Raw genomic sequence first — 115,343 nt, 5'->3', positions numbered from 1 at the left:
TGGCCTTGCGGACCCACTTCAACGTCGTAAACCTGGCCATCTACTTTAACACTGTAAGTTTCAATGCCACCTGCAGCAGGAGCTGCTTGAGGTGCTGGAGCAGGCTGGGCATCCGCCTCTGTCGGCGCAGGCTCAAACGCATCAGGGTTGCGACGGTTCTTGAGGAATTTCAGTCCAACTTGTGGGAAAAGTGCGTATGTCAGAACGTCATCAGCCGTGTCTTCAGCAAGAGAAATACCATCTTGTTTCGCCTTTTCTAACAAGTCCGTCGTCAGGTTATCCAACTCGTCTTCGATAAGATCCGCTGGGCGACATGTGATCGGCTCACCACCATCAAGCACCTTGGCTTGAAGTTCTGCATTAAGCTCTGCTGGCGCAGCACCATATTCGCCTTTTAAGACACCCGCAGTTTCTTTAGTGATGCTCTTATAGCGCTCCCCCGTCAACACGTTAATCACCGCTTGCGTACCGACAATTTGTGATGTCGGTGTCACCAATGGAATGTAACCCAGATCTTTACGAACGCGAGGGATCTCTTCAAGTACCTCATCGATACGATCAGCTGCGCCTTGCTCTTTTAGCTGGCTTTCCATATTCGTCAGCATGCCGCCAGGCACTTGTGCAATAAGAATACGTGAATCCACGCCTTTCAGCTGACCTTCAAACTTCGCGTACTTCTTACGAACTTTGCGGAAATAGCTGGCGATAGGCTCAAGTTGATCCAATTTCAAATTGGTGTCGCGCTCTGTGCCTTGCAGCATCGCAACAACCGTTTCTGTTGGGGTATGCCCATAAGTGCAACTCATAGAAGAGATAGCGGTATCAAGAATATCGATCCCCGCCTCGACAGCTTTGACTGCGGTAGCCGTCGATAAACCTGTGGTTGCATGGCTATGTAGTGCAAGTGGCACATCACAAGAAGCTTTAATGCGCGTGATAAGCTCTTCTGCCTCATAAGGCTTAAGCAGACCAGACATGTCTTTGATACACAGAGAATGACAACCCAAGTCTTCAAGACGCTTGGCAAGGTCAACCCATGTGTCGGCGTTGTGTACAGGGCTCGTTGTATAAGAGAGTGTCCCTTGAGCATGCGCACCAACATCGACAGCAGCTTTAACCGCAGTTTGGAAGTTACGCACATCGTTCATCGCATCAAAAATACGGAAAACATCCATACCATTCGCATGCGCACGTTCAACAAACTTCTCTACAACGTCGTCACCATAGTGGCGATAGCCTAAGAGGTTTTGACCGCGCAGTAGCATCTGCCGGCATCGCTTGTTTTAGTGCTCTCAAACGCTCCCATGGGTCTTCACCCAAGAAACGGATGCACGAGTCAAACGTTGCACCACCCCAAGTTTCTAGTGACCAGTAACCGATCTTATCGAGTTCTGCTGCGATAGGCAGCATATCTTCTAAGCGCATACGTGTCGCAAAAAGCGATTGGTGGGCATCACGCAGCACCACATCGGTAATCGAAAGTGGCTTCGACATGCTCATTAACTCCTTTTAAATATAATCTTGAAATCTATTTCGCTGTTGCTGTGCGATATTGATGAACCGCAGCAGAAATCGCAGCAACCACACTTGGGCTTACTGCTGGCGTTGAATTAGTTTGGGCACTCGTCGTGGGAATGATCGCCTGTGGCGGTACCTCTTCAGGCACCAGCTTCGACATCAACTTCACTAGATATACGAGAATGGTGAGAAATATAAAGACAACGGCCATCCCAGTTAGCATGAGAGTTGCCGCATCCATTAATTGGCTTCCAATAGTAGTCATGTTGCTTCCTTTCTTGTCATCCTGACAACTGCACTCTTATGGGGCATCCCGCCCTAAATGAGTGACCTAGCATTATCTCGACTGGTGAAATTTTGTCAATTTTGTTTAGTCGCTGTTTCTAAAATAACATCTAAAAACCAAATAATTCACATACTTGATGCAAATTGGCGATAAACAGCGACCTTCACCGATTGTTTAACTACTAGACAGGCTAATTGAAAGCACAAAATAAAACTGCGATTCGGCTTCTAAAATTCAACACAAAGGGCGTGAGGAAAATCACAGTGTTGATGACGTAACTGGCACAATACACGCTTTGAGTATAGCAGCGCTTTAGGTATATCTGTGCTTTGGGTATAAGAGCACTTCGACGCAAAGCAGGCAAACTAGGACGTGACAAGAGTTCCGTTGATCCGAGCAACTTTAATCGCATCGTGTCGAGAATGAACATCCAGTTTTTTGTACAGTTTGTAAATGTGACTTTTGATCGTGCTTTCTGAAAGATATAACTGAGTTGCAATCTGTTGATTAGAAATGCCACAAGAGAGCAGCTCTAAAATCTGCCTTTCGCGACTGGTCAGATCTTCGTGCCGACACTCTAACGCGGCATCCGAATGTCGATAGTGATGCAATAAGGCTTCAAGGTAAGAGCGCGGTAGCCACAGCCCTCCTGAAAATATGTACTTTACCCCTTCTGCCATATGGCTCACCGATGCGTTTTTAAGTAAGACGCCCTTTAGCAGCTTCCAGCGTAATAGATCTTGTTTAACTGCACCAGTGGGCACATTGTGGACCATCAAAGGCCAGCCAAAAAGATCAAAATCAGGCAGCCGGCTTTGTAGCTCAGGCTCATTTAGGCAATCGTAGTCGACAAAAACCAAGTCAACGCGCATCTGATGGCTACGAAATATGGCATCTTGTGGGGTACATAAACCCACATCTATATTCGGGAGTTGCTGTAGCTGTTTCGCAATCAGGCTCGACTGCAAGTTGCTTTCAGCAAGTAAAAGTAGGTGTCTTGTTATCATCATCTTCACCACTTCACTGACGTTGTTACACTGAGCACTCTTTGCCGACAGCGGTGTGGCCAAACAAGAGCTGATAATTTTATCGATACACAAAATATAGCACTCAAGACTGATTTCATGCGCCTCTATATCCTGCTGATTGGGTAAGAAAGTACGCCCATGGCTCATGCACAAATACAAAAATTAATACCTATTCGCTGTAAGGTCTTGTTATTAAGAGTGCTACTTCAAAGCCTCTCATTGCTCCCAATCAATCTCTCAACATTTGTTGTATATCGCTACAAAGTCAAAACCTACTTATTCAACCTTTTTTCGTTTCAACCTTCATACCCCAAACAAACTTCAGACAATGATCGAGCTTAAGGCATTGTTATATTGAACATTAATCATATTGTGGCGATTCGTTTTCCCCCTAACCTATTACACTGAAATGGCATTTCTCAGGTATGAGAATTCACTCGGTGACGATCTATCTACACTACAAACTGCTTCCACCAAGTTGGAAGCAACAAGAAGGTATGTGCAGTAACTATTAGGAAATCACAGAATGGAGTAACAACATGACTCTTCACAAAACAGGACTTGCCATCGCTGTGTCAGCGATCCTTATGAGCGGAAGTGCGTTTGCATTTGGGCCAGATGCAACGAATGAGGTTGATGACGGTAGTGGCAACAGTCAGTGGGCAGAAAGTGCAAATACGGTAGACAGTTATGACACGACAACACGCACGGTAACCGATAGTCAAAACTCGAGCACGAGTTCTACCTATGACAATGATACATCGACAACCACCGATCAAAGTGTGGCTGATAGTCATAACTCAATGTCAGAAACTAACTCAAGTTACGACAATGACACCGCAACTAACACTGATAACAGCCTAGCCAACAGTCAGAACTCAGCCACTGACACAAGCTATGACAACGACACGTCGACCAACACCGACAACAGCCTTGCCAATAGCCAAAACTCAGCCACTGACACAAGCTATGACAATGACACGTCGACCAACACCGACAACAGCCTTGCTAATAGTCAAAACTCAACAACTGATACCAGCTACGACAACGATACGTCGACCAACACCGACAACAGCCTTGCTAATAGTCAAAACTCAGCCACTGACACAAGCTATGACAACGATACGTCGACTAGCACCGACAACAGTCATGCCAATAGCCACAACTCAGCAACTGAAACCAGCTATGATAATGACACATCAACGGATAACAGCTTGGCTAATAGCCAAAACTCCGCAACGGAGACAAACTCAAGTTATGACAATGACACCACGACAGAGACTGCAACCAACACGGACAACAGTTTGACTGATAGTCAAAACACCGATAACAGTCTAGCCAATAGTCAAAACTCTGATATCGATACTGACAACAGTCTGAATGACAGTCAGAACACCGATAATAGCCTAACCAATAGTCAAAATACTGAAAACACCAGCGACAGTTACAACACGATTGAGATGGATGTTGAAATGGTTGTGGCAAGCTCCAATCTCATGGGACAAGTCTACTCAACAAGCGTGAATTATGATTCAAGCGATGAAGACTACGTACTCAGAGTGGAAAATGTCAATAACCTTGGCGGCTTCAACAATGCGGCGGGTATTACAACTGTGGCGCAAAATGCGGGGGCAAACTCTTTAGTTCAACAATCTGTTGCCACCAACGCATCGCTGTTCACAGAATAGCGAGTTAGGAGCTCCCTATGCGTATAGCACTTTGTGCACTAAGTACGATGGTTGCTATTTCTGCGCATGCAGAAGAGATTACGTTGTCTGACGAAATTAGCCTAGACGATCTGAACAACACTCGAGGCGGTCAACACATTGAGCTTGACCTATTCCACACCACTTCAGATATCGATGGTTTATTAGCAGACAACGTTGCCTCCAACACGGTAAGCGGCAATAACATACTATCACCTGGGGTTTTCGCTGACAGTTCTGGAATCTCAAACGTTATTCAAAATACAGGGAATAACGTTCTCATTCAGAACTCGACCGTTGTTAACCTTACACTCAAGTAACTCACACTCAAGTAAATGATATGAAGATATCTCTTACTCTTACCGGGCTGGTGCTGATGTTCTCGACATCAGCCTGGGCTTTAGAGTTTTTATCTCACCGAGCGCACTACTCTGTTCCGATTAAAAGCTATAAGGAGATGGTGTTTGGTGATGTGTTTCGTCAAATCTACGACTTCAGTTGCGGGTCGGCTGCGCTTGCCACAATGCTGACCTATCACTATGACAAACCCACTAGTGAAGAAGAAGCCTTTAATGCGATGTATCAAGCCGGAGACAAACAGATAATCAAAGAAAAAGGGTTTTCTCTGCTGGATATGAAAAGCTATCTGCATCACCAAGGACTCAACGCCGATGGTTTTCAAATCGAACTAACAAAATTGAAAAGCGTTGGTGTACCAGCCATCACTTTGGTGAACTTTGATGGCTATATGCACTTTGTCGTAATAAAGGGTATCAACGATCACTCGGTAATACTCGGAGATCCTTCTCGAGGCACGCTGGTGATGCCTATCGAGCAGTTTCAACCCTATTACCAAGGCATTGTCTTACTGATAAAAAACCAAGCTCAAGTCGGTAAGCAGAACTTTGTCAGTGATAACCACTTTTCAATCTATACTGCTTCACCATTAAAGAGCGGAATCAACCGAGATTCGTTAGGTATTTTTACTCTCACGCTACCTAGTTATGGTGAAAACTAGGATAGCCAAGACTCGTCAAGGAAGGCCAGCATGAGAATACATACACTGCTGTTTGTTAGCTTGCTTTATTGCTCCCTAACTCACGCTTCAGAATTAGAGTTAGATAGCCCAACACTCAGCGAGCAACAGTTGGCGAGCTACCGAGGCGGTTTTCAACTTTCACCAGAATACACCATCAATATTGGGTTAAGCATCACTAGCGCGATCAACGGTGCGCATATTTTCACAACCCACATTGCTGATCTTACGATACGAAACGGGGTGTTGATTGCGATTGAAGGCAATAGTCCAACGAGCCTCGTCAATATCATTCAATCAGGCAGTGGTAATCACGTATCGTTGACACAAGAGCACCCAAGCGCCTCTGGTATTACAGATAGCACCACGTTGGGCACTGGTGTCATCAATATCATTCAAAATACAACGGATAACAGCATCCTTGGGCTTAGCACCGTCATCGATATTGAGGCACAAGCAAGCCAAGCGATTGAACAGATCAAAGCAACACAGCAACTCAATGATGCTCTGATGAGTCATTTTCATTAATCAATCTAAGCATACAAACCACTACGAAGCAGTTTGAAGGTTAAAAGTTGAATGGCACTCGCAGTGTCAGTTGAAAATCAGGAGCATCTTCGGTCAACCCTGCTTGCGCACTGATATTGATCGACGAACGCGGACTATAGGCATAGTTAAAACCAAAATTGAAATAATCAAGTTGGAGCGCCTTGGCATTTTCTGTTGTACTGCCGTTTAACTCACTTTTCAAAATGGTTTTGTGGCTCCAGCCCAGATTAAAAGAAAGCTCTGGGTTAATCGCAAACCCTATCCCCGCCCCAACAGAAATGGTATCTCCTAGCCCAACTTTTACCTTTTCACCTGAGACAGTGACATCATCTTCAAAGTTGTAGATATAGCCGACGTTAGCGAACAAAACTGCAGGCGCAGTCGGGTAGATCATCGATAAACTTGGCTCTACACTCCAAAACCCTGAACCCGTTGGGGCCTCAGTAAACGCGCCATTATCACCAATAGAGACATCATAAGGAGACTTACCAGTATTCGACTTAACTCGCAACCCACCTATCCAGTAGGGTGTTGAGTTAAAATTAAACTGATGGCGCACTGCTAGCTCTATATCCCCTAGCCCACCACCATCCACACTGGTGTCAACAAACTCCCCTAGCGCACCATTTTGACCGTCATCCCCATCACCAAGTAAACGGGCAGATGCAGAGTCATCACGATAGACATAGGGTAAGCGAAGCTCAATTTCCGTGGCATCGGTTAAACCATAGCGCGTAGTCAGCCCCAGAGTTAATGTAGTTCTATCCGCATCACTCACTTCGATGAGCCCAATCAGTAAAGTGGGTAACACCGTATAACCCACTACTGACACTTTTTTGGCTGAGTTTTGTGTGTAACTCATTGAGGCATCAAAAGACCACTTTCCCTTAGGAGTCAGTATGCCTGAACGTTGAATCACATCGGTCACGTCTTGCGCACGCCCTGGCAACCGAGCCTCATCACTCCCCCAACTCATACTACCGGCAGAGCTGATGAGAAACAGAGTGGCAATCTTAAACGATCGGTTCACAAATATATTAGGCAGCATCGGATATGCCTCAAGAAAAAGTAAGGTGTTAAACAATTAGATGAGACGAATGGATCATTCCCTAAACGAAAGTTTAGTTTTGCGATTGTCTTGAAACAGACACAGCTCAAGGGTAAAGAGATTAGGAATAAACAAAGGTTCTGAATGACAGGCATAAAAAAACCTCGCATTAAGCGAGGTTTTAAATAGTGGCGCGTCCTGGAGGATTCGAACCTCCGACCGCCTGGTTCGTAGCCAGGTACTCTATCCAGCTGAGCTAAGGACGCACAAAGTTTTTAGTACTGAACTATTAAGTTCAATCCAAGGTCTGTGACCTAAATAGTGGCGCGTCCTGGAGGATTCGAACCTCCGACCGCCTGGTTCGTAGCCAGGTACTCTATCCAGCTGAGCTAAGGACGCGCAAAGTTTTTAGTACTGAACCATAAAGTTCAATTCAAGGTCTATGACCTAAAGAGTGGCGCGTCCTGGAGGATTCGAACCTCCGACCGCCTGGTTCGTAGCCAGGTACTCTATCCAGCTGAGCTAAGGACGCGCAATAATTTTAGTAACGAACAATACTGTTCCATACAAGGTCTGTGACCTAAAGAGTGGCGCGTCCTGGAGGATTCGAACCTCCGACCGCCTGGTTCGTAGCCAGGTACTCTATCCAGCTGAGCTAAGGACGCGCAAAGTTTTTAGCATTGAACAGTGTAGTTCAATTCAAGGTCAATGACCTAAAGAGTGGCGCGTCCTGGAGGATTCGAACCTCCGACCGCCTGGTTCGTAGCCAGGTACTCTATCCAGCTGAGCTAAGGACGCGCAATAATTTTAGTAACGAACAATACTGTTCCATACAAGGTCTGTGACCTAAAGAGTGGCGCGTCCTGGAGGATTCGAACCTCCGACCGCCTGGTTCGTAGCCAGGTACTCTATCCAGCTGAGCTAAGGACGCGCAGTGTGAACCATGTCACATAAACTTTCTTTTGAAACAAAAAAATTGACTCTAGGTCAATATCCATTTGCGTAAAAATGGCGGTGAGGGAGGGATTCGAACCCTCGATACGGCTACAAACCGTATACTCCCTTAGCAGGGGAGCGCCTTCAGCCTCTCGGCCACCTCACCGTCAATTCTCCACAAGTCCATAGACTCATAAAGAGAATATGGCGCGTCCTGGAGGATTCGAACCTCCGACCGCCTGGTTCGTAGCCAGGTACTCTATCCAGCTGAGCTAAGGACGCGCTGTTTGTTTCAATTTGCTAAAAAGAAAGCAGTGCAAGAATGGCGGTGAAGGAGGGATTCGAACCCTCGATACGGCTACAAACCGTATACTCCCTTAGCAGGGGAGCGCCTTCAGCCTCTCGGCCACCTCACCGTCTTGCGGAGGCACATATTACGATTTACCAAAAATAAGTCAAACATTTTCTTGGCAAAATTTGGAAAAAATCGAACAACCGTTGGCAAATTAACCAAAGCATTCAAAATTTGTACTTTTATGTGCCACAAGTAACAAAAAAGCCAGCATATCGCTGACTTTTCCTGTGCTAATTAGTAGCTGCTTGGAGCAACGTTGCCATTGCCTTTTTCAGCTTGAATTCGCATGTAGATTTCTTCACGGTGTACAGAAACTTCTTTCGGAGCGTTAACACCAATACGTACTTGGTTACCTTTAACACCCAAAACAGTCACAGTCACTTCATCACCGATCATTAGAGTTTCGCCAACACGGCGAGTCAAAATTAGCATTCTATGCTCCTTGAGTCATCTCTTTAGCTATAAGGCTTAATTATCTAACAAAAATTGACGACGGGTAAACCGCCTATTACCCCAGAAACGCCTTTTTCGGATGAAAATCCATGGCTTCCGCCGTTGTAATGTAAGCATCATGCAGTATGTTTGCAGCTTTGTCGATACAATCTGGTAACATAACCAAACTCATTGACTGTTTAGCCATAGAAACATGAACTACATCAATATCCTGAGGAGCCAATAACTGCGAGGTATGCTCGGCTAATTGTTCGGCAGCAGTACCAACAACGGTCAATAAACTCACGCATTGATAGCCTAACAACTTGTCTTCACACACCTGTTGCAACTTAGCTAAACAGTCCTCTTTTAGTAACAAAGAGGATTCATTGACGACATCCCATACTGAGACACCTAACATCATGCAGTGTTTGCGAATCGCTTCTACTGATTCCGGAATAACTGAAACCAATGTCAATCCCCGCTGAATAGCTACACCACACACGGCTTGCTTGCACTCTTCACCTTTAATCAAACTTCCCTGATTAACGTTGAAGGTCGACAACACACGCAAAGGCACTTGCTTTTGCCATGCTGTCTGCACTGAAGGTAAATGTAGCACCTTTGCGCCTTTTCGTGCCATTTCTTCCATCGAAGGAAAATCGACAACATCAAGACGTTGTGCTGACTTTACGACTCTAGGGTCACAGCTATACACGCCATCAACATCAGTAAAGATCTGGCACTCATCAGCCTTTAGTGCACCAGCCAATGCGACAGCACTGGTATCTGAACCACCTCGACCAAGAGTTGTTATATCCCCATTTTCATTGATCCCTTGAAAGCCTGCGACAATGATAATTTGTTCATCATCGAGTAGCTGTTCAATTTTACTCGTATCAATGTGTTTTATCGTGGCATCGTTATGTTGGCCATCAGTAATGATGTTAGCTTGACCGCCAGTAAGAGAACGTGCGGAGTGCCCAAGTTTACTTAACGTCATTGCTAATAGTGCCATTGACACCTGCTCTCCTGCGGAAAGCAACACATCGAGTTCTCTTGCGTTAGGCACACAATCTACCTGCTGAGCTAGGCCCATAAGGCGGTTTGTCTCACCCGACATTGCGGAAACCACAACGACAACTCGATTCCCATCATTTTTTGCTCTAATGATGTGTTCAGCGACAATATGAATGTTCTCAATTGAGCCCATCGAAGTGCCACCGAACTTTTGCACGATTAGGGATTTTTTCACCAGTCTTCACCTTCCCGAGACAATTTGTCTCTTTAGTACCAACCCAAGAATAGCCTAAAAATCAGCCATTAATGACCTGATAAAATTAAATAAAAAAACCAAGTGGTTTGTCGGCGCGGATTATACGCCAAGAAAACCACTTGGTTACAGTTATTACATCAATTTTTATTGAAGTAGTACGTTATAGACGTTCTTCTAACCAACCGCGCACTGATTGTAGCGCTTCAGGAAGTGTCGATACATCGGTACCACCAGCTTGTGCCATGTCTGGACGACCGCCGCCTTTACCGCCGACTTGCTGTGCAACCATGTTAACGAGCTCGCCCGCTTTCACTTTGCCCGTCAGATCTTTCGTAACGCCTGCAATCAAGCCAACTTTATCGTTCGCCACATTTGCAATTAGGATAACGCCACTACCCACTCGGTTTTTCGCATCATCAACCATGGTGCGTAGGTTCTTGTTATCTGCACCCTCAAGTGCTGCAACCAGAACTTTAACGCCAGCGATCTCTTCAACTTTTCCCATGATGTTGGCACTTTCCGCTGCCGCCATCTTGTCTTTCAGTTGTTGAATTTCTTTCTCAAGAGACTTCGCTTTCTTCGCTGATTCAGCCAGTTTCTGCTCCATCTTATCTTGAGCCGCTTCTACTGCATCAAGTGCTGCGTCCGCTGTAACGGCTTCAATACGACGAATACCTGCTGCGATACCACCTTCAGATGTGATCTTAAACAGACCAATATCACCAGTATTATGAGCGTGGATACCACCACACAGTTCAGTGGAGAAGTCACCCATAGAGAGAACACGAACTTCGTCGTCGTATTTCTCACCGAACAGTGCCATGGCACCTTTCTGCTTCGCAGACTCGATATCCATAACGTTCGTTTCGATTTCGTGGTTACGACGCACTTGCGCGTTGACTAGACGCTCAACTTCTTTCAGCTCTGCTGGCGTGACAGCTTCTAAGTGAGAGAAGTCAAAACGTAGGTTTTCAGGCTTAACCAGAGAACCTTTCTGAGTCACGTGCTCGCCCAGTACCTTGCGCAGTGCAGCGTGCAGTAGGTGAGTTGCTGAGTGGTTAAGAGAAATTGTCGCGCGACGCTCTGCATCCACAACAGCTTCTACTTCGTCACCCTTAGCCAGAACACCTTCCGCTAGAACACCGTGGTGCGCAATTGCGTTACCTAGCTTCTGGGTATCTTCAACCTTGAACACACCAGAGTCAGTTTTTAGCACACCCGCATCACCACACTGGCCGCCTGATTCAGCGTAGAACGGCGTTTCGCCAAGGATGATAATCGCTTTGTCACCAGCAGATAGAGAATCAGCGGCTTCACCTTCAACGAAGATTTCGGCAACGCTGCTCTTCCCTTCTGTTCCTGTGTAACCACAGAATTCAGAATCAACACCAGACTTGATGGTTGCGTTGTAATCAGTACCAAATTGGCCTGCTTCACGAGCGCGTTGACGCTGCTCTTCCATCGCTTTCTCAAAGCCTTCTTCATCGATAGTGAAGTCACGCTCACGTGCAACATCGTTGGTTAAGTCAGCTGGGAAGCCATAGGTATCGTAAAGTTTAAATACGGTTTCACCGTCAAGCTCTTTACCTTCAAGTGCGTCTAGTGCTTCGTTAAGAATAACCATGCCACGCTCTAGTGTGCGACCAAAGTTTTCTTCTTCGATACGCAGTACTTTTTCAACCACGGCTTGCTGTTTCTTAAGCTCGTCTGCTGCAGAGTCCATTACTTCAGCAAGAACACCAACTAGCTTGTGGAAGAATACACCCTTCGCACCAAGCTTGTTACCGTGACGAACCGCGCGACGAATAATACGACGTAGAACGTAACCACGGCCTTCGTTTGACGGCATCACACCATCAGCGATCAGGAATGAACAAGAACGGATATGGTCAGCAATAACACGCAAAGACTGGTTCGATAGATCATCGTGACCGACAACTTCAGCCGTCGCTTTGATTAGCTTTTGGAATACATCGATTTCGTAGTTTGAGTGCACACCCTGCATGATTGCAGAGATACGCTCGATACCCATACCTGTATCAACCGCAGGCTTAGGTAATGGCTCCATCGTGCCATCAGCATGACGGTTGAACTGCATAAATACGTTGTTCCAGATCTCGATGAAACGGTCACCGTCTTCTTCAGGAGTGCCAGGACGACCGCCCCAGATGTGCTCACCGTGATCATAGAAGATTTCAGTACATGGACCGCAAGGACCAGTATCACCCATTGTCCAGAAGTTATCAGATTCAAACTTCTTGCCGCCTTCTTTATCACCAATGCGAACAATCTTGTCAGCAGGTACACCGACTTTCTTGTTCCAGATCTCGAAGGCTTCATCATCTGTTTCGTAGACCGTTACCAGAAGTTTCTCTTCTGGTAGGCCAAGAGTCTTAGTCAGGAACTCCCATGCAAACGCAATTGCGTCTTCTTTGAAGTAATCGCCGAAGCTGAAGTTACCTAGCATTTCAAAGAATGTGTGGTGACGCGCTGTAAAACCTACGTTTTCAAGGTCATTGTGTTTACCACCCGCACGTACACAACGCTGAGCCGTAGTTGCTCGAGTGTAGGCGCGCTTTTCTGCGCCTAAGAAGCAATCTTTAAATTGGTTCATACCTGCGTTAGTAAATAGCAGGGTTGGATCGTTGTGTGGAACCAACGATGAACTGTCTACGATTTGGTGTCCTTTGCTTTCAAAGAACTTAAGGAACGCGTTACGAACCTCGTCTGTGCTCATGTACATGCAGCTCTTCCTGAAAATAGTCGAGATAAAATTTTGGGTATTGTATATCCAAGGGGGCTTTGATGCTAGGGGGATCACTGTTCTTCGAGGGCGTATTGAATCTGCTCAAAGCTAAACCCACGATATTGCAAAAAACGAACTTGCTTGGCGTACTCTTTTTGATCTTGCGCTTTTTTGCCTTTGAACTTTTTTTCTGCCGTCTCCTTGGCTAACTCAAACCAGTCTGTGCCCTCTTCTTCTAACGCGATTTCAATGATTTGCTCACTGACACGTTTTTGTTTGAGTTCTTGCGATATTCGCCTCGCGCCATGTCCTTTATACACATGCTGTCTTACTTGGCTTTTCGCGTAACGTAAGTCGTCGAGGTATCGATGCTCCAAGCAAAATGCAATCGCATGAGTGATTTCATCGTCTGAGTAACCTTTGATTTTGAGTTTTTGAGCGAGCTCGAACTCACCATGATCTCGTCGACTGAGTAAGTGTATTGCAGAGTCTTTAGCAGAAAAGGAAGGAGGGGCGGAGCGGTTATACATAGTCGGTCATTACTCGTAGCTTAGATAAACGAAAGCCCCGCAAATGCGAGGCTTTGTCAACAATAAGGAGTGCTTATAGCTCTTCTTCTTGAGGCATTTCACCTGTCTCTGGTGCCTCTGGCTGTGCTGGCGTAAGAAGCATTTCGCGCAGTTTTGCATCAATTGCTTTTGCTGCTTCAGGATTCTCACGCAAGAACTTACCTGCGTTCGCTTTACCTTGACCGATCTTGTCGCCGTTGTAGCTGTACCAAGCGCCTGCTTTTTCAATCAGTTTGTTCTTCACGCCCAGATCAATCAGCTCACCTTCGCGGTTAAAGCCTTGGCCGTAAAGAATTTGCGTTTCAGCTTGTTTGAACGGCGCAGCAATCTTGTTCTTAACCACTTTGATGCGAGTTTCGTTACCCACAACTTCGTCACCGTCTTTGATAGAGCCCGTACGACGGATATCAAGGCGAACAGAAGCGTAGAATTTCAGTGCATTACCACCAGTAGTTGTTTCTGGGTTACCAAACATCACACCGATCTTCATACGGATTTGGTTGATGAAGATACACATACAGTTAGACTGTTTTAGGTTACCTGTTAGCTTACGCATCGCTTGAGAAAGCATACGAGCTTGCAGACCCATGTGACTATCGCCCATCTCACCTTCGATTTCAGCTTTTGGTGTTAGTGCTGCCACCGAGTCGACAACCAATACATCGATTGCACCAGAGCGAGCCAATGCATCACAGATTTCTAGTGCTTGCTCACCGGTATCTGGCTGAGAGACCAATAGTGCATCGATATCAACGCCTAGCTTTTGTGCATAGATAGGGTCAAGAGCGTGTTCAGCATCAACGAAGGCACAAGTTTTGCCCACTTTTTGCGCAGCTGCGATAAGCTCCAGAGTCAGAGTTGTTTTACCTGAAGATTCTGGACCGTAGATTTCAACGATACGACCCATTGGAAGACCACCAGCACCCAGTGCGATATCCAAAGACAGTGAGCCAGTAGAAATCGTTTCAACGTCCATTGCGCGGTTGTCACCAAGGCGCATGATTGAGCCTTTACCGAATTGCTTTTCAATCTGACCTAGCGCAGCGGCGAGCGCTTTCTGTTTGTTCTCGTCCATCTCTTTCTCCAAAAACTCATCCACTGTGATGAGTACGATATTAGTTCGACAAAGTTGCGTTTTAACTTCGTTTTATTTGCTGGTTATTATACTGTTGATTCATACAGTGTCCATACCTGTATGAGAATTTTTTATCCACGTTATGCGTCACTGTGATCTAGGTAGCGATAAACCTTTGTTAACACATACTCTATTGCTTGATGGCGCACTTCACTGCGATCGCCTTCAAAATGGCAAGTCTCCACCAATTGCCATCCTTTATTACTAACAAAGGCAAAACAAACCGTGCCGACAGGCTTGTCTTCACTTCCTCCACCCGGTCCTGCAATACCACTAATAGAAACAGCAATGGTCGCTAATGAACGCTCTAGTGCCCCTTGCGCCATTTCAATGACCGTGGCTTCACTAACAGCGCCAAAGCTTTCGAGTGTTTGCGGTTTGACACCAAGCATCTCAATTTTCGCTTCATTGCTGTAGGTAATGAATGCACGGTCAAACCAAGCAGAACTGCCGGCAATATCGGTAATGGCACTCGCTACACCACCGCCAGTGCATGACTCTGCAGTTGTCATGATTTGACTCTTAACACTTAACTTGAAGCCAAGCGACTGGCTTAATGCATACAAGGATGACATCTTCTTTCCTCTAGCAAAAATAATGCACTTACCATAGTGGCGTCGAATGTATTTTCCAAGCGACAAAAACAAAAATGGGCACATCAAGTGCCCAAGATCAGTCTTAAGACCGAATAAAGAAATTATAAAAAGTAACTGTAGGTAAATTTAAGCTCAGTTCCCCTGCGGTTATGCCCAAAACTTTGGTCTACATCATCAAAATACTCAGTGTACGTTAGCTTTCCCCAATGCTTGCTATTACTAGTAAGGGGCATCTGAAACGCTGTGTCCAATTGCAACTGATTAATAGTACCAGTCATACCGCCCATATCTAATGAGCTAAATTGTGGGTTGATTTGAATGTGAGTCCCATTTTTATGCAGGTAGATTGAGTTTAAGAAATTAAATTGAACCCCATAAGCGTAATCATCTACGATATCGAGTTTAGAAAAATCATTGTTATTTTGTCCTATTGCTAGAGCTAAGATCGGAAATGACAACCAATTGCTAAAAGGCGTATCGACACGGACAAGCCCCCCAAGTGCAAACAATCGATCAGAAACTCCGTCGGTAAAACTGGTTTCGATGTAGTCCAACGAGACACCAAACATTGGAGCATGTTGCCAGTCCGTATGAGTTACTTCGAAGTAACGCGCTCTTACTTGAGATAAGTTGAAGTCCTCACTACCCACTTTACCATTGTCTTGCCCTTGAATCGTTAACTGTCCCAAGAACAAATTGCCATTGCTCTTGCCTCCTGACATCTGGCCAACGAGTTGAACAAAATCATTATCATCCTCATTAAAGCTTTGTTTGCCGTATGTCACACTGACAACCGATGATACTTTCGTGTGGTCACCAGGGTCGGGGGCATCAGTAGGTTCGATATGGTCATCGGCAAGAATGGTCAAAGGGGCTAAGCTGAGGGTTGTTGCTAAGGTTATTTTTTTTAGTAGAGTCATTGCGAGGCCTATTATTTTTTGTTTCAACGTTACTCGGCACTCTATGCCTCAACGATTTGATTAGATAACCAAATAAAAAAACAATAAGTAAAAAAAAGTAGTTTAAGCGTTAATCCCCCTCAATTTACCTTACGCGGAGCTCTCCAAAAGAGCTCCGTTGACCATAGATGTACGTCAAACAACTTTGTGCACCACCCCTCACTTTATTAAATCAGTTGCGTTACTGCATTCCTGTCTTGCTACAGATCAATGACATTAGATAGTGCGAATCACTACCCTGAATCCGTGTATACAACAAATAATATTACAATGACCGACCTCACCCTTGAGCCCCCTATTTATCAATTTGGTGATATCCAATTTTCACCTACATCAGGAGTAGTCTTGCAAAATAAGGAGTTCACTCTCCTGCGTGCGCGTGAAGCAAATCTTCTAAAAGCTCTGGTTGAAGCTTTCCCTGAGGTGCTTTCTCGGACAGATATAGAAACACAACTTTGGAAGGACTCTTACGCAACTAATGCAACCATTAATCAAACAATTAAAGCGCTACGTTTCTCTCTTAAAGATGAAGCGCGCACAATCATCAGAACCATCCCCAAAAAGGGATATGTGCTATCACGTATTCCAAAGATCATCGTTGAAGAAAGTAATCTAAATATTGGTGCGTTTAGTCAGCCCGATAAGCAAGTAGATATACAAGAGCGAAAAAGCAAACTGCATATTTCAATGCAATGGCTAGTAACACTAGTTTGCCTTCCTCTTGTCTCCTTTTATCTCGGTCACTTGCAAGCGACACCTGAAGTACATGAGCGTATCAGTCACCAATACAGAGGAGATTGGTATTTATCCAATGACATACCACAGGAAGTCAAACAACGCTTATCTGACAATTCGACAGCAGTTACCCAGTATGTTCTAAAAGATAAGTCAGGCCTGAAGTCATGCCACTTAGTTGAGGAGGTGATGACATGCAACCTCATCGATTAATACTTGCTTTGTTGACCCTTGCTCTTTCAATAGGTGGATATTGGACGGGTAAACAGTTGGCTTCTGCCAATCACGTACCGATCAGTCATGAGCTGCGTGGTGTATGGAAAGGTTTAGGAACGTTTCAATATCAAGGTCAAGTAGTTGAAAGTCAGATTGTACTGATTGTTGATGGCTCTAATAGTCGCATCTCTATAACAAACTCACTTGATGAGGCAAGCTACACAATAGATGCAAACTTGGCTCCGCATTCAAACTTGCATGAAAATATTTACATCGACTTCAAAGACAGAAGCACCAATGGGCTCGAGGAGTTTACCCGATTGACTGGACTTTCTGTTCCCCCCTCTCCTGGGTTGTTGAGCCTTCAAGCTTGGCACCTTGAGAAGGACTCTATTTTCATTAATGTTTCTAATTACCGAGATGTCATATCATCTTATAAAATAACGAAAGAGCACGACCTCAACTAGCGGCTAAAGGCGGAATTTAGGTTTGTTTAGATAAATCATTTTTTATATTTGAAAGATACTTTTTTTGGTTGGTGTAGTAGGGCATGACCCTCTTACATTGGAGTAAAACAACTCTAGTTTGAGCTCCAAGCTCACCAACCTAAAAAGGTATATAACATGACGGTATCTGCTCCTTCTGTCCCTACACCAGAAGAAAAAGTTGGGCTCGCCAAATGGTTCCCTCTCTTTGTTCTTCTCGCCGCCCAGTTTTCAACCATGGCCGATAACTCGGGCTTAGCTATATCAACGGAATCACTGATTGCACTTCACGGGGCAAGCATGCCTCAAATTCAAATGGCAAATGCTATGTATCCGCTAATTGCCGGTGCAGGTATGATTGCTGGCGGTCTAATTGGCCTCATTATCGGTTGGAAACGTCAAATGGTGATTGGTGCCGGTATGTTAGCTTTCGCCTCTTTTGGTGCCGCTTTGGCTCCAAACATGGAAGTGCTTAACTATGGTGCTCGTGTTGGTGCAGGTCTGGGGGCTTGTTTGCTCATCCCGGCGGTGCTGGCAAATGTTGCCGGTATCTACAAGGGAAAAGACCAAGCCATCGCTTTCTCTGCTATTGCGGCACTGGTAGGGCTAGCAAGCGCCGTAACACCACTACTATTTGGTTTTATTCTTGATGTGGCTAGCTTCCAAGTCGCCTTTACTGGACTGGGCTTTTACTGTTTACTTGTGATGTTTGGCAGCATGAAACTGCCCACGCTAGATACCGAAGCGTTTAAAGGTAAACTCGACACCGTTGGTATCGCACTTGCTGGCGTCGGTCTACTTTGCTTCGTGACTGGCCTACTTAAGATATCTGAGTGGGGCTTAGTTGCGCCGCTCACTGATTTCACTATCCTTGGTGTTTCTCCAGCGATCCCAACCGTGCTGCTAGGTAGCTTTATTCTTAAAGCGCTTATGGTATGGGAACGTCGATTCGAGGAAAAAGGTGGTACTCCTTTGCTACCATCATCTTACGTTAAAAACCCTCAAGTTGTAGTCGGCCTCGTTCTTTGTGCCACCATCTTCCTGCTGTTTGGTGCAACCGGCTTCATCAACGTATCCTACATGCAGTTGGTCGCAGGCATGAGTGCATTTGCGTCTGGTATGGCACTGTGTGCTTTTGCTTTGGGTATGATGATAGGTTCGCTTGGTGCGCCAGCCAAACTGTCAAACTGGTCTTGTCAGCGCATCTGTCAGCTTGGTTTTATTGTTGCTGCAGCTGGTACTGCATTAATGTTCCTTGGCTTTACAGCCGAAGGAATTACTGTCTGGCAATACGTATCCCTAACCATCTTTGGTATTGGTGCTGGTCTTCTTGCCTCTCAGGCTTCTATCGTCGTGACTTCTGCTCTAAATGAAAGAGAAGCGCAGCAATCAGGCGGCATTCAAGCAACATCACGTAATGTAGGTCAAGCATTTGGTGTCGCTATTTTAGGCTCAGTGATGCTTTTCTCACTCACTGGTGCGATTAAATCTAACGTTGCAGAGCATGAGCTACTAAGCCCTGAAACCAAACAAATTATCGTTGAGCAACCGTCTCTGCCGTTTGTCTCCAATGATATGGCTATCACATTGATGAGTGATTTAATCGCAGATAAAGAAGAACAACGTATTGTGCTTGAAGTTATGGCTGACTCTCGCCTTCAATCTGTTCGGTACGCTCTGTTTGCTTTGATTGGGTTGATGCTGGGTGGTCTAGGGCTATGTTCTAGGTTGCCACAAAAATCCCTGATGAAGAGCTAAAACTTAACTGTATTGCCTCGGTTTAGACCGAGGCTTTTTTTTGTTCTAGTTCTATCCTTTTCCTTTATTCAAGGGCTTGCCATGGTCAACACTGCAGAACCAAACAAACGCTGGGTTTTATACATTCTTTGCCTAGCTCAATTTACCCTTTCAGCCGATGTGGCTAACCTCTCTATTTCTACCGCAACGCTCGTCAAGGCCTTTAATAGCGATATTGCTTCCATACAACTACTTGGAAGTATTCAGCCTCTAATTGGCGCAGCTCTAATGCTCTCATCTAGTATGATAGGCCTGATCATTGGTTGGAGAAGACTATTGATTGGTGGGATGAGCTTAGGTCTTATCTCAAGTCTGGGCTTTCTTGTATTTCATGATATTCGATCTGTTAGCCTGATCGCTCGCCCACTGGCTGGTGTTTCATCTGCAATGATTTTACCCGCTGCCCTGGCACTGGTTGTAGCTCACTTTCCTGGTAAGAAGCGAGCGATAGGTTTTGGTGCGATGGCAGCTGCAACAGGTTTAGCCGCCGCTGTAATTCCACTGTTATCAGGCTGGATTCAAGACCACTTGCATTGGCAATGGACGTTCACGTTTATTTCGTGTTGTTATCTATTTACGCTTGTTGGTGCAGTCCTATTCATTAAACCTATCCATTCGAATCGACCCGCACGATTCGATGTACTCGGTGCTTTGCTTGGTTCATTAAGCATCATCACTCTTTTCTTCGGTTTACTTAAAGTACCCTATTGGGGGCTAATATTTTCACAAGATGGAGCAAATTTACCCAACGGGCTGCAATTTTTAATGCCGATAAGTCCTGCTCTTATCCTTCTGAGTATAGGAGCTATATTGTTAGTAACGTTTATATTTCAACAACAGCAATTTGAACGTAAACACGGCTATGCACTCCTTCCAACTAAGTGGCTAACAACTCAAGCTTCTCGCACCGGTTTCATTGTCCTTTCTCTCATGTACGTCACTCTTGGCGGGAGCAGTTTCATCATAGTGACTTACTTACAAGTGGCGATAGGGCTTTCATCAATACATTCTGGCTCGATTATCTTGCTCTTTTCTGCTGCGATGATCCTTACTTCCATCATCACACCTCTGGCATTCAAACACATTTCTGTCAAAGTGTTGTGTGGTAGCGCATTTATCGGTATCGCCCTAGCTGCAGCTAATTTACTGCTTTCAAGCTCAGCGCAAGGTATCTTGACCAGCTTTTATTTCGGCATGGTTTTGCTTGGGACCTCTATCGGGATCTTAGCTTGTCAATGCCCTGTATTAATTACCAACGCTTTATCAGAAAGAGAAGCTGAGCAGTCTGGTGGGTTGCAGGCAACGGTCAGAAACATCGGCTTAGTTCTTGGAATAAGCCTGTTTGGAGGGGTGAATCAAACCGCTCTCGACCACATAATTCGCTCAGACAATGAAATACTAATGCACTACCCAGTTCACTTTCAGTCTGTTGTAAAGTCTGCGTCACATATCCCTTACGTAAATAATCAGGCCACTCAGGATATCGCTACTCAATATCAACTTGATGATATTCAGAGTACTTACCTCATTACTGTCAATGCAAAGGCAAGAGTAAAAGGTTTCGATTTGGTTATGCTGACATTAATGTCTGTCGCCCTAATTGGTCTAATCTTGAGTACCAACATCACAACATCAAGACAACCAACGGCGCTCCCTCTGAAAAAAAATGACATTCGCTAGTTTTCAATGAAAAAAAGCCCACTGAAAAGTGGGCAAAGGCAAAACTTAAAAAGGAAAATATACAGGCTGTAACTTAGGCCAATTCTGGTTGCTGCGGCTCTGAAACCACATTGTGAATAGTCACCTCTCCCCCTAGCATCGTTGCATGAACCTTAATGTCTTTGACGTGCTCTTTGTTCACGTCTATTGGACTCTCATCAAGAATCGCTAGGTCCGCTAATTTACCGACTTCAATTGAGCCCTTCATATGCTCGTGCCCCATCAAATACGCGGCGCCCAAAGTCACGGCATGTAGCGCTTGCTCTGCCGTCAAGCACTCATCTTCACCATAGACATTACCCGAGAAGATACATTTTCGGTTCATTGCTCCCCACATCATAAACAGTGGGTTAACCTGCGTTACGCCATCATCGCAATGGATTGAAAAAGGAATCTCTTTTTTCACCGAGCTCTGGAATGGGTTAAGTCGCTTAACAAGTTCTGGGCCTACCGTTTGAGTTGCGTGTACGTCACCCCACACAGGAATATGTGTACCAAATAGGTTATGGCAAATACCCAAGGCTTTCATACGATCCATTTGATCATCTGTGACCATTTGATTGTGCTCAAGACAATGGCGAGCTTTGGGCATCGGAGTATCTTTTTGCATACGCTCAATCAAAGCAATAAGCTTCTCAGTGGTGCCGTTGCCATTACAGTGGAAAGAGATGTTGTAACCAGCTCTGTGGAAAGGCAAAACTTCTTGGTAAATAGATTCTATATCTCGAGTTAATGGTGTATTCGGTTTTCCATTGTAGTAGCTAAAGTCTTCACGTAAGTTTGCAGTAAAGCCTTGGATAGAACCATCCGTATTCACAAACTTGACACTTGATACAGCTAAACGGTCATTGTCGTCTTCTTTAAGCAAATTAGTTTTTTCCAAGTCATATACACCGACCAATGGGTATGCCGTTAGACGCAACTTAAAGTCTTCATTTTTTGATAGCATTTTGTATAGAGCAATCGGGTCTTGTGGTAAACCCATACCACAATCTGATACCGACGTTACACCTAAAGCGTGGGCAATTTTTGAATACTCAATCATACAGTAAGGAACGAGCTCAGGCTGGGAGGCAAAGTCAAAAGCGCCTTTACCTAGCGCACGGTAGAGATCTTTCATCTCTGCGATTTCGCCAGTGAGCTCTCCATTTTCTTGTAAAATGAAGTTAGGATCATCTTCCGTGCTATATCCTACTAAATCGATAGCTTTTGTATTCATTGTCGCCAAATGCACACTGGCATGCATAAAGAAAACTGGTGAGTCACTAATAATGTCATCAATGAAGTAACGGTCAACTTTAGTACCGTCAGTCATGAGTAGTGGGTCAAGCCCCCAAAGGTTTAACCACTGCCCTGTTTTTCCTGCTGCATCATGCTCCGCTTTCAGCTGTTGTAAGCGTGCTCTTAGAGTTTCTGCTGTGCTACAACCTTTAAGGAGTTTACTACCCACCCCTAGTCGATCATACTGACCTGCGTATTCAAACATTCCTGTAAACAATGCGGCCATAAACGGGTGCATATGAGCTTCTATAAAGCCAGGAACGATGGTCTTGTCCTGAAACTGTGTATCCAGTCGATATTCTTGTTTGTGGTTGTTTAGATAAGTTTCAGCTTGGTCTCTCGTGCCAGTAAACTGAATTTTGCCTTCTTTTACCACCACCGCTGTTGCAGCAGGCTGCTGCTTATTGACCGTGATAAAACGTCCAGTATAGAGCACCGCTTCTTCGCTATAAGTCAGGCCAGGTTTCAAAAATTCTTTATTTGTCGTCATGGAATAATCTCCAACGTGTAGGGCTAAGTTAATTGTTTTTCGTTACCCATTCACCATGATGGAAATCGTTCACTGCTACCAACAAATAAAAGTAGTTAAAAATAGAGAAATGTATTCTAGGTCACTCTCAACAAAAAAAATCTAAATTCAAACTACATAGCATCTCAACGCCCAACCTAACCACCTGATTTTATGTCAAAAAAAACCTGAACCTCAAAGCCGCCTAACGGTATTCTTTCCTGCTCATTTTGCCTTTGGTCTATTTCTTTATAAAGATAAGCCGCAAGTATGACTGCACCCGATAGCCCAATAAACACTAGTTTGCTCAGCACTCGCTTGCTTTGAATTCGCTTCATAAGTTTCTCTTTGCTTTCAGAACGGATGAGAACCTTATAGCGCTCTGAAGCAAGGAGATCGTTGTGCAATATCTCCCTCCAACCGAAATTTACTTTTTATCATTTTTTCAATAACGCAACCCACACTCTAAACTACATACCTTTGCTTTTTCACTCTGTTTTCCACAAGCAAGAAATACTGGTTACCCCTTTTCGCTATAGTTTGATTGGCGTATCCTAAGCGGCTAGAAATTGGAACCAAAGGCGAGCGTAGTGAAAGCACAACAAAAACATACTCCGATGATGCAACAGTATCTAAAACTGAAGGCTGAGAATCCTGACATTCTACTGTTTTATCGTATGGGGGATTTTTATGAGCTTTTCTATGATGATGCAAAACGAGCATCGCAACTGCTCGATATTTCACTGACTAAACGTGGTTCATCCGCCGGCGAGCCGATCCCGATGGCTGGGGTGCCTTTTCATGCGGTTGAAGGCTACTTGGCGAAATTGGTTCAATTGGGTGAATCTGTCGCCATTTGTGAACAGATTGGCGATCCTGCCACCAGCAAAGGTCCGGTTGAACGTAAAGTCGTACGCATCGTCACGCCAGGTACGGTGACAGACGAAGCGCTGCTTTCTGAGCGTATTGATAACCTGATTGCGGCTATCTATCACCATAATGGTGGTTTTGGATATGCCACACTCGATGTGACTTCAGGGCGCTTTCAGTTAATTGAACCTGAGAACGAAGAAGCGATGATTGCAGAGCTGCAACGTACTTCTCCGCGCGAGCTACTATTTCCAGAAGACTTTGAACCCGTACATATTATGACAGGGCGCAATGGCAATCGCCGCCGTCCAGTTTGGGAGTTTGAATTAGAGACTGCTCGACAGCAGCTCAATCAACAGTTTGGCACTCGCGATTTGGTCGGCTTTGGTGTCGAACAGGCGGAGCTTGGCCTGCGCGCTGCGGGTTGCTTGATCCAATATGTCAAAGATACGCAGCGTACTGCACTACCTCATATTCGCTCACTGACATTAGATCGCCAAGATCATAGCGTGATCATGGATGCCGCAACTCGTCGTAACCTTGAGATCACGCAAAACCTCTCGGGTGGCACAGACAACACCTTGGCTGAAGTGCTTGATCATACGGCAACGCCTATGGGAAGCCGAATGCTCAAGCGTTGGTTGCATCAACCTATGCGTACCATCGATACACTAAACCATCGTCTTGATGCGATTGCAGAAATTAAAGACTCCTCTCTATTTGCAGACTTACAGCCCGTACTCAAACAGATTGGTGATATTGAACGTATTCTTGCGCGTTTAGCACTGCGCAGCGCTCGTCCACGTGATTTAGCGCGCCTGCGCCAAGCGCTACAACAATTACCAGAGCTGCAAGCAAACCTTGAATCGGTGGAGCACCCATACCTCAAGCAATTGGCTCAATTCAGCGCACCAATGGACGAAATGTGTGAACTGTTAGAGCATGCGATCAAAGAGAACCCACCTGTGGTTATCCGTGATGGTGGTGTGATTGCTTCAGGCTACAACGCCGAGCTTGATGAATGGCGTAAGCTTGCTGATGGAGCTACTGAGTATCTCGATAAAATGGAGCAAGACGAGCGTGAACGTCACGGCATTGATACCCTCAAGGTCGGATACAACAATGTGCACGGCTTCTTTATTCAGGTAAGCCGAGGTCAAAGCCATCTCGTACCGCCACACTATGTGCGCCGTCAAACACTGAAAAATGCTGAGCGCTATATCATTCCTGAACTCAAAGAGCATGAAGACAAGGTTCTCAACTCCAAATCTAAAGCACTCGCACTAGAGAAAAAGCTATGGGAAGAGCTGTTTGACCTGCTATTGCCGCAACTCGAGCCAATGCAAAACCTTGCTTCTGCACTGTCTCAACTGGATATTCTGCAAAACCTGGCAGAGCGCGCTGATACCTTAGATTACTGTCGCCCTATCCTAAGTGAACAAGCGGGAATTGAAATTCAAGGCGGTCGCCACCCTGTCGTAGAGCAAGTCATGGAAGACCCGTTCATTGCCAATCCAATTAGCTTGAACGACAAACGCCGCATGCTGATCATTACCGGTCCGAATATGGGCGGTAAATCGACCTATATGCGCCAAACAGCTCTAATTGCATTGCTGGCACATATTGGTTCATTTGTCCCTGCAGAGTCGGCGCATATTGGCTCGGTTGATCGTATATTTACCCGTATCGGTGCGTCCGATGATCTCGCATCTGGGCGCTCGACCTTTATGGTGGAGATGACAGAAACGGCGAATATCCTCCACAACTCTACGAGCAGCAGCTTGGTGCTGATGGACGAAATTGGTCGCGGCACGAGCACCTATGATGGATTATCTTTGGCTTGGGCAACGGCAGAGTGGTTAGCAAAGAAAATTGGAGCGCTGACACTGTTTGCAACCCACTACTTTGAGCTAACAGAATTACCACAACAAATTGATACGCTGGCAAACGTCCACCTTGATGCCGTTGAGCATGGCGACAGCATTGCCTTTATGCACGCGGTACAAGAGGGAGCGGCAAGTAAGTCTTATGGCCTTGCCGTCGCAGGGTTAGCCGGCGTGCCGAAAACCGTGATTAAAAATGCACGTGCCAAACTCAATCAACTTGAGCAACTCTCGACTCAAGAGACAGTGAGTACACCAACGACTGGCGAGCCAAAAGCTGAGATTCAATTGAGCTTAATTCCTGAGCCAAGTGAACTCGAAGAAGCATTAGCGACCATTGACCCTGATGAGCTAACACCTCGCCAGGCACTTGAAGCGCTGTATCGATTAAAGCAGATGTTATAATCACTCCTCTCTAAAACAATAAGGGCGCTCAACTGAGCGCCCTTATTCTATCTATCGTATTTCGTTGTGTTTACATCGGTGATTACTGCTCATCATCAAAGCTAAACAGATTCTCCATGCTCAAACCCTGTTTAATCAAGATTTCACGTAGGCGGCGCAGTCCTTCAACCTGAATTTGGCGTACGCGTTCGCGTGTTAGGCTAATTTCACGACCTACCTCTTCTAGCGTTGATGGTTCATAACCAAGAAGGCCAAATCTACGTGCAAGGACTTCTTTCTGCTTTGGATTCAGTTCATCAAGCCAATGCAGTAGCGAGTGTTTGATATCGTCATCTTGGGTTGATACTTCTGGGTCAGCATGAACCGCGTCTGGAATAATATCTAAAAGCGCTTTATCGCCATCACCACCAATAGGTGTATCTACTGAGCTGACGCGCTCATTGAGGCGAAGCATTTTGCTTACGTCACCAACAGGCTTATCAAGTTGCTGTGCAATCTCTTCTGCTGTCGGTTCATGGTCCAGTTACTGTGATAACTCTCGAGCAGTACGCAGGTAAACGTTAAGCTCTTTTACCACATGAATTGGCAAACGGATTGTACGAGTTTGATTCATCAATGCTCGTTCGATCGTTTGACGGATCCACCAAGTTGCGTAGGTTGAGAAACGGAAGCCTCTTTCTGGATCAAACTTCTCTACCGCGCGGATCAAGCCTAAGTTGCCCTCTTCAATCAGATCAAGCAGTGCAAGACCACGATTGCTGTAACGTCGAGAGATCTTAACCACTAGGCGCAGGTTACTTTCGATCATACGCTTGCGTGCTGCTTCATCACCTCGAAGTGCGCGGCGAGCGTATAATACTTCTTCTTCTGCAGTTAATAATGGAGAAAAGCCGATTTCACTCAAATAGAGCTGAGTGGCATCCAAACTTTTAGTGGACGCTTCAAATTCCTCTTTGGGGGAATCTTTGCCAACGACCGATTCAGATGAAGATGCTTCGTTGTCCTGATTTAGTGTGGTGTCCACTTCAGAATCTAGCTCAAAATCTTCTACTTTTGCTGCTGTGTTGCTGATACTCATAAGCGCCTCCCCTGGCGAGCATGCAAGACATTACTACTTAAAATGTCACCGAATCACTCATTTCAAAGTAAAACAAAACTACGGCAAATATTTTTTGGGGTTGACTGATTTTCCTTGGTAACGAATTTCAAAATGTAAACGTACGCTAGCGGCACCGGAACTTCCCATGGTGGCGATCTGTTGTCCTGCTTTTACACTTTGTCCTTCATTAACAAGCAATTTATCGTTGTGGGCGTAAGCACTTAAATAATCGTCGTTATGTTTCACGATAACCAAGTTACCATACCCTCTCAGTGCGTTGCCTGAGTAAACGACACTTCCATCTGCAGTTGAAACGACGGCTTGTCCTCTTTGACCGGCTATATCGATCCCTTTGTTGCCTTGATCCCCTGCAGCGAAGTTTTTGACCACTCTTCCTTTTGTTGGCCATAACCATTTGGCCACTTTACCGTTTGTTGGTTTCGAGTCATTAACTTTTTTGTTAACAGATTGTTGACTCTTAGTTCCAACATACTCCTTTGATTTCGATTGATCAACCTGCTTTTGAGGTGGAGTTTGTTTAACTTGTGAGCTTGCTCCATTTTGGTTTTTTGCCTGCGCCTGAGTAGAGTTATTGCTCTGCTGTTGTGGCTTAGCTTGAGAGGCGGGCTGCTGTTTTTGAGCGGTAGAGGCAGCAGTTGTCTTAGTGACTTTTTTTTCTGGCTCTGGTGGGCGCTTTCCATAAACTGGCGCTTGATAAGACTGACCCCAAAGCCTTAATTTTTGCCCAGGGTAAATCGTGTAAGGCTTTTGCAAGCGATTGTTCTGTATAATTTCTTTAACATCTTTATCGGTGACATAGGCGATAAAATACAGGGTGTCTCCCTTCTGAACCTCATAAAAGCTGCCACGGTGGCTACCTCTTTGCGTATTTTCATATTTACTCAAACCTGAGACAGGGGCAGGTGATGATGATGCACACCCCACTAGCACTGTTACCCAAGCCAACAAAATAATACGTAAAGAGAAAGTCATATTTACGCGACGTCTCCCGGTACAAGCGGAACGAATCTAACTAATTCAATCACTTCTGATTGATAGCTATCCCCAGTGCGCTTAATACGCAGAAGCTGCTGCTCATCACTGCCCACAGGAATCACCATCACTCCACCATCAGAAAGTTGATTTAAAAGTGCTTGTGGAACGGTCATTGCTGCTGCAGTCACAATGATGGCATCAAATGGTCCTTTAGCCGGCCAGCCTTTCCAACCGTCGGCGTGCTTGGTGGAGACATTGTAATAATCCAATTGCTTGAGACGACGTTTCGCCTCCCATTGCAGAGCTTTAATGCGCTCAACCGAATAAACGTGCTCAACCAACTGCGCCAAAACGGCGGTTTGATAACCTGAACCCGTACCAATCTCTAGCACTTTACTACTATGTGTTAGGCTAAGCAGTTCCGTCATCTTCGCCACAATATACGGCTGTGAGATGGTCTGCCCCTGACCAATAGGCAGAGCATTATTATCGTATGCTTGATGGACCATCGCCTGCGACACAAAATGCTCTCGTGGTAATCGGTAGATAGCATTAAGAACCGCTTGATCTTGTATCCCATTCGCGACCAAAAAGGCGATCAAATTGTCAGCTTGTGGGTTAGACATTAACGCTCATCCTTTAACCACTCGTTCATTGCTCTGATTGATTCATGCGCCGTGAGATCCACCTGCAGTGGTGTGATTGATACAAAACCATGCTCAACCGCATGGAAGTCCGTACCCTCACCAGCATCTTGCTCTTTACCCGGAGGTCCTAGCCAATAAATATCATGACCACGCGGATCTTGCTGCTTGATCATATTCTCGGCGTGATGTCTTGCACCTAAGCGTGTGATTTTTATCTCGAAATCATCACACTTCTTATCAGGTATATTAACATTGAGCAAGCGATTCGTAGGAATTGGTTGCGCAAGATGTTGCTCAACTAAAGTTCTAGCCACTTTTGCCGCTTGTGCGAAGTGATTTTTACCCACGAGTGAGAAGGCAATAGACTGCACACCTAAGAAGTGGCCTTCCATTGCGGCAGCAACCGTGCCCGAATAGAGAGTATCATCACCAAGATTGGCGCCGTGGTTAATACCACTTAGCACCAAGTCGGGTAGGTCGTCTTTCATCAATTCGTTTAGGGCAAAGTGCACACAGTCCGTCGGCGTGCCTTGTACAGAAAATACGCGTGGTGCAATCTCTGTAACTCGCAGCGGCTGCTCTAACGTCAATGAGTTGGACGCTCCTGAGCGATTTCTATCAGGTGCTACAATAGTGATCTCGGCAATGTCGCGCAGGGCATCCGCTAAATGGTGAATCCCTTCTGCATGCACGCCATCATCATTACTTAATAATATTTTCATGCGTTATCGTACACTCGCTCAACGGCAACCTCTTCCACAAGCTCACGCACAATCGATGTCGCAAAAGAGCCTGCATCTAAACTAAAAGATAGCGTAATACTGTCGCCTTCCACTTCCCAACTTAACTGCTGTGGTTTCAAAGCAATCGCACGGCGATCATGACGCATGCGGTTGCCGCGAATTAAAGCCATCAAATCAGTTTCATCATCGACGATAGGTTGCTCTAGTGCCAATGCTGCGCCTTGGGTCGGTAGCGCGTTATCACCTGCAAGGGAAGCGGTAATCTCAGCGCGTCCAGAAGCGAGGTCTTGATTAAATTGTGGCAGTTGCTCACTGGTAAGTGGAGAGGTAAAACCTTGCTCACCTTGCACAGCAACAATATCGCCTTCAATGACTTGCTCAAAAAGCCCTTGCTCAATACGGGCAGAGACGATGCGGTTAAAGATCCATGAACGTGCTGCCGAGAGATATAAACTGCGTTTATTTTGATTGCGAGTACGCACATTGTCTCGACCCCAACGACGCGCTTCTGACAAATTGTTGCCATCGCGACCAAAACGCTGTCCACCAAAGTAGTTTGGCACACCCAACACTTGCACTTTTTCTAGACGAGACAACACTTCTGCTACATCAGACACCTCAGTTAGGCGCAGCTGAAACGCATTACCAATCAAGTCGCCCGGGCGCAGTTTTTTGTTATGACGCGCCGTGGCCAAAATCTTAATGCTTGGGTATTGCGCGAGAAAAGCACTAAAGTCAGGCGTTTCACCCGACGGAAGATGGACACTGAGCCACTGCTCAGTCACTGCGTGGCGGTCTTTCAGGCCCGCCCAACTGACCGCTTTTGATGGCACGCCGCACGCTTTCGCTAACTCATTCGCGACAAAGGCCGTGTTCTCTCCGGTCTTTTGAATGCGCACCATTAAGTGCTCACCTTGGCCTGAAAACTCAAAGCTTAGGTCTTCGATAACGACGAAATCGCTGGCTTGCGCCTTAATTTTTGCTGTTGCACTTGGCTTACCAAACGCATAAGAAAATTCACTTAAAATATCTGACATCTCTACGACTCCTGCTTAAACAGCAATACTACAGCTTCTGTCGCAATGCCTTCTTTGCGCCCAGTAAAACCTAAACGCTCTGTGGTTGTTGCCTTCACATTAACGTTGGCGACATCCGTTTCTAAATCTTGTGCAATTACCGCACACATCGCATCGATATGCGGTGCCATTTTTGGCGCTTGAGCCATGATAGTGACATCGGCATTACCCAATACGTACCCCTGCTCTTTGACACGGCGGTAGACATCTTTGAGAAGCTCGCGGCTATCCGCCCCTTTCCATTTATCATCGGTATCAGGAAAGTGACGACCAATATCACCCGCAGCAATCGCACCTAAAAGCGCATCACAAAGTGCATGCAGTGCGACATCACCATCGGAGTGAGCGATCAGTCCTTGTTCGTAAGGAATGGCGACCCCGCCAATAATCACTGGGCCTTCACCACCAAATTTATGTACATCGAAACCATGACCTATTCTCATGATAAAGGCTCCTTACTCTTGATTAGGGGATTGATTCATTAGGTAAAACTGAGCAAGCGCTAAGTCTTCCGGACGGGTGATTTTAATATTGTCAGCGCGCCCCGTCACTAACTCTGGCGCATAGCCTGCAAATTCGAGTGCGGAGGCTTCATCCGTTACCTGATACCCCTGCTTGAGCGCCTGTTCTAAAAAAGTTTTTAACGAATTAACAGGAAACAGCTGCGGAGTGAGTGCATGCCAAAGGTTCTCTCTATCAACGGTATGGTCAATACCTTGGGCAGAGTTGCCACGCTTCATGGTATCTCGTACTGGCGCAGCAAGAATCCCACCAACAGAGTGTGATAATGCAGCGGCCTTTAAACGATTGATATCGTCTTGCTGCAAACAGGGTCTCGCTGCATCATGCACCATCACCCATGCATTACCCTGCTCTTTGCTATCAATATATTGCAATGCAGAAAGAACAGTATCAGAACGCTCTTTGCCGCCTGTCACACGGACAACTTTAGGGTGTTGAGATAGTGACAGAGCATCAAAGTAAGGATCATCGGGAGAGATGGCGATAATCACTTCCTTGATATCATCGCGCTGAAGAAAGAGAGCTGCAGTGTGCTCGAGAATCGTCTTGCCTTGCAAAGTCAGATACTGTTTAGGTTTATCTGCTTGCATACGACTTCCTACACCCGCGGCAGGAATGATCGCGTAAATGGTTTGCATTGCTAACCTTTAATTTATGGTTGTGAGTCCTCACCGACTATGCGGTAAAAGGTTTCATCTTCTTTGACCATGCCCAACTCATGTCGGGCACGCTCTTCTATTGCATCTAAGCCTTGACGCAGATCGTCAATCTCCGCGAACATTTCATTGTTTCTATCACGAAGGTTTTGGTTCACCTGAAGTTGAGCGGCTAGCTCCTTCTTAGTGGTTGTCAGGTCCGCTACCCCATTTTTCCCCAGCCACAAGTGATATTGTAGCCAGCCTAGGATAAGTAGCAGCATCAAGGCAAAGAGTCGCATGATGTTAGCCCATCATTAAGAAAGTAAACAGACCGAAACCCAGAATGAGTCGGTAGATAACAAATGGTGTCATACCCATACGTGAAATCAACTTCAAGAAGAAGTGGATACATAGGTAAGCACTGATAAATGACACGATCACACCCGTGGTTAAATGACCAATATTGATCGCTTCGCCACTCATCACAAGCTTAAGCCCTAAATAAGAGCCCGCAAGCAGAATGATTGGAATCGACATTAAAAATGAGAAGCGAGCCGCTGCTTCACGAGTAAAGCCAAGGTGTAATGCCGCGGTAATCGTAATGCCCGAGCGAGAAGTGCCCGGAATCATCGCCATCGCTTGAGCAACACCAAGGTAAAGGGCTTTCTTCCAGCCAACTTGGTATTCATCCATGTTCTGTTGTGCATTGCGATCAACATACCAAAGCAATAAACCAAAGACGATGGTTGTCACTGCAATCACCCACGCACTGCGCAGATAAATTTCAATAATGTCTTTCATCAACAAGCCAAAGATACACGCCGGAATCGTGGCAATAATGATCATCCAAGCCAAAGTAACTTCTTTGCCACGCTCACCCTTGAAGATCGATCCAATAAAGGCTTGAAGTAGTGTCACCACTTCTTTGCGGAAATAGATCATTACAGCGGCAAGCGTACCAACGTGCACAGCCACATCAAAGGCCAACCCTTGATCATCCCACCCTAGCACAGCAGAAGGCAATATCAGGTGGGCTGAGCTAGAAATCGGTAAAAACTCCGTTAAACCTTGAATTAAGGCCAACACAAACGCTTCAAAATAAGTCATTGTTATCTCTTAGTTATTAATATCAAACCAAGGCTCTACCTCGGTCAGTTTTTGGGTTAAAACAGGTTCGCTAGCTTGCCACAACTGTTTGACAGTTTTTGTAGTGCCCGGAATCAATAAGTCAGGGCTCAGCTCAAACAAAGGCTGAATAACAAAGGCAAACTTATAGATATCGTCACGCGGAAGCGTTGGCTTGTCAGAAACCAAGTTACCATACAGCAAGATGTCGAGGTCCAAAGTCCGTGGCTGGTTCTTTTGCGCATTGCATGGCCGGCCCCAGCGTACTTCAATTGCACGAAGTTGTGTTGCGAGCTCGTCAAGAGAGAGTAAAGTATCGAACTTCACCACGAGATTGAAAAAAGGCTGGCTCTCAAAACCAACAGCCTCACACTCATAAATAGTCGAGACCAACAGGTTCGACCCAAGCAGAGCTAACTCTTTCAACCCGGCTTCGACATGCTGATGACGCTCAATATTGGTGCCGAGACCAATATAAACGGTGGTCATCGCACTCCTCGCTCAATCACAACACCCACGCCACGCGCTTGAGGCACTGCGCCAGGTTTCGTCAAACGGATACGAATCCAAGTCACAGAAAAACGATCCATAATGATCTGCGCGATCTCTTCCGCAACTCGCTCAACTAACAAGAAGCGACCGTTCTCAATATGTTGTAATACGGCCTCACTGACTTGTGAGTAATCCAGTGCATCGTTGACATCATCACTTAAACCCGCAGGACGGTTGTCATGCGCCATCTCGATATCGAGTACCAGTTTTTGTTTGATTTCCTGCTCCCAGTCATACACACCAATGGTTGTGATCACTTCGAGCTGTTCGATGAAAACAATGTCCTTCACTATGACGTTCCTAATGCTGTGGCACCGAATAAGGGAGAGGTCGGATACCTAAACGAGTTGAAAGCACATACTATACTGTGCGCATCGCTCAATATTGACATCGATGGCTGTACCATTCTCTACATGCCGATTGATCGAGTGAATAAAGTAGTGCATAGAAAAATATCGCGATATGATACCAGTAATCGCTCGCAAGACCATCTTTTAACACGAGTAACGCCTAATGACGCCACTTGCACTCAGTATGATCATTTTTGCCTATTTGCTAGGCTCGATCTCGAGTGCCGTTTTGATTTGTCGATTGCTACGCCTGCCTGATCCAAGAACCCAAGGCTCACATAACCCAGGGGCCACCAACGTCCTACGTATCGGTGGTAAAAAAGCTGCAGCTTCGGTGTTGTTGTGCGACATGCTCAAGGGGACAATCCCAGTCTGGTCTGGCTATTTTTTGCAGATAGATTCGTTGCTATTAGGTATCGTGGCAATGGCCGCCTGCTTAGGCCATATGTACCCTATTTTCTTCCACTTCAAAGGTGGCAAAGGGGTGGCAACAGCTCTGGGAGCGCTTGCGCCTATTGGTCTCGATCTAACGGGGCTAGTGATTCTGACTTGGTTAGTGATTGCCGTACTGTTTCGCTACTCATCTTTGGCAGCGATAGTTACGGTACTTGTCGCGCCGTTTTACACTTGGCTTATCAAACCGCAATACACACTGCCTGTGGCGATGCTGTGCTGCATCATTGTGCTGCGTCATCACCAAAACATACGCCGCTTGTTTGAAGGCACTGAGCCAAAAGTGGGCGAAAAAAAACGCGCCTAAGCGCGTTTTAATACGGATTCAATGTTTCACCTTATTTCAAAGGCTCTAGACTATCAATTGGCCAGCGTGGCGTGGCCTGTACGCTAAGATCTGCGACTTCACCATTTTTAAGTCTCTGCATGCCGGCAAACGCAATCATCGCGCCATTATCAGTACAAAACTCAGTACGCGGATAATAAACCTCACCACCTATCTTCTCAGCCAATTTGGCCAAATCCGCTCGCAAGCGGCGGTTTGCACTCACGCCACCGGCAATCACGATACGCTTAAAGCCTGTCTGCTCAAGCGCGCGCTTACATTTAATGGTAAGCGTTGCACACACCGCTTCTTCAAACGCTAATGCGATATCTGCGCGAGTCTGCTCATCATCGCCATTCGCTGCAATCGTATTAGCAGTAAACGTCTTAAGACCAGAGAAACTCATATCTAGACCCGGACGATCCGTCATTGGTCGAGGGAACTTAAAGCGACCCGGTGTGCCTTTTTCTGCCAGCTTTGACAGCAATGGACCACCTGGGTAATCCAATCCCATCAACTTAGCCGTCTTATCAAACGCTTCGCCTGCAGCATCGTCAATCGATTCACCTAGAATCTTATATTCACCAATGCCTTTCACTTCCACCATCATTGAGTGGCCACCTGAAACCAGCACAGCAACAAATGGGAATGGCGGTGGATTATCTTCTAGCATTGGCGCAAGCAAATGCCCTTCCATATGGTGCACAGGTACGGCAGGCACACCCCATGCATAAGCAAGACTACGGCCGATCGTTGCACCAACTAACAGAGCGCCGACAAGGCCAGGACCTGCGGTATAAGCCACACCGTCAATGTCTTTCGGTGTGAGGCCAGCATCTTTCAATGCCTCTTTGATAAGAGGGATTGTCTTTTTCACGTGATCGCGTGACGCCAACTCAGGAACAACACCGCCATAATCCGCATGAAGCTTCACTTGACTGTATAATTGGTGAGACAACAGGCCCTGCTGATCATCATAGATAGCGATGCCTGTTTCATCACAAGAGGTTTCAATGCCAATAATACGCATGGTATTCTCGTTTCACTTTCGATAATTCTCTTAATAGGTGCAATCTTACCGTGCCTTGCCTTTGCAAACAAATTTTGTACAGACAATAATCGACAAAAGGCTTTACAAAGCTAGTGTGATCGGATTAAAATTCCGCACCATTTTTGATCAAGCTGGTTATCGACCGAACCAATTGGGTTCCGTCCTTTATTTCCAGCGTTAACGAATAACCCCTGAGGTGAAAGGCATATGCCAGTAGTTAAAGTACGTGAAAACGAACCGTTCGACGTTGCACTACGTCGTTTCAAACGCTCTTGCGAAAAAGCAGGTATCCTTTCTGAAGTGCGTCGTCGTGAGCACTACGAAAAGCCAACTACAGTTCGCAAACGCGCTAAAGCAGCAGCTCAAAAGCGTCACGCTAAGAAGCTTGCTCGCGAAAACGCTCGTCGCGTTCGCCTGTACTAATAACTAAGCTCGGTAACGGACTATAGTTATGGCTCTTATTGATACTCTCAAAGAAGAGCAAAAATTAGCGATGAAAGCCAAGGACAAACCGCGCCTTGGCACTATTCGTTTAGCTCTTTCGGCAATTAAGCAACGTGAAGTTGACGAACAGATTACTCTGTCTGACGACGACATTCTTGCTGTGTTGACCAAAATGGTTAAACAACGTCGCGATTCTGTTGCTCAATATGAATCTGCAAATCGTCAAGATCTAGCAGACGTGGAAAAAGCAGAAATTACAGTACTTGAGGATTTCATGCCTCAACCACTCACTGATGAAGAAGTGGCTGCACTGATTGAAAGTGCAATCGCAGATTCAGGTGCAGCGGGCATGCAAGACATGGGTAAAGTAATGGGCGTTTTAAAACCGCAAATTCAAGGGCGTGCAGATATGGGTAAAGTAAGTGGTTTAGTTCGCGCTAAACTGGCTTAAACCCAAATCCCAATTACAACAAGCCGTGCTATCCTTCGGAGTGCACGGCTTGTTTGTATCTGAAACACATACCTAATAAGCTAGGTATTTTCTCATTTCAAAAGGGTTGTTTTTACTTCTATGGCTGGACACATTCCTCGCGCTTTTATTGATGATGTACTTGCTCGGCTTGATATCGTCGACATCATCGACGCACGTGTAAAGCTAAAGAAAAAAGGCAAAAACTACGGCGCTTGCTGCCCTTTCCATAATGAGAAGACCCCCTCATTCAGTGTCAGCCAAGAGAAGCAGTTCTATCACTGCTTTGGTTGTGGTGTTCACGGTAATGCTATTGACTTTCTAATGGAATACGAACGCTTAGAGTTCGTTGAAGCTATTGAAGAGCTTGCCTCTTTCCTTGGTTTAGAAGTGCCAAGAGAGCAACGCCCTGGCCACAATCAGCAGCATCAAGGCCCAACAGCGAGTACAGAGCAAAAGCGTAACCTCTACGATTTAATGGGCAGTATTGCGCAGTTTTATCGTCAGCAACTCAAACTCGGCACCAGTAAAGTCGCGATTGATTACCTCAAGCAACGAGGGTTATCGAAAGACGTGGTGCAAAAATTTGGTATTGGTTACGTCGCTGATGAGTGGGATCTGGTACGCAAGAACTTCGGCCAAAATCGCCAGACTCAAGATATGCTTGTCAGTGGTGGCATGCTGATTGAGAACGACAAAGGCAACCGCTACGATCGTTTTCGTGGGCGTGTCATGTTCCCAATTCGTGACCGACGTGGCCGCGTAATTGGCTTTGGTGGGCGTGTGATTGGCGATGGTACACCAAAGTACCTTAACTCACCTGAAACACCGATCTTCCATAAAGGTAAAGAGCTTTATGGCCTTTATGAAGTGATGCAGGCGTATCGCGAACCACCACAAGTCTTGGTGGTGGAAGGTTATATGGATGTAGTTGCACTTGGGCAGTACGGCGTAGACTATGCAGTAGCATCACTGGGGACATCAACCACCGGTGAGCACATTCACAACCTATTTAGACAAACCAATACGGTTGTTTGTTGTTACGATGGTGACCGAGCAGGTAAAGAAGCCGCTTGGCGCGCACTTGAAAACGCCCTGCAATATCTAAAGTCTGGCAACACACTGAAATTCTTGTTCTTACCCGACGGGGAAGACCCAGACAGCTACATTCGCCAGTTTGGCAAAGAGAACTTTGAACAGCAGGTACAAAGCGCTATTCCGCTCTCTGAGTACTTGTTCCAAAACTTAGTTGAAACACACAGTATCAATTTAGGCACCAGCGAAGGGAAATCAACTCTGCGCAATGTCTCTAATGAGTTGATCAATAAAATCCCTAATGAGGGGCTGCAACAAGAGCTTGATGAACGTCTCGACAAACTCACTGGTTTTATGGGGCATCGAGAAAAGCGTAAAGCACAGCCAGAAACTCGACCGCAGCCACATAAAGAAATCAAACGTACGCCAATGCGTGCTGTGATTGCTTTGCTTATTCAAAATCCGAGCTATGCTGATATGGTGCCGGATTTATCAACAGTGAGACATTTATCACTTCCTGGGCTAAGTTTATTGATAGAGGTGCTTGAATATTGCCAATCGAGCCCCAATATCAGCACAGGCCAGTTAATGGAACAGTGGCGGGGACGCCAAAATGAGACGCTTCTGTCTCGTCTCGCGAGTTGGGATATCCCACTCGACGATGATAATCAAGAAGACATATTTATCGACTCACTGGACAAAATACTTGCCCAGTGCGTAGAACAACAAATTGAAAACCTGCAGGCAAAAGCAAGAAGCGTCGGTTTATCAACCGAAGAAAAAAGGGAGCTGCAAGCGTTAATGCTTGATTTAAAAGCGTAACCCTGTTGAATTAGTCAGCACAGATAAAATTTGTTATCATTCGTGGTTTGCATTCGCATACTAATTTCTTTACCAGATACGAAGTTGGATACCGTCTATGGAGCAAAGTCCGCAGTCACAGCTAAAACTCCTTGTAATTAAAGGCAAAGAGCAAGGCTATCTGACCTACGCAGAAGTTAACGACCACCTACCAGCAGAGATCGTCGATTCTGAGCAGGTAGAAGACATCATTCAGATGATCAACGACATGGGCATCAAAGTAGTAGAAACTGCACCTGATGCTGATGATCTTGCCATCAATGATGATAACAACATCACCGATGAAGATGCTGCTGAAGCGGCAGCTGCAGCGCTATCTAGCGTTGAGAGCGAAATCGGCCGCACCACTGACCCAGTGCGTATGTACATGCGTGAGATGGGTACAGTTGAACTACTGACGCGTGAAGGCGAAATCGATATTGCGAAGCGTATCGAAGACGGCATTAACCAAGTTCAAAGTGCGGTAACAGAGTACCCTGGTACTATCCCATATATTCTTGAGCAGTTTGACAAAGTTCAAGCTGAAGAGTTGCGCCTAACAGACATCATCTCTGGTTTCGTTGATCCTAACGATGACGGAACTGCAGCACCGACAGCAACACACATCGGTTCTGAGCTTGCTGAAGCTGATCTAGAAGATGAAGACGATGAAGGCAACGAACAAGATGGCGACGAATCAGAAGACGATGAAGAAGAAGATACAGGTATTGACCCTGAGCTAGCGCTGGAGAAATTCACAGAGCTACGCAATACCTTTCAAAATCGTCAACTTGCTATCAACGAGCACGGCCCTGACAGCGCGCAAGCGAAACAAACAGGTGAGCTTGTTAAAGAAGTATTCGCCGAGTTTCGTCTAACTCCGAAGCAGTTCGATCACCTAGTGAACGAGCTACGCACTTCTATGGATCGTGTTCGCACTCAAGAGCGCCTCATCATGCGTTCTGTGGTTGAATACGGCAAAATGCCTAAGAAGTCATTCATTGCCCTATTTACTGGTAATGAATCAACCGAAGCATGGTTAGATGAAGTATTAGCTTCAGACAAACCATACGCAGACAAGATTCGTCGTAGCGAAGATGACATCCGTCGCTGTATTCAGAAGCTTTCAATCATCGAAGAAGAGACTTCTTTGACAGTTCAAAGCATCAAAGACATCAGCCGCCGCATGTCTATCGGTGAAGCAAAAGCTCGCCGTGCGAAGAAAGAGATGGTAGAGGCGAACTTACGTCTTGTTATCTCTATCGCGAAGAAATACACCAACCGTGGGCTACAGTTCTTGGATCTTATCCAAGAAGGTAACATCGGTCTGATGAAAGCGGTTGATAAGTTTGAATACCGCCGTGGTTACAAGTTCTCGACTTACGCAACGTGGTGGATCCGTCAGGCAATCACGCGTTCGATCGCTGACCAAGCACGTACAATCCGTATTCCGGTTCACATGATCGAGACGATCAACAAACTGAACCGCATCTCTCGTCAAATGCTTCAAGAGATGGGCCGTGAGCCACTGCCAGAAGAGTTGGCAGAGCGCATGCAGATGCCAGAAGACAAGATTCGTAAAGTGCTGAAGATCGCTAAAGAGCCAATCTCAATGGAGACACCTATCGGTGACGACGAAGATTCGCATCTAGGTGACTTCATCGAAGATACGACACTAGAGCTACCTGTTGAATCAGCAACAGCAACTAGCCTACGTGGTGCAACACGTGACGTCCTCGGCGGCCTAACTCCACGTGAAGCGAAAGTTCTTCGTATGCGTTTCGGTATCGACATGAACACTGACCACACGCTAGAAGAAGTGGGCAAGCAGTTCGACGTAACGCGTGAGCGTATCCGTCAGATCGAAGCAAAAGCACTTCGTAAACTTCGTCACCCAAGCCGCTCAGAAACCCTGCGCAGCTTCCTAGACGAGTAATCGAAACAACAATATCGAACAAAAGGTGAGCGCTTGCTCACCTTTTTTTATATCTGCTATCTAAGTGGATAAAAACTAGGCGCATTTGCCCCCTACACTCTCTAGACAGCACTACCCCCATCCCCTATAATCAACCACCTATCGGCCCCTTAGCTCAGTGGTTAGAGCAGTCGACTCATAATCGATTGGTCCGCAGTTCAAGTCTGCGAGGGGCCACCATATACAGAAAGGCCTGAGAGTGATTTCACTTCTCAGGCCTTTTGCTTTTCTGCTGTTTGTGTAGCAAATGTGTAGCAAACTATCTCCTCCCTCTTTCGACCACCTTCTCAGGTTTATTAATTAAATATGCTGCCTTCGGTAGTGTGTGATTAAATGCATATACAACTTTATACTCAGGATGAGTGTCTGATATGGCAAGGAAAAATGAAGGCCTTCTATGGCAACTTATGGATGCACCTTGGTGGATGAGTGTATTCGTATCTGCGACATCATATGTAAGCTTGGCTTATATAGCCCCAAATATGCTTCTACCAAGTGATAACATGCTATCAATAGCATTTGCTGACATCTTTCAGAAGCTTGCTCCCTACTTTGCGATTCTCTTTATTATTCCCGCTCCTATTTCATTCATGAAGCAAGTAGCTCGAGGGGTCCAGTTCAGGAAAAAAGTGACAAAAATCATTACTGTGCCTAATAACTCCAAAGCAGTTATCAACGATATGAGCTGGATTGAGTTTGAAGCATTCATCGGGGAGTTTTTTCGTCAGAATGGATATGAAGTAAAGCAATATCTATCACACTCGCCAGATGGAGGTGTTGATATTGAACTACGCAAAAATGGAGAGCTGAGCTTAGTACAATGTAAACACTGGAAAACGAGAAAAGTTGGTGTTCAAGTTCTTAGAGAAATGTACGGTGTCATGCTATCACAGCAAGCAGCTAGGATGATTCTCGTCACGTCTGGTAGCTACACTAGTGAAGCTAAAGAATTCGCTAAAGGCAAAAGATTTTGGTTAGTAGATAAAGATGAGTTAGTAAACATGATTGAATCGGGTAAGCAGTCACTAAATAGTAGCACTCCCGCGCCTCCTAAGCCTAACCTAACTTGTCCTGTGTGTAATAGCACTCTTGTCATCAGAGTCGCCAAAAAAGGTCAAAACAAAGGGAAGAACTTTTATGGTTGTGAACGTTTTCCCGACTGTAGATTTACCCAAGACATCCATCAGAATTTTAATACTTAAACATTCAAAACCAGCAACATAACAGTTACCATACGGAATACAAATTAATCACAACAATTTAGGTATTAAAGCAGTGAAAAATACAACGCTCATAGGCTTACTTTCTATTGGTATGGTTGGATGCTCTAGTATTCCAATGAATGCTCAATCTGAGTATGAAGAATACTCTCTACCAGATTTAGACACTGTGGTAGAAGTGCACGTTGGCGAATCTATGATTGATCAAGGTAAAGCCACTACATCCAATGTTCTAACGGTAAATAACCATATTCAAGGTACTTGTTTCGATATCCTGAAAGGAGACTACTTAGAGAGAGGTTCTGACAGTAAAGGTAAGCAGTTTTTCCACTCAGAAGGAGTAAACGGTGCAAGAGTAATCAAAGCGGCGCTCTGCGACCCTGCGATAGCGTTGTCTATCAACTCTAGTGATAAAGTCTGCGTATCAACACCATTTGTAACAGAAGCATCCTGCTATCAAGGTGATGCGACTATCAGCAAAAAGACTATGACAGGTAACAGTTCATTCAGACAGTTACTAGTTTACAGCGGCTCAGTCGGTGACAAGATCAATATCTCTTATCGCGAGCTTTCGAATGATGTAGCTAGAGGCGCATTCACTAACAACGTTGAGTACGACATGACTAAATCTAACATTATCAAATACAAAGGAGCAGAAATTGAAGTTCTTGAGTATGATAACATGTCGATTAAGTATGTGGTGAAGCAGCATATCAGACCGGACATTACATATTGATTTGGTAGCCCTTAGCTCTAGATTAGTTAGTATTCTCTAGAGCTAAGAAAAGTCTAGTGTTCACTAAGTTAATGGCTCAGTAAAAAATTTAAAAAAATAGTCAGTTAGACTAGGCTATCCTTTGGTAAGTATATTTATTAAGGGATAGATTATGAAACAGAACATTCTCACCCTTGTAACTGCTATTTTCGCAGTTGGGTGTACTAATAACAATCAACCAGGTAACTCCCCATTAGGTGACGACGTACTTAAAAACACCTATTACACCAACTCCTTCCAACCAGTTCAGCCTTTCGCCTTTGATAAAAGCAAGTACGCTATTTCAAACTTCTCTGACGATTGCAGCAACACTACAAACTCTAAACTGAGAAAAACATGTTGGTTAAATAATTTACCAAACAGCGAAGATTACGTTTTTATCGCAGATACTAGTTCTTTTGGTGAATTAAAGTATGGCACTACTGGTGTTAGCGCTAAAGGTGGAAAGTATGAAATAGTTTCTCAATGGGTTCGTTTTATGAACGTAAAACCTTTAGATGCTGAAGGTGCAGTTAAAGCAGGTGAAGATCATAAAGTAGGTATTGGAGCAAGAATTGTAGCAACTATTAGTACTAACGAAGCTGATATAAATTTAGGTGATTTATTTGCTGTAGCCGCAGCTGCTGAAAGAAAACAAGTTACTGGAAGTCTGCTATTCACTATCCAAGGGATTCACGGTAAAGGTGTAGATACATATACACCCAAAGTATCCAAATTGGACACTGAAAACCTACTTAAAGCATTAGAGTCTATACAAAACATCAAGATATTGTTGCACAACGACGAGTCAATTGAAGTTACGGGGCAAGTTGTAGCCATACGTAGCTACCCCCAACAAGATATTAAAAACAGAAGCTCGCTTGAAAATAGTACATCTTCAGGTCAAGGGTGGATTTATGTAGGTCATTTTGATGACAAGGGTAAACCTCTCGGGGTAACAAACCTAGTTGTAAGCGACGCTAATCAAATCATTGGTACCCTCAAAACCAGAACAAACGTGAATGTCAGGTCTGACTATCCTGATTTCCCATTTTACAAATTAGCACCAGCAATCAACACCGTAGCGCAGGGCAAAGACGTTAGAATTATAAACACTATTTCTACTGGTAATGGAAAGCTATGGGCTTTTGTCGAATTTCCTCTCAACTGACTCAGGGTTTGTTTTGATTATTTGTCAATAACCAGCAATATTTACAGGCAAATCGTATAGCGAACAATGCGACGACAAAACTATTCAGGAAAAAGCCCAGCATGTGCTGGGCTTTATTGAAGTAGACATGGAAGTAACAATCAACTTAAAGTGCCATTTTGTAAGTTACTCTTCTGGAACTAATTTATCCTCACCAGTATTCATGTCTGCAATTTCTTTTATTTTCAATTCGTAATCAACGTAACAATCCAGTTGGTGAGGATCTACTTGTGTGGAGGATGGAAGTTCATAAGTAATTGCATCACCATTCTTGTCTTTTCTCTTTTTACTATATATGAAGAATTCAGCATATCTATTGGGAGCAGTACCCTCAAAATTTTGCATCAATAGCTTTTCTTTCGAGGTGTTGTCTATGTGGCAAATTGCATCGCCATGCAGATCCATAGCTAAACTCTTTTCATATGGCTCAATATAAACAACTCTTTCTATACCCGCTGCTACAATGTGTCTAGCGCAACTATGGCACGGGTATGTAGTACAGTAGAGTGTTTTACCAACAGTGTTTGCATTTGATTGCCTTGTCAAAGACACTATTGCATCCATCTCTGCGTGTATCGCTCTTGAATACTCAATTAATGATTTAGCTTTTGAGTTATTAAAAATCTTGTCTGCGACCTTTTCTGGGTCTTTGACACCTTCACCTTTAAGTATCTCGAAAATTTCATCTTTTAAGATCGACTTATGTTTATCATTTTGACAACCAGACTTGTTATAGCACCGCTTATCTGGACCACCATCAGAGTCGTACAAACCACCTTTGAACTTTGGAACATCATTGCAGCCTGTAGCTACAATTTGGCCATTATCATCCATGATGGCAGCACCAACTTGACGAGATAAACAAGCTGAAGCCAGTGATGCAGAGTAAGCAGCATATAAACCACGCTCATCTCGTTTTGGTGTAATGCTACCGACTCCATGGATTAGATTAATAAACCTTGAAATTGAGTTATTTAGCTCCTCTTTTTCATCAAGATTTCTAATAAAGTAATCTGATTTTTGGATAGCTTTTTCAACGTGCTGGCCATTTCCATCACTGCTTTTTCTATCTCTTTCAATAAGCTTTGCGATTTCAGTTGAATCGGTAATACCTTCTTCTCTTATGTTTTTTTCTCGCTCATCTTGAGTCCTCAAAAGGCCTAACATATAGAAATTCCTTCTATATACCTCTTGGAAAAGCTCCACCTCTTCATGATGTTTTATTTGGTCAATCACGTAAGCTACTTTTTTCGTGACCTTAACGGCTTTTCCTTGCGTTTGCTTACTACCGAATAAAGAGTTACGGACAATACCGATTCTTCTGATTCCCATGTCTGCTACAGCAGTATTGGATTTTTTACGCAACTCATCCCCCAAGTCCTGCAAGGTCTGATAACGTCTATATTTTCTTAATTCTAGTATTTCTTTAGAATTTGGCTGAGTATGGGCAATTAATTCACTCAAGCGAATGTGTTCAACATGGTAGTTAGCTTTGCGAAGTTCAGTGACTAAAGCATTTTTTAGGCGCTTTATTCCAGCACCTACAGCACCGCACAAACCAATAATGAGTTCTTGAGAGTGTCTTGAACGAATAGCCTCAAGGGAGTTACTGTACTGGTTCTCTGAAGCAGAGTTACTTAAAGAGTTGTCATTTTGTGCTGTATGTTGTTCTGCTGATGGGGAGGGGGCTATGGTATGTTGCTGATGTTTTGTAGACATAATAGAACCTGATTGAAACCTAACCAGATCCTATTATGTGAATCAACAATCTACCAATCAAGCTTATCAGCAGCTAGTTTCATATTTTTTTTAGCATTTTCGAACGCGATCAGTTTTTTTCGATCAGTCAAAGAGTGAACGGATGCCACCTTGGTCTTCATTTCGTTGTTTGATACACGTTTGTTCTTAATGCTTTGGGAAGCCATTCGTACCACACTCATAGTATTCACCTTGAAAAAAAATCGTGCAAATTATACACAAGCAGTCCTTGCTTTCAATATGCCGTGCTTTCGATTTCCAAATCAACATAACATTACTAGTCTAGTATAGACAATCAGAAACACCTTTTTTGTTTAGAATCTGACGTTACTTCAACGTTTCAAAGCTAAATAGTGACCTCGTTAACAGTTACAAAATTGAGCGTTTCAAAGGCTAAAATATTGTATAGATAGCCCGTAATAATTGACAATTACTTACTCCACTTACCCCACCTTGAGCGCACCAAGTGGAGTAAGTGAAGCATTGTTACTAACTTCACAATTCAAAAAGGTATGACAGAAGGGAAACAATATCGATTTATCCCGTTTAGAGCTTTCTTTTCCAATATTCCCTCCTTGCTCAATAAAGATAGTGCTTTACCCACCACGTTGCCTTTTGATACGTCAATTCTCAGATATTCACAAACCTGCTTTGTTGTCATCCATTCTCTAGCTTTACCATCACAAAGCTCAATATGTTCAGATAGCGTATTGTACCAAACACCTTTATCCACATGCTTAGCCGACACATTAGCCACTAACTCTTGCTCACTCCTAGAGAGCATCCAAGCCTGATTCTCAATCAACAACATATACTTAACTTCTAACCAAAATTGCTTCAGACAATCAGGGTTTACTAACGTTAGCTCTCCTGAAGGTAAATACTCCCAGCCCAAAACCTCATTCAATCTGTCCATGTTGGTTTCACCAACCAGTTCGATTACAGCATACCTAGTGTTACCAGTTTCATCCTTTAGAAAGTCAGTGCCATTTACAGTTGCAATTAAGTTAGTCTGCCGATCTTTCTTAATATCTGTTCGACCATACGGTGGGCGAACGGTGTCACACCCTCTACTGATAAAAGCCTTCAGTGCGCCTTGGCAGTTTTTGGTTGAGCGTTCTAACTCTCCCAACTCTACAATCCAAGATCGTATAACAGATAAAACACTATCCTTATTATCTGGGTTTAGCTCTGCTCCTTCCAAAAATGCCCCAACATGGACACGAGCAATACGCTCCACAAAAGCAGTCTTTCGGAACGATTGCTCTCCTTGCAAGATTGGAACTAACTTCGATTTAAAGTTAGTTTTTACGAGTGAGGCTACACACCCTACTAGCCAGCGCTTTAACACAATTTCTGTCACTTCTGGGCTCTTTGAGTCAAGGCAGCTGATTACCCTATCAACCCTTTGAACACCGTCCCATTCACCATTTAACCACTCTTCAACAGGGTGATAGCTATTTTCAATTGCTATAGCGCTAAAATGATCGTCAATTGCAGACTTTGGCAACCCGTGAATAGATGATAATGAAATCAACTCACTTCTCACAAACTCAGGAGAGCCGAGACTTCTAGAGGAGCGAAATATGTCTGTCTCCAAAGTCATTTGGTTGAATCTGGCGGTATAGCCAACACTATCAAGTAAGGCCTTTAGGTTATCTGCAGTATTCAGAGCAATTACCTTTCCTGATTCAGTGTACTTCACATGAGGGAAGCAAGGATGGTTACTTTCATTTGGCATTTACACACCTCCATGAACAAGTTGGTTTAACTTTTCATGGCTATCTAGCCATTTATCTAGGTCCTCTTTGATATAACGTACAGCCCTACCAATCTTGATAAAAGGAGGGGCTACCGTACGATTTTTCCTTGGGCCTTCCATTCTCGCTTGACGCAAAAACGAACGACTCATTCCTATATAATTTGCTGTTTCTTGCTCTGTCAGCGCAGCTTTGCCACAAAACTGAATGCTCATGATTTAGTTCTCCGTTTGATTAAGTTGAAGAACATAAAAACCTGTAAAGCATGCATGTGCAGATATCAGTGCAACTAACAGTGAACTTTTTTTCTCGCCCTACTGATTAAGTTTTGAAAGCTTCTATAGCTCAACCCTTCATCCGAACCATTCTTGTAATAGATTTTCTCATCAGACATATCGTGGATTATCGAATCGACATCATATTCTCCTTGCTCCAACCGATACTTAGCTCGAATAGCATTCCAAGCCTCTCTCGATGTAGCTTTCGGATATTCGTTTAAGACTCTCTCGATAATGCACTCCAATGGATGTACGGTTATTTCAGGCTTTAAGCCCTGACTACTTTGGTTTGAGTACCGCTGATTAACCGGTTTAGATTCAGTAGCACCTAAGCAAAAAATCTGGCTTAACTCTTGGCTTTCTAGCCTGATATCACAAGGTTTCAAGCCTATAGGGCTTACTTTCACAAGCTTCCTATCGGTTGATAAAATCGATTTGAATCCTGAAAGGTATTCTTCGAATGAAGTTGGCTTAGAAGCTTTCATTTCCTCGCTTACAGTGAGCAACTCAGCTCCAAAATCGCTAGACTCAACAATTCTTCCTACTGCAATAAAAGGTTTGTCCGGCACTTCACCATCGTAGTCATAAGCTTTAAATACACGGCTAGGCAAACCATTAAACCTAGTTCGGATATCATGAATAAACTTTATCGCAGTGGGTTCAACAATATGAAGCTCTGAAAGCTCAACATCTTTGTTGTCACAAGCCAATGTAATTGCCAGTTTTACTGGTAAAAGAACCATGCCTTGGTAATCAAATAAACCTAATAGGGTGTCATTAACCACTAAGCCAAGATCTTGCTCACGAACAAAGCAATAAACATTTATTTTTCCGTCATAGATTGCGTCAATGACTTGCTCTGCGTTAAGGGAGGTTCTTTTCTCAATTTCAGAAAAGTGGATATAGGTTCTAGAATCTTCCATGATTGCTTGCGTTATCCTATTAGGTTTACAGCTGCGGCTTTATGCTCTGGAGCTAAATGTGCGTAACGTAGTGTCATCTTTAGGTCGGAGTGACCCAAAAGCTCACGAATCGTATTTAAGTCAACACCAGCCATTGCTAAGTTACTGGCAAAATCATGTCTAAGGTCATGAAAATTAAAGTCTTCAATCCCTGAAGCCTCGATGACTTTCAGCCAAGGTTTCTTGATATCTGTCAGCTGGGTGTTGCCACCAGATGTGAATACCCAAGTGGTATTGGGGGTTTGAGCTTTCCACTGAACTAGAACTTCAAACACCGAGTCATTAAGTGGTATGTTTCTCGTTTTTTTTGATTTTGCATTGCTTGCTTTAACGACTAAATATCTGTTTTCGAAGAATACATCATTCCACTTTAACGAAAGTAACTCCCCTCGTCTAAGTCCGGTATTCATGGCTGTGAGCACTATCGGCTCCAAATAATCTACAAACCTTACATTTGATAAGTCAGGCAGTAAGTCCTTATTCCGTTTCTCACGATGTTCATTAGCACTTTTGCGTTTATCCCTTATGAGCCTGCTCCTAGCATCAATAGCTTTAAGCAAGTTCTGCCTCTCATATGATGATAAATATCTAAGACGAGTGTTATCCTCTTTGATCGTCGTTACTTTAGAAAGCTCATGGGATTCTATTATTCCCCACTCCACAGCCCGAGATAGAGCGCCTTTGAGTGAGTTAATCGAGTAATTGATGGTTGCTGGTGCTCTTCCTAACTCTCTTCTTTTAGTCACCCAATTCTGAACTTCCCAAGCAGAGATTTCACTAAGCTGCTTATCTAACAAGAAATCAAATCGACTCACCAAGTGTTGATAGGTTTTCTTAGCTGTTTTCGGGTTTCTAGAAACTAGAAACGGGTAATACTTTTCTTCTAGGTATGAACCAAGTCTATGGCTTTTCTGAATCAAATAATCTTGTTTGGCGGCTTTTTTTTCACTCTGAACATCTACACCTTGAGCAACCATACCTACCTTTTCTTTAGCTATATCTCTCGCTTGAGCTGGTGTTAACTGACTAGTTGAACCTATCAGGTAGTTCACTTGCTTGCCGTTCAAGCGATAAAAAAGGTAATACTTCATTCTCCCTTTCTGAGAAATCCTGACATGAAAACCTACTACCTCAGTGTCATTGAGGCGCTTATCTTCTACTTTGAGATTCTTTAATGCACTAGCTGTAATCTTGGCTTTGATAGGCATTTACTATTTCTCCGCTTCTTCCGTGTAGCAAATATGTAGCAAAACAATTGTACAACCATAAACCAACGTGAACAAAAAAGAAACAGAACTCAATTTAAGCCATTGTTATTATATGCTTCTATTGTTTGCCTATGTTCACTGCGATTCCTCTAATAACATACAAAAACGCGCTCATAATCGATTGGTCCGCAGTTCAAGTCTGCGAGGGGCCACCAAATTCGTTCTATAAGAACAAGAAAGGCCTGAGAATGATTTCACTTCTCAGGCCTTTTGCTTTTGTGGTTATTTATAGCAAACCAATACAACCTACCATTAACTGGTCGTCTTTTTTTTTCTACAAACAGGAGCAAATGCCAGTTAGGGGTTCCATCGTGTTGGGGTTCAGCAACTCGAAAGCCATAAAAGCGCACATTTAGTCGATTTAAGTTCGCCCTTATGAGTACCCAATTACAATTTAAGTAGTCTTGCCCATCTAAAGGGGTGAGAGTGTCCTAAATTCTGTGTAACTGTCTAAGTGATCAAATACTCCAATTCAAACTTTGCAGCACTCAAATACAAAAAGCCCGGTACGTTTGGGTACCGGGCTATCTTATACTATTGAACTTCGAGGGTACTTTACCTACGCATATTGAGCCACTAACTCATTCCAACGAACTCGCTGCTCGTGAAGTCGTCGCTTCATCTGTTGGCATTCGAGCTTCGCTACTGAAAGCTCATACTTCTTGGTTAGCTTTTGCTTTCTATTTTCGAGTAGCTGCTTTTGCATCTCATAGTAATCGCTCATATTCGATACCAGTTGATCATATTCAGTCTGCAGGCGCGAAATAATAAACTGGCAATTCGGGCGCTCTTGTAGCTTATCTTTTGCTTGATTGAGCTTAGCAAGGGCGCGTGCTTTCTCGATTCTAAACTTAGGAGTGACTCTTAAGTGACTGGCTAAGCCGCACCAAGACAGTGTTTTAATCAACCATTTGGTTGGATCGTACTGCCACCAGCGCACACCATTGCGATAGTCGCCTTCAAAAATATGGTGGAAGTTATGATAACCCTCTCCGAAGGTAAATATTGCCAATATGCCATTGTCACGCGCCGTGTTCTTCGTTGTGTAAGGCTGTGAGCCCCATATGTGAGCAAGAGAATTAATGAAAAAGGTGGAGTGATGACTCAGCACCAGGCGAAGCACGCCCACGACGAGCAACATACCAATAATATCTTGATAAACCACACCTAATAGCAATGGAATACCGACGTTGGTAGCAATAGCCAGAGGTACATAGTATTTATGCTGCGACATCACAACCTTGTCTTTTTGCAGATCTCGGCAGTTACTGTAGTCGTTGTAGTTGTCTTGGTTGTAGTTTCTTAACATCCACCCAATGTGGGAGTACCAAAAACCACGCTTAGCGCTATAAGGGTCTTTGTCGTTGTTGTCGACAAACTTATGATGTGGACGATGATCAGAAGACCAATGCAGCGCACTATTCTGCAACGCAAATGCACCACCTATAGCAAAAATTGCTCTCACCCAAGTGTTGGCTTGATAAGCTTTATGAGACCACAATCGATGGTAGCCCGCAGTAATCGATAGGTTACAAAAGCTATAGGTAATCAAAAACCATAATAGGTGCTCCCAACCATAACCATTGAGCCAACCATAAACCGGAACTCCAACCACGGCGACGATTGCCGTTAAGCTGAAGATCATAACATTGAGCCAAATAAGCGGCGGCTTATCTTGAGCAACTTGTGTGTGCTGTGTCATTTCCCTAAACGCCATTGAGTGAACAAGTGTACGCTAGAATATCAGCGTACACTTGTTCACTCAATCTATTTTACTGGGCAAATTTGTGTCTTTTCATGTCAAGTTCACATTTTTATGTCGTCATTTTTTGTTCATTTATTTACCACCAAAGCGTCACCTAGGTTGTTTATTTTTGGCATAAGTGACGCTAGATGGAATCTAACTATGACAACCAGCCCTTTTCGTTTGCCTAGGAAAACACCGTTTGGCATCGGTGAAAACGTCGCCGAGTGGGCGACAGGCCTAAGCAAACTAGACCAGCTCTATGCGCAGCGCCCTGCCAACTGTACAACGGAAGAGTTTCTGCGCTTTGCTCTGGAATCATTAGGGATCAGCTATCAAATTGAAGGTGGTCAATTGAGCTCTGTTCCAAAGACTGGCGCTACTGTTGTCATAGCCAATCACCCACTAGGGGGGATTGAAGGAGTTATTTTGGCGGAGTTGCTGCTTTCCGTCCGACCTGATGTGAAGATTTTAGCTAATCAATATCTGTCGCTCGTTCCTGAGTTAGCCTCTCTGTTTATTGGTGTCGATGTGTTAGAGCAAGATCGCACTAAACGTACCAATACTAAGGCGTTAAGGCAGGCCAATCAGCACCTTGCTGAGCATGGCTTACTGCTTATCTTTCCTGCTGGAGAAGTGTCACACCCTACCCAGCGAGATCTGTCTCGAGTAGAAGACAAAGCTTGGCACCGCTCTGTTGCCTCCCTAGTCAAACGCCACAAAGCACTCACCGTCCCATTCTTTATTCATGGTCATAACTCCAAGCCTTTTTATGCAGCTGGAAAAATCCACCCAATGCTGCGCACGGTGTTACTAGGACGCGAGCTGCTCAACAAGAAACAACAGCCGATAAAGCTCACTATTGGCACGCCAATAAAATGTAAAGAGCTGGCGAACCTAAATGATCAACAAGCAGTGTATTACTTACGTCTCAACACTTATTTATTGCGACATCAAGCACGACAACGAAAAGTCACTCATCTTACAACTCAGCATGTTGAGCCAATAAGCTCACCCAAGCCTTTAGAGCTGATCTTAGCTGAGATTCAAGCCCTAAAACCTTCGGCTCACTTACTAACGAGTGGGCAGTTCAGTGTCTACTGCGCCGCATTCGATGACATCCCACATCTTATGCATGAGATTGGTCGAGTCAGAGAAATCAACTTCCGAGCAGTTGGCGAAGGCACAGGGAAAGCGATCGATGTCGATCAATTTGATCGCGACTATCTTCATCTGTTCGTCTGGGACAACGAAAAACAGTCTCTTGTGGGGGCATATCGACTCGGTCTCGTGGATAAAATCATAGCGAAGCAAGGAATTGAAGGGCTCTACTCTCGAACCCTGTTTGACTATCAACAAGCCTTTATCACTCGTATCGGGGAAAACAAAGCGATAGAGATGGGACGCTCCGTCGTTGCAGCTGAATATCAGAAAAGCATGAGTGCCCTATTGCTGCTTTGGAAAGGTATCGCTACTTTTGTCTCCCATCACCCTCAGTACACCACCCTATTCGGTCCTGTCTCTATCAGTGACGAATACAATGACACCGCCAAACACTTACTGACAGAGACACTCTCTTTACATCACTATGACCAAGAGTCAGCAAGCCTAGTAAAACCAATCAACCCTATGCTCAATGAGCACTACCAGTGGCCGAGCGAACTACTGAGCTCTCTAATTGACTTGCAACTTCTCTCACGGGTTATCGCTCGCATAGATGATGGAAAAAGTGTCCCTGTGTTACTAAGACAATACCTTGGCCTCAACGGTAAGTTAGTGAGCTTTAATGTCGATCCTGATTTCAATAATGCCCTTGACGGGCTGATCGTTGTCGACCTGGCTTCGGTATCTGTTAAAACACTTGGCCGTTACATGACGATGGATAAAGCTCAAGCGTATTTAGAACTTCATTGCGCCAAGCCTTCGTCGATTTTTTAATCATCACTAGGCGATGGAGCTTCTCTCTATCGCCACCCGCCTTTTTAGAACGTTACAGATACAGATACAGATACAGATACAGATACAGATACAGAAAACATCTCAGCTACACTAAACCTAGCAATTATTTAAGTTACTAATTTATAGATAATTTAACGCATACGAGACTTTATCATCGTTAAAAAATATCTTGTTATATTTGAACTATTTATATCCACATCACAATTATTTCGTGATCAATCTTTCAAATTGAACCCAAAAATACTAGCGTATCCAAGATTCTTATTTTACAATGCAAAATAACTACAGAATGCACGACTACTTCAGATAGGAAATTGACCGATGAGACTGATTCCTCTTCAAAATGCAGAACAAGTGGGCAAATGGGCAGCACGCCACATTGCAGATAAAATCAATAAGTTCAACCCAACTGCAGATAAACCGTTCGTACTCGGTCTGCCTACAGGTGGCACGCCTCTGAGCACATATAAAGAATTGATTTCACTATACAACGCTGGCTACGTTAGTTTTAAACATGTGGTGACATTTAATATGGACGAGTATGTGGGTATTGATCCTAATCACCCTGAATCTTACCGTTCATTTATGTACAACAACTTCTTCAACCATGTTGATATTCAAGAAGAAAACATCAACCTGCTTGACGGCTTGGCTGATGACATCGATGCACACTGTGCTGCTTACGAAGAGAAGATCAAGTCTTACGGCAAGATCAACCTATTCATGGGTGGTGTAGGCATTGATGGTCACATCGCTTTCAATGAGCCTGGCTCTTCACTACAGTCTCGCACACGTATCAAGACGCTTACTGAAGATACTCGCATTGCGAACTCTCGCTTCTTTGACAACGACATCAACCAAGTGCCTAAATTCGCACTAACGATTGGTGTAGCGACGCTGCTTGATGCACAAGAAGTGATGATCCTGTCTCTCGGCCATAACAAAGCACAAGCTCTGCAAATGGCGATTGAAGGCTCTATCAATCACATGTGGACGGTAACCGCGCTGCAAATGCATCCGAAAGCCATCATCGTTGCTGACGAGCCTGCACAGCAAGAGCTAAAAGTGAAGACTGTAAAATACTTCACTGAGCTAGAAGCAGAGAACATTAAAGGCCTGTAACACCTTTATTGATATACAAAAAAACCGCTTCACTACTTTATATGCAGTGAAGCGGTTTTTTATTATCTAAACAGTTCTATGCTAGGAAGTCAGGGCGTTTTCTCGACCTAGGTTTTGAATCAAACTGGTCACTGCCAGAACGATGGTTGAACGCACTTTTTGAAAGTGGCGCATCAGGAACATCTCTTTCATCTCATCAGACAAACCCACGACTAAATCCGAAGAGAACTCGATTGGCATCGTCTGCTTAATCGCTTGGACACGATTAAGCTCAAACAGGATGTTTTCATCACAGAAGTCCACCTGTCCTTCCTGCACCTTGACCCACTCTTTTAACGTGACAAAAATCTCGATGTCGTCGTAGGTCTCTTTACTCAATACACCCAAGCCCAATAGCAGCTTTGCTCGAATCATGATCTCCCCAAGCGGCCCATCAGAAGTCAGCAATGGGTCCACCACAAACTTCACTGCATAGTCGTCCTTTTGAAAGATATTCTGCAACAAGGCATCCACCATATCTTCTAAGGCATCATACGCGCATAGCAAGCACTCACCGGCATCGTTTGATTCGGCGAGCGCTTCTAATAATTCGACTTCGTGGCTACTGTGTATTGGCATGGGTACTTCACAAGGAAACAAGTTACGGCAAAAACGAGAAAGTGCCACTGCTGTGGCACTTTCTCGAAAAATTACTTCAGCGCAAGATAAGCTTGCTCTGCTAGTGTAACAACTTCGTCATCAATATTCAGCCCTGAATAATGTGCCAACGTTGCTGCAAAACCTTTTTCTGCGAACATAGCCTGAAGTTCAACCGCTTGTGGGTCATCGTCATTCTTATAATGGAACGCTGCGGCAATACCTTTGATCAAGTGACCATTTGGCAAACCGTATTCGAGTGTGCCATTGAGTGGTTTAATCAAACGATCTTGCGGACTCAGTTTGCGGATTGGCTGACGACCAACACGGTCAACTTCATCACGCAGGTATGGGTTAGCAAAACGGCCAAGGATCTTCTGAATGTATGCAGCATGTGCTTCAGGATCAAAACCGTAGCGCTTGATAAGCACCGCACCACTCTCTTCCATTGCAGCTGTGACTTCTGCACGAATTGCATCGTCTTCGATAGACTCTTTGATTGTCTCATGACCCGCGAGTACACCAAGATAAGCCGTGATCAAGTGACCTGTATTCAAAGTAAACAGCTTGCGCTCAACAAATGCCATTAGATTATCTGTGCATTCCATACCTGGAATATTAGGGATCTCACCTTTAAATTGTGTTTGATCGACAATCCATTCGCTGAACGTTTCAACTGTTACCGCCAGTGGATCCGTTTCACCTGCTTCTGCTGGTGGTACGATGCGGTCTACCGCTGAGTCAACAAAACCCACATTCTCTTCAGCAAATGCTTTCACATCTTCATTTAAGTGCTCAAAAACCGCTTCTTTTAGCTGGCTAGTACCGCGTACCATGTTCTCCGCTGCGATGATATTCAGCGGTGATGTGTTATTTGCAGCCGCGCGTTTTTCAATACCTTGCGCCACTGACTTAGAAATGATTTTTAGAACTGTTGGACCAACCGCTGTTGTCACAATGTCTGATTCTGCAATGCAATCAACAACCGCATCTGTGGCTGAGTTAACAGCAGTCACGTTACTTACAGTTTCAACCACACACTGCTCACCAACCACTTTCACAGCGTACTCATTGCGTTTTAGTAGCTCAGAAACAACCGTTTCATTCACGTCAGCGAACGTAACCTTAATGCCTGCGTCCGATAATAGTTTACCAATAAAGCCACGACCGATGTTACCTGCACCAAAATGTAACGCTTTCATAATTATTAACCTTTTATGTGTGAATCTATATAGCTGACTACTCGACATCTCACAAAGCAGTAACCTATAAAGACTGAATCGAAAAAGGAGGCCAGTGGGGGGAAGACTGGCCTCATTCACTCAGGAGCTAGACTCGAAGCCTATTAACCGTTGAGAATACGTAGAACATCTTCTGGGTTAGTCGTGTTCTGTAAGCACTCAACTGCTTCTTCATCATCAAGTGAATTCGTAATCGCCATCAACACCATGTTGTGCTCATCGCCTTGAGCTGCAATACCGATAACCATCTTGGCAATATCGTCTTCGTCTTCTCCCCATTGGATGCCCTCTGGGTACTGACAGAACACGATGCCGGTTTTTTGAACATACTGTTTCGCTTCAATCGTACCGTGCGGAACGGCAATCGATTCGCCAAGGTAAGTCGACACCAACTCTTCACGAGCAAACATGCCGTCGACATACTCAGGAGAAACATTACCCAGTTTGACCAGTTGCTCACCGGCAAACTTAATCGCGTCTTCTTTCTTCGTTGCAGTTAGACCAAGGAAGATGCTGTCGTTTGTTAGAGATAATGTGTTCTCTTCTTCTTGAGCTTCTGCCGCTGGAGCTGCTGGAGCAGACTCTTGAGTAGCACCGCCTTTTTGCGCTTCTACAAGCTCAGCAACCAATTTGTCGTAAACAGAGCCATCTAAGAAGTTATTCAAAGAGATGTGCATTGCACCCGGCACTGTGCTTCGAGCACGGTCAGTGAGGTCTTTATGCGTAATAACAATTTGTGAATCGGCTGGTAGGTTGTTGATCGCATGGTTAGTGACAAAGATATCAAGACCCGCAGCTTCTACTTTCTTACGTAGCAAACCTGCACCCATTGCACTTGAACCCATACCCGCATCACAAGCAACATAAACCGCTTTCACGTCAGCTAGGTTGATTTCTGCACCAGACACTGCACCTTTAGAAGATGATTTCATATCTTTCATCTGCGCTGATGCTTTCTCAAGTGAATCTTCATCTTCTGCTTGAGAAGTGGTTTTCAGCAGGATTGATGCCACGACAAACGAAGTTGCTGCTGCAGCAATAACTGACAGGATAACGCCCATGTATGCACCTTTTGGTGTCATAAGCAGAATCGCGAAGATTGAGCCAGGTGAAGCTGGCGAGATAAGACCAGAGCTAAATAGTACGTTTGTGAATACACCAGCCATGCCACCAGCGATAACCGCTAGGATTAGACGTGGGTTCATTAACACGTATGGGAAGTAAATCTCGTGGATACCACCTAGGAAGTGGATGATTGATGCACCCGCAGCTGACTGTTTTGCGCTGCCTTTACCAAATACCATGTAAGCCAATAGAAGACCTAAACCAGGACCTGGGTTTGCTTCAATTAGGAAGAAGATTGAGCGACCAATCTCTTCTGATTGTTGAATACCTAGTGGTGAGAAGATACCGTGGTTAATTGCGTTGTTTAGGAACAGAATTTTCGCAGGTTCAACGAAGATAGATGCAAGTGGAAGCAGACCCGCTTCAACCATAGCGTTTACACCCGCCGCAAGACCATTTGAGAGAACCTTAACCGCAGGACCAACCAGGTAAAAAGCAAGGATCGCACAGATCATACCGACGATACCTGCTGAGAAGTTGTTGACCAACATCTCGAAGCCACTCTTCACTTTACCGTGAACAGCCTCGTCAAATTTCTTGATTGCGATACCACCCAATGGACCAACAATCATCGCACCCATGAACATTGGAATATCAGTACCAACGATAACACCCATAGTTGTGATAGCACCGACCACAGCGCCTCGGTCGCCGCCGACCATTTTACCACCCGTGTAACCAATCAATAGTGGCAGCAAGTAAGTGATCATTGGGCCGACAAGCGCAGCCAATGTTTCATTTGGCAACCAACCCGTTGGGATAAATAGCGCAGTGATAAAACCCCAAGCGATGAATGCGCCGATATTCGGCATAACCATGTTGGAGAGGAAACGACCAAAGTTTTGCACTTTGATCTTTGCATCAGGTGATAACATAGGGGACCTCGATTTTATTATTAGGTGGCAGTAAAGCCAAAATGTGCTTGTTCAAAAGTTGCTTAAAATGTATCACAACATTTCAAAAACACCTCAAGCCGAGACTTTTTGTGATAGACATCACACACAATAAGATGGGGAGCACGAAACACAGTGATACAAATCACATTTTGTTGCCGTCACTTAATTACATACCAACTTAGATGATAATGAATAACATTCAATGCAGATCTAGATCACACTTATTAACTACACATACCCAAAATAGTTAGTGATAGAAATCACACTATAAAGATCTACTCATCCCTCTTATTTATTTTACGCTTAGAAATAAAACAATTACAGCTCAAGTATCATACAGCTAGTACATAAAACCAAGCCTTTGTAATTTAATTACAAGCTCTCTCACGTTAATTTCACGCTGAATATGTTTAAAATATAAGGAAGTTCTATTGAATCGAGGGGATAAAAATGAAAGCAGTACTGTTTGATATGGATGGACTGATATTTGATACGGAGGTCGTGTATAAACAGAGTTGGCAACATGCTGCACGCGAGCAACACTTAGAGCTCACTGATGCGTTTTACCGAAACTTCATCGGTGTTCAAGACCCAGAGTGTGAGCGCATGTTGGTTGAGCACTTCCCAGAGCGTTTTGATATCACACGCTACAAACGAGATCGAGATCAGCACTTCCACACTTTACGTGCAAAGGGTATCGCAATAAAACCAGGATTTGATGCACTTTTTAATGCGATTAAGCAACGCTCGCTGCCCACAGCGATTGTGACATCCTCTCATCACGCTGAAGTCGCACATAACTTTGCCAATACCCCATACCTCTCGCAGTTTGACTTAATCATCACTGCAGAAAATGTAGAGAAAGGAAAGCCCCACCCCGACTGCTATCTTATGGCCTGCGAGAGACTAGGGCTTGAAGCAAAAGATTGCCTTGTATTAGAGGATTCAAATAATGGTATAAAAGCAGCGCTCGCAGCAGGGTGCCAATCAATAATGATCCCAGACCTGCTGCCGCCTGATGAGGGTATCAATGAGCGAACGATTGTGCTCGAGTCACTCAATGAAGTCATCAAGCGCTTGCCAAAATTAACTAGCTAAATGACTTAAAGGGATTGTTGATAAAGCAGGTGCGCAAACTATTGACGATGTCTGTCACGGCTAAAACGATCGTCGATTTTACTTTTTGATTGTGCCGAGCAATAAACATATCCATCATGCTCTGTGATAAACCGCTGAGCATGCTTGGGTCATACTCAATAGGCATACTGCGTTGGATCGCTTTGATCGAGCGAAGTAGGTTCAAAACTCGAAGATCGGTAAACGTAACGCTTTCAGGGGTAACTTCTGCCAACTCTTTGAGCTCACAAAATAGCACGATGTCTTCGTAAAGCGCTTTAGGGATCACCTGTAACCCCAATAGCACTTTGGTGCGCATCATCATATCACCGAGCGGGCCTCGAATACTTAAAAGCGGCTCTATCACATTCTTGATAGCGTAATCATCAGACGCGAATAACCCTTGCATCACTGCTGCGATTGCGTCATCAATTGCATGGTAGACCGCACTGAATACCGATGCTTCGCTGTCTGCCTGTGATATCACCTCGAGTAAGTCGGCCTCACTAGGAAAGTCTCTATCCTCTTGAGAGATAAAATGTTCATTGTGAGACGGGATGGTGCGATTAATCATGACATAGCCCCGATGCAGTATGCCTTAATTCTCTTATTGTCATTCAAGCCAACGTTCGTTTGTCCCATTATCGTTAAATTCGATTGATCACGCGAAGAAACTCCTCCTTGCTCGCTGTCGTTTTCAAGAACTCAAGGCTTTCATCATTATCTAGTGCCCCACTGACTAAAGAGATCATTTGAATGTGACGTTCACCGCGAGCAGCAATCGCAACAACGAGCTTTGCGACATCCTCGCCATCTTCATCCCACACAACACCATTTGGGAACTGGCACACCACCACCCCTTCACTCTTTATATACTGTTTACCGGCTATCACACCGTGCGGTAAGGCGATTGACTCACCAAGATACGTTGAGAGTAAGCGCTCTCTATCAAGCATACATTGAATGTATTCTGGCTCGACATACCCAAGTTTAACCAGTTGCTCTCCGGCAAACTCGATGGCTTGCTTTTTGTCAGTCATATCTTTGCCAAGAAACACATTTTCTCGAGAGAACAGAATCGGCTCTTGTGCAATGGCATCTTCAACCTCGATGGTTTCTAGAACGGAAAACCCCACTTCATGCTCTACTCGCTGACCACTCGGTTTGATATTCGCCTCGACTTTGAGCAACACCACCGCACTAACAAATGAGACAAGTGTGGAACTCATTACACAGGCAATGATCCCCAAGTAGGAGTCTTTCGGTGTCATTAGAAGAATCGACACTATCGAGCCCGGTGATGCGGGAGAGATTAGGCCAGCATCAAAGAAAGACAGTGTAAAAATCCCCGCCATGCTGCCCAGAACAAGGGCAACCAACAAACGAGGTTTCATCATGACATAAGGAAAGTAGACCTCTTGGATGCCACCAAAGAAGTGAATCACCGTCGCGCCTGCCGCCGTTTGCCTTACTTGACCTTTGGAAAACACCATATGGGCTAACAGAATACCCAAACCAGGCCCAGGGTTAGCCTCCAGCATGAAGAAGATAGATTGACCAAACTCTTCAACTTGATAGAGGCCAACCGGCGTAAACACACCATGATTGATCGCATTATTTAAAAAGAAGATTTTCGCGGGTTCGACTAAGATCGCAACGAGTGCGAGCGTGCTGGTATCAATAAGCACTTCTACACCAGCAATCAGCATTGCAGTGACTACTAAAACAATTGGCCCGATGATGTAGTAGGCAAAAATCGCACTGCCCATTCCCACGATGCCTGCTGAAAAGTTACTCACCAGCATCTCAAAGCCTGTTTTGGTGCGCTTTTGAGTAAACTCATCGACACATTTGATCACCCATCCAGCAAGTGGACCAACGATCATTGCTCCCATCAGCATGGGAACATCAGAACCAACAATAAGCCCCATAACCGCAATTGCACCAACAACGGCACCTCGTTCACCTGACACCAGACGGCCACCGGTATAGCCAATCAATAGTGGCAATAGAAAAAACAGCATTGGCTCAACCAATGCTGCAAGTTCACTATTTGGCATCCAGCCTGACGGTATAAACAGAGCGGAAATCAAACCCCAAGCGATAAACGCACTTAAATTGGGCATGACAATACTAGAAAGAAAGCGCCCAAAACCTTGCGCTTTTAATCTCGAATTTGGTGACAACATCTAACCAACCTCGTTGAAATAAGGAGTCGGTACTTTTAGAGCACTAACGTAAGTGTGAAAAAATGTAACACACCGCGACTCGACAACTGCATTTCTCGGTCAGATATAAAGACCCCGATCACATTTTAGTCTGATATGGAATTTATGAATTAATGATATCAATCACACTAATGACCTGTCTTAACCAAGGTTATCACTATAAATCACATGTTCAGAGCTTGTGTGAAAGTAAGTAACACACTTAGACATAAGGTTTTGGTAAGCAATTTTGCATGAAAAAAGCCTCCCAGAGCTTTTGGCTCATGGGAGGCTTATAACATAAATTGTCGCCCTAAATTTTAGAACAACCTGTTGATTATTCTACTGTAACAGCCTTAGCTAGGTTACGAGGTTGGTCAACATCAGTGCCTTTAATCAGTGCAACGTGATAAGACAGTAGCTGCATTGGGACGGTGTAGAAGATTGGCGCAGTGATTTCGTCTACATGTGGCATCTTGATGATCTTCATGTTCTCATCGCCTTCGAATCCGGCATCTACATCTGCAAATACGTACAGTAGGCCACCGCGCGCACGAACTTCTTCAACGTTAGATTTCAGCTTCTCAAGTAGATCGTTACTTGGTGCAATAACCACAACTGGCATATCGGCATCGATAAGCGCTAGAGGGCCGTGCTTCAATTCGCCCGCAGCGTATGCTTCTGCGTGAATGTATGAAATCTCTTTAAGCTTAAGAGACGCTTCCATCGCAATTGGGTAGTACTCGCCACGACCTAGGAACAGAGTGTGGTGCTTGTCAGCGAAGTCAGGTGCTAGTGCTTCAATCTCTTTATCAAACGCTAGGGCTTGCTCAATCGCTGTTGGCAGTTTGTGCAGTGACTTAACAATCTCTGCTTCACGCGCTTCATCAACACGACCTTGCAGGCGACCGATAGAAACCACCATCATTAGCATGGCTGCAAGTTGGGTTGTGAATGCTTTAGTTGACGCTACACCAATCTCTGTACCCGCACGAGTCATGAATGCAAAGTCTGACTCACGTACTAGTGAAGAGCCTGCCACGTTACAGATAGTCATTGCTGCCATGTAGCCTTTTTCTTTTGCTAGGCGCAGTGCTGCTAGTGTATCTGCCGTTTCACCTGACTGAGAAAGTGTCACTAGTAGGCTGTTTGGACGAACCACAAAATCACGGTAACGGAACTCTGAAGCGATCTCTACATCACAGCTCACACCAGCAATTGATTCGAACCAGTAACGTGCTGCCATGCCTGAGTTGTATGATGTACCACACGCAATGATCTGCACGTGATCCACTTTGCTTAGGATCTCTTCAGCATTAACACCAATCGCATTGGTGATCACAGATGTATCAGAGATACGACCTTCCATTGTGTTGATCAATGCTGTTGGCTGCTCAAAGATCTCTTTTTGCATGAAGTGACGGTATTTGCCTTTATCACCAGCATCGTGCTCAGCATTTGACTCAACGATTTCACGCTCAACCGCATTGCCTTGCGCGTCAAATACTTTTACGTCACGGCGAGTGATTTCTGCTACGTCGCCTTCTTCTAGGTACATGAAGCGGCGCGTTACGCTAAGAAGTGCAAGTTGGTCTGATGCTAGGAAGTTCTCACCAACACCAAAGCCAATCACGATTGGGCTGCCTGAACGAGCGACAACAATGCGCGATGGATCTTTACGGTCAACCGCTACAGTGCCGTAAGCACCATCTAGTTGTATTGCTGTTTTTTGCAGAGCTTCTAGCAAAGAGTCTGAAGTGCGTAGTTCCCACTCAACAAGGTGAGCAATCACTTCTGTATCCGTTTGAGATTCAAATACGTAGCCACGACCTTGCAGCAATTCACGCAACTCTTCGTGGTTTTCAATGATGCCGTTGTGTACTACTGCGATGTCACCTGACATGTGTGGGTGAGCGTTGATTTCTGAAGGTTCACCGTGTGTTGCCCAGCGTGTGTGTGCGATACCAGTACCACCGACAACTTTCGCTTCTTCAACGGCGTCAGCAAGTTCTTGTACCTTGCCTAAACGACGAACGCGAGTCAGGTTGCTTTCTGCATCAACCACAGCCACACCTGCCGAGTCATAACCACGGTATTCTAGGCGGCGAAGACCTTCAACTAAGATCTCAGCGACATCACGTTGAGCGACAGCTCCAACAATTCCACACATAACGTTACTCCAAAGTAGTTTTTCTCATTCACAGGCAGCAAGCAAAAGCTAACGAATGAGTTAATTAAAATTTAGTGAGCGCAAACAACCTTTACGCCTTTGTTTTCGATGGCTTCACGTTGCTCCGAACCAATGTCTTTATCAGTGATAAGCACATCAATATCGTCCCACGCGAGCTCTAAGTTTGGGATTTTTCGACCAATTTTGTCAGACTCAATCATGACAATCACTTCACGAGCCACTTCCGCCATGACTTGACTTAATCCGACCAATTCATTAAAGGTCGTGGTACCGCGCTCTAAATCGATACCATCCGCACCGATAAAGAGTTGGTCAAAATCATAAGAGCGCAGCACAGACTCGGCGACTTGGCCTTGAAAAGATTCTGAGTGAGGATCCCAAGTACCGCCAGTCATTAGAAGTGTAGGTTCATTTTCTAACTCATTCAGCGCATTGGCGACCATCAGCGAGTTGGTCATCACAACTAAGCCGCGTTTTGAGGATAACTGCTCAATTAAAGCACCTGTCGTGCTGCCGCTATCAATCAAAATGCGATTGTGATCACGAATCAAACCGGCGGCGGCTTGAGCTAATGAAACCTTACGAGTCGAAACATTTTTGTTCAGTTCTTCGGTCACCACTTCTTTCGGTAAAGCAATCGCACCACCGTAACGGCGCAACAACTGACCATTTTTTTCTAGTGAAGCGAGATCCTTACGAATAGTGACCTCTGACGTTTCAAACAATGCAGAAAGCTCTTCTACGCTCACTTCTCCCTTTTCATTAACTAGGTTAGAAATCGCGTGGCGACGCATCTGTGTATTTCGTTTCGACATTTACTCTGTGTCTTTAAGTTTCAAATCGAAAGCAAGTATAGTCGAAACGAAAGTTAGCCGTCCATTTATTTTGATCTAAAAAATAAAAAAATCAGGCCAAAACCTTGTCCTAAGACAAGTTCTGATCGTGAAATTTGCCGCTTACAGTGTTAGAATTCGCGCACCAAAAGAAAATTTATTACAGAATTTGTCTCGATTTTTCCCTTTTATCGACATTATTAAGGGAAAAACAGAAAGATTCTTTCATTTAATCGAAATGAAATAGTCATAAAATGACTAAAGTCGATGAAAGACTTTCAATTAGAAATTGTGGGTATCAGAGATGATATTGATGAGGAAATGAGCACATTTTCTCCTGTTATCACCTACAATTCAGGCTGACTGTTTAACTTTCAAATTGTAACAATACTTACCGGAGAGTATTTTCCATGAAAAAGACCAAAATCGTATGTACGATTGGCCCTAAAACTGAATCTGTAGAGAAGCTAACTGAACTAGTAAATGCAGGCATGAACGTAATGCGCCTGAACTTCTCTCACGGTAACTTTGAAGAGCACGCTGCACGTATCACTAACTACCGCGAAGTTATGGCGAACGTTGGTAAGCAACTTGCTATCCTTCTAGATACTAAAGGTCCAGAAATCCGTACTATCAAACTAGAAGACGGCAACGACGTTGATCTAGTCGCTGGTCAAGAATTTACTTTCACTACAGACGCTGCTGTAGTTGGTAACAAAGACGTAGTAGCAGTTACTTACGCTGGTTTCGCAAAAGACCTTTCTGCTGGTAACACTATCCTTGTAGATGACGGCCTAATCGAAATGGAAGTTATCTCAACAACTGAAACTGAAGTTAAGTGTAAAGTTCTTAACAACGGTGCTCTAGGCGAAAACAAAGGTGTTAACCTTCCTGGCGTATCTGTTCAGCTTCCAGCTCTTTCTGAAAAAGACAAAGCTGACCTTAAGTTTGGTTGTGAGCAAGGTGTTGACTTCGTTGCAGCATCTTTCATCCGTAAAGCAGCTGACGTTAAAGAAATCCGTGAGCTTCTAGACGCTAACGGCGGCGAAAGCATCCACATCATCTCTAAAATCGAAAACCAAGAAGGCGTTGACAACTTCGACGAGATTCTTGAGCTTTCTGACGGCATCATGGTTGCTCGTGGCGACCTAGGTGTTGAAATCCCAGCTGAAGAAGTAATCTTCGCTCAGAAGATGATGATCGAGAAGTGTAACCGTGCACGTAAGACTGTTATCACAGCAACTCAAATGCTTGATTCTATGATCAACAACCCACGTCCAACTCGTGCAGAAGCGGGTGACGTTGCGAACGCAATCATGGACGGTACTGATGCGGTAATGCTTTCTGGTGAAACTGCGAAAGGTAAATACCCAGTAGAGTCAGTTGCTATCATGGCTCAAATCGCTAACCGTACAGACGGCGCGCTTAAAGCTGAACTAGGTTCTCGTCTAGACAGCCCACGCCTACGTATCACTGAAGCAGTATGTAAAGGTGCAGTAGACACAGCTGAGAAGCTAGCTGCTCCACTAATCATCGTTGCTACAGAAGGCGGTAAGTCTGCACGTTCAGTACGTAAGTACTTCCCATCAGCAAGCATCGTTGCTCTAACAACTAACGCTAAGACTGCTGCTCAGCTAGTTCTTACTAAAGGTGTTCGTCCAGTTCTTGTTGATTCTATCGACAGCACTGATGAGTTCTACAAAAACGGTAAAGAGTACGCTCTTGAGTCTGGTTTTGGTAAGAAAGGCGACATCGTAGTGATGGTATCTGGTGCTCTAGTAGCTTCTGGTACAACTAACACAGCTTCTGTTCACGTACTATAATTCGTCGAACAACAAGCAAAGAAAAAGAGAGCCTCGGCTCTCTTTTTTTATATCTGCAACATAGCACTTGTAAGCTATTACCGTTAAACCCTTTAACTCAATCCTATCAGTCTCTAGAGATATTCTTCACGACTCAAGCAACGTGATACTCGATTTCTGCCGTTTGCTTTTGATTGATAAAGCGCGATGTCAGCCCATTTATAAGAGCGGTCTCGATCCCCGGTCATATCGGTAAATCCAGCACTAATGGTCACGTCGATATCTTGATGGCTTGATACCGCGACTAAGATTCTCTCTAACACCTGTTGCGCTTCATCGAGCGTGGTATGCGGCATCAGCAGTGCAAACTCTTCTCCACCAATACGAGAAACAAAGTCTGTTACACGTAAGCTATCAGTCAGTATCTGACCAACAACGCGAATCGTTCTATCACCTTCATCATGCCCCTTCTCATCATTGACGCGTTTAAAGTGATCAATATCGATCAAAGCGAGGCAAGAGGGTTGCTTGTCACTGTACCGTTCAGCGATGGAAGCTGAGCGCGTTAACTCATGTTCAAATTTACGACGATTCCACAGCCCTGTGAGGTCATCCAGTTCACTGAGCGCTCTTAAACGTTCTTCTAGCTTCTTACGCTCGCTAATATCAACGAAAGAGATAATGTAGTAATCAAGCTCCCCTAAGGGTGAGTAATCGGGTTGAATACGTGTTATCACCGAAACGGTACCACCATCGCGAGTATAGATAAGTAACTCACCTTCCCAAGACTTGTTAATATCAATTTCGTTCAACACCGCTTGAGTAATGGTATTGCTGTCTTGACCAAGTAGCTTATCCAGTATTTTTTTGTCCTTGATATCAACGTCACTGTACCCAGTTAGTAGTTGAAACTCTTGGTTCACCAAAATACCACGATTATGCTTGTCGGAAATCAAGACCGCAGACATACCATTAAGCGCAGCTCGGGCTAACTTGCCATCCATATCGCGGCGATAGTAGTACATCAAAACGAAAGTAATCGGTAACAGAATAACCAGCAGCAGCATCAAGACGAAGAGTGCTTCTTGGAGAAGATCACTAAACCCCTGCTGCGCACGACTCTCAAGCTCACTCGGTGGCATCTCAATCATCGCGTAGAGGGCACGCTCTGGCAAAATACCGACAAAGGTAAACACGTACAGCGTGCCTTCATCAAAATAGTAACCTCGGTGGCTCTCTTGCATTTTTTGCCAGATCAGCGGGTTCATTGTGGCAAAGTTAAAGTGGCTACGACTTGGAAATACTTCGCCAAATAACATATGCTCTTTTTGGCCTGCAACATAGTAGCCACTGTGAGAGATCAGATCAGCCGTAAGTGTAGGGTCTGGTGAGAACACCACTAAGTTAGTTAAATAGGTAACATCAAAATCAAGTACCAAGTAGCCGACTCTCTCGCCTAGAGCAGAGACTGGAGTCATGATTTTCATCACAGGGCGCACTGGCGAGCTCACAACACCGGATGCTGCTTCTTCAAACTCTATCTGCCAAGTGCCAAACTGATCGTTTTGTAGAGACTGGAGATAATCAAACAAATCGGTCCCTTCGACATTGCGATACTCTGTACTCGGGCTTGCTCTATCATTCTCACGATCGTAATTTACCTTGAGCACCTCTTGCCCTGTCAGAGAAATAGCTCTGATAGAGCGATACCACTTTTGACCTGCGGCTACAGATGCCCAAACTTGCTCCAGAATGCGTCTATTATCTTGATTAGGTTCAAGGATATAGTCGTACATACTCTGGTTTTCAGCCAATAGGCGTGAAGACGAAACCAAGCGCTCGTTAAGAAGGTAATACTCTCGTTCGATGTAATTCAATTGACTCTGAGATTCAGTAATCGCGCGCTCAATATTATCTGCGCGATTTTCATTATATCGGTGGTAGTAGTGACCAAATAACAGACCGATAAAGAGCAATAGAATAACAGTAGAATAGGCGATAATACGCAGGGGCTTCACTCAGGCTCTCTCTTGTAATTCTGTCAAAGTCAGCCTACATACTTTCATGCAGACTATTTAATATTCAGGCTAAACAGCCCATTATAACATTAGACTAACAATGACTTTAAGAGAGAAAACATCTTCTCTACGCAATAGCAGCAAAAAGCGGACATCAGTCAGAGATTTTAAACACGACATCGACTTTATCTCTAATAACGATAGTTTTATCAGTATAAGAGTCTGATTCGACATTACTGTCCATAGCAACAGCTCGCATAACACGTGGCTGGTTTTGCTGATAGGTAATCTCCCACACTTGGTCAACTTGCTGCCCAAAACCTTGAGCTAACGACTGTGCCTTTGTCTGGGCGTCCTTGATAGCAAGCTCTAATGCCTGTTGTTTGAACTTGTCGTATTCGGTTGTTTGCAATTGAATGTTATCCACTCGGTTGATACCTGATTGCATCGCAAGATCCAGATAAGCATTCAACGACTCTAACTCATTAATCGTCACCGTAATGGTGCGTGTGGCTCTGTATCCCACCAGCTCTGGTTCGGCATTTTTAGGGTAACGGTATTGAGGAGAAATATGCAGATTAGAACTTTGTATCTCTTCGCGCTTGAGCCCTTTGCCTTGTGCTTGCGTTAAGAACGTCTCCACTGCCTTATCAACTTGCTGCTTGGCTTCTTCAGCACTTTGCGCAGTCTCTTCGACACGAATAGACACAACTGCGCTATCTGGGGCTGCGGTAATTTCACCATAGCCACTGGTGCGGATATGAGGAAAATCTAAGCCTGCAGCCGAGGAAGTTAAGGGGAGCAATGCACCCAGAACAATGGTTGCTGAGAGGGTCAAACGAGAAGTTAAGTGTTTCATCACAAGAGTTCCTTAATTTAGTGCCTCGAGATTAGCATAGAGAATTGAGCGCAATCGCTACAGAGTCTGACCGCCATACTGACAAAAAATTCACATCAGTGCTTTTGGGTTGCCATGGTCAAAAGCTGTTGAATCGTCTCTCTTAACCATCGATGCCCTGAACTGTGCTCCATGCGCCTATGCCACAATAAGGTGTGGTTGAAAGAGCGAACCTCAAAAGGCAGTTCAAACATATTCAAACGCATTTTTTGCGCATATAGATTCGCCAGTGAGCGCGAGACGACCGTCAAGTGATGAGTTTGTGAAGCCAGCATCATTGCAGAGAGAATGGAATCAGATTGAGTCACGATGTCTCTCTGCCTAAGTGGCTCTAAGCTAAAGAAGTCCGCTATAAACTGATTGGCTCGACGCAAGCTCTGAACAATGTGTTTTTGACTAAAATAGAGCTCTTCCGTCAATACATCCCCCTGCTGCAGCTGAGGGTGAGACACAGAAGCAACCACGACAATTTCATCTTTCAGCACGGCTTGAGAGCTGAATGAGTTCATTAAGTTATCTTGAATATCCACCACTAAATCCGTTTGGCTCTCCACCAGCTTTTGTGAAATATCAATGTCTGAGCTCGGGGTCATCGACAAATTGATCTTACAGTTGCCGACGATGGGGTGGTCGATGTAGGGTAACAAAAGGTGTTGGATTACTTCATTGGTTGTCACGTCAAAACGATGTGGCTTGGCTGGGTCAAACTCAACAACTTGCTCTAATGCGACATCAATCATCTGTGTCGCTTGCTCTAATTGCTCCGCCAGTAGATTCGCAGCCACAGTTGGCGCTATACCTCGCCCTTTACGCACAAACAGGTCGACGCCTAGCCCGGCTTGTAAGCGTCGTAAAGCATTGCTGACTCCTGGCTGGGACATGTTTAACACCTCTGCCGCCCGAGAAATCGACTGCAATCGATAGACCTCAATAAAAATAGCAAACTGGTTCCAGTTAACGTTGCTAGGCATATACATTCCAATTTGAAATAGTTTAAATAAAATTTAGTTTATTTTTTATAATATGTCACTCCCCTACTATCTCTCTCAACCTATTTGATTCAACCGAGAGAGACTATGAAGCTGAATAAGACGTTAATCGCACTTTCAATGGTCAGTTCACTCCCCGTTTTGGCCGCAGGGGGCTCAAAACCTGTGGGTGACATTACTGCCTATGGTAAGCCAGCGAGTGAGCACACGATTCAAGCGAACCACACCTTTGCAGAGAGCTTAGATTTTGCTGATGTGGACGCCTTTGCCAATAACGATAAAGGGCTTATCGTTCCCCTGACAAATGAAACACGTAAGAGTTTAAGCGATCGCTTCTCACACCTGCATAAGGGTCAGTCTATTGCTGCAAACGCGCCAGATACGGTCAACCCATCACTGTGGCGACAGGCTCAGCTCAACCACTCTGCCGATGGGCTCTATCAAGTTCGTGAAGGTATTTATCAGGTGCGAGGCACCGACCTCTCATCAGCCTCATTTATCCGCAGTGAAAATGGCTGGATTGTCTATGATGTGTTGCTCACACAAGAAGCCATGGCAGCATCACTGGACTTCTTTCTAGATAACGTACCTGAGGGCGGCGATCTTCCTGTGGTTGCAATGATCTACTCTCATAGTCATGCGGATCACTTTGGTGGCTCAAGAGCCATTAAAGACCGCTTCCCTGATGTTAAGGTCTATGCCCCACATGGCTTCATTAAAGAGACCGTTGATGAAAATGTATTAGCAGGCAATGCCATGTCACGCCGTACTGCTTATCAATACGGTAGTACCCTAGGCAAAGCCTCTGAAACGGGCGCAATAGATGCTGCACTCGCCAATGGCTTGTCACAAGGCATGATCACGCTAGTCGCACCAGATGAAACCTTCCCGAGCAGCGAAGATCAAAAATTCTATAGTACAACGATTGATGGGCTAGAGATCGTCTTTATGGATACCGCTGGCACTGAAGCGCCATCAGGCAGTGCCGCTTATATTCCTTCAATGAATGCGCTCTGGACAGGTGAGATGATGTATCACGGTATGCATAACATCTACACGCTACGTGGTGCAAAAGTGCGTGATGCCCTCAAGTGGTCAAAAGACATCAATGCGATGATCAACGCGTGGGGTGGCGATATTGAATACCTCTTCGGCTCTCATTCATCACCGATTTGGGGTAATGAGAACATCAACGAATTTATGAAGTTGCAGCGCGACAACTATGGTTTTGTCCACAACCAAACCCTGCGCTTAGCCAACAACGGTATGGTGATGCAGGATATTGGCGCCAAGATCACGGATGAACTTCCTGAGTCTATCCGCCAAGCATGGCACACCAATGGCTACCACGGCACATATAGCCACAACGCACGTGCGGTCTACAACATGTACTTAGGGTACTTTGATATGAACCCGGCGAACCTCAACCCACTGCCAGTCAAAGAAGAGGCAGAAAAATTTGTTGAGTACATGGGCGGCGCCGACGCTGTAGTGAAAAAAGCCAAACAAGACTTCAGTGAGGGTCACTACCGCTTTGTGTCAACTGCACTAAACAAAGTGGTGATTGCACAGCCAGATCACCTTGAGGCACGCAAGCTACTCGCAGACAGCTTTGAACAGCAAGGTTATCAAGCCGAAGGAGCGGGTTGGCGAAATATCTTCTTAACGGGCGCACAAGAGTTACGTATCGGTACCATGCCTGGCGCACCAAAAACGGCATCGCCGGATGTGTTAAGTGAAATGACGGTCACGAACCTGCTTGACTACTTAGCCGTTCAGGTCGTGGCAAAAGATGCGGATAAAGTGCCATTCACCATGAACATTGCCGTGCCTGATATTGATGAGAAACACTTTGTTGAGATGTCGAACGGCAACCTTAGCAACATCGAAGTATCAGATTTTGGCCAGTCAGCCGATGCGATGCTAAGCATCAACAAAACCGACCTGACGAAGATCTTACTCGGTGAAACCACCATGGCAGACCTTCTCAAATCAGGTCAAGCCAACATCGAAGGTAATGTTGAGGTATTGAACAAGCTGCAATCGGTCTCGGTTCGCTTCGATGATAAGTTTGAAATCGTACCTCGCCCTGAAGAGGGGCAGAAAGTCGATGCGCAACTTTACGGCCCTGTGAAAAGCGCCCTATAACAATGACTCAGTAATACTGCGTCTGCCTGCTCTAACTCATAGAGCGGTTCCTTTGACCGTAGTGCATGCTAACGCTACGGTCTTTTTTCTTCTTTGACACTATGGAAAGTGCGAACTGGAGTCTATATGTCCACTCTTTCCTTATTGAATTGCTATCAAGCGAAACTATCTCGTCACTTCGTTGTTCTATTACTATCTCTTGCACTCTCCTTGCCAGCGTTGTCATGTACTCTTGATGGCGGCGCATTGTTTCAAACCCTAGGGACCATGCCACAAGGCACATTCTCTGTCGCATTGGCCATCAATGACGCGAAACAGAAAGAGACACTGACGATATCTTCTAAGCACAGCCAACGCTTAGATATGATCATGTGGCAAATGCAAAAGCAGCTTGAACCACAATATAATGGAGAGGTGTTTGATGTCAGCTTATATGAGATCTCTGGAAACCATTTTATTCAATTAACGGGCAACGGTGAAACCGTCACCGCGACTGCGCATCTTTTACCTAAAGAGAATAACCAAGCATTTATAGTCAGCGATGCTTCGGTGCTTTTTGCTTTGGCCAATCAATCCCTTTCCTTCACCAAGGCGCGGGAACTTGGGTTGTGGCAAAGTCATGTAAAAGCGATTAATCTGGATAGATTGCTTTTTCGCGCCTTTAGCTAAACCTCTACTGCGCCCCCCATACGAGATCATTTTGCATGGATGCTAATTCTGACTATATCGCCCAAAAGTCACACGACCTGTATTTGTGGACACTTGAACACCTGGCCCAACACAGCATCGACTTTTCTCAATGGCAACATGAGCCGATTTTAGACTTCGTCACCGATGTTAAAGTCGCGCAGCAGCTTGGTTGGCAAGGTGTCCACAGCAAAAGCTTGTTCTTAAAACTAAAAGGGACAGAGCGCTATGCTGTCTACCTCACCGATAAAGACTCGCGTCTGGATAGCAAAGCGATAAAAGAGGTTCTAGGCAAGCGAGTGTCGATTTGTCCCGATCAAGAGATGGTGGATAAGCTGGGGTGTTATCCCGGTGCAGTGTGCCCTTTCGGGCTTGAAGATGAGATTAGTTTAGTCATCGATAAACGCCTTCTCGAAGCAAATGAAGTGCTCTATACCCCCGGAAGGCCAGACATCACCTTTGGTTTATCACAATCAAGCCTCAAGCAACTACTCACTACTTTGAGCAACCCTATTCACTTGCTTTAATACCAGATACAAAAAACGAGGCCAAATAGGCCTCGCTTACTTTATCTTCGTTTCTTGGTATTCAATGTCTTAAATCTATTGAGGCTTACGCCTCAACTTTATTTAAATGCACATCCATTTGTGGGAATGGAATTTCAATACCAGCTGCATCTAAGGCTTCTTTGATTGCTTGTTGAGAATCAAAGAATACGTCCCAATAGTCGGCAGTTTTGCACCATGGACGAACTACGAAGTTAACCGACGAATCTGCTAACGCTAAAACGCCGATCGTCATATCAGGATCTTTAAGAATACGCTCGTCTTTTTCTAGCGTTTCACGGATCACTTGCTTCGTCAGTTGAAGATCTGAATTGTAAGAAACACCGATTACCATATCTACACGGCGTGTATCGTGACGAGAATAGTTAGTGATTGCACCGTTGATCACAGAAGCATTCGGAACCACAACCATCTTGTTATCTGGTGTTTTTAGAACGGTTTGGAAGATCTGAATTGACTCGACTGAGCCAGCAACACCACCGATTTCAACGTAATCTCCGGACTTGAATGGGCGGAAAGCCACAATCAATACCCCTGCAGCGAAGTTCGATAGTGAGCCTTGAAGAGCAAGACCGACTGCTAAACCGGCAGCACCAATAACCGCAACGACTGAAGCGGTTTGTACGCCGACTCTGCCTAGTGCTGCAATAAGAACAATCACAAATAGCAGGTAACGAACTAAACCATGGATAAACTCAACGACCGCTTTATCCATTTTTTTCTTTTCGAGCACTTTCGAAACGCTATTCGCTACCGCTTTAACGATGATATTACCGATAAATAGAATCAGTAGTGCAGAAAGAATATTCACTCCGTACTGAATCAATAGATCGCTATTATTCGTTAACCATTTTTCAGCTTCTGCAACTCCATCCACAAGTGGAGTCTCAATGCCTGTTGATTCTGTTGACATAGTTAATCCTTAAAATATCTAACCTAAATGTCCCTGTGTCTTAGATATAAAAAATAAGAGCACACACGAGCATCTGCTGTTGGCTATTGTTACTTCTATTAAAACCAAACAGAACACTCACTCTTTTGGAGCGGCGGCATTTTACCAACAACCACCTAAAAAACAGCTCTTTATTGAACAACTTTCACTATTTTCTTACAGCCTAAGCAACTTTTTGACGACTTTCCATACTTTTGTTGCCATTTCGTTAATAATTCATCTTTAGGCACAAAAAAACCCGCTCAAAGAGCGGGTTAGATATATTAGATGTGACGATTTAATTCAGTCGAATTATAGTACGTCTACAGCGTTTAGGTCAGCGAATGCTTTCTCTAGGCGAGCAACCATTGAAGCTTGACCAGCACGTAGCCATACGCGTGGATCGTAGTACTTCTTGTTTGGCGCGTCTTCACCAGTAGGGTTACCGATTTGACCTTGTAGGAAGTCACGGTTCTCAGCTTCGTATGCACGAACGCCGTCCCATGTAGCCCACTGTGTATCAGTATCGATGTTCATTTTGATAACACCGTAGCCGATAGACTCTTGGATTTCTGCTTCAGTAGAACCAGAACCGCCGTGGAATACGAAGTTTAGAGCGTTAGGTGCGATACCGAACTTCTCTGCACAGTATGCTTGAGAGTCACGTAGGATAGTTGGAGTTAGAACAACGTTACCTGGCTTGTAAACGCCGTGTACGTTACCGAAAGAAGCCGCGATAGTGAAGCGGTGTGAAACAGCGCTTAGTTTCTCGTATGCGTAAGCAACGTCTTCTGGAGAAGTGTAAAGCTCAGATGCGTCCATATCAGAGTTATCAACGCCGTCTTCTTCACCACCAGTACAACCAAGTTCGATCTCGATTGTCATGTTCATTTTAGCCATGCGCTCTAGGTACTTAGCACATGTTTCGATGTTCTCTTCTAGAGACTCTTCAGAAAGGTCTAGCATGTGAGAAGAGAATAGAGGCTTACCAGTTTGCGCGAAGAACTCTTCACCCGCGTCTAGTAGACCGTCGATCCATGGAAGAAGTTTCTTAGCAGCGTGGTCAGTGTGCAGGATAACTGGAACACCGTAAGCTTCAGCTACAGCGTGAACGTATTTAGCACCAGCAACAGCGCCAAGGATTTGTGCACCTTGACCTTCAAGTTTAACGCCTTTACCAGCGAAGAAAGCTGCACCGCCGTTTGAGAACTGAACAACAACTGGAGACTTAACTTTAGCTGCTGCTTCTAGTACTGCGTTTACAGAGTCAGTACCAACAACGTTTACTGCAGGAAGAGCAAATTTGTTCTCTTTAGCTACTTCAAATACTTTCTGTACGTCGTCGCCAGAGATAACACCTGGTTTTACGAAATCGAAGATCTTAGACATGGAATTAATCCTATATATTCTGTCGTTTAAAATTAACTGTTACGTTTAAATTTTTGCAAACGTTTGCTCACAACACGTCGAATTCTAGCAGAAATCAATTAGGCGTGCAGCAAACAGAAAAGCGGGAGAATAACTCTCCCGCTTTTACAAAGTTACTTAGCGCGCTCTTCTAGCATCGCTACTGCTGGAAGTACTTTACCTTCAACAAACTCAAGGAAAGCACCGCCGCCTGTTGAGATGTAAGATACGTCAGCTTTGATACCGAACTTGTCGATAGCCGCTAGCGTGTCACCACCACCTGCTACAGAGAAACCTGCAGATTCTGCGATTGCTTTAGAGATACCAGCTGTACCTGCTTCGAAGTTCTTGAATTCGAATACGCCTACAGGGCCGTTCCAAAGGATAGTTTTCGCGTTGCCGATGATTTCAGCAAGTGCTGCTGTTGAATCTGGACCTAGGTCGAAGATCATGTCGTCGTCAGAAACTTCTGAAACATGCTTGATTTCAGCTTCAGCGTTCTCGTCAAATGCTTTCGCACATGCAACGTCAGTTGCTACTGGGATAGAACACTCTTTCATTAGTTTCTGAGCAGTTTCAACTAGGTCAGCTTCGTATAGAGACTTACCTACGTTGTGGCCGTCAGCAGCGATGAACGTGTTCGCGATACCGCCACCAACAACAAGTTGGTCAGCAACTTTAGATAGAGACTCAAGAACCGTCAGCTTAGTAGATACTTTAGAACCACCAACGATAGCCACTAGTGGACGCTCTGGGTTGTCCATCGCTTTACCTAGTGCTTCAAGTTCAGCAGCTAGTAGAGGGCCTGCACACGCTACAGGAGCGTTCATGCCAACACCGTGAGTTGATGCTTGTGCACGGTGCGCCGTACCGAATGCATCCATTACGAATACGTCACAAAGTGCTGCGTATGCTTTAGATAGTTCTTCTTCGTTCTTCTTCTCGCCTTTGTTGAAGCGAACGTTTTCAAGAACAACTAGCTCACCAGCGTTAAGCTCTAGACCGTTTAGGTAGTCTTTCGCTAGTTTAACGTCACACTCAAGTGCATCGTTTAGGTAGTTAACAACAGGTTGTAGAGAGAACTCTTCTGCGTACTCGCCTTCCGTTGGACGGCCTAGGTGAGATGTCACCATCACTTTAGCGCCAGCTTCTAGACACATTTTGATAGTAGGAAGTGATGCAAGAATACGTGCATCTGAAGTTACTTTGCCGTCTTTTACTGGAACGTTAAGGTCAGCACGGATGAATACGCGTTTACCTGCTAGATCCAGGTCAGTCATCTTGATTACAGACATGATTTGTCCTCTCAACTTAATAATTAATGTTTGTTAAGCCCGGCATCCGGCCGAGCTCGTTAATCCTTCAAACTACTAACGAATATGGAGACTTTATATTTATTTTCAAGTGAAAAATAAATATTTCTCTCGATCCCCTTATTCGCTCTTGTCTGATGCTTGCATTGCCAGTGCTGTATCCAGCATTCGGTTGGCAAAACCCCATTCGTTATCGCACCAGACGAGCATCTTGACGAGATGCCCATTGCTCACTCTTGTTTGGGTTCCATCAACGATCGCACTGTGGGGATCATGATTAAAATCGATGGAAACGAGCGGCGCTTCAGTATAGTCAACGATACCCCGTAATGTACACTGAGAGGCATTCACAATGGTTTGATTTACGTCATTAACTTTCACATTTGTATTAATTGTGACACTTAAGTCCATCGCGGTCACATTTACCGTCGGTACACGCACAGAAATGGCCTCAAATTTGTTAGAAAATTTCGGAAAAATTCTTTCAATCCCTTTATGAAGTTTTGTATCAACAGGGATGATGGACTGACTCGCTGAGCGAGTTCGACGTAAATCAGTGTGATAGGCATCAATGACTTGCTGGTCATTCATTGAAGAGTGAATCGTGGTGATGGTGCCAGAATCAATCCCAAACGCATCATCGAGAGCTTGGATGATTGGCACAATACAGTTAGTCGTGCACGAACCGTTTGAGACCACCTTGTGCTCTGCGCGCAAAGTGTCTTGGTTAACACCATAGATAATTGTGTTGTCTAAATCGTTGCTGCCAGGGTGAGAAAACAGCACTTTGTCTGCACCAGCTTGAATGTGCGCCTGACCATCTGCCTGTGAGCCAAATACTCCGGTGCAGTCGAGCACGATATCGACCCCTAAGTCTCGCCAAGGAAGCAGATCAACCTCTGCCAAATGCAGAATACGGATGGAATCGTATTCACCACTTTCATGGTGAACGTAGATGTGTTCTTGATCGTTGGAGATGCGCTTATGAAAACGCCCATGACTGGTATCATATTGAAGCAGGTGAGCCATCGCATCCGGTTGGGCCAACTCGTTTACTGCAACGACCTGAATCTGTTGATGCTTACCGCTTTCATAAACCGCTCTAAGAACATTGCGCCCAATGCGGCCAAATCCATTAATGGCAACTCTTAACATCGCCTTATCCAATCACGTCATTTTTCGTGCTGCAAAGTCTAACTCAATACGCTCTTATACCCAAGTAATGAGACCCAGTTCACTATACGAATCTGCTTTGTGATCTGGCGCATTTTTTCAATCGTGTGACCCATGAGGCATTTTGTTTACCCTCAAGAACATACAAAAAGACCGAGCAATTGCTCGGCCTAATCCAATCGGATGTAACGAATTACTCTTCGTCGTCATCTTCTTCTGGGTAAATCGCGTCTTCACCCTCGTAGAACGTACCCCACCCGTCATAGATGATGTCGTACTTCTCTGCAAGATGGACCAGCTTTTCTACCTGTGCATCAATCGCTTCTGCATCAAGTGCAGACTCCATTGTTGCATCACAGCATAGAAGCTTCTTGCCATCTTCATCTTCGGTTTCTTCTGCTTCTAATACTTCAAAGCCCATTTTGAACGCTTCAACAACGGCTTTTTCTAGCTTGTCAAAATCTTCAGCGAACAGATGGTGCTCAATGTCGTAAAGCGAGTCAGGATCGCTACCATCTTCCAGCAAAGCTTGAATGATACCGCGGGTCTCTTCCTTCTGAAATTCAATCAATTCTTCAACAGACATGTATTCATCTTCATGAGACATATTAAGGGACTCCAAGGTCAATAAGTGATGGTTTGAGATTTCGTGGAAATATGGCACGGATCTTTATCAAATACCAGATATTCGCACATAAATCGCTTGCTTAAGGCCAATTTTCAACATTTAACTAACAATAGTTGCTGACAAAGGGATTTGGTGTTTTATGGTAGCTCTAATTTCCTATCTGCACCCAGCGTTCTGCTTTAGTATGGCAATTGAACGCATAGAGCTCTATATAAACCCTCCTTAGTCGCATAGACAGTCAAATTAGCTCGAATTGACTACAACGCCGTTTTTGAAACAATATCTTACAAAACATCCCGAACTAAAAATTGTTATCTGTCTAAGTGAGCTTTTACAGTATGAGCGCCCTACTTTTTGACTTGCATCTTTATAACAAGCTTGTCATAAATACGGGTTAGGAATAATTGGTAAGGATACAAAATGAGTAAGTTGTACGTTGGGTCCGAGGTTGGACAATTAAGGCGAGTGCTACTTAACCGCCCAGAACGCGCGCTCACCCACCTCACTCCATCAAACTGTCATGAACTGTTGTTTGATGATGTACTGGCTGTTGAAGCTGCAGGTGAAGAGCACGATGTATTTGCAAATACATTGCGTAATCAAGATGTCGAAGTACTGTTATTGCACGACCTTCTCGAAGAGACACTGGCGGTACCTGAAGCCAAAGCCTGGCTACTCAACACTCAAATTTCAGATTTTCGTTACGGCCCGACTTTCGCTAATGACCTAAGAGAATACTTAGCCTCAATGGATGACCACCACCTAGCCACCGTGCTTCTTGGTGGATTGGCCTACTCTGAACTTAAGCTTAAGTCGGACTCGATGCTACCTAAAATGCACCGACCTCTCGACTTTGTCATCGAGCCTCTGCCTAACCACCTGTTTACTCGTGATACCTCTTGCTGGATTTATGGCGGTGTTTCATTAAACCCAATGATGAAACCGGCTCGCCAGCGTGAAACGAACCATTTACGTGCCATTTATCGCTGGCACCCAGTGTTTGCTGGCCAAGACTTTGTGAAGTACTTCGGTAATGAAGACTTGCACTACGATAACGCCAATATTGAAGGTGGTGATGTTTTGGTTATCGGTAAAGGTGCGGTGCTCATCGGTATGTCTGAGCGCACCACACCACAAGGTGTTGAGAACCTCGCCGCTAAGTTGTTTGCTAATGGCCAAGCGACACAAGTCATCGCGATTGAACTACCGAAGCATCGCTCATGCATGCATCTTGATACGGTCATGACCCACATGGATATCGATACCTTCTCCATGTACCCAGAGATCATGCGTAATGACTTGCCCACTTGGCGAATCTCACCGAAAAATGGCTCAGTAAAAGTTGAGCAAGTCCCGAACTTCATTCATGCGATTGAGCTCGCACTTGGGTTGGACTATCTCAAAATCATCACTACGGGCGGGGATAGCTATGAGGCAGAACGTGAGCAGTGGAATGATGCCAACAACGTCCTTACCGTAAAACCTGGTGTTGTGATTGGTTATGAACGTAACGTCTACACCAACGAAAAATACGACAAAGCTGGGATCACTGTTCTCCCTATTCCGGGTAATGAGCTTGGACGAGGCCGTGGTGGCGCTCGCTGTATGAGCTGTCCTATTGAGCGTGATGGGTTATAACAGCAAAAGGATCATGGTAGGCCAAAAGCTTTTGCAACCCCATAACCCAAATGCAAAAAAAGCAGCTTAACGCTGCTTTTCTTTTGTCTTTATGTGGTGAGATTACTCTGTACCACCCACCGTTATTGCATCGAGTTTTAGCGTAGGTTGACCAACCCCAACCGGAACGCTCTGGCCCGCTTTACCACACACACCCACGCCACGGTCGATGTCTAAATCGTTACCGACCATAGACACTTGCTGCATAGCTTCAATGCCTGAACCGATTAGGGTTGCGCCCTTAACTGGTCGAGTGATCTTGCCATCTTCAATCAAGTAAGCCTCTGACGTTGAGAACACAAACTTACCTGAAGTGATATCTACCTGACCGCCACCGAAGTTAGGTGCATATAAGCCTTTCTTAACCGTAGAGATAATCTCTTCTGGGGTATGCTCTCCTGGTAGCATGTAAGTATTAGTCATACGCGGCATTGGTAGATGCGCATATGATTCACGTCGTGCGTTACCCGTTGGGTTAACCCCCATCAAGCGAGCATTGAGCTTATCTTGCATGTAACCTTTCAATACACCGTTTTCAATCAGGGTATTGTATTGACCATTCACACCTTCATCATCGACATTCAATGAACCACGACGATCGGGCATCGTGCCATCATCGACAACCGTACAAAGGCTTGAAGTAACCTGCTCGCCCACTTTACCGCTAAACACAGAAGACTCTTTACGGTTAAAGTCCCCTTCAAGGCCATGACCTACAGCTTCATGTAATAATACACCCGGCCAGCCAGAGCCTAAGACCACAGGCATTGTGCCTGCAGGTGCCGCGTCCGCTTCGAGGTTAATCATCGCTTGGCGAATCGCTTCATCGGCGAAATGATACGCACGTTGCTGACCTTCCATATCATCAAGGAAGAAATCGTAGCCCATGCGGCCACCGCCACCCGCGCTGCCTCGCTCACGGCGACCGCCACGCTGTGCTAGCACGCTAATAGACAGACGAACTAACGGACGAATATCACCTGCAAACGTGCCATCGGTTGCAGCCACCAGCATCTGCTCATGCACGCCGCTTAGGCTCACTGATACCTCTTGAATAAGTGGCTCTTTGGTACGAATGTAGGCATCAAGCTCTTTGAGTAGCTTGGTCTTTTGCTCTTTCTGCCAAGAATCCAGTGGGTTTACCGCAGTGTAGAAGGATTGATTATCGCTACGGTTGAATGCTTTTACCTTGCCATTTTGACCTTGCTGGGCAATGCCACGAGCGGCAATCGCACTCTGCTTTAGGCTATCAAGTTGAATTTGATCCGAATAAGCAAAGCCCGTTTTCTCACCGGTGATGGCACGGACACCGACACCTCGGTCGATATTGAAGGAGCCATCTTTAATGATGCTGTCTTCCAACACTAACGACTCGTGCCAGCTAGATTGGAAATAGATGTCAGCGTAATCAATCTGACGAGTAGCGATACTTGAAAGCGTATCGGCGATATCTTGCTCGGTTAATCCTGCTGGGGCGAGAAGTGCCTCTTCAATGCGGTCTATGCTCATAAGTCGCTCTTATATAAATACTAAGTGAATCATCTTGAACTAAATCAAGCGATTTTGAAATCTTGAATGCTGTATGACAGGCATATTCTGCCTGAGCTCATTCACAACGGAAAGGTCTATATCCGCGACACCGTTTTGTGCGCGTTGACCCAATTCGAGTAACACCTCACCCCAAGGGCTGATAATCATCGAGTGTCCCCATGTCTCTCTGCCACAAGGGTGCACACCGGTTTGATTGACGGCCACGACATAGGCTTGGTTTTCGATGGCTCGAGCCATCAAGAGTGAACGCCAGTGTGCCTGACCTGTCACGGCGGTAAATGCCGCTGGAACAAGAAGGATATTGGCGCCTAAACGAATCAGTTCAGAGTAAAGCTGCGGGAAGCGTAGGTCATAGCAAATGGACAGGCCTAAATGGCCGAAAGGTGTCTGGATGGTTTCAATTTTACTGCCTGGGGTAAAGGTTTCAGACTCTCTATAGCTACGATGTGTGTCATTCACTTCCACATCAAACATATGCAGCTTGTCGTAATGGGTAACCAGTAGCCCCTGATCGTTAAACACCAAGGTTGTGGTAGAAACCCCACTGCTGCGTTTGATCGGCATACTACCAATGATCAACCAGATCCCCGCTTCTTTGGCAAGCAAACCTAATTCGAGCTGAAGTGGTCCCATACCAAGGTGCTCGGCGACTCGGTGATAATCTTCTTTGCGACCGAACACCAATGCGTTTTCAGGCGTGATGATCCATTTCACTCCTTGCTTCGCTAAATGGAAGACCTGCTCTTTAATATAAGCGAGATTCTTATCTGGGTCTGGCCCGGATGTCATCTGGATAATGCCGACACGTTCCATGTCTTTTGTTCCTTATTTGTCTGCTTCCGCTCTTAACTCTTCTGGTAAGGTAAACTCGCCACGACTGCGTGACATTTCACTCACGGTAGGGGCATCAAATGGGCCTTTCACCTCATAGTTAACCTGTGTGAAGACCTCTACGATAGGTGATACGACCGTAGTGATAGCCAGAACGTACAGCGCGGTTTGTGGTGTAACCGCAAACGCCGTTAAGACCGGAATACCTGAGGTAATATCCGGGGTAAAGTTGACTTCAGCATCCACCGTTTGATCATTTAGGTTTGCTAAGCCTTTAATACGCATTTCACCTGCAATAGCGTCCATCTTAATGTTGTTAGTGAGGAACACTCCGTTACGGAATTGGCCACTACCCGTAATCGAGTTAAACGCCATACCGCGGTCAAATACATCGGTAAAATCAAGCTGCATCTTGCGAATGATCGAATCGAGACTGAACATGCCAAGCAAGCGCGCAGCACCACTCACATCAGAGATAATGCCCTTGCCAAGCTTGATACTAGCATCACCTTGTAGAGTATCGACTTTCATCGACCAAGGCGCGCCATCCCAGCGGGTTTGCCCCTTAAACTCAAACGGTGCCTGTTGAATACCGGAGCTAATACCAAAGCGCTCCATCACATCACTGTTGTTATCGCCTTTCACGTCTACTTTCAGCTTTGTATAGCTTTGATCTTCCGTCAATGTCCATTGCGACGAAATATCCACTTGGTTACTGCCACTTTCAATCTGGATCGACTTCCAATTGAGAGTGTCACCTTCTCTTTGTAGATCAACATTGACCTTACCCACCTTGTAACCCTGCAACCAAAAATCATCAATCTTGAGATCAATGTTGGGGATGGTTTGGTGTAATTGACGATCCGCATCAGAAATCAATGGCTGATCCGGCTCAAGGCTTTCTATCAGAGTCGGCTCATCTGCTAATGCTTCATCAAGGCCTGGCACATAGATATTCAGATTCTCTAAAGCCACCGTCAGGTTAGTACCATTTTGATAATCGGCCTTACCCGTTGCTTGCTGACTCTCTAAACTGAACGTCCAATCATTGCCTTTATTGCGCGCACCAAAGTTAACATCGTGCCAATCTATACCGGCGAAGGTGAGAGTTTTCACATCTAAGTCGACACGCTGTGGCATTGGAACTTCAGGGGTATTGAGCTCATCAATCACCACTTTAACTTGCGGCGCTGCCTGCTCCGATAAACTCATCCATTCATCTAAGTTAAAGCGCGGCGATCTAATTTGAGCACTATGCCCAGCAATAGGACTGATTTTAAAACTGCCATTGCCCACCACTAAATGCGTCGCACTAAGCTCTGGGCGATCTGGGCGCAGGTCAATTTCCGTCTGATATTTAGCTCTCGGCAACTCGAGTCGTGCAGAAACCATTTGCTGGTTGCCAGACGCTTGCAGCTTAACCGAACCAGCTTGGTTTTTCGGCTTATCAAGCGGGTACGGGTAAGTACTTGCTAACTGGTTAAGATTAGCTTCACCTTCGATTTGATACGTAAATCCGACATCGTTAAGCTGAATATCTAGCCCCATATGCCAAGGGGCATGACCAGACAGTGGGTTCAACCAACGCGCTCCAACATAAGGCAACAGAGGCTCAACTTCCCAGTCACCTATCACATCAATACCTACCGAGTAACCACGCCCTGCATTTTCGCCAGCAAAGTCGATTGAAACGGGTTGCTTGAGTAGATCAGCATTCAAGCCTTTCGCAGTCACAACATCATTATCAAACTCAATCGAGCCAGTAACAGATTCAAGTATCATTGGCGGGGCATCAATGGTGACAAAGTTATCTTTAAGATCCGCTTGACCCCATGCTCGCGCTTCACCTTCATCACTAAACGGAATGCTTAATTGGAAACTGGCCTGCACGTCCCCTTGAATATCAATCGCTGTCAGCGCTGCACCCACAGAATCGACAAGGGGTGAAGCTGTCATATAGTCTCTTACCGCAGGGCCTGGGCCATAAGCCTGCGCCTCAATCTCAATATGACCGTCACCACTCAGTGAAGGGATACGCCCTGTCACTCGTGACGCTTTAAGATCCATCAGGGTTGCAGAGCGTGAATCGAGATACATCGATTCATTTTCAAACAGCAGATCCAGCTGCAAATCGGTAAGCAGTGGCCACGATGTTTCAAAACTGTATTTTGCGTCTTGTAAGCCGACCCAAGCTTGGAATATGCCGTTATTTTGTTTGTAAGGGAAATGACCGAGTTCGCCATACCAAAGCAGTTTCGCCGTTTCTACACGACCACCTTGAATAGAAGTCGATAAGTAGTCGGTTAGACCTTGGCCTAGAGCCAACGTTGGCAGGTAGCGCCAAGTCTGGCCGGCATTGAATAGATCCGCTTCTGCATAGAACGACAAGAACGGACTTTGATCTTGTGGAAAGTCTAAACGGAAAGCCCCAAGCACCTGAATATCAGGCGTCGCCGCGGTGACTTTATCAGACCATAGTGACCAGCCATGTTCATCACGCTGCCAGACAATATCGGTGTGGGCTTGACGCATATTGAGCGACGCTTGAAAAACATCACCATAAGGCAGTACGTCGTCAAACAGAGAGAGGGTCGCCTTCGCTTGATAAGCATCACCCGCGACCGCGACGTTGGCATGATGTACCCCGGGAAGCAGTCCCCACTGAGTCATCCCAACATTATATAGATCAGCAGAATAGGTGAGTGAATCAATACCCCCCGCCATTGAAATACGCAGGTCTTCCACCTGCCCTTTTGGCGCTAGCTCAGTCAGAAATTCTGAGGTACTTTCCGAATCAGGAAGCAGTTTGACCAAAGGGGAAACGGCCGCAATATCGAGTTCAGATAAGTTAAGACGCCAGCCTTTATCGGTAATATCAAAGGCGAGATCTAACTCAGGCCACTCGGTATCATCAGTGCGAACATTCAGTGAGTGACCACTTACTTTTAGGCCATTATCTAGAGGAAAAAGCTTAAATACGCCAGACTCCACCAGCAATTCGTGCTTTTCACCCTCGATCCAAATCAGGTCTGAAGGCATCACTTCTAAGTACGCATCCACTGGCTTGCTATTGGCCAATGTTAACCAAGCCGCAAAACTCAACTGACCGCTTTGAATACCGGTTTCTGCCTGCAAATATTCCGTCATCCAAGGGCCAATCGACATCGAGTCAGCCTGAACATAGAACTCACCAGACACATCTGCAAGTGATCCATGGTCGTAAAAATCAGCACTGACTTTCAACTCATTGAGGTATGCATCAGACACACTGACCACACCTTCACCACGGTGACGCTTACCACTGTTATTCCAGCGCAGCTTGTTGATTTCTAAAGAGCGCGGCTCGCCATCTATCGCAATGTAGCTAATTTGTGAGTCATACAGAGAGAAGTCTTCTAATTGGCGTAAAAACAGCTGCTCAACTTGGCGTAGTGGCTGGCTACTATTTTTCGAATCACTCGGCTTTTGTGCCTGCGTATTGCGACCAAACAAGTCAACCGACTGTAAGTCCATATCTAAGCCATGAACATTCAGCTCAGCAATGATCGGCTTGAGTGACAGCATAGACCGGATTAAATCAAACTCGATATCTAAACGCTGCGCCGACATATGAATATCAGAGGCTGCGGGTAAATCAACACTGATGCTCTGCAGCGAAATCGAAGGATGGGTGTTACGCCAATACCCACGTACATCGTCAATTTGCAGATCGAGTCCGGTGTATTGGTTTACAAAGTGATGGATTTCACCTTGGAATTGATTGAGCTTAGGTAAAGTGACACGCAGGGCTGTGACGGCAATAGCGAGAACCACCATTGCCGTAACCAATAACCACAAAATACAGTGCCAGAGGCGTGTCATCGACTTACTCACTCGAGCCTCTACATCATGACAACGTCAAATTGCTCTTGAATGTAGAGCGGCTCGGCTTGAATACGCACCTGTTTGCCAATAAAGACTTCCAGCTCAGCCAGTGCATGCGACTCTTCACCCTCGAGGGCCTCAGCAACCGCAGGCGCGGCGTAGACTACAAAGTTGTCGGCATCATACGCACGGTTAACACGGGTGATTTCACGCAAGATTTCATAGCACACCGTTTCAACGGTTTTCACACTACCTCGACCTTCACAGGTTGGGCAGCCGCTACAAAGCACGTGCTCAATACTCTCACGGGTACGTTTACGCGTCATCTCGACTAAACCCAACTGAGTAAAGCCATTGATGTTGGTTTTAACTCGGTCGCCACTTAACGCCAACTCTAATGAGGTAAGTACTCGCTTACGATGCTCTTCAGATGCCATATCGATAAAGTCGATAATGATGATACCGCCCAGGTTACGCAGGCGGAGCTGACGGGCAATCGCCTGAGTCGCTTCAACGTTCGTGTTGAAAATCGTCTCTTCAAGATTACGACGACCAACGAAAGCGCCGGTATTGATATCAACCGTCGTCATCGCTTCTGTCTGGTCAATGATCAAGTAGCCACCAGACTTGAGCTCAACTTTACGCTCAAGTGAACGCTGAATCTCATTCTCGGTATCGTACATGTCAAAGATGGGCTTTTGGCCTTCATACAGCTCTAGCTTGTCTGCAAGCTCAGGAACGTATTCACAGCAAAACTCTTTGAGGTTTTCATACTCAAGGCGCGAGTCCACCAAGATTTTGGTGAGTTCAGTGCCGACAAAATCACGCAACACACGATGAGAAAGACCAAGCTCCCCGTAAAGCGTGGAACGCGTAATGTACTTGCTGCGGCGCTCTTTCACTTTGCCCCATAGGCGCTTCAAGAACTTGGCATCTTGCGCCAACTCCTTGCAATCGGCCCCTTCTGCGGCAGTACGAATAATGAAACCACCATCTTCATCACAGTATTGAGAAACAACTTTCTTCAATCGATGGCGTTCGTTCTCGCTCTCGATACGCTGAGAAACCCCAACGTGGCTTGCGCCCGGCATAAACACCAGGTAGCGCGAAGGTAGAGTAATGTCGGTCGTTAGGCGTGCGCCTTTAGTGCCTAGTGGATCTTTCACCACTTGCACAACAATATCTTGGCCTTGGCGAACCAGCTCAGAGATATCACGCACTTGAAACTGCTTCTTCTCATTCTCGGCCACACATTCAGTATGTGGAACGATATCAGATGCATGCAAAAATGCCGCTTTGTCCAAGCCAATATCAACAAAAGCAGCCTGCATGCCTGGTAGCACTCGACTCACTTTGCCCTTATAAATATTGCCAACGATGCCACGTTTTGCCTCTCGCTCCACGTGGACTTCTTGAAGGGCTCCCCCTTCAATCATCGCAACTCGAGTTTCACTCGGCGTTACGTTAATCAGTAACTCTACGCTCATGTGCGCACCCCAATCTTAATCTAAAAATTTGCGCAACAGCTGGTCAGTTTCATAGAGTGGCAAGCCGACTACTGCGTAGTAGCTGCCCTCGATACGAGTCACAAAGCGTCCACCTAATCCTTGGATCCCGTAGCTTCCAGCTTTATCGCATGGTTCGCCTGACTGCCAATATTGTTCTATTTCTTGGTCACTAAGTGGCTTAAACCATACGTCGGTGATCACCACCGATGTTTCTATTCTTTGTTGTGAAATAACACTCACTGCGGTCATCACTTGATGTTGGCTACCTGAAAGTTGGCGCAACATCTGTGTTGAGTGTGCAAGATTGTCTGGCTTTTCCAGTACCTGATCCCCGCACACCACAATCGTATCGGAGCCGATCACGACCGCTTGGTCATTATTGACCAGCATAAACCCTGCTCTAGCTTTGTCTTGAGACAAGCGAGCCACATATTGCTCTGGTGTCTCACCCGCTTGTTGAGCTTCTTCAACATCTGGCTTTACAACCGAAAAACGGTAGCCAAGTTGGGTAAGTAACTCAAAGCGTCTTGGTGAGCCTGACGCTAAAACTAAGGGCTTATCGCACATCGATTTCTACCTAACTTTTAAGATTACTTAATATGCCAATGGCGACGAACACGGCGCAGTAAAAGGAACATCCACGGCCATAAAATACAGGTCACTAATCCGCTCCATAACGAAGCTGGATTGAACACAATATCTTGAATCAGGTATTCCCCAAGGAATACCATCACCTCAAACAGCATGGAGAACAAGGCGATAATTAACGCCTGCTGCCAAAGCGCCATGTTACGTAATACTAAGAAGTTTAGAGCAACCAAATACACAATGATGGAAAACATCATACCTCGGATCCCTAACGTAGAACCGAGCAGTATATCCCACAACAGACCAAGGATTAGCGCCGTGCCTACATTCACTCGATGTGGCAATGCCATTACCCAGTAGCACACTACCAGTAATAGCCATGCAGGACGAAATACATCAAAGCTACCCGGCCAAGGCAGGGTTTGCAGCACTAGCGCAATCACAAATGTGATATATATGATCAGACGACCACCTAATGGACTACTCCTCATCGGTGCTCTCCTCAACCGTATTCATTACCTTCTCAACACGCTCATCGTTTGGCCACACTAACAGCAGGTAACGCAGGCGTTCAAAGTCAACCGTCGGGTCGGCTTGAATCGAGGCAAACTCACGTCGTGTATCCTTGTTCACCGAGCTGACTACCGCGACTGGGTACCCTTCTGGGTAAACACCGCCTAAGCCTGAGCTCACAAGAAGATCGCCTTCTTGAATATCGGTGCTGGTAGGAATGTGCTCGAGATCGATCGTGTCAATCTTGCCCGAGCCTGCAGCAATCACGCGGATATCATTACGCAGCACTTGCACCGGTATCGCGCTGTTACTATCACCAAGAAGCAGAACGCGACTGTTATTGGCACCAACGAATGTCACCTGTCCAACAACACCACTTTCATTGATCACCGGCTGGCCTTCAAATACGCCATCGAGTGAGCCCTTATCAATCACCACTTGGCGACTGTAAGGCGTGGTATCGACAGCCATCACTTCAGTCACGACCTTACGCTCGTCACGAACAAACGGAGAGCCAAGTAACTCACGTAGGCGTTGGTTTTCTTCTTTGTATTGCTGCAACAGCAGAAGTTCACTCTTGAGCACTTGCACCTCTTGACGCATCGCCAAGTTGGAGCTGCGCAACTGACCACGTGTATGGAAACGGTCATAAAAACCATCAAACATACGGCGCGGCGTATCCGCCACATAGTGCAGTGGTGAAACTAAGGTGTTGAGAAAATAACGGACACTTGAAAACGCATCTAAACGACTATCAGCCAGCATAAGGCTGGCTGATAAAGTAACCGCTATTAGCAGGCGTAATTGAAGTGAAGGTCCTCTGCCAAAAATCGGCTTCATAGGGATAGAGTTCCTTGATCATCAAGTAGCGCAATCATAACGCTACTCTCTGCTGTGTATTACGGTAACAATTACTCTTCGACGAAAAGATCACCACCGTGCATGTCGATCATCTCTAGGGCTTTACCGCCACCAAGAGCAACACACGTTAGTGGATCTTCTGCAATCACAACTGGGATACCTGTCTCTTCTGCAATCAGACGGTCAAGATCACGCAGTAGCGCACCGCCACCCGTTAGAACCATACCGTTTTCAGAGATGTCTGAAGCAAGTTCTGGTGGGCACTGCTCTAGTGCTACCATCACTGCAGATACGATACCAGTTAGTGGCTCTTGTAGCGCCTCTAGGATCTCGTTTGAGTTTAGGCTAAAGCTGCGCGGCACACCTTCTGCAAGGTTACGGCCACGAACTTCAATCTCTAGCACTTCATCGCCAGGGTAAGCTGAACCGATATCGTGTTTGATTTTCTCTGCTGTTGCTTCACCAATCAAGCTGCCGTAGTTACGGCGAACGTAGTTAATGATCGCTTCATCAAAGCGGTCACCACCGATACGCACAGATGATGAGTAAACCACACCGTTTAGCGAGATAACCGCAACTTCAGTCGTACCACCACCAATATCGACCACCATTGAGCCCGTTGGCTCTGATACGCGCAGGCCAGCACCAATCGCTGCTGCCATTGGCTCATCGATAAGGTAAACCTCACGAGCACCAGCACCTAGAGCTGATTCACGGATCGCACGGCGCTCAACTTGGGTGGAGCCACAAGGCACACAAACCAATACGCGTGGGCTTGGCTTTAGGAAGCTGTTTTCATGCACTTGCTTGATGAAGTGCTGCAGCATTTTTTCAGTTACGTAGAAATCTGCAATCACACCATCTTTCATCGGACGAATTGCAGAGATATTGCCAGGTGTACGACCTAACATCTGTTTTGCAGCGTGACCTACTGCTGCAACGGTTTTACCGCCACGACCTTTATCCTGACGGATAGCAACAACTGAAGGCTCATCAAGGATGATCCCTTGGCCTTTTACATAAATCAGAGTGTTGGCAGTACCTAAATCGATCGATAGGTCGTTTGAAAACATGCCACGAAGTTTTTTGAACATATTCTTTGCTCGTCCTGCAAGAATTAGAAGATAGAAAATTGCTCTAAATGTACCAATGCCTTGCTAGGACAGCAAGGCATTGGTGAGTAAACATGGAGGAAAACCCGCAATTTCTGACAGATTCTTAACCTAAGTAAAAATTTATCGAGTTTATTGTCCGGTTAAGCCCGGTTCTCCACGGAAGATAATGCGATCATTGCCGCGGTAGACACCAAAGGTGACTAATGTGGATGGATCTTCATCGCCTTTGTTTCGCCAGTTATATTGAAGCCAAGGTTGGGTGAAGTGTCGCGCTCCACAATCAATATCCGATGGATTATCTCCCACCTCTCCCTGACGCAAAAACAACCGTACGGTTTCTCTATCGGTATTGGTTCCTGAACGTGAAGCTAGCAAGTTGTTATTGGTACCACTACTTACTGAGCTATCGGTGCCATCAAACGAAAATCTCGCGTCAGTGGTCACACCATCCAGAGCACAATACTTGTTGTGGTCAAACCCCGAAGCATCATCGTCGTTGTTCACAACGAAACTACTACCATCAAAATACTCCACTCGCAACGGCACACGAATACTACCGCTTGTTGAGCCTGAAACATCAGCTAAAGCCATACGCCCATAGCGAGCTGGCGGTTGGCTCAACAGCGAAGAGCGAATCTCACTCGGTTTATCCAATTCAAAAGTAACAGGATCTGAGCCTGAGATCTCCAGTCCAAAATCAGTCCCAATCGACGATGAATCGCTAGTATTGAACGGCCCATCAACCGACGTTATAGCACTGCCCTCACCTTTACGATTAAATACCATATTTGAGAAAGCAGAACGCCAGATAGCACTGCTAGAGCCATCATCGACCCAGAGGTCTGCGTTATCATTGACCCAACCTTCAAGTCTGTCCCAGTAAGTCCCATATAAAGCGAACTCAGCACGATAATCAGATTTCACCAGTGAGTAGTTCCTGACTTCTTTTTTAGCTCTATTGTACGGGTAGATGTCTACTTCCAATGAATCATAGGGCTGACTTAAATAAGCGACACCACCCTGATTGACTGGTGCGTTCCAATTCGTCTTCTCAATAACGAAATAGGCAGGATAAAATCGCCCAATCAAACGATAGCCAGTATTAATTTCCAACAGTGGATCTTGAATACCAAAGTAATATTGCTCGCTAGAAGCCGCATTCAGTTTCAAATAACCGACTTCGCTCCAATTAAGGCCAGATACTGTGTACGTGCCACTGCCATCATTATTAGCGGCGTCATAACGAACCTCTTGTCGAACAAAAGCACCAGGGTATTGTGGCCCCGGTATTATTTCAGACAGGTTTATTGATAGGCTTGGTGACGCACTATTACTGAAGTTTTTAGTCACGTAGGCAGTATCACAATAGCCGCTGGTCTCAACCTCACCACTTTCACTCCCTCCTCGCCAGCGTATCGGCAACACGTTGACCGAGAAGTCCGCTCCAGCCTCAATAAATGCATCACCACTAACTAGGTCACCCGACTTTAGGTGATCGCCACAAATCGCAAACGACCACGGTCTAGAGTACACATCGAATCTCCCCTCTAGCTTATCGGAGCCCTCGATAGGACAATCATCAAAGCCTTCACAATTGAAGTTGTTGTCAGTCAGGATAACCCCTACCTTCCCTGACTCATCAAATTGAAGGTTGTTGGTGGCAATCCCCTGAGCAAATGTAGGCGCATAGCTAAACGTACCCAAACCAATCCCGCCTTGTTGAGCTGTAGGCACTTTGAGCGCTTGAGTGACTGTTGGAGTCCCGTTGTAACTTACCTCTATTGGCTTATCTGATGTATCACATGCTAATACTCTTGCATTGGTTGCAGTTGGCTTACCGGCAATTGCGTAAACATCAGCAATGTCGAATTTATAAGGAACAAACTTATAATCTTCAGAAGTATTACTTCGATAGGTGCTGCCTTGAATTTGCGCTTCAGCATACAAACCCGACTTGGTATGCGCCACGCCTCCAGAACTCAATGTAAAGGTGGCAACACCCGCATTCGCTTGGCTTGTTTGTGGCGTAAAACTATTGCCATCGAGTGTGACACTGCCATTGAATGCGGTATATACGCTATCTCCGTTGTAGACGGTTGCAGTGAGGTCTATGTCTTCACAGGTCAGTGCAATGTCGGATATTGGGGTGAGTTCGATGCGGTAATCTTGAGGAGGAAGCCCACAACCTAGATCCATGTATTCTAGCTTTGCGCTGCCGTTAATAAGAAGTTCATCAGCAGTGGCTGCCCCGAAAACACTCATGCCTCCTTCCAGCCTGATTGTATCTCGGCTAAACAAATAGGCTTCAATTGCAGGACCAGTATCCTGAAGGTCAATAAGTGCATTAGTATTGCCTAAGTTTTCAGCCCAAATAATTAATGGAGCACTCTCGACTTGTAAAATGGCATTGTCGCTCAATCGAATTTTATTAACTTTCAATAATGTCGAATTTGGAAAGGTTACTTTTGCACTACCTTCAATAACTAGTTCACCAATTTCATAAACAGAAGCTGACATAGTGTACTGTCCGGCATTCCGAATAGTTAACTTCGAAAAGTTAGTACCGGGAACTTCTTGAGGCGTACTGTTATGACCAAGGCTCAGTTCATCTCCAATTATATTTAAGTCCAAGATAGGTGGCTCATTAGTCAATAGTAAATCACTATTTGGACGGCACTCTTTGCTATCACATGCAGTCTGAGAGTCCCAACCTTTACTAACTCTATTAAAGCCAACCTCTCCGAGTAAATTAACTGTCCCAATAAGTTTCCCATTTGAATCTGCTGGGAAATTAAAGTGAGACTTGGATGAGCCTACCCAACTCTGTGCAACAGCAGGAAAATAAGGACAGATATCTGGAATTTCTGGCTCTACAAGCTCAAATGCAAAGTGTCCTACTTCCTCGGGAATATGGCCTCTATTGAAGTAGTCCTCATCAACAACAAAGCTCACTTGAGCATCATCAGTAATTTCACAGCGACGCAACCAACCACCATGCCCGCCAGCTCGCTCTTGTTTGTTGGCTATAATCCCGTCAACTTGATTAAGTTGAGTTTCAACCCACGAGTTTTCGCAGCCGTCTGACATTGAACCAGGGTAACCTTGAGAGCTCGTGTCCGTTCCTCGAGCAAACTCAACAATATACTCTCCAACATTTAAGTTGCGGATACTCTCTGTCGCAAGAAACCCTACACGCTCTGTATTGTAAGGCGTACTTTTTGAGGCTGAAGCCTCCAAAAATAGAGAGGCTGATACCTGGTCTTGATTCGTCCTTGCCTTTCCTGATGTCAGCCATTTATCACCATTGTTATTAGATTGAATCTGATGCAGTACAACGGGGTTGGTTGAAAAAGGGGAATCTAAGCCAAAATCAATGAAATCAACACGTTCAGAAGATTGAGAGCCATTCTTCGATTTATAACGAGCGGTATCAAGGTAACCCGCTAGCACAGTATGGCCACCAAAATTGGCTATACCAGGTTCTACAACAAGATAGCTCACACTGCTCATCTCAGTGTCTCTGTTGGCACCTAGAACATTTACTGACTTGTAAGACACTTGAGCTTCTGTCCGTGACACAGAAGAAATGTTCAGCGTTGCTGGCCTGTGATTATCCGGCTCTACTGTAGAAATAGTTGGCATCACAAATACAAGCGGCACGAAGTCATAAGATTTACTAAAACGAATCGTACAGTTACCCGAACTACAATCCACAACACCAAACTCATATTGAGCATCATCAGAAAATTCTGGAGGCGGAGGTGTGACAATTCCACTTGCACACTCCAAGTCGTCAACACTTTCACCCTCCACATCAATATGAACTGAGTTTAGCGATGAGAAGTCTGCGATCACGTCATCAACTTCAAGCCACTGATCACCCTGTAAAAGGTAATACTGCAGCAATCCTTGTTTATTGCCCGAGACACTAGAATCAAAAGTTAGCAGTATCTGGTAATCTTGATTACTCTGAATCTCGTCACCAGCTCTCATAGTCACGACAGAACCCTCAGGACCGATAGCTGGGTTGTCCGTCCAAAGCGCTAATGCATCTTGGTTACCGCCACCAACACCTTTATCCGCCCACACTGTTTCTTGATACTGTGCATTAGTAATTGAGAAGCTTACAGAAAAGTCACTATCGGAACGCAACGCATTACAAGTACCGGGCGCAAAGTCATTTGCATGAACAAACGAAGATGAGACCATCAAGGCTAATGCAACCCAAAAATGCTTAATCATTCCCTACCCCATACTTCATGACGTCTTTCTACTTGGTGTATTCCCGTGCCACACGTAGCCATGCTCTCTACCTTAAAGTAACTGCGCTCGCCTAACTCACCCATTTCCACACACATGGACTCAACAGTACATCTATCAAATGAAAGTGAAGCGATATTCTGCCCGCCACAAATGCTGGTCACAGCACCTGAACTATTGAGTGGATATATCCGTGTCAGCACCTCCTCTGTTGAGGACGTAGCCGCTAACCACGCATGCGTGCCATTCACTTCACGCACATGGCTATCTTGATTTGACCATTGGGTTCTATTGAGCATCGCTGCCATCATGCCCATCACCACAATGACAAAGATAGCGACAATTAACACACTGCCTTGTTGTTTTCTTGGGTTAGGGAACATTTAGCACCTGTACTTCTTGTTGGTAGGTCGACTGTTCTTCTTGGTAATACATTTTCATTTCAATATGCACTAAAGCATTTTGATTTAAGCTTGGAGGTTCATACGCGAGGTAAGAAAAAGTTACCGAGTCTGCTAATGGAATATCATTGCGGTACAGCATCTCGCTCGAACTATCAAAACAGTAGGTGATTTGTTGACTGGGTTCGTACATATAAAAACGATTGGCGACTGACTCTTCACTTAAAACATCAATCTGACACTCAACCCCATCGCTCGCCGCTCCAGAGCCATCATCAGAATCAAATAGGCACGAGTCTCCGGATATACTTTCCAATGTATTAACAACAAAGCTATTGTCTTGTAGAGATTGACTACTAGTAGGGTTTATCACCATTCTAAGTTCAGTAGAGTTTTCAGGCCCAATATCAATCCAGTCAGCCCACGAGTCCTGCCCAACAATAAAGTCCATCGTGGTGTCATTGTCGCCACTAAGGGCGTAAAAACCAGAAAACTTTATTGGGTAAAATGACAAACATTGGCGTGCAGTTGTCGAGAATGGCTGGCTGAAACTATTCGGCACAGCGTGACGAATCTCTCTTGTCATTTTTTGCAAAACAAACTGTGCTTGAGTATGCAGTTTCTGCCTCTCTACTGTTTGAGCAAAACCCTGCGTGCCATACTGAACGAAGCCAGCAATGCCCAGTGCAATGATGGCGACAATAATCAAGGTAACGATCATCTCAATTAGAGTAAAACCACGATTTTTCATCAGTAATTCCCTCTAAATGCACTGAACACGTATGGACCGTGACCCGCTGCGGCTATTTCAAGTTGGATTTTTTTCAGTACATTCTCTTGCTCGTATGTCACTGTTATCGCAACTGTAAAGTTTTGATAAGTGCCATCTGGATCTGAAACTAAATAATTGAGCTCTCTGCAACTCCCACCGCTACAGTTAGGTCGGTACACAACTGAGTTACCATCCGCTGCGCCATAGTCATCGACATCATTAAAATTATAATAGAGCAACCCACTAACTGGGTCCGTTGCAGGGGTACTTTCAGCACCATCTGGGCCAAAGTCACTGATAGAGGCACAAGCCTGGGTACCCGTTTCTCCACAACGTTCTAGCCCACCATCATGAGCACTATTTTCATCAAAAGAGCGTGAGAGTATGTGATTAAACAGGGTTTCGGCCAAAGCCGCTGCTCGCACCTGATATTGTGGTTCAGCAGAACGCTGGACATTCGGCACTAGCATAGTAGTGATAGTCAACATCGCTATAGCCAAAATCACAATAGCAATGACGCTCTCAATTAAGGTAAAGCCTCTCGTTTTAATTAGCACAAGCACTCCCCTTTAGAGACATAGCCTTGAGAGTTAATGCACAGTGATGCTGTGACATCACCGTCGTTGATTGTGATTTCAACGTTAGGTTCAGAGAGCGCTTGCCCTTTGTCGAGAATGGGGTTACCCAATAAATCAAAACTCACTGAATCAAGTGATTTATTCGCAGCACACACTTGTTCTCCAGAGAAGCTACCTGAATCTACTACAACAAAATCACTACGCTGTAATGCGTTAAGCTCACTTTGAGTACACGAATACTGTGAACCAAGGCATTGATCTTTAAATGTCAGAACAAATGGCGTTAAATCTCCAGACTCATCATGCAAATTCGACTGCATCCGATTCACTTGCACTTGGCGAATAACCGAAATAACCGCTTCTTGATAGGTATAAGCAGAAAAAGAGGATTTGCCTAGGTATCGGCTGGCAGCATAGGTAGACACAATTGCGACCAAAAGAATCACAACGATCAATTCGACTAAGGTAAATCCGTTTTTCTTGTTCATATAAAGGACTTGGTGGAAGCAATTAGGATAAAGTATAGCTCTTTCAATAAATTAGTAATGAGATCGCATTTGAAGATTCAAAAGTAATGGCTGTATGTCAGACCTAAAACAACTTATTTCAGGTCTGACAGAACTCAATTAACAGTTATCATCAACTACTGAGGCAAAGGCAATTTCATCAATTTCTACACCTTCCGCTTGTTGATATTTAACATAGCATTGAGTGTCTTCTATTTTTTGAACGTTGTCGTCCAACTCTTGCGAATAAAAGGTAGCGACAGTGTACGCTATGGTGTTGCTGTCATTCCCAGTATGCGCAATAGCCCAGTCGTTACTATCCAATCCAGTTACAGCTAGCTCAATACCGGCAGAGCTTGCTGTTGGGAATCCCCATTTCGTTTCTATACCAGCTACATCAACTGCTGAAGAAGAACGCTCTTGATTCTCAATGGCGGCCTTACCGTAGGTAATACCTGCAGCACCATCCATTGCTCCTTTTAAGCCTTGAAGAGCTGATTTTCGAGCATCTTCCTGCAGATTTAAGAATCGAGGAGCCGCTGTGACTGCAAGGATGGCAAGTATGACAATTACAACGACAAGCTCAATCAAAGTGAAGCCTTTGTTTTTCATAAATAGTCCTTTAAAAAAGGCCAGCAATGCTGGCCTTTCGTTATGAGTTAAAAATTAGCAATCATCAGCTGTTGGCGATGTAATTGTTGGTGCACCAGCAGAGGCATTTGTCGAATAAACTACAACACAGTTAGAGGTATTATCAGTTCCAACAAAAGAGTACACGATACCCGTAGCTGCACTTGCATGGCCACTAACTACTTCCCAATCACCATCTGTTGATGACAAACCATCCACAGCATTACCAATACCCGTTGTTGTTGCCGCTGGGTAGCCGTAAGTAAGTTCAATACCATTAGCTCTTGAGACTGCTGTAACAGATGGAATTGTTTCAACACCATCAATAGCCGCTTTACCATAAGTAATACCAGCAGCACCAGCCATTGCACCTTTCAGACCTTGAAGTGAAGAAGCACGCGCATCTGACTGCAGGTTAAGAAACTTAGGCGCTGCAGTTACTGCAAGAATACCTAGAATAACGATGACTACCACTAATTCGATTAGCGTGAAACCGCCTTGTTTTTTCATGATTACTCTCTCTTTATAAAGATAAATTTAAATAAGACTGCAGAGTTACTGCAAAGTTACGGTCACGCGACCAGTTTCTAATTCATACACAAATTCATGTCGGCTTGTTCCTTCGCGCTGCACATAAATACATGTATTGTCACTCTCATTGGCGGAAGCTGCGAACTTATAGCTTGTATCTGCATCCGCTTCTGATTCAGTACCCACCTTAGGAGCGCTTTGTAATAGGTTCTCCATTAAGTCGATACAGTTTTGTTCTGAGGTTCCTTGCGATGGCATATTCGCTTCTTCTTTTAACGCGTATGGATAACCATCTCTAAAACCAGTATCGCTTCCATCGGTGTTTTTTGAGCGAGTCAGCCAAAACTCTGTGCCATCATAATCAACATAATTATTGCCACTGTCATTTGGTCTCGCTAACGCTTCCCACTGAGCTCGAGCAGAAAGTACACCTGTTGCGTAACCGCCAGCCACACCTTCAATACTCGCTTTTTTCGCTTCTTCTGTAATATCAAGAAAACGTGGAAGCGCTGCCACAGCAAGCAAACCAAGAACCACAATAACTACAACCAGTTCCACCAAAGAGAAACCTTGTTGTTGATACTTTTTCATTTTATTTACTCACCCTCTGAAACAAGATCACATTATACGGCAATAATGTAATTACAAAAGTCCAATATTGTGAACTGAACATTATATTTTCGTCAAAGCCACATCAATTCTTATTCGACCATTGACCAAACTAATAATTATCTCGTGCTCACTTAAGTAATAGAAATGACAAGATAAATTATCTTTATCTTCAACCATCTCGATACGATCTAGCTGACCATTAAACACTTCGCCCTTTGGATATAAAACCGTCCACCAATAGTCACAATTGTTGTAACCATTTTCATCCACGGGAGTTACCCAACCTTTGTTGCTCATCACCAGCGACTTGTCATTAACAACTAAAGTATTCGGTTGCTTCATCAGCAACCAGTCTTGGTGATAACTGTTAGCCTGCTCCAAAATACGCTTGCCAGCGATAATATACGCGACATCGGTCACCGGATTTTCCATTTTGCGCCAAGACCATAAAAAAGCCGCGATTAAGCTGACGATTAAGCAAAGCCAAATTGCAGTTTGTATTCGATCACGCTGGTTTGCCATGCTTAACCCTTAATTGCATCCAGCATGCCCCACATCGGTAGGAAAATACCCAGCGCAAGAATCAATACCATGCCCGCCACAATGACCAGCAAGATCGGCTCAATGCGTGCGGTGAGCGTTTTAAGATCGTAGTCCACTTCGCGCTCATAAAAGTCCGCCACCTCAAGTAACAACTCATCAATTCGACCCGTCTCTTCACCAACAGAAATCATCTGAATCACCAAGGGAGTGAAGATGTTGCTCGTCACTGCTGTGGATGACACCGTGCTACCCGACTCAATTTGTGACTTCATCTCTAACAGACGGGCTTCTAAGTATTTGTTGTCCAACGCTTCCGCAGCCAGGGCTATCGACTGATTCAGTGGCACACCCGACTTAAGCATCAAGGCAAACGTTCTTGAAAAACGTGCCATCAAGGCGCGATTCACTATTCCGCCAACAATAGGCATCTTTAGGCGAATCTTGCCCCACTTCTCTTGCCCTTCAGCGGTTCTTACCCAGGCCTGAAAAGCGAACAGACCACCAAAAATCGCTGCCAACATCCACGCCCAGTAATCAACAAAGAACTCTGACATACCGATGATAATGCGGGTAGGCAGTGGCAAATCGACACCAAAACGGCTGAACATACTGGTAAATTGCGGAATCACTTTGATATTCAGGATGAACAACGCAATCACGATAAAGCTAATCACAAATGACGGGTATCGCATCGCCGTTTTTATGCGCTTACGAGTTTCTACTTCTTGCTCGTAGTAACCAGCAAGTTGCAGCAGCGCTTCATCTAAGCGACCCGTGTTTTCACCCACATTGACCATTGAAACAAACAGTGGGCTAAATACGCGTGAATGCAACTGCATTGAGGCCGCCAAACCGCGACCATTAGTCAGTTCAGCACATACCTCTTCCAGTGCTTCTTTGAGTTGTTTATTTGAACAGTTCTGTGCCAAGCCACGCATGGCTCGGAGCAAAGGCACGCCCGCCTTGGTCAGGCTGTAAAGTTGGCGACAAAAGATAACTAAGACTTCTAATGGCACTGCTGGCTTAAACAAGTGTTGCAGATCAAAATTCAGACCACTAGAGCTGCCTTCTGATATCTGTGTAGGAATAATCCCCTTGTTCATTAGCGCTTCCGCAGCCAACTCTTCGGTTGCTGCTTCTATCTTTCCGTTGGCTTTATTGCCATCAAGATGTCGTCCTTGATATTGATAGGTTGGCATATCGACCTCTATATCATGATCGCTTCAGTATTACCTGAAGTATCACCTTCCCCTAGACTCATCACTTCATCTAGGCTGACAACACCTTGCAGTGCCAGCTCCATCGCTGATGCAAGAAGTGGCTTATAGTCTTTGGCTTTTCTTGCTTGCTGTGCAAATCCAACCGCATCATTGCCGCGCAGACAATCCATCATATCTTGGTCGAACTCGAGCAGTTCAAACACACCGATTCGGCCACGATAGCCCGTCAAGTTACAGTTCTGACACCCCGTGCCGTGACTAAAGCTTGCCCCTACTTGATTCGGGAAGCGCTGCGTTAACCACTGCTCTCGATGGCTGTCTACCACATCCTCTGTCTTGCAATCTGGGCAGACTCTACGCACCAGACGCTGAGCTAATACTGCACGTACTGAACTCGCGACCAGGTAACCCGGCGCCCCCATATCCATCATACGCAGGGCACTATCAACCGCGTCATTGGTGTGGAGTGTGCTTAACACTAAGTGACCAGTTAGTGCCGCTCGCAGTCCGATTTCAACCGTTTCTTGGTCACGCATCTCACCGATCAATATGATATCAGGATCCTGACGAAGGAAGGTTCTTAGCACAGTAGAGAAGTCTAAATTGATCTTTGGGTTGACCTGAACCTGGTTCACTCGAGGCAGGCGGTATTCCACAGGATCTTCCGCCGTGATGATCTTTTTGCCCGGTTTATTCAGCTCAGTTAACGCACCATAAAGTGTGGTGGTTTTACCGGAGCCCGTTGGCCCAGTAACCAGAATCATGCCATGAGGACGCTTCAACTGACGGCGGAATCGCGTAAGTAGCTCAGGCGGTAAACCCGACTCTTCCATCGCACGCACACCACTGGATTGATTGAGCAGACGCATGACCACCGACTCACCATATTGCACTGGCATGGTCGACATACGAATATCAACAGATTGTCCTTTGGCACGAATGTTAAAGCGGCCATCTTGTGGCAAACGCTTCTCTGAGATATCGAGATTGGCCATCAACTTCAAACGCAGCACTAAGGCAGAGGCAATATTAACTTCGTTGAGCAGCGTTTCATGCAAAACCCCATCAATACGCTGGCGGATACGCAGCAAATTGGCATCTGGCTCAATGTGAATATCCGAAGCATTGACCTGAATCGCATCTTCAAACAGAGAGTTGATCAGTTTTACTACTGTGACTTCATCGCTCTCGCTGTCGTCATCAGCTAAGCTAAAGTCAAACGCATCGGTCGTTTGGTGCTCTGCTTGCAACTGCTCGGCAAATGAGGCGATCTCTTTGGTGCGGCGGTAGTAACGATCAAACCCTTCAACGATCTGTTTCTCTGGAGCAATCACAAAATCAATGCTGTGATTGGGCAATTGACTCAACAGGGCTTCTTGCGCGAAGAGATCCGCAGGATCGCTCATCGCCACACGCAGTGAGTGATCCGTTTGACCAATCACCAGCGCGCGCAGGCGACGCGCATGAACTTCAGGAAGCAGCTGCACCGCATCAACGTCAACTTGTGCACGACTCAAGTCAATCAAGGGCAAGTTAAGCTGCTGAGACAAGAAGTTAAGCATCTGCTGTTCGGTCAAAAAACCTAACTCGATCAATGCTGCACCAAGCTTTCTGCCCGTCGACTTTTGCGCGGTCAGTGCTTGTTGTACTTGAGCTTCAGTGATGATCCCTTCTTCAACTAACAGGTCACCTAGACGCTTTCTTAGCTTAATTTTCACTGTCGCCCTCCTGTAAGGTACGAATTAACTTCAATCGATCGTGAGCGAACGCTTGAGACTGCTTAGAGATACCAATGGTCGTCAGTGACTTTTGATAAGCTAACTTGGCGCTGTCCAGATCAAGTTGTCTCTCTTGTTGGATGGCAAGCCCTAACCACCAGCGAGCATTACCTTCATCCAAACTGACCAAGCGCTGATAACTGTCTAAAGCAAGATCATCTTGTTCTGCTTTCTGAGCAAGTGCTGCACGTAGCGACAAGTACTCCACCGAAGGTGTATCTGATAAAGGAACTAGAGGTGTCAGTGCCGCTTCATGCTGCTTCTCTTTGATTAGCATTTTTGACAAAGCGATACGCAGCGTTTCACCATCTGGGTTCAGTTTTATTCCCGACTGAAGGATCTCAAAAGCCTTTCTCGCATCACCTTTGCCATAAAAAAGTGCGGCATATTGCTGACGAACTTTTTCGTCATAAGGCGTGTGACGCAGCGCTTCGTTATAAGCAGACAGCGCATCTTGAATGTTATTCGCATCAATCGCTTTCTTTGCGCGCTGCACAGCATTATTGGCTAGCTGCTCTTTGGTTAGCTCTACCTGCTCAATCATCACATTTTGTTTTGGTGCTTTGGCTGGCACGTCGACTTTGGCCACCAATATTGGCTCAGGTGTCGATTGTGAGGCTGTCGCTTTCTGCTCTACAGGCATAGTCGCGGCTTTCGTAATCGATGCTTGAGGCTTTGTGACTTTTTTCACCTGTGGCTCTGGGGTTGTCTTAACTTGAGCTGAATAAATTGGCGAGGAAGCCGTTGCTGCGCGTTGAGTTGGAGAGACTATCCCCTCTTGATAGCTCTGGGGTTGCCCATTTATTGATAGTGAATGACCTGTTACTGGCTCACTGGTGACATAGCTTTGCTGCTTGGCCTGCTGAGAGACAGCCCAGCCACCCACGGCTAAAGTTAGGGCAAATGTACCGACAACCCAAGGCAGCACAGAGCGGCGCTTAACCGAAGGAATATGCGCTTTCTCTATCGACGTTGCTGTTTCGCTATTCTTCTTAGCTAGCTCAGATAACGCGTTATTAATAACACTCATGAGTTACTCCACCCCCATAATGTGGGGGTTTTAAATTTTGGTTTGCAGCTATCCAGCGTATCGTGAATAGCAGCAAACACATGTTCATTGTTAATCAGGGTTGCTTGGCGACTGAACGCCAATATGAGCGCCTTATGGGCAATCTGATTGATCAAACGTGGGTTGCCCTTTCCCGCTCGCCAAATGGCTTTTTTCAACGGCAAAGTGAATATCTCACCCTGCTCTGTGGTCGCTTTTATTCTCGAGTCAATATAGGCTACGCCTTCATCCAAGGTGAGTGGCCTTAACTGAGCACTAAAGGTAATGCGCTGTCGAAACTGGCGTAAATGGTGTTGTGCTAAACGTTCGTCCAACTCTGGCTGCCCTAAAAGCACGATTTGCAGCAGTTTATTACGCTCAGTTTCTAAATTTCCGAACAGACGCAAGACTTCTAGAGCCTCATCCGATAACGCTTGAGCTTCATCCACCAGTACCACCGTGCGAAGCCCCTGTTTCGAGAGTTCAATCAAGCGAGCCTGAATCTCTTCGACTATCGATAGCGGCGTGGTTGAATCTAACCCGAGCTCTGTGGCCACTGCGATACGAACTTCGTCACCGGTTAAAGCAGGGTTAGGTAAGTACACCAGTTGCGCCACTTCTGACAGATGATTGATCAGCATCCGGCACACCATGGTTTTACCCGAGCCTACCTCACCCACAACCTTAATGACGCCCTCCCCCATTTGTAGCGCCGAAAGCACGGTTTGAATCGCCTCATAATGCGACTCTAACCCGAGAAACAGATCCGTATCAGGGGTTAGATGAAATGGGTATTGAGATAGACCAAAATGTTCAAGGTACATCTTTTCAGTCAGCAACCTACTGTTCTGGGAACCACTCTTGAAGCAGATCTCTCGAGCGCTCAAGCTCTTTCTGCCACGTGTTGACTCCAACAATGGTTGGCTTTAGCAAGATCACCAATTCGGTTTTTTCCGTGTACTCGGTGGTATTGCGGAACAAGTGGCCCAGAGCAGGCACATCACCCAAGAATGGGACTTTAGACACCGCTTCCGACGTGCTCGACTTCATCAAGCCACCAATCACCACGACATCACCATCACGCGCACGGATCACAGAATCTGACTCACGAATTGAGCTTCTCGCTAGAGGTAAAACCACCGATTGATCACCAAAACCAATCTCTTTCACCTGCTCTTCGACTTCGATAACAGAAGGGTGGACATGAAGCAGAACATTACCGCCATCATCAATCTGTGGTGTGACATCCAGTGCGATACCCGAGAAGAAAGGCGTTAATTCAAAGTCAGGTGACGCTTCAGAGTTATCACCTGAGCCGACAACACTTGAGAAATCAGTTACGTAGTACTCATCGGTACCGACTTTAATCACCGCTTTTTGGTTATTCGTTGCTGTGACGCGTGGACTTGATAGCACGTTCAAGTCACCTTGAGTGCCCATAAAGCTCAATACGGCTTCAAAGCTGCCATCGGAAATCGTCACGTTAGTTTGTCCGCCGAGTAAGCTACCAATAGTGTCCATACCCGGAAGCACGCTGCTACCAAGGCGATCAATCACAACCGCGCCGTCATCAAACGATAAGTTCGACCAATTAATGCCTTGCTGATAGCCGTCGCTGAGTGTGACTTCGAGGATTTTTGCTTCAAGGATCACTTGACGCTGCATACGCTCTTGAGAGACACCCAAGAACTCGCGCACTTCACGCAGTTCATCAGGGTAAGCACGCACGGTAATCACGCCTGCTTGTGGTGTTACTACAACACTGCGTCCATCACCTGAGCCAATAAGGTGATTCACCGCGACTTGCAACTGTGGCCAGAAGTCACTCTCACTGATGGTTTCAATCTCAGTACCGCCACGCGATGTAGTACTGTTTGACGAGCTTGAATTCGAACTAGACGAGCTGCTCGAAGAAGAGAAGTTCGATGAGCTACTGTTGTTAGAGCTGTCGTCTGTATTGGTAATTGTGCCTGTGGTAATCGACGTTAGTGAACGTCCATTGCGGCTTAACTGCAGATAATCAACTGGAATAGTAACCGTACGTAAGTCTGCCGGGAAGACCTGAATCACCTTACCCTTACGCGTCACTTCATAACCATATAGGTCGCGCACCACTGATAACACTTCATCGAGTGTCACATCCGTCAGGTTCACCGTTACCGTGCCACGCACACCTGGGTGAATCGCGGCGCTATATTCCGTGCCCTCGACCAAGCTAGTAAAGAATGCTCGAGCATCAACCTCATCGGCCTTGATGCGATAGCGCTTCACCGTCTCATAACTCTGTATGCCAGAACCATCCAAGTCTGGCATCAAGTCCGCTTCAACCGAGCTCGGTAGCTGAGCCAAGCTGCGGCTATTGGCTTCGTTAATCGCTTCATTCAAAGCGCCCTTTGCTTCTACAGGGTCTCTGTGCCCCATAGAACAACCAACTAGCGATGCCACTGCAATGGCTAAAGTGAGTTTACGCATAACTTTACCAATACCTTATTCTTTTATTTCTAGTGTGAACATCTGCAATTTCCATTGCTTACCTGCTCGTGAGAGCGTCACATCTTGATCTGTTATCTGATTAACGCGATAGCCGTTAACGGTATCTCCAGCCGACACCACTCGACTGTTTAAAATCGCGCTACAGTTAGCCTTCTCTGGCTGACAAATAATGCTGTTGAGCTTAGGTACCCGATAGCTTCGTTTGGCTGGCGTGGTTGTTTTCTTTGGTGCGCTCCAGCCCAAAGGCGCGGTTGGGTCTTGCGCAGCAAAACTACTCACACTCACCACTGATAAGGCTATCAAAAGAAGTTGTTTAACCACCGATAAACTCCTTACGCGCACCTAAGGTGTACACTTCCATGATTAATCGAGCTTGAGGATAGGTCTCAACCTGGTAATGAAATTTGCGCCAGTAGTACTTCACTGGAAGCGTCTCTAACGCTTCAAGGTAAGTTAATACATCGAAGTACCCACCCGTCAGCTCTATTCGGACTGGATGAACGTAATAGCTCGAATCCCCCTGACCTGAATTGAGCCTCTCTGCCCCCATTGAGCTCAGAGAAACAAGGTTAAGTTTTTGTGATTGCTGCAATACACTTTCAAGTAAGAGCGACATCTGACTTGGCGTCACCAACTGGTCTACAACGCCTGAAAGTTGCTGTGACAACTTTTGTGAGTCTTTGAGTAAGCGTTTGTACTCAATATCGATCTCTTTGTTTGGATCTTGTCTTAATCTTGCTGTGAGTTGCAATAACTCGCCCTGCAAAACTTGATTCGAGGATTGAGTGCTTGCTAACTGCCTTTGAGCAACCGAAACCTTGCCTAGCACAGGCTCGATAACCAGTGTGACCATCAACATCACTACAGCAACGAAACCACAAAGCGTGATCAGCCACTTCTCTCGAGTACTCATTGCATCAAACTTGTCACTTAAGGACTGCCAATACTGCTTCATTACTGCTGCCCTTTCTTGGTATTCAATTCAAAGGTCACAATGCCATCGTCATTACGACCGATATTCAATTGCTCAAAGCTACGTCCGACCAAGCTGACTTCTTGCTTAAACTGATTGACCCAATTCGGCACCGATGACGCTGTTCTTGCCAGACCTTTTAGGTCAAGGTTTGTCTGGTCGATATAAATGCTAGATAGCGAAATGTCATTGCGCCCCAACTCTGATAGCGAGCGCATCACACCCGAATAGCCCATCTGCTGGGATTCATCGTATTCATTGATCACTTGCAGCGCGCCTTTCATGGCAGCGACTTCTTTTTTCAGTCGATCCACTGCGGCGACTTTCTCAGCATCCGGTCGATGCTGCTCTAACTGCTTATTAAGCTCTGCTCGCTGCGCAGTCAGCTGAGAACGCTCTTGATTAACAGAAGCCAACTCTTTATTCAGCTTCTCAAGTTGCCAGCTGTAGATACCGTAAACCCCGACTAAAATTACTGCTGCTACGCCCCAGCCTGCAACCACATTAGTCAGTGTGAAAAACGCTTTTTTAGGCTTTAGATGTGATGGGAATAAGTTGATTTGTAAGCGCTTGAGATGAGCGGCTGTGGTTGCCAAGATTAAGCCGGACTCTGTTGGCGGTTCAACTAGTGGCAGGCTCTTTACACTCAAACGTTCGTTTAGTGCCTCAATCAGCTCTTGCTGCTCCTCCTCATCACAACACACGTGCAGTTGATGGAAAGAAACACCTTTGACTTGAGAGCTGAGATAGTCGATAGAGCGCTGCAGCTCTAGTGCAAGACCATCCAATTGCAAAGTGGCGCTGGCCACACCAGTTACAGGTGCAACAACGCCACGCAAAATACGTTGGAAAACAACTTGATGTTCTTGGTACGCACTGATGCGGAACTGACCGCCCTTGCTACGCTGCAGGAGCAGGAAGTTTATTTGTTCGCCCGCAGACTCTCCCCAAACTTCTTCTTCGGTAGTGAGTCGACCAAGCTCACAACCTATCGATTTAAAACCCTCAATAAGCTGCATCACCAGAGGCTTACGCACAACATACGCTTGGGCTTTATTGCCAGTAGGCAGCTCAAATGCATCAGCCACGACTTCTGTTACACGCTCAGTGATCAATTCTTTGAGCAAGAAAGGGAGTGCAACTGGCCACTCTTCTTTAGGAAGCTTAGGTGTATCGATTTGATAAGAGTGATACAGCCCTGAATGCAAAACAACATCAACGCGGCCAACAATAGCGTTTTTCTTTAGTGCCGACAGCAGTGTTGACTCCCAGCCGGACGGTTCAAGCTCGATCACTTTTACCGCAGGTTCGGTCGCCTCTGCTTGAGCTTCTTTTTTTGTTGAGCTTAAAAGGTAAATAGCCGCGGGCTGAACAATCACTATTGAGCTCGCGTCATTGCCGCCTTTTTTATTCAACCTTTGAATTAGCGAATTTATCATGTCCGTTTTTACTTTTTCTTCCAACGATTACGACGACCCGGCTTTATCGCTTGTACTGAATTGTCATAATCTATTTTTTTATTAGTATTTTTTGTCGCAATGAGAAGCGGTGTTTCACTTTGATATAGGCGACCTTGAACTCCGGACACCCCTAATTCTTGCAAAGCTTTTACCTCTGCTTTTGTTTCAACACCGACACCGACAACCGTTGCATCCTTGCTTTCGCATGCCCCTAGCATACTACGGATAAATAACTGGTTCTCATGACGCTGATCGATTCTCTTAATTAAACTGCGATGGAGTTTCAAATAAGAAACATTCAAGTCTTTCAGGTAGTAAGTGCTCACAATGGTTCTACCCGCTTGTCCTACGATAGCTTGGCAACCTAACCCTGTCAGCATCCTGATAACCGGGCGCATATAATCTAGATGTTCCACCAAGGCGCCTTCAGAAAACTCAAAAGAGAGCCTTTGTCTCACACTGCTCGTTTGCTGCAATAATTCATCTCTAAACCATCGTAAATGCGCTTTGTCTGCAAATGGCTGGACATACATATTGAGGGAAACATGCCCTTGTAATCGACCTAGCGCTAACTCACGGAGTACTCTCGTCAGCATCGCTCTATCAAAACGCGACTCATAACCCACAGATTCAATCGCTAAACCAAAGCGTGATGCTTTGAGCTCACCTTTTTCGGGGTCATTAAGACGAATAAAGACCTCATTGTGAATCAGAGATTTCTGATTTTCCTTGCCAAGCAAATAGCAAGGCTGTGTATAAATGACTAATTTTTCGGGTTGAAGCACATCATCAAACAAGGTTCTCCAACGTACACTTCCTCGCTCCAAACTTTCTGGAGCTTGCTTCTCAAAATTACTCCAGCCACTGGCTCTTTGCAGTTGCGCGCTTTTAAGTGCGGTTTCCACTTCACCTAATATGCGACTTGGGTGCTCACCTTCTTGGTAATGCGTCACGCCAATGTGGCACCAATCGTCAGCATCCAGTGGAGTAAGTGGTGTCAGCTTTTCAAGCTGTTTAATACAGTTGTTGGCAATGAGCGTGATCTCTTTACTATTTTGATGCGGAATCAATAGAGCAAAATCACTCGAATAATAACGAGATAACATGGCATCAGGATAACGCTGCACAATATTTGAAAGGCTCTCTGCCACCTGCACAACAAAGTTATCAACGGTTTCCTTGTCATTCGATTCTTTGAGTGCATCCCAATCATCGATTCGCAGCATGAGCACGCCGCCTCTCGAGCCACTCTCGTTTAACGTTGAATCCAACTTACTATCAAAGAGGATACGGTTAGCATTCCCGGTCACACTGTCTAAAAAGGTTTGGCTACGAATAAAGGTGTCGAAACGACTTCGCTCTTGCCGAGCGTCTTGAAGCTCAGCAATCAGCTTGTCTAATGCCTCACTAGCAGTATATGGCCACTCTAAATCATGTCCGCGAGAGTACTGCTCTACTCGGCCAGCCAGAATCATTCGTCCACGCTCTTCGAGCAATTCTGAACCATAGAGTTGCTGTTTTAACCATCCAACGCCACGAACCAAACAAAAGGTAATCAAGCCAAATGCAAGGGTGATCGACCACATGGCGCCTAATGAGTAGCTATAACCTAAATACGGAGGAAGGATTGTAAAAACGATGCTGTAGCCCGGGTTGCGCTCCAACTCGAACTCTTTATTCATCAACAGATCTTTATCTGCTCTAGAGGACGTGTTTTTGTAGCGATAAACCACCCCAGCCTGCGAAGAGAGTTTCATCTCCACAATATTGCTGGCTTGCAGCATTTTAGGGATCCAACGCTGCATGGAGTATGCCGCATCGGGGTCTTCCATCTCTTTATCCACAACCTCTGCAATGCCCGCCAGAGATTGATGAATATATTCTTGCCCGATACGCTTGAAAGAGAGTGCACCACCGACAAATAGAATAAAGGTCGCACTGATTACTATCATAGTAACAAATGCCACCAGCCGAGTGCTTAATTTAAGGGTCGGTGTATACCTTGCCATCCGTTGCAATGCTTCCTTAGCGTTATAAGTCTCGCAGTATAAAAGAGACCCTATCCGAGAGTCGAGATTTTGACGTGAATTAAGTTAAAAAAGTAGAAGTACCCTTGATTATCAGCGCTTTTTCGACGCATTTAATAACCGGCATCTATCGACATAATTAAAGTTAGAATTATAAATAATAGTTAAGTACGCTTTTGCCTCTTTGCGAAAAAAATAACCTCAGTAAAATTACTGAGGTTATTATTAATAACAACACTATTCGGTTTTAGCGAAATACCATTCGTCAGAACGGAATGTCGTCATCGAAGTCCATTGGTGGCTCATTGTACTGAGGCTGCTGCTGAGGTGCATTTTGTTGCTGCGGAGCCGCCTGTTGACGTGGCGCTTGAGCTGCTGGTTGCTGAGGTTGACCCCAAGATTGTTGAGGTTGACCTTGGTTACCACCTGCAGGCATGCCGCCACCTTGCTGAGCACGACCACCAAGCATCTGCATGACACCGTTGAAGCCTTGAACAACAACTTCTGTTGTGTAGCGATCTTGACCATTCTGGTCTTGCCACTTACGAGTCTGTAGTTGACCTTCAATGTAAACTTGTGAACCCTTACGTAGGTATTCACCTGCCACTTCAGCTAACTTGCCGAATAGTGACACACGGTGCCACTCTGTTTTTTCACGCTGTTCACCAGTGGCTTTATCACGCCAACTTTCAGAAGTCGCAATCGTGATGTTTGCTACTGCACCGCCGTTAGGCATGTAGCGAATTTCCGGATCGTTACCTAGGTTACCTACTAGGATAACTTTGTTTACTCCACGGCTAGCCATGATTTGCTCCGTATTCATATTTCATTTCAAAAGACAGGCGATAGGATAGCATGCTTGATTACTCATCGCCTAGTTTGCAAATTCTATTATCAGCGTAAACGCGACTTTTGTAGCCCCTACATCAACATGATTTCGCGAGTCATATCAATAACTCTCATCTTACCTTTCAGTGACTCAGGATTATTTTTATACCCTCAACGCACTTTTCATTCGATACGCAACGAGTGGCATTTATTTATGCTCTTATGATGCAAACTAACAATAACTAAGGAGATCGTATGCGAACGAGGGGAGATTATGCTCGCACACTGTACTTTCTATGTGAGGACATAAAAGAGAACCACCTGCACATCAACCGCATTGAAAGCCAGCTTCGTAAGACCATTTATAAAACAACACCAGCAGGATTAACTGAAGAAAAACCAAAACACCGCAATAAGATAGTCATCGTCGATTATCGCTCGCGCTCACTTTTTCTCAAGGAGCTTGCCCTACTCTCTGTCGACATTGACAATTTTGATACGGTTCTGATCAATGTTACCGATCGATTAAGCACCGATGAGCTTCTACGCTATGGCAATTTGAAAGGCCTGTTTTACAGGCATGAGCCAACAGAGAATATTACCCAAGGTCTAACCGAAATTATCAATGGACAAAACTGGCTGCCACGAAAAGTGACAAGCCAGCTTCTCTATTATTACCGAAAAAACCTCAAGCCTAAGAAGCCGCCGATTGTTGTTGATCTTACCGCGAGTGAGCTGCAAGTGCTTCGTCACTTGGCTGACGCCACCAATAAAGAAATAGCTGACTTACTTTGCGTAACTGAATTCACCATTAAGTCCCATTTGCAGCAAATTTTTCGCAAACTCTCTGTTAAAAATCGATCACAAGCGATAGCATGGGCGGATCACTATCTGTTGTCATGATTAGATGCTGAGACTTATTTCAGTCTTCCCCGAGACAATTTCCGTCAGGATTCATGCTTAAGTCATTTACACAGTGATAATCTAGCGGCAGGACATAACTAAAACACATAGGATTTTTTGACATGATTAAGAAATGTCTGTTTCCAGCGGCAGGCTACGGTACGCGCTTTTTACCAGCAACCAAATCTATGCCGAAAGAGATGATGCCAGTGGTGAACAAACCACTGATCGAGTACGGCGTAGAAGAAGCGATTCAAGCAGGTATGAATGGCATGTGCATCGTCACAGGTCGTGGTAAGCACTCCATCATGGATCACTTCGATAAAAACTATGAGCTAGAGCACCAGATCAGCGGCACGAATAAAGAAGAGCTGTTGGTCGATATACGTGAAATCATCGACAGTGCCAACTTTACTTACATTCGTCAGCGCGAAATGAAAGGCTTAGGCCACGCAATCCTAACTGGCCGTGAGTTAGTTGGTGACGAACCATTTGCTGTTGTTCTTGCAGATGACCTTTGTGTAAATGAGCAAGAAGGCGTTTTGGCACAAATGGTGGCACTGTTTAAACAGTTCCGCTGCTCAATCGTTGCCGTTCAAGAAGTACCAGAAGATGAAACCCATAAATACGGTGTGATTTCTGGTGAGATGATCAAAGACGATATCTTCCGCGTAGACGACATGGTTGAGAAGCCAGAGAAAGGCACTGCGCCAAGTAACCTAGCTATCATCGGTCGTTATATCCTTACCCCAGATATCTTTGAGCTGATTGAAAACACTGAGCCAGGTAAAGGCGGTGAAATCCAGATCACTGACGCTCTGCTAAAACAAGCAAAAGCGGGCTGTGTTCTTGCGTATAAATTTAAAGGCCAGCGTTTTGACTGCGGTAGCGTTGAAGGCTACATCGAAGCAACCAACTACTGCTTCGAGAACTTGTACCTAAAAGACGAAAAAGCGGCTGAACTCGGCAAGCACGCGACACAAAAATCAGAGTAAATGTAAAAAACGCTCTAAACTCTAATCTAAGGCCACTCAAATGAGTGGCCTTACTGTTTTTATAAACAGTATTTCTTTGAACACAGCGCACACTATGTAATACTTAATCAACTCGGAGTTTACAGCGTAGTCAATATGGACAACATAGAAGTTCGTGGGGCGAGAACCCACAATCTAAAAGATATTCACCTGACCATTCCCCGCGACAAGCTGATTGTCATTACAGGCCTATCGGGTTCAGGTAAATCCTCCTTAGCGTTCGACACCCTCTATGCCGAAGGTCAAAGACGCTATGTAGAATCACTTTCTGCTTATGCTCGTCAGTTTTTATCCTTGATGGAAAAGCCTGATGTTGACCATATTGAAGGCCTTTCTCCTGCTATCTCGATAGAGCAGAAGTCGACATCACACAACCCTCGTTCAACGGTGGGTACGATCACCGAAGTGTACGACTATCTACGTCTGCTTTATGCTCGTGTCGGTGAGCCTCGCTGCCCAACCCATAAAGTGCCACTCGCTGCGCAAACCATCAGTCAAATGGTGGATAAAGTCATTGAAATGCCGGAAGGAAGCAAAATGATGCTTCTCGCGCCGATCATCAAAGAGCGTAAAGGTGAGCACGTAAAAACACTGGAAAACTTAGCAGCCCAAGGTTTTATTCGTGCTCGTATTGATGGCGAGATCTGTGATCTCTCTGATCCTCCGCCACTTGAGCTTCATAAAAAGCACACCATTGAAGTCGTGGTTGATCGCTTCAAAGTGCGTGATGATCTGCAACAAAGGCTCGCAGAGTCATTTGAAACAACGATAGAGCTATCCGGTGGTATTGCCGTTGTCGCACCAATGGATGGCGCAGGTGAAGAGATCATATTCTCTGCCAACTACGCTTGTCCGTATTGTGGCTATAGCATGCAAGAACTTGAGCCTCGCCTATTCTCATTCAATAACCCGGCAGGTGCCTGTGGGACCTGTGATGGCCTTGGTGTTCAGCAGTACTTTGACCCAGACCGAGTGATCGTCGAT

Annotated in this window: 99 protein-coding genes, 10 tRNA genes and 3 pseudogenes (2 of these 112 cut by a window edge); 29 read left to right on the top strand and 83 right to left on the bottom strand. The window is 45.2% G+C overall.

Features of this window, described 5'->3' with window-relative positions:
• From oadA to QWZ05_RS15215, 3 genes and pseudogenes are all read right to left on the bottom strand, one after another.
• A pseudogene (gene oadA, locus QWZ05_RS15225) lies at nucleotides 1-1,494 on the bottom strand (sodium-extruding oxaloacetate decarboxylase subunit alpha) (it extends 283 nt beyond the left edge of the window).
• 34 nt (nucleotides 1,495-1,528) lie between these two features.
• The gene (locus QWZ05_RS15220) at nucleotides 1,529-1,783 is read right to left on the bottom strand and encodes an oxaloacetate decarboxylase subunit gamma (RefSeq protein ID WP_264877883.1); all 255 of its coding nucleotides are present in this window, start codon (nucleotides 1,781-1,783) and stop codon (nucleotides 1,529-1,531) included.
• Between the two features lie 386 nt (nucleotides 1,784-2,169).
• A complete protein-coding gene (locus QWZ05_RS15215) occupies nucleotides 2,170-2,979 on the bottom strand; it encodes a helix-turn-helix transcriptional regulator (protein WP_290299240.1) in 810 nt (269 codons plus the stop codon).
• A 392-nt stretch (nucleotides 2,980-3,371) separates the two neighbouring features.
• On the opposite strand from QWZ05_RS15215, the gene QWZ05_RS15210 reads away from it, so the two are divergent.
• From QWZ05_RS15210 to QWZ05_RS15195, 4 genes are read left to right on the top strand one after another with little or no spacing between them, the layout of a single operon-like run.
• Nucleotides 3,372-4,520: a dentin sialophosphoprotein gene (locus tag QWZ05_RS15210; protein ID WP_290299239.1), complete on the top strand. Its 1,149-nt coding sequence runs from the start codon at nucleotides 3,372-3,374 to the stop codon at nucleotides 4,518-4,520.
• Nucleotides 4,521-4,537: 17 nt separating this feature from the next.
• Complete coding sequence (locus QWZ05_RS15205; protein WP_290299238.1) at nucleotides 4,538-4,858, top strand: carbon storage regulator; 321 nt, start codon at nucleotides 4,538-4,540, stop codon at nucleotides 4,856-4,858.
• Nucleotides 4,859-4,878: 20 nt separating this feature from the next.
• On the top strand, nucleotides 4,879-5,556 hold the full coding sequence (locus tag QWZ05_RS15200) for a C39 family peptidase (protein ID WP_264877878.1): 678 nt from the start codon (nucleotides 4,879-4,881) through the stop codon (nucleotides 5,554-5,556).
• 30 nt (nucleotides 5,557-5,586) lie between these two features.
• Nucleotides 5,587-6,102: a hypothetical protein gene (locus QWZ05_RS15195; RefSeq protein ID WP_290299236.1), complete on the top strand. Its 516-nt coding sequence runs from the start codon at nucleotides 5,587-5,589 to the stop codon at nucleotides 6,100-6,102.
• Between the two features lie 40 nt (nucleotides 6,103-6,142).
• On the opposite strand, the gene QWZ05_RS15190 is transcribed toward QWZ05_RS15195, so the two are convergent.
• From QWZ05_RS15190 to QWZ05_RS15110, 17 genes are all read right to left on the bottom strand, one after another.
• Nucleotides 6,143-7,099, bottom strand: coding sequence for a transporter (locus QWZ05_RS15190; protein WP_290300805.1), 957 nt, complete (start codon nucleotides 7,097-7,099; stop codon nucleotides 6,143-6,145).
• Nucleotides 7,100-7,360: 261 nt separating this feature from the next.
• Nucleotides 7,361-7,437: transfer RNA gene (locus QWZ05_RS15185), tRNA-Arg, on the bottom strand.
• Nucleotides 7,438-7,493: 56 nt separating this feature from the next.
• Nucleotides 7,494-7,570 (bottom strand) — tRNA-Arg (locus tag QWZ05_RS15180).
• Between the two features lie 56 nt (nucleotides 7,571-7,626).
• A tRNA-Arg gene (locus QWZ05_RS15175) sits at nucleotides 7,627-7,703 on the bottom strand.
• Nucleotides 7,704-7,759: 56 nt separating this feature from the next.
• Nucleotides 7,760-7,836 (bottom strand) — tRNA-Arg (locus QWZ05_RS15170).
• A gap of 56 nt (nucleotides 7,837-7,892) precedes the next feature.
• Nucleotides 7,893-7,969: transfer RNA gene (locus QWZ05_RS15165), tRNA-Arg, on the bottom strand.
• A gap of 56 nt (nucleotides 7,970-8,025) precedes the next feature.
• A tRNA-Arg gene (locus tag QWZ05_RS15160) sits at nucleotides 8,026-8,102 on the bottom strand.
• A 78-nt stretch (nucleotides 8,103-8,180) separates the two neighbouring features.
• Nucleotides 8,181-8,273: transfer RNA gene (locus tag QWZ05_RS15155), tRNA-Ser, on the bottom strand.
• Nucleotides 8,274-8,312: 39 nt separating this feature from the next.
• Nucleotides 8,313-8,389: transfer RNA gene (locus QWZ05_RS15150), tRNA-Arg, on the bottom strand.
• Nucleotides 8,390-8,430: 41 nt separating this feature from the next.
• Nucleotides 8,431-8,523 (bottom strand) — tRNA-Ser (locus QWZ05_RS15145).
• Between the two features lie 173 nt (nucleotides 8,524-8,696).
• Nucleotides 8,697-8,894 carry a carbon storage regulator CsrA gene (gene csrA, locus QWZ05_RS15140; protein ID WP_164649151.1) on the bottom strand — a complete coding sequence of 66 codons (198 nt, stop codon included), beginning with the start codon at nucleotides 8,892-8,894 and terminating at the stop codon, nucleotides 8,697-8,699.
• 76 nt (nucleotides 8,895-8,970) lie between these two features.
• The gene (locus QWZ05_RS15135; protein WP_264877876.1) at nucleotides 8,971-10,149 is read right to left on the bottom strand and encodes an aspartate kinase; all 1,179 of its coding nucleotides are present in this window, start codon (nucleotides 10,147-10,149) and stop codon (nucleotides 8,971-8,973) included.
• A gap of 181 nt (nucleotides 10,150-10,330) precedes the next feature.
• Nucleotides 10,331-12,913: an alanine--tRNA ligase gene (gene alaS, locus QWZ05_RS15130; protein WP_290299235.1), complete on the bottom strand. Its 2,583-nt coding sequence runs from the start codon at nucleotides 12,911-12,913 to the stop codon at nucleotides 10,331-10,333.
• Nucleotides 12,914-12,987: 74 nt separating this feature from the next.
• Nucleotides 12,988-13,446, bottom strand: a complete 459-nt coding sequence (gene recX, locus QWZ05_RS15125; protein WP_289960507.1) for a recombination regulator RecX — start codon at nucleotides 13,444-13,446, stop codon at nucleotides 12,988-12,990.
• A 73-nt stretch (nucleotides 13,447-13,519) separates the two neighbouring features.
• A complete protein-coding gene (gene recA / locus QWZ05_RS15120; RefSeq protein ID WP_290299234.1) occupies nucleotides 13,520-14,560 on the bottom strand; it encodes a recombinase RecA in 1,041 nt (346 codons plus the stop codon).
• Between the two features lie 140 nt (nucleotides 14,561-14,700).
• Nucleotides 14,701-15,195, bottom strand: coding sequence for a nicotinamide-nucleotide amidase (gene pncC / locus QWZ05_RS15115; protein WP_290299232.1), 495 nt, complete (start codon nucleotides 15,193-15,195; stop codon nucleotides 14,701-14,703).
• Between the two features lie 122 nt (nucleotides 15,196-15,317).
• The gene (locus QWZ05_RS15110) at nucleotides 15,318-16,136 is read right to left on the bottom strand and encodes a hypothetical protein (protein ID WP_290299230.1); all 819 of its coding nucleotides are present in this window, start codon (nucleotides 16,134-16,136) and stop codon (nucleotides 15,318-15,320) included.
• Between the two features lie 384 nt (nucleotides 16,137-16,520).
• On the opposite strand from QWZ05_RS15110, the gene QWZ05_RS15105 reads away from it, so the two are divergent.
• The 4 genes from QWZ05_RS15105 to QWZ05_RS15090 all read left to right on the top strand — a co-directional run bounded on the left by QWZ05_RS15105 (nucleotide 16,521) and on the right by QWZ05_RS15090 (nucleotide 21,088).
• Nucleotides 16,521-17,123 (top strand): winged helix-turn-helix domain-containing protein, encoded by a 603-nt coding sequence (locus tag QWZ05_RS15105; protein ID WP_290299228.1) that lies wholly within the window; start codon nucleotides 16,521-16,523, stop codon nucleotides 17,121-17,123.
• Entirely contained in the window at nucleotides 17,105-17,593 is a 489-nt protein-coding gene (locus QWZ05_RS15100; protein ID WP_290299227.1) for a hypothetical protein, read from the top strand. Before QWZ05_RS15105 ends, QWZ05_RS15100 begins: the two co-directional genes overlap by 19 nt.
• A 156-nt stretch (nucleotides 17,594-17,749) precedes the next feature.
• Nucleotides 17,750-19,369, top strand: coding sequence for an MFS transporter (locus tag QWZ05_RS15095; RefSeq protein WP_290299225.1), 1,620 nt, complete (start codon nucleotides 17,750-17,752; stop codon nucleotides 19,367-19,369).
• Between the two features lie 81 nt (nucleotides 19,370-19,450).
• On the top strand, nucleotides 19,451-21,088 hold the full coding sequence (locus QWZ05_RS15090; protein ID WP_290299223.1) for an MFS transporter: 1,638 nt from the start codon (nucleotides 19,451-19,453) through the stop codon (nucleotides 21,086-21,088).
• A gap of 73 nt (nucleotides 21,089-21,161) precedes the next feature.
• Here the strand turns inward: QWZ05_RS15090 and QWZ05_RS15085 are convergent, their stop codons facing one another.
• Nucleotides 21,162-22,898, bottom strand: coding sequence for an amidohydrolase (locus tag QWZ05_RS15085; protein ID WP_290299220.1), 1,737 nt, complete (start codon nucleotides 22,896-22,898; stop codon nucleotides 21,162-21,164).
• Nucleotides 22,899-23,074: 176 nt separating this feature from the next.
• The gene (locus QWZ05_RS15080) at nucleotides 23,075-23,254 is read right to left on the bottom strand and encodes a hypothetical protein (RefSeq protein WP_290299217.1); all 180 of its coding nucleotides are present in this window, start codon (nucleotides 23,252-23,254) and stop codon (nucleotides 23,075-23,077) included.
• A gap of 252 nt (nucleotides 23,255-23,506) precedes the next feature.
• Here QWZ05_RS15080 and mutS point away from each other — a divergent pair, with 252 nt between their 5' ends.
• Nucleotides 23,507-26,074: a DNA mismatch repair protein MutS gene (mutS, locus tag QWZ05_RS15075; protein ID WP_290299215.1), complete on the top strand. Its 2,568-nt coding sequence runs from the start codon at nucleotides 23,507-23,509 to the stop codon at nucleotides 26,072-26,074.
• An 82-nt stretch (nucleotides 26,075-26,156) separates the two neighbouring features.
• Here mutS and rpoS read toward each other — a convergent pair.
• From rpoS to folB, 11 genes and pseudogenes are all read right to left on the bottom strand, one after another.
• Nucleotides 26,157-27,152 (bottom strand): annotated as a pseudogene (rpoS, locus tag QWZ05_RS15070) (RNA polymerase sigma factor RpoS).
• 78 nt (nucleotides 27,153-27,230) lie between these two features.
• On the bottom strand, nucleotides 27,231-28,166 hold the full coding sequence (locus tag QWZ05_RS15065) for a peptidoglycan DD-metalloendopeptidase family protein (RefSeq protein ID WP_290299213.1): 936 nt from the start codon (nucleotides 28,164-28,166) through the stop codon (nucleotides 27,231-27,233).
• Between the two features lie 2 nt (nucleotides 28,167-28,168).
• Nucleotides 28,169-28,795 carry a protein-L-isoaspartate(D-aspartate) O-methyltransferase gene (locus QWZ05_RS15060; protein ID WP_290299212.1) on the bottom strand — a complete coding sequence of 209 codons (627 nt, stop codon included), beginning with the start codon at nucleotides 28,793-28,795 and terminating at the stop codon, nucleotides 28,169-28,171.
• On the bottom strand, nucleotides 28,795-29,538 hold the full coding sequence (gene surE / locus QWZ05_RS15055) for a 5'/3'-nucleotidase SurE (RefSeq protein WP_289960492.1): 744 nt from the start codon (nucleotides 29,536-29,538) through the stop codon (nucleotides 28,795-28,797). The genes QWZ05_RS15060 and surE overlap by 1 nt, the downstream gene beginning before the upstream one ends.
• The gene (truD, locus tag QWZ05_RS15050) at nucleotides 29,535-30,596 is read right to left on the bottom strand and encodes a tRNA pseudouridine(13) synthase TruD (RefSeq protein WP_290299207.1); all 1,062 of its coding nucleotides are present in this window, start codon (nucleotides 30,594-30,596) and stop codon (nucleotides 29,535-29,537) included. Before truD ends, surE begins: the two co-directional genes overlap by 4 nt.
• Before the next feature lie 2 nt (nucleotides 30,597-30,598).
• Nucleotides 30,599-31,081, bottom strand: a complete 483-nt coding sequence (gene ispF, locus QWZ05_RS15045; protein WP_264878216.1) for a 2-C-methyl-D-erythritol 2,4-cyclodiphosphate synthase — start codon at nucleotides 31,079-31,081, stop codon at nucleotides 30,599-30,601.
• Nucleotides 31,082-31,090: 9 nt separating this feature from the next.
• Nucleotides 31,091-31,795: a 2-C-methyl-D-erythritol 4-phosphate cytidylyltransferase gene (gene ispD / locus QWZ05_RS15040; RefSeq protein WP_264877852.1), complete on the bottom strand. Its 705-nt coding sequence runs from the start codon at nucleotides 31,793-31,795 to the stop codon at nucleotides 31,091-31,093.
• A 14-nt stretch (nucleotides 31,796-31,809) separates the two neighbouring features.
• A complete protein-coding gene (gene ftsB / locus QWZ05_RS15035; protein ID WP_264877851.1) occupies nucleotides 31,810-32,094 on the bottom strand; it encodes a cell division protein FtsB in 285 nt (94 codons plus the stop codon).
• 4 nt (nucleotides 32,095-32,098) lie between these two features.
• Entirely contained in the window at nucleotides 32,099-32,902 is an 804-nt protein-coding gene (locus tag QWZ05_RS15030; protein ID WP_289960489.1) for an undecaprenyl-diphosphate phosphatase, read from the bottom strand.
• Between the two features lie 9 nt (nucleotides 32,903-32,911).
• Nucleotides 32,912-33,409 (bottom strand): 2-amino-4-hydroxy-6-hydroxymethyldihydropteridine diphosphokinase, encoded by a 498-nt coding sequence (gene folK / locus QWZ05_RS15025; RefSeq protein ID WP_290299203.1) that lies wholly within the window; start codon nucleotides 33,407-33,409, stop codon nucleotides 32,912-32,914.
• Nucleotides 33,406-33,765, bottom strand: a complete 360-nt coding sequence (gene folB / locus QWZ05_RS15020; protein WP_264878215.1) for a dihydroneopterin aldolase — start codon at nucleotides 33,763-33,765, stop codon at nucleotides 33,406-33,408. The genes folK and folB overlap by 4 nt, the downstream gene beginning before the upstream one ends.
• Nucleotides 33,766-33,985: 220 nt before the next feature.
• Here folB and plsY point away from each other — a divergent pair, with 220 nt between their 5' ends.
• On the top strand, nucleotides 33,986-34,582 hold the full coding sequence (gene plsY / locus QWZ05_RS15015; RefSeq protein ID WP_264877848.1) for a glycerol-3-phosphate 1-O-acyltransferase PlsY: 597 nt from the start codon (nucleotides 33,986-33,988) through the stop codon (nucleotides 34,580-34,582).
• A 31-nt stretch (nucleotides 34,583-34,613) separates the two neighbouring features.
• Here plsY and tsaD read toward each other — a convergent pair whose 3' ends face one another.
• On the bottom strand, nucleotides 34,614-35,630 hold the full coding sequence (gene tsaD, locus QWZ05_RS15010; protein ID WP_264877847.1) for a tRNA (adenosine(37)-N6)-threonylcarbamoyltransferase complex transferase subunit TsaD: 1,017 nt from the start codon (nucleotides 35,628-35,630) through the stop codon (nucleotides 34,614-34,616).
• Nucleotides 35,631-35,858: 228 nt separating this feature from the next.
• Here tsaD and rpsU point away from each other — a divergent pair, with 228 nt between their 5' ends.
• From rpsU to QWZ05_RS14970, 8 genes are all read left to right on the top strand, one after another.
• Nucleotides 35,859-36,074, top strand: a complete 216-nt coding sequence (rpsU, locus tag QWZ05_RS15005; RefSeq protein ID WP_001145625.1) for a 30S ribosomal protein S21 — start codon at nucleotides 35,859-35,861, stop codon at nucleotides 36,072-36,074.
• 28 nt (nucleotides 36,075-36,102) lie between these two features.
• Nucleotides 36,103-36,546, top strand: a complete 444-nt coding sequence (locus tag QWZ05_RS15000) for a GatB/YqeY domain-containing protein (RefSeq protein ID WP_264877846.1) — start codon at nucleotides 36,103-36,105, stop codon at nucleotides 36,544-36,546.
• A gap of 120 nt (nucleotides 36,547-36,666) precedes the next feature.
• The gene (dnaG, locus tag QWZ05_RS14995) at nucleotides 36,667-38,421 is read left to right on the top strand and encodes a DNA primase (protein WP_290299198.1); all 1,755 of its coding nucleotides are present in this window, start codon (nucleotides 36,667-36,669) and stop codon (nucleotides 38,419-38,421) included.
• Nucleotides 38,422-38,518: 97 nt separating this feature from the next.
• Nucleotides 38,519-40,375 (top strand): RNA polymerase sigma factor RpoD, encoded by a 1,857-nt coding sequence (gene rpoD, locus QWZ05_RS14990; protein WP_264877844.1) that lies wholly within the window; start codon nucleotides 38,519-38,521, stop codon nucleotides 40,373-40,375.
• A 143-nt stretch (nucleotides 40,376-40,518) separates the two neighbouring features.
• Nucleotides 40,519-40,594 (top strand) — tRNA-Ile (locus tag QWZ05_RS14985).
• A 191-nt stretch (nucleotides 40,595-40,785) separates the two neighbouring features.
• A complete protein-coding gene (locus QWZ05_RS14980; protein WP_290299196.1) occupies nucleotides 40,786-41,616 on the top strand; it encodes a restriction endonuclease in 831 nt (276 codons plus the stop codon).
• 73 nt (nucleotides 41,617-41,689) lie between these two features.
• Entirely contained in the window at nucleotides 41,690-42,370 is a 681-nt protein-coding gene (locus QWZ05_RS14975; RefSeq protein ID WP_290299194.1) for a hypothetical protein, read from the top strand.
• A gap of 151 nt (nucleotides 42,371-42,521) precedes the next feature.
• On the top strand, nucleotides 42,522-43,559 hold the full coding sequence (locus QWZ05_RS14970) for a hypothetical protein (RefSeq protein WP_290299192.1): 1,038 nt from the start codon (nucleotides 42,522-42,524) through the stop codon (nucleotides 43,557-43,559).
• Nucleotides 43,560-43,724: 165 nt separating this feature from the next.
• On the opposite strand, the gene QWZ05_RS14965 is transcribed toward QWZ05_RS14970, so the two are convergent.
• From QWZ05_RS14965 to QWZ05_RS14935, 7 genes and pseudogenes are all read right to left on the bottom strand, one after another.
• Complete coding sequence (locus tag QWZ05_RS14965) at nucleotides 43,725-45,317, bottom strand: anti-phage dCTP deaminase (RefSeq protein WP_290299189.1); 1,593 nt, start codon at nucleotides 45,315-45,317, stop codon at nucleotides 43,725-43,727.
• 541 nt (nucleotides 45,318-45,858) lie between these two features.
• Nucleotides 45,859-47,097, bottom strand: a complete 1,239-nt coding sequence (locus QWZ05_RS14960) for a VapE domain-containing protein (RefSeq protein WP_290299187.1) — start codon at nucleotides 47,095-47,097, stop codon at nucleotides 45,859-45,861.
• Nucleotides 47,098-47,331 carry a helix-turn-helix transcriptional regulator gene (locus QWZ05_RS14955; protein WP_290299185.1) on the bottom strand — a complete coding sequence of 78 codons (234 nt, stop codon included), beginning with the start codon at nucleotides 47,329-47,331 and terminating at the stop codon, nucleotides 47,098-47,100.
• A gap of 74 nt (nucleotides 47,332-47,405) precedes the next feature.
• Nucleotides 47,406-48,317: a hypothetical protein gene (locus QWZ05_RS14950; RefSeq protein WP_290299183.1), complete on the bottom strand. Its 912-nt coding sequence runs from the start codon at nucleotides 48,315-48,317 to the stop codon at nucleotides 47,406-47,408.
• Between the two features lie 11 nt (nucleotides 48,318-48,328).
• The gene (locus tag QWZ05_RS14945; protein WP_290299181.1) at nucleotides 48,329-49,564 is read right to left on the bottom strand and encodes a site-specific integrase; all 1,236 of its coding nucleotides are present in this window, start codon (nucleotides 49,562-49,564) and stop codon (nucleotides 48,329-48,331) included.
• A 314-nt stretch (nucleotides 49,565-49,878) separates the two neighbouring features.
• Nucleotides 49,879-50,046: pseudogene (locus tag QWZ05_RS14940) on the bottom strand (replication endonuclease); the annotation flags it as partial.
• Nucleotides 50,047-50,183: 137 nt separating this feature from the next.
• Nucleotides 50,184-51,326, bottom strand: a complete 1,143-nt coding sequence (locus tag QWZ05_RS14935) for an acyl-CoA desaturase (RefSeq protein ID WP_290299178.1) — start codon at nucleotides 51,324-51,326, stop codon at nucleotides 50,184-50,186.
• A 204-nt stretch (nucleotides 51,327-51,530) separates the two neighbouring features.
• On the opposite strand from QWZ05_RS14935, the gene QWZ05_RS14930 reads away from it, so the two are divergent.
• Together QWZ05_RS14930 and nagB are read left to right on the top strand one after the other, a co-directional pair.
• On the top strand, nucleotides 51,531-53,306 hold the full coding sequence (locus QWZ05_RS14930; protein ID WP_290299176.1) for a bifunctional lysophospholipid acyltransferase family protein/GNAT family N-acetyltransferase: 1,776 nt from the start codon (nucleotides 51,531-51,533) through the stop codon (nucleotides 53,304-53,306).
• 342 nt (nucleotides 53,307-53,648) lie between these two features.
• Complete coding sequence (nagB, locus tag QWZ05_RS14925) at nucleotides 53,649-54,449, top strand: glucosamine-6-phosphate deaminase (RefSeq protein ID WP_264877841.1); 801 nt, start codon at nucleotides 53,649-53,651, stop codon at nucleotides 54,447-54,449.
• An 81-nt stretch (nucleotides 54,450-54,530) separates the two neighbouring features.
• Here nagB and QWZ05_RS14920 read toward each other — a convergent pair whose 3' ends face one another.
• The 3 genes from QWZ05_RS14920 to QWZ05_RS14910 all read right to left on the bottom strand — a co-directional run bounded on the left by QWZ05_RS14920 (nucleotide 54,531) and on the right by QWZ05_RS14910 (nucleotide 58,326).
• Entirely contained in the window at nucleotides 54,531-55,115 is a 585-nt protein-coding gene (locus QWZ05_RS14920) for an MltR family transcriptional regulator (RefSeq protein ID WP_290299174.1), read from the bottom strand.
• Nucleotides 55,116-55,138: 23 nt separating this feature from the next.
• Nucleotides 55,139-56,287 (bottom strand): mannitol-1-phosphate 5-dehydrogenase, encoded by a 1,149-nt coding sequence (locus QWZ05_RS14915; protein ID WP_290299173.1) that lies wholly within the window; start codon nucleotides 56,285-56,287, stop codon nucleotides 55,139-55,141.
• Between the two features lie 143 nt (nucleotides 56,288-56,430).
• On the bottom strand, nucleotides 56,431-58,326 hold the full coding sequence (locus QWZ05_RS14910; protein WP_290299172.1) for a PTS mannitol transporter subunit IICBA: 1,896 nt from the start codon (nucleotides 58,324-58,326) through the stop codon (nucleotides 56,431-56,433).
• 471 nt (nucleotides 58,327-58,797) lie between these two features.
• On the opposite strand from QWZ05_RS14910, the gene QWZ05_RS14905 reads away from it, so the two are divergent.
• Nucleotides 58,798-59,445: an HAD family hydrolase gene (locus QWZ05_RS14905; protein ID WP_290299171.1), complete on the top strand. Its 648-nt coding sequence runs from the start codon at nucleotides 58,798-58,800 to the stop codon at nucleotides 59,443-59,445.
• On the opposite strand, the gene QWZ05_RS14900 is transcribed toward QWZ05_RS14905, so the two are convergent.
• From QWZ05_RS14900 to QWZ05_RS14885, 4 genes are all read right to left on the bottom strand, one after another.
• On the bottom strand, nucleotides 59,438-60,037 hold the full coding sequence (locus QWZ05_RS14900; RefSeq protein WP_290299168.1) for an MltR family transcriptional regulator: 600 nt from the start codon (nucleotides 60,035-60,037) through the stop codon (nucleotides 59,438-59,440). The two genes, QWZ05_RS14905 and QWZ05_RS14900, sit on opposite strands and share 8 nt — an antisense overlap.
• Before the next feature lie 73 nt (nucleotides 60,038-60,110).
• Entirely contained in the window at nucleotides 60,111-61,652 is a 1,542-nt protein-coding gene (mtlA, locus tag QWZ05_RS14895) for a mannitol-specific PTS transporter subunit IIC (RefSeq protein ID WP_290299166.1), read from the bottom strand.
• A 355-nt stretch (nucleotides 61,653-62,007) separates the two neighbouring features.
• On the bottom strand, nucleotides 62,008-63,840 hold the full coding sequence (glmS, locus tag QWZ05_RS14890; protein WP_264877834.1) for a glutamine--fructose-6-phosphate transaminase (isomerizing): 1,833 nt from the start codon (nucleotides 63,838-63,840) through the stop codon (nucleotides 62,008-62,010).
• Between the two features lie 71 nt (nucleotides 63,841-63,911).
• Nucleotides 63,912-64,676: a DeoR/GlpR family DNA-binding transcription regulator gene (locus QWZ05_RS14885; protein ID WP_264877833.1), complete on the bottom strand. Its 765-nt coding sequence runs from the start codon at nucleotides 64,674-64,676 to the stop codon at nucleotides 63,912-63,914.
• Between the two features lie 428 nt (nucleotides 64,677-65,104).
• Here QWZ05_RS14885 and pykF point away from each other — a divergent pair, with 428 nt between their 5' ends.
• Nucleotides 65,105-66,517 carry a pyruvate kinase PykF gene (gene pykF / locus QWZ05_RS14880; protein ID WP_264877832.1) on the top strand — a complete coding sequence of 471 codons (1,413 nt, stop codon included), beginning with the start codon at nucleotides 65,105-65,107 and terminating at the stop codon, nucleotides 66,515-66,517.
• Between the two features lie 113 nt (nucleotides 66,518-66,630).
• Here pykF and QWZ05_RS14875 read toward each other — a convergent pair whose 3' ends face one another.
• The 3 genes from QWZ05_RS14875 to QWZ05_RS14865 all read right to left on the bottom strand — a co-directional run bounded on the left by QWZ05_RS14875 (nucleotide 66,631) and on the right by QWZ05_RS14865 (nucleotide 70,383).
• Nucleotides 66,631-68,514, bottom strand: a complete 1,884-nt coding sequence (locus QWZ05_RS14875) for a sensor domain-containing diguanylate cyclase (protein ID WP_290299160.1) — start codon at nucleotides 68,512-68,514, stop codon at nucleotides 66,631-66,633.
• A 154-nt stretch (nucleotides 68,515-68,668) separates the two neighbouring features.
• Entirely contained in the window at nucleotides 68,669-69,373 is a 705-nt protein-coding gene (locus tag QWZ05_RS14870) for an oxidative stress defense protein (RefSeq protein ID WP_290299158.1), read from the bottom strand.
• Nucleotides 69,374-69,468: 95 nt separating this feature from the next.
• On the bottom strand, nucleotides 69,469-70,383 hold the full coding sequence (locus tag QWZ05_RS14865; protein WP_290299156.1) for a LysR family transcriptional regulator: 915 nt from the start codon (nucleotides 70,381-70,383) through the stop codon (nucleotides 69,469-69,471).
• 87 nt (nucleotides 70,384-70,470) lie between these two features.
• On the opposite strand from QWZ05_RS14865, the gene QWZ05_RS14860 reads away from it, so the two are divergent.
• The 3 genes from QWZ05_RS14860 (at nucleotide 70,471) to QWZ05_RS14850 (ending at nucleotide 73,763) form a co-directional block, all read left to right on the top strand.
• The gene (locus QWZ05_RS14860) at nucleotides 70,471-72,549 is read left to right on the top strand and encodes an alkyl/aryl-sulfatase (protein ID WP_390216784.1); all 2,079 of its coding nucleotides are present in this window, start codon (nucleotides 70,471-70,473) and stop codon (nucleotides 72,547-72,549) included.
• A 126-nt stretch (nucleotides 72,550-72,675) separates the two neighbouring features.
• Entirely contained in the window at nucleotides 72,676-73,218 is a 543-nt protein-coding gene (locus tag QWZ05_RS14855) for a hypothetical protein (RefSeq protein ID WP_264877827.1), read from the top strand.
• A gap of 35 nt (nucleotides 73,219-73,253) precedes the next feature.
• The gene (locus tag QWZ05_RS14850) at nucleotides 73,254-73,763 is read left to right on the top strand and encodes a YbaK/EbsC family protein (RefSeq protein WP_290299153.1); all 510 of its coding nucleotides are present in this window, start codon (nucleotides 73,254-73,256) and stop codon (nucleotides 73,761-73,763) included.
• An 85-nt stretch (nucleotides 73,764-73,848) separates the two neighbouring features.
• On the opposite strand, the gene mscS is transcribed toward QWZ05_RS14850, so the two are convergent.
• The 5 genes from mscS to rraB all read right to left on the bottom strand — a co-directional run bounded on the left by mscS (nucleotide 73,849) and on the right by rraB (nucleotide 79,233).
• The gene (gene mscS / locus QWZ05_RS14845; RefSeq protein WP_264877825.1) at nucleotides 73,849-74,715 is read right to left on the bottom strand and encodes a small-conductance mechanosensitive channel MscS; all 867 of its coding nucleotides are present in this window, start codon (nucleotides 74,713-74,715) and stop codon (nucleotides 73,849-73,851) included.
• A 330-nt stretch (nucleotides 74,716-75,045) separates the two neighbouring features.
• A complete protein-coding gene (gene fbaA, locus QWZ05_RS14840) occupies nucleotides 75,046-76,122 on the bottom strand; it encodes a class II fructose-bisphosphate aldolase (protein WP_264877824.1) in 1,077 nt (358 codons plus the stop codon).
• Nucleotides 76,123-76,274: 152 nt separating this feature from the next.
• Nucleotides 76,275-77,435: a phosphoglycerate kinase gene (locus QWZ05_RS14835; RefSeq protein WP_290299152.1), complete on the bottom strand. Its 1,161-nt coding sequence runs from the start codon at nucleotides 77,433-77,435 to the stop codon at nucleotides 76,275-76,277.
• Nucleotides 77,436-77,573: 138 nt separating this feature from the next.
• Nucleotides 77,574-78,608, bottom strand: coding sequence for an erythrose-4-phosphate dehydrogenase (gene epd, locus QWZ05_RS14830; protein ID WP_290299151.1), 1,035 nt, complete (start codon nucleotides 78,606-78,608; stop codon nucleotides 77,574-77,576).
• 211 nt (nucleotides 78,609-78,819) lie between these two features.
• Nucleotides 78,820-79,233, bottom strand: coding sequence for a ribonuclease E inhibitor RraB (gene rraB, locus QWZ05_RS14825; protein WP_290299149.1), 414 nt, complete (start codon nucleotides 79,231-79,233; stop codon nucleotides 78,820-78,822).
• Nucleotides 79,234-79,674: 441 nt separating this feature from the next.
• Here rraB and arcA point away from each other — a divergent pair, with 441 nt between their 5' ends.
• Entirely contained in the window at nucleotides 79,675-80,892 is a 1,218-nt protein-coding gene (arcA, locus tag QWZ05_RS14820) for an arginine deiminase (protein ID WP_264877820.1), read from the top strand.
• A gap of 102 nt (nucleotides 80,893-80,994) precedes the next feature.
• Here the strand turns inward: arcA and tldD are convergent, their stop codons facing one another.
• The 27 genes from tldD to QWZ05_RS14685 all read right to left on the bottom strand — a co-directional run bounded on the left by tldD (nucleotide 80,995) and on the right by QWZ05_RS14685 (nucleotide 112,399).
• Entirely contained in the window at nucleotides 80,995-82,440 is a 1,446-nt protein-coding gene (gene tldD, locus QWZ05_RS14815) for a metalloprotease TldD (RefSeq protein ID WP_290299146.1), read from the bottom strand.
• Nucleotides 82,441-82,479: 39 nt separating this feature from the next.
• Entirely contained in the window at nucleotides 82,480-83,295 is an 816-nt protein-coding gene (locus QWZ05_RS14810; RefSeq protein ID WP_264877818.1) for a carbon-nitrogen hydrolase family protein, read from the bottom strand.
• Between the two features lie 12 nt (nucleotides 83,296-83,307).
• Nucleotides 83,308-87,186: a YhdP family protein gene (locus QWZ05_RS14805; protein ID WP_290299144.1), complete on the bottom strand. Its 3,879-nt coding sequence runs from the start codon at nucleotides 87,184-87,186 to the stop codon at nucleotides 83,308-83,310.
• Between the two features lie 8 nt (nucleotides 87,187-87,194).
• Nucleotides 87,195-88,664, bottom strand: a complete 1,470-nt coding sequence (rng, locus tag QWZ05_RS14800; RefSeq protein ID WP_264877816.1) for a ribonuclease G — start codon at nucleotides 88,662-88,664, stop codon at nucleotides 87,195-87,197.
• A gap of 15 nt (nucleotides 88,665-88,679) precedes the next feature.
• Nucleotides 88,680-89,252 carry a Maf family protein gene (locus QWZ05_RS14795; protein ID WP_290299140.1) on the bottom strand — a complete coding sequence of 191 codons (573 nt, stop codon included), beginning with the start codon at nucleotides 89,250-89,252 and terminating at the stop codon, nucleotides 88,680-88,682.
• Nucleotides 89,253-89,275: 23 nt separating this feature from the next.
• On the bottom strand, nucleotides 89,276-89,764 hold the full coding sequence (gene mreD / locus QWZ05_RS14790; protein WP_264877814.1) for a rod shape-determining protein MreD: 489 nt from the start codon (nucleotides 89,762-89,764) through the stop codon (nucleotides 89,276-89,278).
• Nucleotides 89,754-90,626, bottom strand: coding sequence for a rod shape-determining protein MreC (gene mreC / locus QWZ05_RS14785; RefSeq protein WP_264877813.1), 873 nt, complete (start codon nucleotides 90,624-90,626; stop codon nucleotides 89,754-89,756). Before mreC ends, mreD begins: the two co-directional genes overlap by 11 nt.
• 71 nt (nucleotides 90,627-90,697) lie before the next feature.
• A complete protein-coding gene (locus QWZ05_RS14780) occupies nucleotides 90,698-91,741 on the bottom strand; it encodes a rod shape-determining protein (protein ID WP_264877812.1) in 1,044 nt (347 codons plus the stop codon).
• Between the two features lie 150 nt (nucleotides 91,742-91,891).
• Complete coding sequence (locus QWZ05_RS14775) at nucleotides 91,892-96,004, bottom strand: DUF6701 domain-containing protein (RefSeq protein ID WP_290299138.1); 4,113 nt, start codon at nucleotides 96,002-96,004, stop codon at nucleotides 91,892-91,894.
• Complete coding sequence (locus QWZ05_RS14770; protein ID WP_290299136.1) at nucleotides 96,001-96,405, bottom strand: MSHA biogenesis protein MshP; 405 nt, start codon at nucleotides 96,403-96,405, stop codon at nucleotides 96,001-96,003. The genes QWZ05_RS14775 and QWZ05_RS14770 overlap by 4 nt, the downstream gene beginning before the upstream one ends.
• A complete protein-coding gene (locus tag QWZ05_RS14765; protein WP_290299134.1) occupies nucleotides 96,395-97,174 on the bottom strand; it encodes a PulJ/GspJ family protein in 780 nt (259 codons plus the stop codon). Before QWZ05_RS14765 ends, QWZ05_RS14770 begins: the two co-directional genes overlap by 11 nt.
• Nucleotides 97,174-97,752 (bottom strand): prepilin-type N-terminal cleavage/methylation domain-containing protein, encoded by a 579-nt coding sequence (locus tag QWZ05_RS14760; RefSeq protein ID WP_290299132.1) that lies wholly within the window; start codon nucleotides 97,750-97,752, stop codon nucleotides 97,174-97,176. Before QWZ05_RS14760 ends, QWZ05_RS14765 begins: the two co-directional genes overlap by 1 nt.
• Nucleotides 97,746-98,261 carry a type II secretion system protein gene (locus QWZ05_RS14755; RefSeq protein WP_290299129.1) on the bottom strand — a complete coding sequence of 172 codons (516 nt, stop codon included), beginning with the start codon at nucleotides 98,259-98,261 and terminating at the stop codon, nucleotides 97,746-97,748. Before QWZ05_RS14755 ends, QWZ05_RS14760 begins: the two co-directional genes overlap by 7 nt.
• 138 nt (nucleotides 98,262-98,399) lie before the next feature.
• The gene (locus QWZ05_RS14750) at nucleotides 98,400-98,891 is read right to left on the bottom strand and encodes a prepilin-type N-terminal cleavage/methylation domain-containing protein (RefSeq protein ID WP_290299128.1); all 492 of its coding nucleotides are present in this window, start codon (nucleotides 98,889-98,891) and stop codon (nucleotides 98,400-98,402) included.
• Nucleotides 98,892-98,945: 54 nt separating this feature from the next.
• Complete coding sequence (locus tag QWZ05_RS14745) at nucleotides 98,946-99,419, bottom strand: type II secretion system protein (protein WP_290299127.1); 474 nt, start codon at nucleotides 99,417-99,419, stop codon at nucleotides 98,946-98,948.
• Nucleotides 99,420-99,464: 45 nt separating this feature from the next.
• Nucleotides 99,465-100,031, bottom strand: coding sequence for a prepilin-type N-terminal cleavage/methylation domain-containing protein (locus tag QWZ05_RS14740; protein ID WP_290299126.1), 567 nt, complete (start codon nucleotides 100,029-100,031; stop codon nucleotides 99,465-99,467).
• Nucleotides 100,032-100,112: 81 nt separating this feature from the next.
• Nucleotides 100,113-100,574, bottom strand: a complete 462-nt coding sequence (locus tag QWZ05_RS14735; protein ID WP_290299123.1) for a hypothetical protein — start codon at nucleotides 100,572-100,574, stop codon at nucleotides 100,113-100,115.
• Nucleotides 100,575-100,576: 2 nt separating this feature from the next.
• The gene (locus tag QWZ05_RS14730) at nucleotides 100,577-101,794 is read right to left on the bottom strand and encodes a type II secretion system F family protein (protein ID WP_290299120.1); all 1,218 of its coding nucleotides are present in this window, start codon (nucleotides 101,792-101,794) and stop codon (nucleotides 100,577-100,579) included.
• Nucleotides 101,795-101,802: 8 nt separating this feature from the next.
• Nucleotides 101,803-103,533, bottom strand: coding sequence for a GspE/PulE family protein (locus tag QWZ05_RS14725; protein WP_290299118.1), 1,731 nt, complete (start codon nucleotides 103,531-103,533; stop codon nucleotides 101,803-101,805).
• Complete coding sequence (locus tag QWZ05_RS14720; protein WP_290299115.1) at nucleotides 103,523-104,623, bottom strand: MSHA biogenesis protein MshN; 1,101 nt, start codon at nucleotides 104,621-104,623, stop codon at nucleotides 103,523-103,525. The genes QWZ05_RS14725 and QWZ05_RS14720 overlap by 11 nt, the downstream gene beginning before the upstream one ends.
• Nucleotides 104,620-105,465: an ExeA family protein gene (locus QWZ05_RS14715; protein ID WP_290299113.1), complete on the bottom strand. Its 846-nt coding sequence runs from the start codon at nucleotides 105,463-105,465 to the stop codon at nucleotides 104,620-104,622. The genes QWZ05_RS14720 and QWZ05_RS14715 overlap by 4 nt, the downstream gene beginning before the upstream one ends.
• Nucleotides 105,466-105,481: 16 nt before the next feature.
• Nucleotides 105,482-107,113 (bottom strand): pilus (MSHA type) biogenesis protein MshL, encoded by a 1,632-nt coding sequence (gene mshL, locus QWZ05_RS14710; protein WP_290299111.1) that lies wholly within the window; start codon nucleotides 107,111-107,113, stop codon nucleotides 105,482-105,484.
• Between the two features lie 15 nt (nucleotides 107,114-107,128).
• A complete protein-coding gene (locus QWZ05_RS14705; RefSeq protein WP_290299109.1) occupies nucleotides 107,129-107,455 on the bottom strand; it encodes an MSHA biogenesis protein MshK in 327 nt (108 codons plus the stop codon).
• Nucleotides 107,448-108,089 (bottom strand): type II secretion system protein M, encoded by a 642-nt coding sequence (locus QWZ05_RS14700; protein WP_264877798.1) that lies wholly within the window; start codon nucleotides 108,087-108,089, stop codon nucleotides 107,448-107,450. Before QWZ05_RS14700 ends, QWZ05_RS14705 begins: the two co-directional genes overlap by 8 nt.
• On the bottom strand, nucleotides 108,089-109,546 hold the full coding sequence (locus QWZ05_RS14695) for a PilN domain-containing protein (RefSeq protein ID WP_290299107.1): 1,458 nt from the start codon (nucleotides 109,544-109,546) through the stop codon (nucleotides 108,089-108,091). Before QWZ05_RS14695 ends, QWZ05_RS14700 begins: the two co-directional genes overlap by 1 nt.
• Nucleotides 109,547-109,554: 8 nt before the next feature.
• On the bottom strand, nucleotides 109,555-111,576 hold the full coding sequence (gene csrD / locus QWZ05_RS14690; RefSeq protein WP_290299105.1) for an RNase E specificity factor CsrD: 2,022 nt from the start codon (nucleotides 111,574-111,576) through the stop codon (nucleotides 109,555-109,557).
• Between the two features lie 283 nt (nucleotides 111,577-111,859).
• Nucleotides 111,860-112,399 carry a single-stranded DNA-binding protein gene (locus QWZ05_RS14685; RefSeq protein WP_264877795.1) on the bottom strand — a complete coding sequence of 180 codons (540 nt, stop codon included), beginning with the start codon at nucleotides 112,397-112,399 and terminating at the stop codon, nucleotides 111,860-111,862.
• Nucleotides 112,400-112,677: 278 nt separating this feature from the next.
• On the opposite strand from QWZ05_RS14685, the gene QWZ05_RS14680 reads away from it, so the two are divergent.
• The 3 genes from QWZ05_RS14680 to uvrA form a co-directional block, all read left to right on the top strand.
• A complete protein-coding gene (locus tag QWZ05_RS14680) occupies nucleotides 112,678-113,325 on the top strand; it encodes a response regulator transcription factor (RefSeq protein ID WP_290299102.1) in 648 nt (215 codons plus the stop codon).
• 122 nt (nucleotides 113,326-113,447) lie between these two features.
• Complete coding sequence (gene galU / locus QWZ05_RS14675; protein WP_264877793.1) at nucleotides 113,448-114,320, top strand: UTP--glucose-1-phosphate uridylyltransferase GalU; 873 nt, start codon at nucleotides 113,448-113,450, stop codon at nucleotides 114,318-114,320.
• Between the two features lie 135 nt (nucleotides 114,321-114,455).
• A protein-coding gene (uvrA, locus tag QWZ05_RS14670) for an excinuclease ABC subunit UvrA (protein WP_264877792.1) crosses the window boundary here: on the top strand, nucleotides 114,456-115,343 show its 5' end (the start). It continues 1,935 nt past the right edge of the window; the window shows 888 of its 2,823 coding nt (coding positions 1-888); it begins with the start codon at nucleotides 114,456-114,458; its stop codon lies beyond the right edge, outside the window.

This window comes from Vibrio agarivorans, assembly GCF_030409635.1.
Taxonomy (GTDB): domain Bacteria; phylum Pseudomonadota; class Gammaproteobacteria; order Enterobacterales; family Vibrionaceae; genus Vibrio; species Vibrio agarivorans.
Note: the sequence above shows the minus strand (reverse complement) of the source record. Positions and strands in the feature narration are given on the sequence as shown.

What these genes read in the sequence shown, in the direction of transcription:
- QWZ05_RS14810 (WP_264877818.1), bottom strand. Translation starts at nt 83,295, where the DNA reads ATGGAACGTGTCGGCATTATCCAGATGACATCCGGGCCAGACCCAGAT.
- QWZ05_RS14765 (WP_290299134.1), bottom strand. Translation starts at nt 97,174, where the DNA reads ATGAAAAATCGTGGTTTTACTCTAATTGAGATGATCGTTACCTTGATT.
- QWZ05_RS14965 (WP_290299189.1), bottom strand. Translation starts at nt 45,317, where the DNA reads ATGTCTACAAAACATCAGCAACATACCATAGCCCCCTCCCCATCAGCA.
- QWZ05_RS14850 (WP_290299153.1), top strand. Translation starts at nt 73,254, where the DNA reads ATGGATGCTAATTCTGACTATATCGCCCAAAAGTCACACGACCTGTAT.
- QWZ05_RS15205 (WP_290299238.1), top strand. Translation starts at nt 4,538, where the DNA reads ATGCGTATAGCACTTTGTGCACTAAGTACGATGGTTGCTATTTCTGCG.
- mreD (WP_264877814.1), bottom strand. Translation starts at nt 89,764, where the DNA reads ATGAGGAGTAGTCCATTAGGTGGTCGTCTGATCATATATATCACATTT.
- QWZ05_RS14900 (WP_290299168.1), bottom strand. Translation starts at nt 60,037, where the DNA reads ATGATTAATCGCACCATCCCGTCTCACAATGAACATTTTATCTCTCAA.
- QWZ05_RS14950 (WP_290299183.1), bottom strand. Translation starts at nt 48,317, where the DNA reads ATGGAAGATTCTAGAACCTATATCCACTTTTCTGAAATTGAGAAAAGA.
- mtlA (WP_290299166.1), bottom strand. Translation starts at nt 61,652, where the DNA reads ATGTTGTCACCAAATTCGAGATTAAAAGCGCAAGGTTTTGGGCGCTTT.
- QWZ05_RS15030 (WP_289960489.1), bottom strand. Translation starts at nt 32,902, where the DNA reads ATGACTTATTTTGAAGCGTTTGTGTTGGCCTTAATTCAAGGTTTAACG.
- recX (WP_289960507.1), bottom strand. Translation starts at nt 13,446, where the DNA reads ATGTATAACCGCTCCGCCCCTCCTTCCTTTTCTGCTAAAGACTCTGCA.
- rng (WP_264877816.1), bottom strand. Translation starts at nt 88,664, where the DNA reads ATGAGCGTAGAGTTACTGATTAACGTAACGCCGAGTGAAACTCGAGTT.
- rraB (WP_290299149.1), bottom strand. Translation starts at nt 79,233, where the DNA reads ATGTCTCATGAAGATGAATACATGTCTGTTGAAGAATTGATTGAATTT.
- QWZ05_RS14945 (WP_290299181.1), bottom strand. Translation starts at nt 49,564, where the DNA reads ATGCCTATCAAAGCCAAGATTACAGCTAGTGCATTAAAGAATCTCAAA.
- plsY (WP_264877848.1), top strand. Translation starts at nt 33,986, where the DNA reads ATGACGCCACTTGCACTCAGTATGATCATTTTTGCCTATTTGCTAGGC.
- ispD (WP_264877852.1), bottom strand. Translation starts at nt 31,795, where the DNA reads ATGCAAACCATTTACGCGATCATTCCTGCCGCGGGTGTAGGAAGTCGT.
- QWZ05_RS15215 (WP_290299240.1), bottom strand. Translation starts at nt 2,979, where the DNA reads ATGAGCCATGGGCGTACTTTCTTACCCAATCAGCAGGATATAGAGGCG.
- QWZ05_RS14745 (WP_290299127.1), bottom strand. Translation starts at nt 99,419, where the DNA reads ATGAAAAAACAAGGCGGTTTCACGCTAATCGAATTAGTGGTAGTCATC.
- QWZ05_RS14870 (WP_290299158.1), bottom strand. Translation starts at nt 69,373, where the DNA reads ATGAAACACTTAACTTCTCGTTTGACCCTCTCAGCAACCATTGTTCTG.
- QWZ05_RS14865 (WP_290299156.1), bottom strand. Translation starts at nt 70,383, where the DNA reads ATGCCTAGCAACGTTAACTGGAACCAGTTTGCTATTTTTATTGAGGTC.
- QWZ05_RS15060 (WP_290299212.1), bottom strand. Translation starts at nt 28,795, where the DNA reads ATGTCTAACCCACAAGCTGACAATTTGATCGCCTTTTTGGTCGCGAAT.
- QWZ05_RS14905 (WP_290299171.1), top strand. Translation starts at nt 58,798, where the DNA reads ATGAAAGCAGTACTGTTTGATATGGATGGACTGATATTTGATACGGAG.
- QWZ05_RS14735 (WP_290299123.1), bottom strand. Translation starts at nt 100,574, where the DNA reads ATGGCAAACCAGCGTGATCGAATACAAACTGCAATTTGGCTTTGCTTA.
- QWZ05_RS14930 (WP_290299176.1), top strand. Translation starts at nt 51,531, where the DNA reads ATGACAACCAGCCCTTTTCGTTTGCCTAGGAAAACACCGTTTGGCATC.
- QWZ05_RS15190 (WP_290300805.1), bottom strand. Translation starts at nt 7,099, where the DNA reads ATGAGTTGGGGGAGTGATGAGGCTCGGTTGCCAGGGCGTGCGCAAGAC.
- QWZ05_RS14770 (WP_290299136.1), bottom strand. Translation starts at nt 96,405, where the DNA reads ATGTTCCCTAACCCAAGAAAACAACAAGGCAGTGTGTTAATTGTCGCT.
- QWZ05_RS14775 (WP_290299138.1), bottom strand. Translation starts at nt 96,004, where the DNA reads ATGATTAAGCATTTTTGGGTTGCATTAGCCTTGATGGTCTCATCTTCG.
- QWZ05_RS15085 (WP_290299220.1), bottom strand. Translation starts at nt 22,898, where the DNA reads ATGACGACAAATAAAGAATTTTTGAAACCTGGCCTGACTTATAGCGAA.
- QWZ05_RS14740 (WP_290299126.1), bottom strand. Translation starts at nt 100,031, where the DNA reads ATGAAAAAGTATCAACAACAAGGTTTCTCTTTGGTGGAACTGGTTGTA.
- QWZ05_RS14910 (WP_290299172.1), bottom strand. Translation starts at nt 58,326, where the DNA reads ATGTTATCACCTGATGCAAAGATCAAAGTGCAAAACTTTGGTCGTTTC.
- alaS (WP_290299235.1), bottom strand. Translation starts at nt 12,913, where the DNA reads ATGTACATGAGCACAGACGAGGTTCGTAACGCGTTCCTTAAGTTCTTT.
- QWZ05_RS15080 (WP_290299217.1), bottom strand. Translation starts at nt 23,254, where the DNA reads ATGAAGCGAATTCAAAGCAAGCGAGTGCTGAGCAAACTAGTGTTTATT.
- QWZ05_RS15095 (WP_290299225.1), top strand. Translation starts at nt 17,750, where the DNA reads ATGACGGTATCTGCTCCTTCTGTCCCTACACCAGAAGAAAAAGTTGGG.
- csrD (WP_290299105.1), bottom strand. Translation starts at nt 111,576, where the DNA reads ATGGCAAGGTATACACCGACCCTTAAATTAAGCACTCGGCTGGTGGCA.
- folK (WP_290299203.1), bottom strand. Translation starts at nt 33,409, where the DNA reads ATGACCACCGTTTATATTGGTCTCGGCACCAATATTGAGCGTCATCAG.
- surE (WP_289960492.1), bottom strand. Translation starts at nt 29,538, where the DNA reads ATGAAAATATTATTAAGTAATGATGATGGCGTGCATGCAGAAGGGATT.
- tldD (WP_290299146.1), bottom strand. Translation starts at nt 82,440, where the DNA reads ATGAGCATAGACCGCATTGAAGAGGCACTTCTCGCCCCAGCAGGATTA.
- QWZ05_RS15220 (WP_264877883.1), bottom strand. Translation starts at nt 1,783, where the DNA reads ATGACTACTATTGGAAGCCAATTAATGGATGCGGCAACTCTCATGCTA.
- rpoD (WP_264877844.1), top strand. Translation starts at nt 38,519, where the DNA reads ATGGAGCAAAGTCCGCAGTCACAGCTAAAACTCCTTGTAATTAAAGGC.
- QWZ05_RS15210 (WP_290299239.1), top strand. Translation starts at nt 3,372, where the DNA reads ATGACTCTTCACAAAACAGGACTTGCCATCGCTGTGTCAGCGATCCTT.
- QWZ05_RS14755 (WP_290299129.1), bottom strand. Translation starts at nt 98,261, where the DNA reads ATGAACAAGAAAAACGGATTTACCTTAGTCGAATTGATCGTTGTGATT.
- pncC (WP_290299232.1), bottom strand. Translation starts at nt 15,195, where the DNA reads ATGTCATCCTTGTATGCATTAAGCCAGTCGCTTGGCTTCAAGTTAAGT.
- QWZ05_RS14935 (WP_290299178.1), bottom strand. Translation starts at nt 51,326, where the DNA reads ATGACACAGCACACACAAGTTGCTCAAGATAAGCCGCCGCTTATTTGG.
- mshL (WP_290299111.1), bottom strand. Translation starts at nt 107,113, where the DNA reads ATGCGTAAACTCACTTTAGCCATTGCAGTGGCATCGCTAGTTGGTTGT.
- QWZ05_RS15195 (WP_290299236.1), top strand. Translation starts at nt 5,587, where the DNA reads ATGAGAATACATACACTGCTGTTTGTTAGCTTGCTTTATTGCTCCCTA.
- arcA (WP_264877820.1), top strand. Translation starts at nt 79,675, where the DNA reads ATGAGTAAGTTGTACGTTGGGTCCGAGGTTGGACAATTAAGGCGAGTG.
- mreC (WP_264877813.1), bottom strand. Translation starts at nt 90,626, where the DNA reads ATGAAGCCGATTTTTGGCAGAGGACCTTCACTTCAATTACGCCTGCTA.
- rpsU (WP_001145625.1), top strand. Translation starts at nt 35,859, where the DNA reads ATGCCAGTAGTTAAAGTACGTGAAAACGAACCGTTCGACGTTGCACTA.
- QWZ05_RS14795 (WP_290299140.1), bottom strand. Translation starts at nt 89,252, where the DNA reads ATGTGCGATAAGCCCTTAGTTTTAGCGTCAGGCTCACCAAGACGCTTT.
- QWZ05_RS14980 (WP_290299196.1), top strand. Translation starts at nt 40,786, where the DNA reads ATGGCAAGGAAAAATGAAGGCCTTCTATGGCAACTTATGGATGCACCT.
- QWZ05_RS15065 (WP_290299213.1), bottom strand. Translation starts at nt 28,166, where the DNA reads ATGACTTTCTCTTTACGTATTATTTTGTTGGCTTGGGTAACAGTGCTA.
- pykF (WP_264877832.1), top strand. Translation starts at nt 65,105, where the DNA reads ATGAAAAAGACCAAAATCGTATGTACGATTGGCCCTAAAACTGAATCT.
- QWZ05_RS14715 (WP_290299113.1), bottom strand. Translation starts at nt 105,465, where the DNA reads ATGTACCTTGAACATTTTGGTCTATCTCAATACCCATTTCATCTAACC.
- QWZ05_RS14970 (WP_290299192.1), top strand. Translation starts at nt 42,522, where the DNA reads ATGAAACAGAACATTCTCACCCTTGTAACTGCTATTTTCGCAGTTGGG.
- fbaA (WP_264877824.1), bottom strand. Translation starts at nt 76,122, where the DNA reads ATGTCTAAGATCTTCGATTTCGTAAAACCAGGTGTTATCTCTGGCGAC.
- mscS (WP_264877825.1), bottom strand. Translation starts at nt 74,715, where the DNA reads ATGTCAACAGAATCAACAGGCATTGAGACTCCACTTGTGGATGGAGTT.
- QWZ05_RS14720 (WP_290299115.1), bottom strand. Translation starts at nt 104,623, where the DNA reads ATGAGTGTTATTAATAACGCGTTATCTGAGCTAGCTAAGAAGAATAGC.
- QWZ05_RS14915 (WP_290299173.1), bottom strand. Translation starts at nt 56,287, where the DNA reads ATGAAAGCGTTACATTTTGGTGCAGGTAACATCGGTCGTGGCTTTATT.
- dnaG (WP_290299198.1), top strand. Translation starts at nt 36,667, where the DNA reads ATGGCTGGACACATTCCTCGCGCTTTTATTGATGATGTACTTGCTCGG.
- QWZ05_RS14835 (WP_290299152.1), bottom strand. Translation starts at nt 77,435, where the DNA reads ATGTCTGTAATCAAGATGACTGACCTGGATCTAGCAGGTAAACGCGTA.
- epd (WP_290299151.1), bottom strand. Translation starts at nt 78,608, where the DNA reads ATGTTAAGAGTTGCCATTAATGGATTTGGCCGCATTGGGCGCAATGTT.
- QWZ05_RS14700 (WP_264877798.1), bottom strand. Translation starts at nt 108,089, where the DNA reads ATGAAGCAGTATTGGCAGTCCTTAAGTGACAAGTTTGATGCAATGAGT.
- truD (WP_290299207.1), bottom strand. Translation starts at nt 30,596, where the DNA reads ATGTCAGATATTTTAAGTGAATTTTCTTATGCGTTTGGTAAGCCAAGT.
- QWZ05_RS14855 (WP_264877827.1), top strand. Translation starts at nt 72,676, where the DNA reads ATGTCCACTCTTTCCTTATTGAATTGCTATCAAGCGAAACTATCTCGT.
- glmS (WP_264877834.1), bottom strand. Translation starts at nt 63,840, where the DNA reads ATGTGTGGAATTGTTGGAGCTGTCGCTCAACGTGATGTCGCTGAGATC.
- QWZ05_RS14695 (WP_290299107.1), bottom strand. Translation starts at nt 109,546, where the DNA reads ATGATAAATTCGCTAATTCAAAGGTTGAATAAAAAAGGCGGCAATGAC.
- QWZ05_RS14780 (WP_264877812.1), bottom strand. Translation starts at nt 91,741, where the DNA reads ATGTTCAAAAAACTTCGTGGCATGTTTTCAAACGACCTATCGATCGAT.
- QWZ05_RS14750 (WP_290299128.1), bottom strand. Translation starts at nt 98,891, where the DNA reads ATGAAAAACAAAGGCTTCACTTTGATTGAGCTTGTCGTTGTAATTGTC.
- recA (WP_290299234.1), bottom strand. Translation starts at nt 14,560, where the DNA reads ATGGACGAGAACAAACAGAAAGCGCTCGCCGCTGCGCTAGGTCAGATT.
- QWZ05_RS14885 (WP_264877833.1), bottom strand. Translation starts at nt 64,676, where the DNA reads ATGTCGAAACGAAATACACAGATGCGTCGCCACGCGATTTCTAACCTA.
- QWZ05_RS14730 (WP_290299120.1), bottom strand. Translation starts at nt 101,794, where the DNA reads ATGCCAACCTATCAATATCAAGGACGACATCTTGATGGCAATAAAGCC.
- QWZ05_RS15110 (WP_290299230.1), bottom strand. Translation starts at nt 16,136, where the DNA reads ATGACTCTACTAAAAAAAATAACCTTAGCAACAACCCTCAGCTTAGCC.
- QWZ05_RS14685 (WP_264877795.1), bottom strand. Translation starts at nt 112,399, where the DNA reads ATGGCTAGCCGTGGAGTAAACAAAGTTATCCTAGTAGGTAACCTAGGT.
- QWZ05_RS14960 (WP_290299187.1), bottom strand. Translation starts at nt 47,097, where the DNA reads ATGCCAAATGAAAGTAACCATCCTTGCTTCCCTCATGTGAAGTACACT.
- QWZ05_RS14955 (WP_290299185.1), bottom strand. Translation starts at nt 47,331, where the DNA reads ATGAGCATTCAGTTTTGTGGCAAAGCTGCGCTGACAGAGCAAGAAACA.
- galU (WP_264877793.1), top strand. Translation starts at nt 113,448, where the DNA reads ATGATTAAGAAATGTCTGTTTCCAGCGGCAGGCTACGGTACGCGCTTT.
- QWZ05_RS15100 (WP_290299227.1), top strand. Translation starts at nt 17,105, where the DNA reads ATGCAACCTCATCGATTAATACTTGCTTTGTTGACCCTTGCTCTTTCA.
- QWZ05_RS15000 (WP_264877846.1), top strand. Translation starts at nt 36,103, where the DNA reads ATGGCTCTTATTGATACTCTCAAAGAAGAGCAAAAATTAGCGATGAAA.
- ftsB (WP_264877851.1), bottom strand. Translation starts at nt 32,094, where the DNA reads ATGCGACTCTTTGCCTTGATGCTGCTACTTATCCTAGGCTGGCTACAA.
- csrA (WP_164649151.1), bottom strand. Translation starts at nt 8,894, where the DNA reads ATGCTAATTTTGACTCGCCGTGTTGGCGAAACTCTAATGATCGGTGAT.
- QWZ05_RS15200 (WP_264877878.1), top strand. Translation starts at nt 4,879, where the DNA reads ATGAAGATATCTCTTACTCTTACCGGGCTGGTGCTGATGTTCTCGACA.
- QWZ05_RS15090 (WP_290299223.1), top strand. Translation starts at nt 19,451, where the DNA reads ATGGTCAACACTGCAGAACCAAACAAACGCTGGGTTTTATACATTCTT.
- QWZ05_RS14680 (WP_290299102.1), top strand. Translation starts at nt 112,678, where the DNA reads ATGCGAACGAGGGGAGATTATGCTCGCACACTGTACTTTCTATGTGAG.
- tsaD (WP_264877847.1), bottom strand. Translation starts at nt 35,630, where the DNA reads ATGCGTATTATTGGCATTGAAACCTCTTGTGATGAAACAGGCATCGCT.
- nagB (WP_264877841.1), top strand. Translation starts at nt 53,649, where the DNA reads ATGAGACTGATTCCTCTTCAAAATGCAGAACAAGTGGGCAAATGGGCA.